This window comes from Xanthomonas sp. D-99 (assembly GCF_017746145.1).
Classification (GTDB): Bacteria; Pseudomonadota; Gammaproteobacteria; order Xanthomonadales; family Xanthomonadaceae; genus Xanthomonas; species Xanthomonas cissicola.
The window spans coordinates 57,672-173,014 of record NZ_JAGHWU010000016.1 but is presented as its reverse complement, the minus strand read 5'-3'; the positions used below and the strand labels follow the sequence as shown (position 1 = coordinate 173,014).

At 65.4% G+C, this 115,343-nt stretch carries 93 protein-coding genes, 1 tRNA gene and 6 pseudogenes (2 of these 100 cut by a window edge); 61 read left to right on the top strand and 39 right to left on the bottom strand.

Going from position 1 to position 115,343, the window contains the following annotated elements; translation table 11 throughout:
• Positions 1–201, bottom strand: partial view of a DUF885 domain-containing protein gene (locus J7360_RS07865; protein ID WP_057659973.1) — the 5' end (the start) only. Its footprint begins 1,605 nt before the window's first position; 201 of the gene's 1,806 nt are visible here — the first part of the coding sequence; its start codon is at positions 199–201; its stop codon lies beyond the left edge, outside the window.
• A 341-nt stretch (positions 202–542) separates the two neighbouring features.
• Between J7360_RS07865 and J7360_RS07860 the strand changes: the two genes are divergently transcribed.
• Positions 543–941, top strand: coding sequence for a GFA family protein (locus tag J7360_RS07860; RefSeq protein ID WP_057659880.1), 399 nt, complete (start codon positions 543–545; stop codon positions 939–941).
• Complete coding sequence (locus tag J7360_RS07855) at positions 938–1,741, top strand: DUF4349 domain-containing protein (protein ID WP_209033610.1); 804 nt, start codon at positions 938–940, stop codon at positions 1,739–1,741. The genes J7360_RS07860 and J7360_RS07855 overlap by 4 nt, the downstream gene beginning before the upstream one ends.
• Before the next feature lie 199 nt (positions 1,742–1,940).
• Here J7360_RS07855 and J7360_RS07850 read toward each other — a convergent pair whose 3' ends face one another.
• The 3 genes from J7360_RS07850 to J7360_RS07840 form a co-directional block, all read right to left on the bottom strand.
• A complete protein-coding gene (locus J7360_RS07850) occupies positions 1,941–2,234 on the bottom strand; it encodes a hypothetical protein (RefSeq protein WP_005912915.1) in 294 nt (97 codons plus the stop codon).
• An 87-nt stretch (positions 2,235–2,321) separates the two neighbouring features.
• Complete coding sequence (locus J7360_RS07845) at positions 2,322–2,573, bottom strand: DUF2867 domain-containing protein (RefSeq protein WP_057659971.1); 252 nt, start codon at positions 2,571–2,573, stop codon at positions 2,322–2,324.
• A 90-nt stretch (positions 2,574–2,663) separates the two neighbouring features.
• Positions 2,664–3,656, bottom strand: a complete 993-nt coding sequence (locus J7360_RS07840) for a LysR substrate-binding domain-containing protein (RefSeq protein WP_057659876.1) — start codon at positions 3,654–3,656, stop codon at positions 2,664–2,666.
• A 170-nt stretch (positions 3,657–3,826) separates the two neighbouring features.
• Between J7360_RS07840 and J7360_RS07835 the strand changes: the two genes are divergently transcribed.
• Positions 3,827–4,714 carry a DMT family transporter gene (locus J7360_RS07835; protein ID WP_209033608.1) on the top strand — a complete coding sequence of 296 codons (888 nt, stop codon included), beginning with the start codon at positions 3,827–3,829 and terminating at the stop codon, positions 4,712–4,714.
• 59 nt (positions 4,715–4,773) lie between these two features.
• On the opposite strand, the gene J7360_RS07830 is transcribed toward J7360_RS07835, so the two are convergent.
• Positions 4,774–5,745, bottom strand: coding sequence for a peptidylprolyl isomerase (locus J7360_RS07830; protein ID WP_209033606.1), 972 nt, complete (start codon positions 5,743–5,745; stop codon positions 4,774–4,776).
• A 75-nt stretch (positions 5,746–5,820) separates the two neighbouring features.
• Entirely contained in the window at positions 5,821–6,063 is a 243-nt protein-coding gene (locus J7360_RS07825; protein WP_017157139.1) for a DUF378 domain-containing protein, read from the bottom strand.
• A gap of 391 nt (positions 6,064–6,454) precedes the next feature.
• On the opposite strand from J7360_RS07825, the pseudogene J7360_RS07820 reads away from it, so the two are divergent.
• Positions 6,455–6,559: pseudogene (locus J7360_RS07820) on the top strand (DUF1328 domain-containing protein); the annotation flags it as partial.
• Positions 6,560–6,827: 268 nt separating this feature from the next.
• Here the strand turns inward: J7360_RS07820 and xopN are convergent.
• The 4 genes and pseudogenes from xopN to trxA all read right to left on the bottom strand — a co-directional run bounded on the left by xopN (position 6,828) and on the right by trxA (position 11,880).
• Positions 6,828–9,029 carry a type III secretion system effector XopN gene (xopN, locus tag J7360_RS07815; protein ID WP_057659871.1) on the bottom strand — a complete coding sequence of 734 codons (2,202 nt, stop codon included), beginning with the start codon at positions 9,027–9,029 and terminating at the stop codon, positions 6,828–6,830.
• Between the two features lie 713 nt (positions 9,030–9,742).
• Positions 9,743–10,220 (bottom strand): annotated as a pseudogene (locus tag J7360_RS07810) (hypothetical protein).
• Positions 10,221–10,242: 22 nt separating this feature from the next.
• The gene (locus J7360_RS07805) at positions 10,243–10,692 is read right to left on the bottom strand and encodes a DUF4442 domain-containing protein (protein WP_057659869.1); all 450 of its coding nucleotides are present in this window, start codon (positions 10,690–10,692) and stop codon (positions 10,243–10,245) included.
• A gap of 330 nt (positions 10,693–11,022) precedes the next feature.
• A complete protein-coding gene (gene trxA, locus J7360_RS07800; RefSeq protein ID WP_057659868.1) occupies positions 11,023–11,880 on the bottom strand; it encodes a thioredoxin in 858 nt (285 codons plus the stop codon).
• A 206-nt stretch (positions 11,881–12,086) separates the two neighbouring features.
• Between trxA and J7360_RS07795 the strand changes: the two genes are divergently transcribed.
• From J7360_RS07795 to rsfS, 6 genes are all read left to right on the top strand, one after another.
• Positions 12,087–12,704 carry a DUF998 domain-containing protein gene (locus J7360_RS07795; RefSeq protein ID WP_007962219.1) on the top strand — a complete coding sequence of 206 codons (618 nt, stop codon included), beginning with the start codon at positions 12,087–12,089 and terminating at the stop codon, positions 12,702–12,704.
• A 67-nt stretch (positions 12,705–12,771) separates the two neighbouring features.
• On the top strand, positions 12,772–15,414 hold the full coding sequence (leuS, locus tag J7360_RS07790) for a leucine--tRNA ligase (RefSeq protein ID WP_007972619.1): 2,643 nt from the start codon (positions 12,772–12,774) through the stop codon (positions 15,412–15,414).
• 576 nt (positions 15,415–15,990) lie between these two features.
• The gene (gene lptE / locus J7360_RS07785) at positions 15,991–16,635 is read left to right on the top strand and encodes an LPS assembly lipoprotein LptE (RefSeq protein ID WP_005912936.1); all 645 of its coding nucleotides are present in this window, start codon (positions 15,991–15,993) and stop codon (positions 16,633–16,635) included.
• A gap of 22 nt (positions 16,636–16,657) precedes the next feature.
• Positions 16,658–17,686, top strand: a complete 1,029-nt coding sequence (holA, locus tag J7360_RS07780; RefSeq protein WP_057659864.1) for a DNA polymerase III subunit delta — start codon at positions 16,658–16,660, stop codon at positions 17,684–17,686.
• Positions 17,683–18,552 carry a nicotinate-nucleotide adenylyltransferase gene (gene nadD / locus J7360_RS07775; protein WP_209033605.1) on the top strand — a complete coding sequence of 290 codons (870 nt, stop codon included), beginning with the start codon at positions 17,683–17,685 and terminating at the stop codon, positions 18,550–18,552. Before holA ends, nadD begins: the two co-directional genes overlap by 4 nt.
• 56 nt (positions 18,553–18,608) lie before the next feature.
• On the top strand, positions 18,609–19,022 hold the full coding sequence (gene rsfS / locus J7360_RS07770) for a ribosome silencing factor (protein ID WP_005912943.1): 414 nt from the start codon (positions 18,609–18,611) through the stop codon (positions 19,020–19,022).
• Positions 19,023–19,178: 156 nt separating this feature from the next.
• Here the strand turns inward: rsfS and J7360_RS07765 are convergent, their stop codons facing one another.
• Positions 19,179–20,714 carry an alkaline phosphatase PhoX gene (locus tag J7360_RS07765; RefSeq protein ID WP_209033603.1) on the bottom strand — a complete coding sequence of 512 codons (1,536 nt, stop codon included), beginning with the start codon at positions 20,712–20,714 and terminating at the stop codon, positions 19,179–19,181.
• Positions 20,715–20,835: 121 nt separating this feature from the next.
• Between J7360_RS07765 and rlmH the strand changes: the two genes are divergently transcribed.
• Positions 20,836–21,306 (top strand): 23S rRNA (pseudouridine(1915)-N(3))-methyltransferase RlmH, encoded by a 471-nt coding sequence (rlmH, locus tag J7360_RS07760; RefSeq protein ID WP_003486825.1) that lies wholly within the window; start codon positions 20,836–20,838, stop codon positions 21,304–21,306.
• A 76-nt stretch (positions 21,307–21,382) separates the two neighbouring features.
• On the opposite strand, the gene J7360_RS07755 is transcribed toward rlmH, so the two are convergent.
• The 3 genes from J7360_RS07755 to J7360_RS07745 form a co-directional block, all read right to left on the bottom strand.
• On the bottom strand, positions 21,383–22,060 hold the full coding sequence (locus J7360_RS07755) for an energy transducer TonB (protein WP_057659858.1): 678 nt from the start codon (positions 22,058–22,060) through the stop codon (positions 21,383–21,385).
• Positions 22,061–22,370: 310 nt separating this feature from the next.
• Positions 22,371–25,481 (bottom strand): TonB-dependent receptor, encoded by a 3,111-nt coding sequence (locus J7360_RS07750; RefSeq protein WP_209033601.1) that lies wholly within the window; start codon positions 25,479–25,481, stop codon positions 22,371–22,373.
• Between the two features lie 346 nt (positions 25,482–25,827).
• Positions 25,828–26,562: an SIMPL domain-containing protein gene (locus J7360_RS07745; protein WP_007964795.1), complete on the bottom strand. Its 735-nt coding sequence runs from the start codon at positions 26,560–26,562 to the stop codon at positions 25,828–25,830.
• Positions 26,563–26,700: 138 nt separating this feature from the next.
• On the opposite strand from J7360_RS07745, the gene J7360_RS07740 reads away from it, so the two are divergent.
• The 3 genes from J7360_RS07740 (at position 26,701) to J7360_RS07730 (ending at position 32,855) form a co-directional block, all read left to right on the top strand.
• Positions 26,701–27,273: a Maf-like protein gene (locus tag J7360_RS07740; protein WP_209033599.1), complete on the top strand. Its 573-nt coding sequence runs from the start codon at positions 26,701–26,703 to the stop codon at positions 27,271–27,273.
• Positions 27,274–28,773: a ribonuclease G gene (rng, locus tag J7360_RS07735; protein ID WP_007972600.1), complete on the top strand. Its 1,500-nt coding sequence runs from the start codon at positions 27,274–27,276 to the stop codon at positions 28,771–28,773. It abuts the gene before it with no gap.
• A gap of 161 nt (positions 28,774–28,934) precedes the next feature.
• The gene (locus J7360_RS07730) at positions 28,935–32,855 is read left to right on the top strand and encodes a YhdP family protein (protein WP_209033597.1); all 3,921 of its coding nucleotides are present in this window, start codon (positions 28,935–28,937) and stop codon (positions 32,853–32,855) included.
• 15 nt (positions 32,856–32,870) lie between these two features.
• On the opposite strand, the gene J7360_RS07725 is transcribed toward J7360_RS07730, so the two are convergent.
• The gene (locus J7360_RS07725) at positions 32,871–33,623 is read right to left on the bottom strand and encodes a DUF6065 family protein (RefSeq protein ID WP_057659848.1); all 753 of its coding nucleotides are present in this window, start codon (positions 33,621–33,623) and stop codon (positions 32,871–32,873) included.
• Positions 33,624–33,720: 97 nt separating this feature from the next.
• Between J7360_RS07725 and tldD the strand changes: the two genes are divergently transcribed.
• The gene (gene tldD, locus J7360_RS07720; protein WP_007964783.1) at positions 33,721–35,166 is read left to right on the top strand and encodes a metalloprotease TldD; all 1,446 of its coding nucleotides are present in this window, start codon (positions 33,721–33,723) and stop codon (positions 35,164–35,166) included.
• A 256-nt stretch (positions 35,167–35,422) separates the two neighbouring features.
• On the opposite strand, the gene yjgA is transcribed toward tldD, so the two are convergent.
• Positions 35,423–36,001: a ribosome biogenesis factor YjgA gene (yjgA, locus tag J7360_RS07715; protein ID WP_042675330.1), complete on the bottom strand. Its 579-nt coding sequence runs from the start codon at positions 35,999–36,001 to the stop codon at positions 35,423–35,425.
• Positions 36,002–36,148: 147 nt separating this feature from the next.
• On the opposite strand from yjgA, the gene pmbA reads away from it, so the two are divergent.
• Together pmbA and J7360_RS07705 are read left to right on the top strand one after the other, a co-directional pair.
• Complete coding sequence (pmbA, locus tag J7360_RS07710) at positions 36,149–37,516, top strand: metalloprotease PmbA (protein ID WP_209033595.1); 1,368 nt, start codon at positions 36,149–36,151, stop codon at positions 37,514–37,516.
• 100 nt (positions 37,517–37,616) lie between these two features.
• Positions 37,617–38,084: a DUF4870 domain-containing protein gene (locus J7360_RS07705; RefSeq protein ID WP_057659844.1), complete on the top strand. Its 468-nt coding sequence runs from the start codon at positions 37,617–37,619 to the stop codon at positions 38,082–38,084.
• Positions 38,085–38,153: 69 nt separating this feature from the next.
• Here J7360_RS07705 and J7360_RS07700 read toward each other — a convergent pair whose 3' ends face one another.
• The 5 genes from J7360_RS07700 to J7360_RS07680 form a co-directional block, all read right to left on the bottom strand.
• Positions 38,154–39,242 (bottom strand): M35 family metallo-endopeptidase, encoded by a 1,089-nt coding sequence (locus J7360_RS07700; RefSeq protein WP_057659842.1) that lies wholly within the window; start codon positions 39,240–39,242, stop codon positions 38,154–38,156.
• 456 nt (positions 39,243–39,698) lie between these two features.
• Entirely contained in the window at positions 39,699–40,574 is an 876-nt protein-coding gene (locus J7360_RS07695; protein ID WP_209033593.1) for a farnesyl diphosphate synthase, read from the bottom strand.
• 1 nt (position 40,575) lies between these two features.
• Entirely contained in the window at positions 40,576–40,836 is a 261-nt protein-coding gene (locus J7360_RS07690) for an exodeoxyribonuclease VII small subunit (protein ID WP_003486852.1), read from the bottom strand.
• Positions 40,837–40,867: 31 nt separating this feature from the next.
• Positions 40,868–42,169: a tRNA lysidine(34) synthetase TilS gene (tilS, locus tag J7360_RS07685; RefSeq protein WP_057659838.1), complete on the bottom strand. Its 1,302-nt coding sequence runs from the start codon at positions 42,167–42,169 to the stop codon at positions 40,868–40,870.
• A 369-nt stretch (positions 42,170–42,538) separates the two neighbouring features.
• The gene (locus tag J7360_RS07680) at positions 42,539–44,245 is read right to left on the bottom strand and encodes an alkaline phosphatase (RefSeq protein WP_209033591.1); all 1,707 of its coding nucleotides are present in this window, start codon (positions 44,243–44,245) and stop codon (positions 42,539–42,541) included.
• A gap of 142 nt (positions 44,246–44,387) precedes the next feature.
• Here J7360_RS07680 and J7360_RS07675 point away from each other — a divergent pair, with 142 nt between their 5' ends.
• The 3 genes from J7360_RS07675 to J7360_RS07665 all read left to right on the top strand — a co-directional run bounded on the left by J7360_RS07675 (position 44,388) and on the right by J7360_RS07665 (position 47,300).
• Entirely contained in the window at positions 44,388–45,728 is a 1,341-nt protein-coding gene (locus J7360_RS07675; RefSeq protein ID WP_057659834.1) for a dicarboxylate/amino acid:cation symporter, read from the top strand.
• Positions 45,729–45,737: 9 nt separating this feature from the next.
• Entirely contained in the window at positions 45,738–46,574 is an 837-nt protein-coding gene (locus tag J7360_RS07670) for a class I SAM-dependent methyltransferase (RefSeq protein ID WP_057659831.1), read from the top strand.
• Positions 46,575–46,808: 234 nt separating this feature from the next.
• A complete protein-coding gene (locus tag J7360_RS07665) occupies positions 46,809–47,300 on the top strand; it encodes an acyl-CoA thioesterase (RefSeq protein ID WP_022558987.1) in 492 nt (163 codons plus the stop codon).
• Between the two features lie 237 nt (positions 47,301–47,537).
• Here the strand turns inward: J7360_RS07665 and J7360_RS07660 are convergent, their stop codons facing one another.
• Positions 47,538–48,287, bottom strand: a complete 750-nt coding sequence (locus J7360_RS07660) for a C40 family peptidase (protein WP_017168813.1) — start codon at positions 48,285–48,287, stop codon at positions 47,538–47,540.
• 109 nt (positions 48,288–48,396) lie between these two features.
• The gene (locus J7360_RS07655; RefSeq protein ID WP_046832418.1) at positions 48,397–48,939 is read right to left on the bottom strand and encodes a C40 family peptidase; all 543 of its coding nucleotides are present in this window, start codon (positions 48,937–48,939) and stop codon (positions 48,397–48,399) included.
• 109 nt (positions 48,940–49,048) lie between these two features.
• Here J7360_RS07655 and J7360_RS07650 point away from each other — a divergent pair, with 109 nt between their 5' ends.
• The 6 genes from J7360_RS07650 to J7360_RS07625 all read left to right on the top strand — a co-directional run bounded on the left by J7360_RS07650 (position 49,049) and on the right by J7360_RS07625 (position 55,257).
• A complete protein-coding gene (locus J7360_RS07650; protein ID WP_007964764.1) occupies positions 49,049–49,528 on the top strand; it encodes a peptidylprolyl isomerase in 480 nt (159 codons plus the stop codon).
• Positions 49,529–49,759: 231 nt separating this feature from the next.
• Positions 49,760–51,004, top strand: a complete 1,245-nt coding sequence (locus J7360_RS07645) for a DUF418 domain-containing protein (RefSeq protein ID WP_209033589.1) — start codon at positions 49,760–49,762, stop codon at positions 51,002–51,004.
• Positions 51,005–51,011: 7 nt separating this feature from the next.
• Complete coding sequence (locus J7360_RS21355) at positions 51,012–52,262, top strand: FAD-dependent oxidoreductase (RefSeq protein WP_057659964.1); 1,251 nt, start codon at positions 51,012–51,014, stop codon at positions 52,260–52,262.
• Positions 52,259–53,629: a glutathione-disulfide reductase gene (gene gorA / locus J7360_RS07635; RefSeq protein WP_039730924.1), complete on the top strand. Its 1,371-nt coding sequence runs from the start codon at positions 52,259–52,261 to the stop codon at positions 53,627–53,629. Before J7360_RS21355 ends, gorA begins: the two co-directional genes overlap by 4 nt.
• Before the next feature lie 484 nt (positions 53,630–54,113).
• Positions 54,114–54,521: an MGMT family protein gene (locus tag J7360_RS07630; protein WP_007964761.1), complete on the top strand. Its 408-nt coding sequence runs from the start codon at positions 54,114–54,116 to the stop codon at positions 54,519–54,521.
• A gap of 40 nt (positions 54,522–54,561) precedes the next feature.
• Positions 54,562–55,257, top strand: a complete 696-nt coding sequence (locus tag J7360_RS07625) for a rhomboid family intramembrane serine protease (RefSeq protein ID WP_003486879.1) — start codon at positions 54,562–54,564, stop codon at positions 55,255–55,257.
• Positions 55,258–55,423: 166 nt separating this feature from the next.
• On the opposite strand, the gene J7360_RS07620 is transcribed toward J7360_RS07625, so the two are convergent.
• From J7360_RS07620 to J7360_RS07610, 3 genes and pseudogenes are all read right to left on the bottom strand, one after another.
• Positions 55,424–57,439: a M13 family metallopeptidase gene (locus J7360_RS07620; protein ID WP_209033587.1), complete on the bottom strand. Its 2,016-nt coding sequence runs from the start codon at positions 57,437–57,439 to the stop codon at positions 55,424–55,426.
• Positions 57,440–57,622: 183 nt separating this feature from the next.
• Positions 57,623–59,553: pseudogene (locus tag J7360_RS07615) on the bottom strand (M13 family metallopeptidase).
• A gap of 384 nt (positions 59,554–59,937) precedes the next feature.
• Positions 59,938–62,080, bottom strand: a pseudogene (locus J7360_RS07610) (M13-type metalloendopeptidase).
• Positions 62,081–62,491: 411 nt separating this feature from the next.
• On the opposite strand from J7360_RS07610, the gene J7360_RS07605 reads away from it, so the two are divergent.
• Positions 62,492–64,153 carry an NAD(P)/FAD-dependent oxidoreductase gene (locus tag J7360_RS07605; RefSeq protein WP_244667783.1) on the top strand — a complete coding sequence of 554 codons (1,662 nt, stop codon included), beginning with the start codon at positions 62,492–62,494 and terminating at the stop codon, positions 64,151–64,153.
• Positions 64,154–64,198: 45 nt separating this feature from the next.
• Here the strand turns inward: J7360_RS07605 and J7360_RS07600 are convergent, their stop codons facing one another.
• Positions 64,199–67,261 (bottom strand): TonB-dependent receptor, encoded by a 3,063-nt coding sequence (locus tag J7360_RS07600; RefSeq protein ID WP_007963962.1) that lies wholly within the window; start codon positions 67,259–67,261, stop codon positions 64,199–64,201.
• Positions 67,262–67,622: 361 nt separating this feature from the next.
• Positions 67,623–70,607 (bottom strand): annotated as a pseudogene (locus J7360_RS07595) (TonB-dependent receptor).
• A gap of 336 nt (positions 70,608–70,943) precedes the next feature.
• On the opposite strand from J7360_RS07595, the gene apbC reads away from it, so the two are divergent.
• Positions 70,944–71,795, top strand: a complete 852-nt coding sequence (gene apbC / locus J7360_RS07590) for an iron-sulfur cluster carrier protein ApbC (RefSeq protein ID WP_007963958.1) — start codon at positions 70,944–70,946, stop codon at positions 71,793–71,795.
• 96 nt (positions 71,796–71,891) lie between these two features.
• A complete protein-coding gene (gene dcd, locus J7360_RS07585) occupies positions 71,892–72,461 on the top strand; it encodes a dCTP deaminase (protein ID WP_005912996.1) in 570 nt (189 codons plus the stop codon).
• A 156-nt stretch (positions 72,462–72,617) separates the two neighbouring features.
• Here dcd and J7360_RS07580 read toward each other — a convergent pair whose 3' ends face one another.
• The 4 genes from J7360_RS07580 to J7360_RS07565 form a co-directional block, all read right to left on the bottom strand.
• A complete protein-coding gene (locus tag J7360_RS07580; protein ID WP_022559000.1) occupies positions 72,618–72,803 on the bottom strand; it encodes a DUF5668 domain-containing protein in 186 nt (61 codons plus the stop codon).
• Positions 72,804–73,048: 245 nt separating this feature from the next.
• Entirely contained in the window at positions 73,049–73,216 is a 168-nt protein-coding gene (locus J7360_RS07575; RefSeq protein ID WP_003486900.1) for a DUF5668 domain-containing protein, read from the bottom strand.
• Between the two features lie 27 nt (positions 73,217–73,243).
• Positions 73,244–73,678, bottom strand: coding sequence for an HIT family protein (locus J7360_RS07570; protein ID WP_057661482.1), 435 nt, complete (start codon positions 73,676–73,678; stop codon positions 73,244–73,246).
• Complete coding sequence (locus tag J7360_RS07565) at positions 73,675–74,337, bottom strand: dienelactone hydrolase family protein (protein WP_209033585.1); 663 nt, start codon at positions 74,335–74,337, stop codon at positions 73,675–73,677. The genes J7360_RS07570 and J7360_RS07565 overlap by 4 nt, the downstream gene beginning before the upstream one ends.
• A 181-nt stretch (positions 74,338–74,518) precedes the next feature.
• On the opposite strand from J7360_RS07565, the gene rimO reads away from it, so the two are divergent.
• A complete protein-coding gene (gene rimO, locus J7360_RS07560) occupies positions 74,519–75,892 on the top strand; it encodes a 30S ribosomal protein S12 methylthiotransferase RimO (protein WP_209033583.1) in 1,374 nt (457 codons plus the stop codon).
• A 319-nt stretch (positions 75,893–76,211) separates the two neighbouring features.
• Here rimO and greB read toward each other — a convergent pair whose 3' ends face one another.
• Entirely contained in the window at positions 76,212–76,718 is a 507-nt protein-coding gene (greB, locus tag J7360_RS07555; protein WP_007963950.1) for a transcription elongation factor GreB, read from the bottom strand.
• A 110-nt stretch (positions 76,719–76,828) separates the two neighbouring features.
• Here greB and J7360_RS07550 point away from each other — a divergent pair, with 110 nt between their 5' ends.
• Positions 76,829–78,295: a rhomboid family intramembrane serine protease gene (locus J7360_RS07550; RefSeq protein ID WP_209033580.1), complete on the top strand. Its 1,467-nt coding sequence runs from the start codon at positions 76,829–76,831 to the stop codon at positions 78,293–78,295.
• Positions 78,296–78,431: 136 nt separating this feature from the next.
• Here the strand turns inward: J7360_RS07550 and J7360_RS07545 are convergent.
• Positions 78,432–79,705: pseudogene (locus J7360_RS07545) on the bottom strand (hypothetical protein).
• Between the two features lie 354 nt (positions 79,706–80,059).
• Between J7360_RS07545 and nudK the strand changes: the two are divergent.
• Positions 80,060–80,680 (top strand): GDP-mannose pyrophosphatase NudK, encoded by a 621-nt coding sequence (gene nudK / locus J7360_RS07540; RefSeq protein ID WP_057661678.1) that lies wholly within the window; start codon positions 80,060–80,062, stop codon positions 80,678–80,680.
• Positions 80,681–80,733: 53 nt separating this feature from the next.
• On the opposite strand, the gene J7360_RS07535 is transcribed toward nudK, so the two are convergent.
• Complete coding sequence (locus J7360_RS07535; protein WP_057661681.1) at positions 80,734–82,239, bottom strand: helicase HerA-like domain-containing protein; 1,506 nt, start codon at positions 82,237–82,239, stop codon at positions 80,734–80,736.
• Between the two features lie 292 nt (positions 82,240–82,531).
• Between J7360_RS07535 and J7360_RS07530 the strand changes: the two genes are divergently transcribed.
• A complete protein-coding gene (locus J7360_RS07530) occupies positions 82,532–84,115 on the top strand; it encodes a transglycosylase SLT domain-containing protein (RefSeq protein ID WP_209033578.1) in 1,584 nt (527 codons plus the stop codon).
• A 407-nt stretch (positions 84,116–84,522) separates the two neighbouring features.
• Here J7360_RS07530 and asd read toward each other — a convergent pair whose 3' ends face one another.
• On the bottom strand, positions 84,523–85,365 hold the full coding sequence (asd, locus tag J7360_RS07525; protein WP_007963938.1) for an archaetidylserine decarboxylase: 843 nt from the start codon (positions 85,363–85,365) through the stop codon (positions 84,523–84,525).
• Positions 85,362–86,012, bottom strand: a complete 651-nt coding sequence (locus J7360_RS07520) for an SCO family protein (protein WP_209033576.1) — start codon at positions 86,010–86,012, stop codon at positions 85,362–85,364. The genes asd and J7360_RS07520 overlap by 4 nt, the downstream gene beginning before the upstream one ends.
• An 80-nt stretch (positions 86,013–86,092) precedes the next feature.
• Here J7360_RS07520 and prmB point away from each other — a divergent pair, with 80 nt between their 5' ends.
• The 8 genes from prmB (at position 86,093) to J7360_RS07480 (ending at position 94,946) form a co-directional block, all read left to right on the top strand.
• Positions 86,093–87,019, top strand: a complete 927-nt coding sequence (gene prmB, locus J7360_RS07515) for a 50S ribosomal protein L3 N(5)-glutamine methyltransferase (protein WP_209033574.1) — start codon at positions 86,093–86,095, stop codon at positions 87,017–87,019.
• Between the two features lie 10 nt (positions 87,020–87,029).
• Positions 87,030–88,133, top strand: a complete 1,104-nt coding sequence (gene aroC / locus J7360_RS07510; protein WP_007973642.1) for a chorismate synthase — start codon at positions 87,030–87,032, stop codon at positions 88,131–88,133.
• The gene (locus tag J7360_RS07505) at positions 88,126–89,199 is read left to right on the top strand and encodes a D-glycerate dehydrogenase (RefSeq protein ID WP_209033571.1); all 1,074 of its coding nucleotides are present in this window, start codon (positions 88,126–88,128) and stop codon (positions 89,197–89,199) included. The genes aroC and J7360_RS07505 overlap by 8 nt, the downstream gene beginning before the upstream one ends.
• An 83-nt stretch (positions 89,200–89,282) precedes the next feature.
• Entirely contained in the window at positions 89,283–90,308 is a 1,026-nt protein-coding gene (locus tag J7360_RS07500) for an aspartate-semialdehyde dehydrogenase (RefSeq protein WP_007962932.1), read from the top strand.
• A gap of 691 nt (positions 90,309–90,999) precedes the next feature.
• Positions 91,000–92,928, top strand: a complete 1,929-nt coding sequence (locus J7360_RS07495) for a FimV/HubP family polar landmark protein (RefSeq protein ID WP_209033660.1) — start codon at positions 91,000–91,002, stop codon at positions 92,926–92,928.
• Positions 92,925–93,332 (top strand): VOC family protein, encoded by a 408-nt coding sequence (locus J7360_RS07490; protein ID WP_007973636.1) that lies wholly within the window; start codon positions 92,925–92,927, stop codon positions 93,330–93,332. Before J7360_RS07495 ends, J7360_RS07490 begins: the two co-directional genes overlap by 4 nt.
• 175 nt (positions 93,333–93,507) lie before the next feature.
• Complete coding sequence (gene truA, locus J7360_RS07485; RefSeq protein WP_007973634.1) at positions 93,508–94,281, top strand: tRNA pseudouridine(38-40) synthase TruA; 774 nt, start codon at positions 93,508–93,510, stop codon at positions 94,279–94,281.
• On the top strand, positions 94,278–94,946 hold the full coding sequence (locus J7360_RS07480) for a phosphoribosylanthranilate isomerase (protein ID WP_022559508.1): 669 nt from the start codon (positions 94,278–94,280) through the stop codon (positions 94,944–94,946). The genes truA and J7360_RS07480 overlap by 4 nt, the downstream gene beginning before the upstream one ends.
• A 378-nt stretch (positions 94,947–95,324) precedes the next feature.
• Here J7360_RS07480 and J7360_RS07475 read toward each other — a convergent pair whose 3' ends face one another.
• Complete coding sequence (locus J7360_RS07475) at positions 95,325–96,251, bottom strand: LysR family transcriptional regulator (RefSeq protein WP_057661691.1); 927 nt, start codon at positions 96,249–96,251, stop codon at positions 95,325–95,327.
• Between the two features lie 105 nt (positions 96,252–96,356).
• Between J7360_RS07475 and trpB the strand changes: the two genes are divergently transcribed.
• From trpB to J7360_RS07425, 10 genes are all read left to right on the top strand, one after another.
• The gene (gene trpB, locus J7360_RS07470; protein ID WP_057661694.1) at positions 96,357–97,574 is read left to right on the top strand and encodes a tryptophan synthase subunit beta; all 1,218 of its coding nucleotides are present in this window, start codon (positions 96,357–96,359) and stop codon (positions 97,572–97,574) included.
• Positions 97,575–97,618: 44 nt separating this feature from the next.
• Positions 97,619–97,999 carry a hypothetical protein gene (locus J7360_RS07465; RefSeq protein WP_022559507.1) on the top strand — a complete coding sequence of 127 codons (381 nt, stop codon included), beginning with the start codon at positions 97,619–97,621 and terminating at the stop codon, positions 97,997–97,999.
• A 43-nt stretch (positions 98,000–98,042) separates the two neighbouring features.
• On the top strand, positions 98,043–98,849 hold the full coding sequence (gene trpA / locus J7360_RS07460) for a tryptophan synthase subunit alpha (protein ID WP_022559506.1): 807 nt from the start codon (positions 98,043–98,045) through the stop codon (positions 98,847–98,849).
• A gap of 255 nt (positions 98,850–99,104) precedes the next feature.
• On the top strand, positions 99,105–99,992 hold the full coding sequence (gene accD / locus J7360_RS07455; RefSeq protein ID WP_022559505.1) for an acetyl-CoA carboxylase, carboxyltransferase subunit beta: 888 nt from the start codon (positions 99,105–99,107) through the stop codon (positions 99,990–99,992).
• On the top strand, positions 99,989–101,338 hold the full coding sequence (glmM, locus tag J7360_RS07450; protein WP_007962913.1) for a phosphoglucosamine mutase: 1,350 nt from the start codon (positions 99,989–99,991) through the stop codon (positions 101,336–101,338). The genes accD and glmM overlap by 4 nt, the downstream gene beginning before the upstream one ends.
• A gap of 123 nt (positions 101,339–101,461) precedes the next feature.
• Entirely contained in the window at positions 101,462–102,400 is a 939-nt protein-coding gene (locus J7360_RS07445; RefSeq protein WP_007962912.1) for a 2-oxoglutarate and iron-dependent oxygenase domain-containing protein, read from the top strand.
• Between the two features lie 205 nt (positions 102,401–102,605).
• The gene (locus tag J7360_RS07440) at positions 102,606–103,289 is read left to right on the top strand and encodes a methylamine utilization protein (protein ID WP_022559503.1); all 684 of its coding nucleotides are present in this window, start codon (positions 102,606–102,608) and stop codon (positions 103,287–103,289) included.
• The gene (locus J7360_RS07435) at positions 103,286–105,652 is read left to right on the top strand and encodes an EAL domain-containing protein (RefSeq protein ID WP_057661697.1); all 2,367 of its coding nucleotides are present in this window, start codon (positions 103,286–103,288) and stop codon (positions 105,650–105,652) included. Before J7360_RS07440 ends, J7360_RS07435 begins: the two co-directional genes overlap by 4 nt.
• The gene (locus tag J7360_RS07430; protein WP_057661698.1) at positions 105,649–106,521 is read left to right on the top strand and encodes a DUF3034 family protein; all 873 of its coding nucleotides are present in this window, start codon (positions 105,649–105,651) and stop codon (positions 106,519–106,521) included. The genes J7360_RS07435 and J7360_RS07430 overlap by 4 nt, the downstream gene beginning before the upstream one ends.
• Positions 106,521–106,949, top strand: a complete 429-nt coding sequence (locus tag J7360_RS07425; RefSeq protein ID WP_022559500.1) for a group 1 truncated hemoglobin — start codon at positions 106,521–106,523, stop codon at positions 106,947–106,949. The genes J7360_RS07430 and J7360_RS07425 overlap by 1 nt, the downstream gene beginning before the upstream one ends.
• A gap of 184 nt (positions 106,950–107,133) precedes the next feature.
• Here the strand turns inward: J7360_RS07425 and J7360_RS07420 are convergent, their stop codons facing one another.
• Positions 107,134–107,934: an SDR family NAD(P)-dependent oxidoreductase gene (locus J7360_RS07420; protein ID WP_209033569.1), complete on the bottom strand. Its 801-nt coding sequence runs from the start codon at positions 107,932–107,934 to the stop codon at positions 107,134–107,136.
• Positions 107,935–108,046: 112 nt separating this feature from the next.
• Here J7360_RS07420 and tpiA point away from each other — a divergent pair, with 112 nt between their 5' ends.
• From tpiA to nuoG, 10 genes are all read left to right on the top strand, one after another.
• Positions 108,047–108,802 carry a triose-phosphate isomerase gene (gene tpiA / locus J7360_RS07415; protein WP_007963143.1) on the top strand — a complete coding sequence of 252 codons (756 nt, stop codon included), beginning with the start codon at positions 108,047–108,049 and terminating at the stop codon, positions 108,800–108,802.
• 33 nt (positions 108,803–108,835) lie between these two features.
• Positions 108,836–109,309 carry a preprotein translocase subunit SecG gene (gene secG / locus J7360_RS07410; protein WP_005914281.1) on the top strand — a complete coding sequence of 158 codons (474 nt, stop codon included), beginning with the start codon at positions 108,836–108,838 and terminating at the stop codon, positions 109,307–109,309.
• A 49-nt stretch (positions 109,310–109,358) separates the two neighbouring features.
• A tRNA-Leu gene (locus J7360_RS07405) sits at positions 109,359–109,443 on the top strand.
• 102 nt (positions 109,444–109,545) lie between these two features.
• Entirely contained in the window at positions 109,546–109,902 is a 357-nt protein-coding gene (locus tag J7360_RS07400; protein WP_003485539.1) for an NADH-quinone oxidoreductase subunit A, read from the top strand.
• A complete protein-coding gene (locus J7360_RS07395; RefSeq protein WP_005914280.1) occupies positions 109,893–110,447 on the top strand; it encodes an NADH-quinone oxidoreductase subunit B in 555 nt (184 codons plus the stop codon). The genes J7360_RS07400 and J7360_RS07395 overlap by 10 nt, the downstream gene beginning before the upstream one ends.
• A gap of 36 nt (positions 110,448–110,483) precedes the next feature.
• Entirely contained in the window at positions 110,484–111,236 is a 753-nt protein-coding gene (locus J7360_RS07390) for an NADH-quinone oxidoreductase subunit C (protein ID WP_007963134.1), read from the top strand.
• Positions 111,233–112,540, top strand: a complete 1,308-nt coding sequence (locus J7360_RS07385) for an NADH-quinone oxidoreductase subunit D (protein WP_057661699.1) — start codon at positions 111,233–111,235, stop codon at positions 112,538–112,540. The genes J7360_RS07390 and J7360_RS07385 overlap by 4 nt, the downstream gene beginning before the upstream one ends.
• Positions 112,537–113,064 carry an NADH-quinone oxidoreductase subunit NuoE gene (nuoE, locus tag J7360_RS07380; protein WP_007963122.1) on the top strand — a complete coding sequence of 176 codons (528 nt, stop codon included), beginning with the start codon at positions 112,537–112,539 and terminating at the stop codon, positions 113,062–113,064. The genes J7360_RS07385 and nuoE overlap by 4 nt, the downstream gene beginning before the upstream one ends.
• Positions 113,065–113,067: 3 nt before the next feature.
• Complete coding sequence (gene nuoF / locus J7360_RS07375; protein ID WP_099801992.1) at positions 113,068–114,402, top strand: NADH-quinone oxidoreductase subunit NuoF; 1,335 nt, start codon at positions 113,068–113,070, stop codon at positions 114,400–114,402.
• A protein-coding gene (gene nuoG / locus J7360_RS07370; RefSeq protein WP_209033567.1) for an NADH-quinone oxidoreductase subunit NuoG crosses the window boundary here: on the top strand, positions 114,399–115,343 show its 5' end (the start). 1,290 nt of this gene lie beyond the right edge of the window; only the first 945 of its 2,235 coding nucleotides appear in the window; its start codon is at positions 114,399–114,401; its stop codon lies off the right edge, out of view. The genes nuoF and nuoG overlap by 4 nt, the downstream gene beginning before the upstream one ends.

The window sequence follows — 115,343 nt, the reverse complement described above, 5'->3', positions numbered from 1 at the left end:
GTCGCCGGTCTGGGTGGCGGTCACCGGCGACAGCTGCATCCAGGTGTCCAGCGCTTGTTTGGATAATGCGGCAAAGCGCGCATCCGGGGTCTGTGCTTCAGGGGCGGCAGGCGCGGTCGTATCGGCACGCGGTGATTGGGGCTGTTGCTGGCAGGCGCTGAGGCCGGTGAGCAGGGCGAGGACAAGCAGGCGTTGACGCATCGTGGGTCCTGGTGGAATCAAACCGCCAGCATAGGCATCTGCGCGCGCGGGCGCATCCGCCATTGGTGTAGGGCAGCCAATAAGTCGACGGCGCTCACCGCCAGGCGGGCGCGGCCGATGCTTGGGACCCGCTGTGCCGCTTGCACCTTCGGCGCCTGCGCGCCCTCCGCCTTCCCTAATGGATGCTCACCATGCGTGGGTGGCTGCCCCTATCCTGCCGGCCGGCCAGCGGTGCCAATCGCCCGGGGCGCACCACGGCTGCACGTTGTGGGTGCGATCGCTCGTACACTCCGGTTCCCGGGCGCAGCCTCGCTCCCCAGGCTGCGCCTACACGCAACACCATGCTTGCCACCCGCACGGTGGCCTGTGCCAAGGAGGATCACATGCACTACGCCGGTAGCCGTCATTGCGGACGCATCGCGTTCGATCTGCAGACCGAAGCGCCCATCGCCGAGGTCTACGACTGCAGCTGTTCGCTGTGCCGCCGCCGCGGCGGTTTGTCCTGGTTCGGCGCGCGTACGCAGCGGCTGCTTCAGGCCGCGCCGGAAGCTGTCGGCAGTTACCGCTTCCATCAGCACCACATCGATCGCCACGATTGCCGGCAGTGCGGGATCGCACCCGGTAGCGAAAGCCTCAACCCCAAGACCGGCGCAATGGGCGTCGCGATCAATGTGCATTGCCTGCCGGCGCTGGATCTTGCCGGGCTGCAGGTGCATGCAGTCGACGGAGCCAGCCGATGATCTACGCCATGCAGCGGTATGCCACCGCGATGCTGCTGGGATGGGCAGTGTGCGGGTGTGCAAAGCATCCCGCAGAGATGGCGGCCGACGGCGACGCTGCGGCGCCGGCACCGCCCGCCGCGCAGGGCAATGCCTTGGCCTACGAGCACGATGTGCGTATCGAGCTGCCTGCCGACCAGATCGGTCAGCGCATCGCCGCGATACGCACTGCCTGCCAGGGCGCGCAGTTCGGCGATTGCGCCTTGCTGGCAGTGGAGCAGGAAGGCGGGCGCGATCCCACGGGACGCGTCAGCGTACGGCTGGCACCGGACGGGATCGAACCCATGGTGCAGTTGGCCGGCCAGCGTGGCGATGTCGCCGCGCGTAGCACGCGGGCCGAAGATCTGGCGCAGCAGATCGCCGACACCAGCCTGGCGCAGGCGCGACTGCAGAAAGAGCATGCGCGCCTGCTCGAATTGCAGCAGCGCCGCGATCTGGCGGTGACCGATCTGCTGGCCTTGTCCAAGCGGCTGGCCGAGATCGAAGCCGAAGCGCAGCAGACCCAACAGCAGGCCGCGCAGCAGCAACGTCGGGTGCGCACGCAGTTGCTGACCCTCAATTTCCGTAGTACCGGTGGCGAGCAGGGCAGGGGCGAGATCACACAAGCCGCCGCCGAATTCGGCGAGGTATTTTCCAGCAGCGTGGCATTCGTCATCCGCGCAGTGGCGGCGCTGTTGCCGGTGGCCGCGGTCGCACTGATCGCCGGCTGGTTGTTGCTGCAGGCGTGGCGTTGGAGCGTACGTCGGCGCCGGATGTCCTGAGGCACCGCAGCTGCGCGACACTGCCGTGCAGCTGCGGGAAAATCCAACTTGTCATTGCACGCGGCGTGCGTCGTCGGTGCTGGTCGCACGCCGCTCGACAGGCGCGGCGGCATGCCCAATCGCAGCAGGACGCGTCACGGCGTCACCCGCGATCCAGCAATGCGGCACCATCGCCGCAGATAAGGCGGCTGAGCCTGGCTCAGCCTTCGTCGACTTCGTACTCCACAAACACGTCCAGCTGCAGTGCCAGCTCCTGCACCGCGTCGCGTACCTTCTGCGCGGTGGCCTCGTTGCCGGCTTCCACTTCGAACTCGTGGCTGCCCGGACCTTCGTCGTCCGACAGGCCGGCCGAGCTGGAATCTTCGTCGTCCAGATGCGGCATCAGATCGTCCACTTCTTCCACGTGCTCGATGCCGTCGATGCTTTGCAGCAAATTGGCAATGGCACGCGCGTCGTCGTCGGTGCCGGTGATGCGCATGCGGAGGGTAGGCATGGGAGTGTCCTGTGGATTGGGGACGTCAAGCCTAGGCATCGCGAGGACAAAACGAGGTGATGGTGTGCGTTGCTTGCGTCACGCGGGCTATGCCGGCCATGCCTGGCTTGTGAGGGGTTCGGCATGCAACACGCGGCCTACTGCGGCGCGCAGCATCGTCGGCATGACGTCATGGTGATGCGCATGATGCATGCAGCCCATGTAGGCACGGCCAGGCCAGTTGCGGCAGCTCACCGGTGTGGCCATGGTCGGCGCGATCTCGTGCGTGCCGACCCGACGCAATGCAACCGACGAGCGGAAGCGCAGATGTTTGTCGTCGGCGTCCAGTACGATCTGCACTTGCTGCACATCGGCGTCGCTGCGTGGTGCCAGCACCGGGAAGCGCCCGGGATCGCCCCGTTTTTAGCGAATGCCAGATTGCCGCTTCCTTCATTCCGCTGCCGATGCTTGCCGCAAACGCCGCCGCGTACGCGGCTCCTGCACGCCTTCGCTCGGCGGCAACGCCACCAGTTCGGCAGGCAGTGCAGGCATCGGGGTGCGTTCGTCCTGTGCTTCGCGCTTGAGCCAGTCGATGAACAATGCCGCGGCCGGGCTGAGCTCGCGGTGGCTGGGGTGCACGATGTAGTACGCGTAACGCGCCTTGAGCGTGGGGCCGGGCAGGCGTACCAGTTCGTAACGTTGCAGGTAGGGCTGGGCGATGTGCTTGCGCGCCAGCACCGCGCCCAGGCCATACACGGCAGCGCGCATCGCGTCGGTGCTGTCGTTGAAGGTATGCATCGGCGGCACGGTGGTACCGCGGACCTGGGCTGCGCGGAACCAGTCGCGCCAACCCTGCGGCGACATATCGGTCAGTAACGGCAATTGCGCGATCTGCGTCGGCGTGCGCAGTGCAGCCACTTCCGGCAACGACGGCGAGGCTACGGGGAACAGCTCGTCGTCCATCAGATGATGCGAGGTTAGTCCGGGCCAAGCGCCTTGGCCATAACGAATACCCAGGTCCGGGCCACCTTCTTCGAAGCGCGAAAAGGCCGTATCCGATTGCAGGTCCATGCGGATATGCGGATAGGCGCGGCAAAAGCGCGGCAACCGCGGCAATAACCAGCAGTACGACAACGACCGCAACGTGGTGACCCGCAGTGGAATGGCGTCTTCGCGTGGATGCAGGTTGCCGGCCACCGCCGCGATCTCGGCCAGCGCGGCGGTGGCGGCGTCGGCCAGCTGGCGGCCTTCGGCGGTGAGCTTGACGCCGCGTGGCAGCCGTTGGAACAAGGTCGCACCTAGCAGCGCTTCGAGCTTGCGCACATGGTGGCTGACTGCGCTGGCGGTAAGGTGCAGTTCTTCGGCGGCGTGGGCGAAATTCTGGTGGCGGGCGGCAGCGGCGAACACGCCCAACGCGGGCAACAGGGTAGGGCGCAGATTCATCGAGGCATGAGTGAGATTTGTGGCTCGCCCCGATACTACGCGCTTGTCGCGCCCACGGTGGCAACCGATGCTGCGTCATCCCTTCGCGACGATCGTGCCATGTCTCCCTGTCTGCCCGCTGCCGTCTTCTGCCGTTTCATTCCTGCATGGCACGGTTTGGGGGCACGGCCATGAGCGCGCAATCGTCGGCGCAGCCTGGGCTTGCAGCACGCCAGTGGCGCACCCCGCTTGAGCTTGGCTTTTTGGGCGTCGTGTGGGGCTGCTCGTTCCTGTTCATGCGCGTGGCCGCGCCCAAGTTCGGCACCGTGGTGCTGGTGGAAATTCGCCTGCCGCTGGGTGCATTGGTGCTGCTGCCGTTCCTGTGGCTGGCGCGCGAACGTTTTCCGCTGCATCGCTGGCCGATGCTGGCGGCCATCGGTGTGCTCAACTCGGCGTTGCCGTTCCTGCTGTTCGCCTGGGGCGCGCAACACGCACCGGCGGCAGTCGGGGCGATCTGCAATGCGATGACGGTGTTGTTCACTGCGCTGATCGCCTTCCTTTTTTTCGGCGAACGGATCGGCACGCGTCGCGCACTGGCTTTGCTGGTGGGGTTCATCGGCGTGCTGGTGCTGGCCACCGGCAAATCCGCCGGTTTGAGCGTCGGGCCGGCAGCGCTGGCTGGCGCAACTGCCTCGGTGCTGTATGGCATCGGCTACAACCTGGTGAAGCGCCATATGGGCGATTTGCCGCCTGCTGCGTCGGCGGCGTCGACCCTGGGCTGCAGTGCGCTATTGCTGGCGCCACTGGCGTGGTGGCAATGGCCGACCACGCCGGTGCCGGCGGTGGCGTGGGCCTGCGCCACCGCATTGGGTGTGGTGTGCACGGGGCTGGCGTTCTTGATGTATTACCGGCTGATCCAGCGCATCGGCCCGGCGCGTGCGTCCACGGTGACCTATCTGGTGCCGGTGTTCGGCGCGCTGCTGGCATGGTCGCTGCTGGGCGAACCGCTCACCTGGACCATGCTGGTGGCCGCGGTGCTGATCCTCGGCAGCGTCGCCTTCAGCCAGCGCGCCCGCTGACTGAGCGCGCTCGTCGTTCCGCAGATGTCCGAACCGGTTCTGCTTTGCCTATTCCCGATTCAATCAGCAGGCGGCGCCCGCACCGGCAACGGCACATTGCACAGGTCGATGTGCCCGGCCGGGCGCTTGTAGAAATCGTCCTTGCGGTTGCGGCGCGCTTCGACCACATCGCGGAAGGTCTGGCTGTCGGTGCGCAGCAATTGCAGCGGTGTGCGTTCGGGCGCAGGCACTTCGCTGGCCAGCCGGATCGCGCGGATCGGTGCGCGTTGCGCGGGGTCTTCGTAAAAGCCCATCGGGTCGGGACCGCGTGGCGTGACGCTGAGCAATTCCATGCCCTTGACCACGCGTCCGACCACGGTGATGTTGCGATCCAACTGGCGCGGCGATTGCCCGGTGACCACATACAGTTCGGCGCCGATGCTGCTGTCTTCGTCGTTGTTGCGGCCCGCGCCCAGGGTGCCGTAGCAGTGCGCCAGCCAGGTCTTGCCGGTGGCCGTGTCGCGGCCGACCGGGAAGCCGTCGACAAAGCCCACCTGCGGCGCCCAGCCATCGCTATCGGGCAGGCGCTGGAAATCCAGGCCCTGCGATGCGCGTTCGAATTCTGCCGGCAGATGCGTCTTGGCCGAGCCGAGCGATTTGGCCTTGGCCGGCGTCTCGCCATCGGGGTCGCCGAACTGCACCACGAAATTGTCCTGCGAGCGGTAGATGCTCAGCCCGTCCCAGAAGCGCTCATGCGCCAGCGTGCGAATGTTGGCGACGTGCTCTGGCGCAAATTGCGGCGCCAACTCGATGATGACCCGTCCGGCATCCAGCTCCAGGTACAGCGTGCGGTCCGGATCGAGCACGCGCCACGCGCTGGCCGGCGAGCTGTCGAGAATCTGTTGCGGGCTACGGTAAGCCGCGTTGGCGGCTACGGGTAACAGCAGGGCGAGCAGGCAGGCAGAAGCAACAGTGCGCAGGAGCATGAAGGCAGCCAGCAGGGAGGTGTCTGCGATTCTTGCCGACCACGCGCCCGGACGCAAAGCATGCATCGCATGGCATGGCATGACGCCGACGCAGTGCGCCGGCGTCATGCCGAGGTGCGAAGACCTGCCGCGGGCAGGAGGTTACGGATTGTTGCGCACGTGCGGGCTGGTGTGATGCTCGGCGGTGCCATGGTTGTTGCGGAACAGCGGTACCAGCTGCCACAGCGCCGAGACACCCACCAGCGTGTAGACCACACGCGACAGCAGCGCGTCCTGTCCGCCGAACAGTGCGGCAACCAGATCGAACTGGAACAGGCCCACCAGCCCCCAGTTCAATCCGCCGACGATAAGAAGCACCAGAGTGATGACGTTGATCGTTTTCATGAACGCATTCCATGTGGGTTGGGAGGCCCCAGACTCCGCATGCCCCAGCGAGCAGGCCGTGAGCGTCGCCCACTGGCAGCCTGCCTTGCACACATGTCGCTCACATTCGCCGGCCACGTGCGGTGTCTGCGCGCTTGGGCTGCGGTCGCCAGCCGCACGATGGCCGAGGATCGATGCCTTTGGCAGAGCGGCGACGATCCGATGCTCATAGGGGCGATCTCGCGTCGTTCAGCGCCGAGGCGAACGATGCAGCGGTGTGCATGTTCGGCCTGATGCTGTCCTGATCCGGCACTGAGTCCGCTTCGTCATCCGCGCGCCAGCGCGGCCGCCGAGGACGCCGTACACCCATCGTCAAACGATATCGCCAATGGATAAGGTCGCGTCCGGTGCGGCGGCTGGCTTCGCACGCATGGCCGGCGCGGCGATGGGGATCGCCAAGTTCCTGTTCTGGGCGGGCATCATCATCGCCATCGTGCTGTTCGTGCTGGGCATGACGTCGCGTCCATCGACTGCGTGGCTGGGTGACGCCCATCGCCGAGCGGCCTTCGCACACAGCGCTGACGTGCACATGCGCTGCGATGAACAATCGGGCGACTCAAAACCCTCGGCATCTTTCGAACAAAGTCCGCATCGGGATCACGCTGCCTGCATGCCGGCAGTGCGTGTGGTCAGGCTTGCTGACCCATGCCTTCGTCCCGCGCCCGGGGCACGGCATGCGGCATGTTGCAGGCAGGCAAGGCCCTGCAACATGCCGGATGATCACCTCACACCAAATCCTTGGAGTGTTTGCCGGCCATGCGCGCGAACTCGTGGAGTTCCACCCCCAAGTTCCGAGCACTCTTGGACCGGGTTATCTCGTCGTTCGTCTGCCCCAGCCTCGATCGGTTCGGGCTACTCGGGGCCGAAACATGTTCCCGGCGCGGTGGTGCCGCCCTGGATGTCGATGGCAGATCCTGTGGCTGGCTGGAAGAGGCGCTTGCCTCCTGCGCAGGCAACGCTCTTGCCGCTGCTAGCAGCGCTTCAACGTCATTGCCCTCCAACAAGGCGTTGATGGCCTTGCTGGCCTTGGTCGCACGGCGCTGGGAGAGCGTTTCATGCATCGCGCCCATGACGCCGCGGCTTACCTGCTTGCCCAGCCCGATGTCGGTGCTTCCCTCGCGACGGTTGTTCTTGATGGTGATGGCGGTGTGCTGGTTCAGGGCGCCAACGGTGGCCATGCCTCCGGATATCGCCGACACCGCCAGGCTTTGCGCGACCGGAACATTGCGGGTCCCGCCCTGGGCGGCCGAAACGAGTTTGCTGATCACCGACGATGCGGCGCTGCCCAGGAAGACCAGATGGAACATCTGGCCGATGCGCTGTGCGGTTTGCGCGGTGAACTCGAGATAGTTGTACTTCTTGGCGATATCGTTGAACAGCTGCTGCGACAGCACAGATTTTTCGGCACCGATAAGCAGCTTGGATGCGGTGCCGTTCGGGTCGATTTGGTCGAGCCTGCCCTCACGCAATGCCTCAAGGTCGTTGCGCAGCAAGCGCAGGTCCTGCATTGCCTTGCTGGCGTCGCCGGCCTCGATGTCGCGGTCGTCTGCCGTGATTGCGCCGTGCTGCGCATCCTCTGCTGTCACCGCATCCGCCAGCAGCTTCTCCAGCTCGGCGACCCCGGCGGTGACGCGCTTGACCAGGGCTTGGGTGGGCGACTGGATCAGGCTGCGTAGTTTGTCGGCCTTGATGTCTTCTGCGCTGACCGCCGTGCCGCTGGCCAGCTTCTGCTTGCCTGCGGCGGTCAGTACGTCGGCGTACAACAGGTTGAGCTTGTTGTTGGCTTCCTGCTTGGCTTGCTCGTCGAAACCGGCGGCCACATGTTGTGCAGCCGTCATCAACATCGCGCCAACGGTCTGCGCCGTCGGCGACAGCGCACGCATCGCGCCTGTCTTGCTGAGCAGCCCCAGCGTGCTGGCGACCGGCGAACGTAAGATGCGTGGAATGGCCTGCCAGCGGTTGCCTTGCCACTGGCGATCGTGCGCGCCCTGGGTCATGACGAAATCATGCTGGGCCTGGTGCAGATCCTTCTCTGCTGTCAGCAAGACCTCGGCTGCCGCTGCGCGTTCTGCATGTGGGGAATTTGGATCACGCTGGATCTCGCGAAACCTGTCGCAGGCGTTGGCAAACGTTTCGATCTTTTCCTCGAGGGCGCTTGCCAGTTCGGGGAGCCAGTGCTTGTCATTGATCTGCTTCTTGTCCGGCACGATGACGTGAGCGCCGTGTTCGCGAATCGACTCGCACAGGCTGACAACCGCCGATTGTTGGCCGGCATTCACAGGTGCGGCGACCAGCATGGTCGCCAGGCCGAACCCAGCGCCCGCCCAAGGTTGGCGTGTCGCATAGTTGATCCACGGCGAGACGATGTACTGCATGGCGTTGGTGAGGAAACTGCCGCTCGGGTTGGGCAGGCCGGAGAGCAGTGCGGTGCGCCGCAGGGTGACCACGTCGTGTTCGTTCAGCCCCTGCGCCTTGTACCAATCGCTCACATCGTGTTCGCTGATGCGGCTGACCAGGTCCGCATGCGTGGCCGCGCGTGCCTGCGCACCCGTGGTGCCGGGCGATTTCATCGGCCTGAGCCTGCTGATCAGATCGGCCGCCAAGTCCGGTGCGATTGCGCGTGCATTGTCCGAGGCCAGCTGCTGACGAAGCCGTGCCAGCGTCGCCTTGGTTGCAGTCGATGAGGTGACCGGTGGCGGAGCGAGGGCCGGTGCGTCTTGCTCGGGCCTGGCTAGCAGCGCCCCTAACGTGGTTCCGCTATTGCGCCTGACGGGCGCGCGCCCAAGTGGGCTGAGTGCGGGATCAGGCGCAGATTGCGGGATGACCGTTGCAGAGGTGGAGGCAATGGCGAGCTCTGTCTCCTGGATCTCAGGCGAGTGCGTCCTCGCACTGCGGCTGGCCGGATCGACGGATGCGGATGACTTCATCGGGATATCTCCTGACGTGGATACGGCAGATAGATTGCTTGCGTACCAGACGATTGTTGCGCATCGCATGGGATTGCATCGCAGATGCCGTGGAACCTTCCACCCTTGGCGAGGTTCCTGGTGCAATCCTGAGCCTGCCGGTAGTGATGGAGGCGAGGTGGTGAATGCACTGCGCGAAAATTGAACTACCAGAGCCCTATGCCGCCTGTCTGCACAGCAGATCTTCTATCGCCGTACGCGAACCAAATGAGGTTCCGAAACGGCGCTTGGTCCGCATCAATGTGGCGTACGTGACAGAGCGCGGTTTTTTAAAGGCGCTGGAGTTCGGCCGTTGGCCGGTCTCTGTCTCGTCAGCAGTGTCCCGGATGCGCGTCCATGGCGAGCAGGTCGACGTGGGTGCAGGCCAACACAGGTGCTGCGCTTCAGGATTGCGGCAACGGACCGCATGCTAAGCGAGGTCATTCGAGACGAGTATCACCTGAGGTGCCGAAACCCCTGTGGCCACTACAGCCTTCATAGCTGACTTGAGTAAACAGGCAAGCGTGCGCATTTAGCGAGTGACGTCAGGCTCGCGCTTCGTGCGTTGCGCCGCCGATTCGCGCTTTTTTTACGGCGATTGGGCGCTGACAGTGACACTGCTCGGGTCTGGCAAATGATTCGCCGCCCAGACCGGGCCGTGGCGTCCGGAAGCGGGCGAATCCTCCCGCGCTGCATCAGCGCGCGCGGAACGCCAGCATCGCGCTGGACAGCATCCAGGCGACCGGCAGGTGGCTCTTCTTCGGCGACGCAGCGGTCTTGCGCAGCGCGTTGTGGCGCCGCTTGCAAACGCCTGAAGGCGCAACTGCGTGCAGGTCTGAAGGATCGCCCGTTTGCAGAGCCGTCGGACGAGCAGCTCGCAGTGCAGGCGGAAAACGTGCAATGGGCGGATACCCGTTTGCAGGAGCGTATTGAAGCGTTCGGTGCGGGCGCCGCCTAGGAAGTTGCCGCCGATATGAAGGCGGTCGGCAGTAAGGCGTCGCTGCCCATTGCGTATGAAAGTTTCAGATCGTTTTTCGTTGGCGCGGTGCGGACGCCGCGGTTCCTGCTGCGGCGCCTGCAGCTGGTCGTGAGGGCATGCAGGTTTCGCGCCGGCATCATCCGTTGCGTGAGCGGCGAGGTGAGCGAAGCATGCATCGCCGCATCAGCTGGCATGGCAGCAGCACGGCCGTCATCCTCAGCGGGCCGGCTTGCGTTTGACGTAGAGCTGCTTGCGGACCTGTGCGACCACTTCGCCGTCGCGGTTGTAGACCGTGTTCTCGAACCAGTGCAGATGTTTCTCGCCGTTTGCGGTGGCCTCGCGCAATTGCGCCAGCACGCTGTCGTCGATGACGAAATCCGCCGTTACCGTGCCGCGCCCGGGCTTGACGAAGTCGATGCTGCCGGCCTTGTCCCACACGTAATAATCGCGGCCCAGATTCTGCATGGTCAGTAGCATCCAGAACGGGTCGGTCATCGCAAACAGGCTGCCGCCGAAATGGGTGCCGACATAGTTGCGATTCCACGGGCGCTGGCGCAGCTCCACCCGCGCAAAACGGTAGTCGGCCGAGAGCACGGTGACGTGGATGCCGGCGAACAAGAACGGCGGCCAAAGATTGATGCCTAACTTGAACAACGATACGCGCATGCGGGCCTGTTTCCTTGGCGAGGGAAAGTGCCCAGCATAACATTCGCATGCGTATGGAGGCTTGCCGCATGCCGACATTGAGACGGTCGTGTTCGTACTGCGAGCCAGTCCAGGCGGTGGGTCATCTCCGCTTACGCAGTCGCATGGTGTGCATTGCCGCTTGGTGCACACCGGGCAAGAGCCCACCGTGGTGGTGCAGTTTTCGTAGGAGCGGACCTGGCCGCGACGGCGCGCTCTCCGCGAATACCTTATCGAGGACTGGCGAGTACCGCCTGGTCGCGGCCGGGTCCGCTCCTACGTGTCCGTGTGGCGCCGCAGCGCCACTGGCTGTCAGAACACCAGCGCCGACATCTTGCGACGATAGCGGCCGACCAGGTCTTCGTCCTCGATCACGCGGAAGGCATCGATCAGGCTACGGCGCGGCAGGTTGTCGTCGAAGCTGCGGTCCTGGCGCAGCATTTCCAGGAACTGCTCCAGCGCCGCTTCGTCGTTGCCGTCGAGCAGATGGCGCACGCCGAGCAGGTGGCGGGCGCGCAGGTCGGCGCCGTTGGCATCCACGGCGGCCTGCAAGGCGCCGGCGTCCGGGGCGTCCTTGAGGACGTTGGCAAAACTCAGCCGCGCCTTGGCGCGCACCGCGCGATCGTCGGCGGCCAGATTGGCGGGCAGGGCGTCGATCAACTGCTCGGCCTCGGTGGTGTCGCCGGTCTTGAGCAGCGCCAGCGCCAGGTCCAGCTTGAGTTCGTCCTTGTCCGGTTCGGCGGCGACCGCTTCACGCAGCGCCGCGGCTTGCGCCTGCGGGTCGAGCGGCGCCAGCGGCACATCTTCGGCCACCTGCGGCTCGGCCGGCAGCACGCCGTGCTGGGTCAGGAATTCGCGCACCTGGCCTTCCGGCATCGCGCCGGGGAAGCCGTCGACGATCTCGCCGCCCTTGACCAGGAACACCGTCGGCACCGAACGGATCTGGAACGCCGCGGCGATCTGCTGTTCCTTGTCCACGTCGACCTTGCCCAGCTCGAACGCACCGTTGTACTCGCCGGCCAGCTTTTCCAGGATTGGCGTCAGCGACTTGCAGGGGCCGCACCAGGTGGCCCAGAAGTCCACCAGGACCGGTGTGGTCAACGATTTCTGCAGGACTTCGGTCTCGAAGGTGTCGGTGGTGGCATCGAATACATGCGGCTTGTCGGACATGGGCTTCCAGAAGTTAAGTACGGCGACAGTGGGAGGTAATGGTGGCAAACGCGGCTGACACAAGCCTAGCGGCAATGACGCGCGCACGTGCCCGGGTCGGGCGCCTTCCGCATGGCCGTGTGAGCACCGGGGGTTCACGCCGCGCCCGGCCGGCACGACAATGCCGCGTCCTGGCGGCGCTTCGCGCCCCGTGTTGGAGTAAGCCAATGGCAACCACCGAGCGCGCACAGCGCTACATGGGCCTGATCGCCGCAACGGTTTTCGTATTGGCGCTGGCCGGTTTCGGCGTCACGCTGCCGGGCTATCTGCAGGCCAGCCATCCGGTGGCGCTGTTGGGCGCGCAGGGCGTGCCGCATGCGCTGGGCTTCAATCTGGTCGCGTTCGTGCTGGTGGGCGCGCTGGGCATGGCCACCGGGGTCAGCCTGCTGGCGCGCATGCCACCCAAGGCGAGCTGGAGTCTGCGCGTGGGCGGGCAGTTGATCGTGCTGGCCGGCCTGGCCTTTCTGGGCATGGGTATGCTGCCGCTGGACCCCGCCGATCTGGATGGCCGCGCCAGCCAGGCCCACGCCACCGCCTGGTTGTTGTGGGCCGTGGCGTTCGTGCCGGGCATGTTGTTGATTGCCGCCGCGCTGCTCAACGGTGCCAAGACCCGCGGACTGGCCTGGCTGAGCCTGGCGGCAGGGCTGCTGGTGGCGGTGCTGGCATTCGGCCCGCCGGGCCTGGTGCGCCAGGCCATTGCGCAACGGCTGGCGTTCCTGGCCTGGGTCGGCTGGCTGGCAGTGGCGGGCTGGATCTGGCCCCAGAAGCCGGCCACGCTGCGGTAACGGTTTGGTCCACCTGCTGCACTGCGGTACCCTGTACCGCTTTGCACCGCCCGAGCATCCGCTCCCAATGTCCACCGTCGAACCGAACGTCTACGACCCGCAGCAGGTCGAAACCTCCGCCCAGCAGTTCTGGGATGCCACCCGCGCCTTCCAGGTCGACGAGAACTCGGAGAAACCCAAGTTCTATTGCCTGTCGATGCTGCCGTACCCGTCCGGTGCGCTGCACATGGGCCATGTGCGCAACTACACCATCTCCGACGTGGTCAGCCGCTACAAGCGCATGACCGGCCACAACGTGCTGCAGCCGATGGGCTGGGATGCGTTCGGGCTGCCGGCGGAAAACGCTGCCATCAAGAACAGGACCGCGCCGGCCAAGTGGACCTACGCCAACATCGCGCACATGCGCGCGCAGCTGAAATCGCTGGGCTACGCCATCGATTGGTCGCGCGAGTTCGCCACCTGCACGCCGGACTACTACGTGCACGAGCAGCGCATGTTCACCCGGTTGATGCGCAAGGGCCTGGCGTACCGCCGCAATGCGGTGGTGAACTGGGACCCGATCGACCAGACCGTGCTGGCCAACGAGCAGGTCATCGACGGCCGTGGCTGGCGCTCCGGCGCGGTGGTGGAAAAGCGCGAGATCCCGCAGTGGTTCCTGCGCATCACCGATTATGCCCAGGAACTGCTCGACGGTCTGGACCAGCTGGACGGCTGGCCGGATTCGGTCAAGACGATGCAGCGCAACTGGATCGGCCGCTCGGAAGGGCTGGAAATCCAGTTCGACGTGCGCGACACCAATGGCGCTGCGCTGGACCCTTTGCGTGTGTTCACCACCCGCCCGGACACGCTGATGGGCGTGACCTTCGTATCGATCGCCGCCGAGCATCCGCTGGCGTTGCACGCGGCCAAATCCAACCCGGAACTGGCCGCGCTGCTGGAAACGCTCAAGCACGGCGGCGTGTCAGAAGCCGAGCTGGAAACCCAGGAAAAACGCGGCATGGCGACCGGCCTGACCGCGGTTCACCCGATCAGCGGCGAGCAGGTGCCGGTGTGGGTGGCCAACTTCGTGCTGATGGGCTACGGCACCGGCGCGGTGATGGCCGTTCCCGGCCACGACCAGCGCGATTTCGAATTCGCCAACAAGTACGGCCTGCCGATCGTGCAGGTGGTCAAGCTGCGCGAGCCGCGCAACGAAGAAGAGCAGACCTGGGACGCCACTCACTGGCGCGATTGGTACACCGACAAGAGCCGCGAGCTGGAGCTGATCAATTCGGCCGAGTTCGATGGCCTGGATTTCGGCGGCGCCTTCGAAGCACTGGCCGAGCGCTTCGAGCGCAAGGGGCAGGGCCAGCGCCGGGTCAATTACCGCCTGCGCGACTGGGGCGTGAGCCGCCAGCGTTACTGGGGCTGCCCGATTCCGGTGATCTATTGCGCCAAGTGCGGCGCAGTGCCGGTACCGGAAGACCAGCTGCCGGTGGTACTGCCGGAGAACGTGGAATTCTCCGGAACCGGTTCGCCGATCAAGACCGACCCGAACTGGCGCCAGACCACCTGCCCGGACTGCGGCGGCCCGGCCGAGCGCGAGACCGATACCTTCGACACCTTCATGGAATCGAGCTGGTACGTGGCGCGCTACACCAGCCCGAAGGCACGCGACATGGTCGACCGCCGCGCCAATTACTGGATGCCGGCCGACCTGTACGTGGGCGGCATCGAGCACGCGATCCTGCACCTGATGTACTTCCGCTTCTATCACAAGCTCATGCGCGATGCGCGGCTGGTGGACAGCGACGAGCCGGTGACCAATCTGCTCACCCAGGGCATGGTCATCGCCGACACCTTCTATCGCGATGCCGATAACGGCGGCAAGGACTGGATCAACCCGGCCGACGTCGAGATCCAGCGCGACGAGCGTGGCCGTGTCACTGGCGCAGTGTTGATCGCCGACGGCCAGCCGGTGCAGATCGGCGGCACCGAGAAGATGTCCAAGTCCAAGAACAACGGCGTGGATCCGCAATCGATGGTGGCCAAGTACGGCGCCGATACGGTGCGGCTGTTCTCGATGTTCGCCGCGCCGCCGGAGCAGTCGCTGGAATGGAACGAGGCCGGCGTGGACGGCATGGCGCGCTTCATGCGCCGGCTGTGGGTGCAGGTACACAAGCATGTAGGCGAGGGCGCAGCCGCCGCGCTGGATGTCGCCGCATTGACCGCCGAACAGAAGGCGATCCGCCGCAAGACCCACGAGACCATCGGCAAGGTCAGCGACGACTATGGCCGCCGCCACAGCTTCAACACCGCCATTGCCGCAGTGATGGAACTGTCCAACGCGCTGGCCAAGTTCGACGACATCAGCGAACAGGGCCGCGCGGTGCGCCAGGAAGCGCTGGAAGCGATGGTGCTGCTGCTCAATCCGATCACCCCGCACGCCAGCCACGCGTTGTGGCAGGTCCTGGGCCGTGGTGAGACTCTGCTGGAGAACGTGGCCTTCCCGCAGGCCGATGCCAGCGCGCTGGTGCGCGATGCGTTGACGCTGGCAGTGCAGATCAACGGCAAATTACGCGGCACGATCGACGTCGCTGCCGACGCGACCCGCGAACAGATCGAAGCGCTGGCGCAGGCCGAGCCGAACGCCGCCAAGTTCCTCGAAGGTCTCAGCGTGCGCAAGATCATCATCGTGCCCGGCAAGATCGTGAACATCGTGGCGGGGTAAGTTTTGCTGATCCGTTGGCTTGCCTTCGCCGGCCCGGGCAGTGCGCCGGACCGGCGTGGCAAGGGTAGGTAAGAAGGCCGGGCGTTCCAGCGCGCATATGGGTGCTGACGCGGTCAGCACGCATCGGTGATGTTGCCGCTGCGGCTGCTGCACACTGCACCGGCGTGCGATGTGCGGGTGTGCTGCTGCGACGGCTCTGGCCATGCACTGCGTGGGCGCGCGGCAACACCGAAGGCGAGAGGTGATCGGCGCGAAGCGCCAGGCGTCTGCGGCGTTTGTTCCATCAGTGCGTGACGACGCGCTGCTGGGCTTTCAGGGACACCAGTGCATCGGCGCGTGGCGTGGCTTACGTGGGCACGGCTTTCGTTTTCGCCACTGCCCTTCGCTGGCGCGCACGGGCGCGTGGGGGAGTTTGCAGTGGTTTCTCGACCATCCGTTTCACTGGCGCGTGGCGACGCGTTTTTCATTCCTGGGGCGCCGCAGTTTTTCGCGGCGCCCTCTCAAGCCCCGTTCACGCGGTCTCGGGCAGGCTAGCCGCCTGTTGCCGCCGCCGGGGCGCTCATCCAGACTGTGCCCATGATTCGATTTCCTACTGCCTTCGCTGCGTCCCTCGTGCTCGTCTCGAGCCTCACCGCCTGCGGCTTCCATTTGCGCAATGCGCTGGCGTTGCCGCCCGACACACCGGCGGTGAAGGTGCAGTCCGCCGTGCAGTACAGCGAGCTGGCCAAGCTGTTGCGGCGGGGTCTCAAGGCCTCCGGCGCCACGCTGGCCGACGATGATGCCAAGACCGGCTTTGCCCAGGTGCAGGTGTTGTCCGAGCGTTGGGGCGATCTGCCGATCGCCATCGACAGCCAGGGCCGTGCACAGGAATACAGCCTGCGCTACGCGGCCATTTTCACCGTCACCACCGCCAATGGTTCGGTGCTGGTGCCGCAGCAGGTGATCGAGCTGTCGCGCGATTACGTGTCGCCACCGGTGGACGCCACCGGTACGGCAACCGAGCGCGAAATCCTTGCCGACGAACTGCGCAGGGACATGTCGGCCTCGATCCTGCGCCGTATCGACAGCGTGGTGCGCGCACGCCTGCAGCGCGGCGAAGGTCTGGAGAGCACTCCGACCGCGCCATTGCCGCCGGCTCCGACGGCGCCAGCGCAGCCGACCACGACGCCCGAATCCAGCGTGCCGGCCTCGTTGCCGCCCGCGCCCACGTCGGGCAATTAAGCCGCGCCCCGCGTTTCCGGTCATGGAACTTCGCCCAGAGCAGCTGGCCGGCCAGTCCAGCCAGCCATTGCAGCCGGTGTATCTGATCGCCGGCCCCGAGACCTTGCGCGTGCTTGAGGCCGCCGATGCGGTGCGCGCGCGCGCGCGCGCCGAAGGCATCGGCGAACGCGAAGTGTTCGATGCCGACGGCCGCGAGTTCGACTGGAATCAGCTTGACGCCAGCTTCAATGCGCCCAGCCTGTTCAGTCCGCGCCGCCTGGTCGAAGTGCGCCTGCCCAGTGGCAAGCCCGGCAAGGACGGGGCCGAGGTCATCAGCCGCTTCTGCGCCAACCCACCGCCGGACGTGGTGCTGCTGATCACCGCCAACGACTGGAGCAAGGCGCATCACGGCAAGTGGGCGGAGGCGGTCGGTCGCATCGGCACCATCGCGGTGGCCTGGGCGATCAAGCCGCACGAACTGTCCGACTGGATCGAGCGCCGCCTGCGCGCGCACGGCCTGCGCGCCGACGCCGCTGCCGTGCAGCGCCTGAGCGAGCGGGTGGAAGGCAACCTGCTCGCCGCCGCGCAGGAAATCGACAAGCTCGCCCTGTTGGCCGACGGCAAGACGCTGGATCTGGAGGTGATGGAATCGCTGGTGGCCGATGCCGCGCGCTATGACGTGTTCCGGCTGGCCGAAACCACGTTTTCCGGGCAGCCGGCCGCGGTGATCCGCATGCTTGCTGGCCTGCGCGGCGAAGGCGAGGCGGTCGCCGCGCTGATGCCGATCCTGATCAAGGAACTGCTACGCACCGCGGCATTGGCGAAGGTGCAGGCCAACGGCGGCAACCTGGCCGCCGAAATGAAGGCGCAGGGGCTGTGGGAATCGCGCCAGGCGCCCTTCAAGCGCGCGCTGCAGCGTCACCCCGAACCGCACCGCTGGGAACGCTTCGTCGCCGAAGCCGGGCTGGTCGATCGCATGGCCAAAGGTCGCGCCGACGGCGACGCCTGGGTTGGTCTGGAACGCCTGCTGGTGGCCGTGGCCGAAGCCCGCGCGGTGAGATTGTTGGCGTGAAGGCCAGGGACGCCGGGACCCGGGACCCGGGACCGGGGAGCCGGGAAGGGCAGGGTGACCGGCAGCGAGCCCATTCCGACCAGCTTGCGCAGGGCAGCCGTGCAATCGGCTCTTCCGGATCGCAGGAACAGCAACACTCCCATCCCGACCACGTTGCAGACCCCGGCTCTTCCGATTCCCGAATCCCGAATCCCGATTCCCAGCTCCACCTTTACTACGGCGGCACCTTCGATCCGATCCACCTGGGCCATCTGGCCATCGCCTGCGCGGCGCGCGAGGAACTGGGCGCGTGCGTACGGCTGGTGCCGGCTGCCGACCCGCCGCATCGTCCTGCACCCGGTGCCACCGCCGCGCAACGTGCGCAGATGCTGAAACTGGCGCTGGCCAACCATCCAGGGCTGCAACTGGATACCCGCGAACTGCAGCGCGCCGCGCATTGCGATGCGCCGTCCTACACGGTCGATACCCTGCGCGGGCTGCGTGCCGAACTCGGCCCCGCGGCGCTGATCGCCTGGTTGCTCGGCGCCGATGCCTTCATTGGGCTGCACCACTGGCATCAGTGGGAGGCGTTGTTCGGGCTGGCGCATTTCGTGGTTGCCGCCCGACCGGGCACTGCATTGGCGCTGGCCGACGCGCCGCAGCTGGCCGCGGCGGTGCAGGGCCGTTGGGTCGCCAGCGCCGACGAGCTGCTCGGCGCGCCGGCGGGTCGCCTGTATCTGCTGCATCAGCCACTGCGCGGCGAATCGGCCAGTATGGTGCGTTCACGCATCGCCACCGGTGCGCAATGGCAGAGTCTGGTGCCGCCGCCGGTGGCCGGAATGATCCAGCGCGAAGGCCTGTACCGCAGCGTCCGCCCGGCTACCTGAACACGCGTCCGGCCGGACCGGCCTATAATTCACGCCAATTCCATCGAGTTGCCGCTTTGACCAGCCAAGCCCAAGTCATCAAGACCTCCCTTCCGAACCCGCCGCCGTCCGTGCCGGCCCTGTTGGCTACCGTGCGCGAGGCTGTCGAAGAACTCAAAGCCAAGGACGTGGTCGAGATCGATGTGCGCGGCAAGTCCAGCGTCTGCGACTACATGGTGGTGGTCTCGGGCACCTCGACCCGCCACGTCAAGTCGATCGCTGACGAAGTGGTCAAGTTCGCCAAGCGTCTGGACGTGATGCCGCTGGGCGTGGAAGGCGAGCGCGAAGCCGAATGGGTGCTGGTCGACCTGGGCGATGTGGTGGTGCATGTGATGCTGCCGCGCGTGCGCGAGTTCTATGCACTGGAGCGTCTGTGGACCGTGGGCGATCAACGCCCGTCCGACGAAGACGAGTCCGACGAACTGCGCTGAGTCTGCGCAGGTGCGCCGTAGGCGTGCAGAGACAATAACGGCGCCCTTGGGCGCCGTTGTCGTTTGGGGCGTACGCTGCGCAATCGGCCGGCGTCATGCATTCCCTGCCACGCGCTGTTTGGGGCATGCGCACCGCCGGCGCGTAGCGCCACGCACTTACAGCGGTCCGCGTTCCCACGGCCCGGTGATGGCCAGGGTGATGCCCGGCGTCTGGATGTTGACGAACAAGGTGCGCGCCAACGGGTCCCAGCACGCGCCGCAGAACTCGGTGTCGCGGTAGTCGCCTTCGGCAATGGTCTTGCCGGCATCGGCAATCTGCTGTGAGGTCAGCTGCACATTGTTCTTGGCCAGATAGAACGACTCGCCGTTGCGCGTCAGGCCGAGCAGACGCGCGCCGGGGCCGTACTCGTCCGGGCTTTCGCCGCCGTCTTCGCACAACACCACGCCGCCGCGCGCACTCACCGTCACGTTGTCCGGATTGTGCGCGGCCAGCTGATTGCCGCTGACGAACAGCGCGCTCAGGCGTTGGGTAAACAGGTCCAGCACCCACACCGCACCGTTGCCGTAACCGCGGCGACCCTGCGCATCCACGCCGGTGCTGGTGTCGACGATGAACATCTTGCCGTAGCTGTACCAGATGCCTTCGCCGCGGCTCATGCGCAGCGCGCCATCGGCCCAGGCCTGTGCGAACGGGCCGCTCAGGGTGTCGTTGGCGCCGATGTCGGCAAAGCCGGTTGGTGCGGCGATGCTGTCCAGGTCGGGGTCGGAGACATCCACCCATTCGAGCTGGAATTGCTGGCCGATGCTGGCCACGGTGAGGTCGGCATTGCGGCGCCCGCGCACGCGCGCGGCCTGCAGCCGGCCGTCGTTTTCCAGTGAACCATGACGGCCGCGGCGGTCGTTGGGAATGAAGCGATACAGGCCGGCCTTGTTGCGGTCGTCTTCGGTGAGATAGACGATGCCGGTGCGCGGATCGACCGCCACCGCTTCGTGGCTGAAACGGCCAAGTCCCACCAGCGGGCGGCCGGTGGTGCGGTGGCTGTCCGGGTCCACCTCGAACACATAGCCATGCTTGCGGCCGGTGCTGGAGACCGCATTGGTCTTGATCTCTTCGCAGCTCAGCCAGGTGCCCCATGGCGTAGGGCCGCCGGCGCAGTTGACCAGCGTGCCGCCCAGGCTCGGCTCCAGGCTGCCCCAGCCGCGCCGGCCATAACTCAGGGTGGTGGTACCGCCGCCGGCCTGCTGGGTGCCGCTGAGGGTGCCGGTGTCGTACATCGCCGGGGCGCGGAACGCGCTGCCCGCGCCGCGTTCGTGGTTGCGGATCAGCACATATTCCAGGCCGCGCAGCGGGTCGCTACCGGGACGCCAGTCGGGTCGGCGCAGGCCGACCACGGCCATGCCGTCATGCCGGTCGGGGCAGGGCTGGCCGTCGTCCATGCGGTCGCCGCTCCAGCCGAACGAGCGATAGCTGAAACCCTGTGGCAGCTGCAGCAGCGGCAAACCGGTGCTCTGGTCGGCGACCGGGGCGAGTGGGCCGTACCGGCTCGGGACCGGTGCAAGTTGCGTGGAGTGCGAGGTGGCGGCCTGGGCCTGGCGCGACTGCAACGCGCTCAAGCTGCCAAGGGCGCCGGCGGCCATGACGGCAGCACTGCCCTTGAGAACCTGGCGGCGGGCGGGATCGAAAATCGGCATCGAACGACTCCTGCGTGGCTGGGTGGTCGGGCGACACTAATTGCCAGCTGTAACCACACCATGACACGCAGTGACAAATGGCCGCGGACTGCCCGGGCTGTGACGCGGATATCATGTCGCCATGAAATGCCGACTCATCGCCACCGGCGAGCGCGCACCGAGCTGGGTGGCGCAAGGTTTTGCCGAATATCAAAAACGTCTTTCGCACTGGATGCCGCTGGAGCTGGTCGAGATCGAACCCGGCCTGCGCGGCAAGGGCCGCGATGCGCAGCGCGCGACCGACGACGAAGGCCGCCGCGTGCTCGCTGCGCTGCCGAAAAATGCCTATGTGGTGGCGCTTGATGTGCCGGGGCGCCCGCTCAGTTCCGAACAGCTTGCCCAGCGCATGGAGCATTGGCGCGGGCAGGGCCGCGACCTGGCGTTTCTCATCGGCGGCCCGGAAGGCCATGCGGCGGAGGTGCTGAAGAGCGCCAGCGAAAGCTGGTCGATCGGCCCGCTCACCCTGCCGCACATGCTGGTGCGCCTGATCGTCGCCGAGCAGCTGTATCGCGCCGCGGCGATGCTGGCCAACCATCCGTATCACCGCGCATAAGCGCGGCTAACGAACCGTGTGTGCAGAGCCATAGCGATGCGGCGGCTGCGGTTGCAGGCCGCCGCATCCGGTCCGCTCAATTCAGCGAGAAACTCACCGGCACCAGACCATAGGCCTGCACGGCCTGACCGTTCTGCATCGCCGGCTGGAAGCGCCAGTTGCGCAGCACCTGGCTACGCGCGGCCAGGTCGAGCATGCGATGACCACTGCTGGTCTGCACGCTGACTTCGGCCGGACGCCCATCGGTGCCGACCAGTACGCGCAGCAGGACCGTGCCCTGCTGACCTGCGCGCAGTGCGGCCGTCGGATAGCTCGGCGCTGGCGAACTCAGATACTGCAATTGGCCTGCTTCGATCGGTCCACTGGGGTCGGTGGTGGTAGTCGGGGTACTGTCTGCAACGACGTCGGAGACCGTTGCGGCAACGGCAGACGGTGCGCTGTCGACCAGGGATGTTTCAGTGACCATCGGAGTCTGTACCGGCGCCTGGAGCGTCTTGGTCGGTGAATGCGTTTTCGGCGTGAACGTGACTTCGACTGGAAACGCCAGCGGGGGTGGTGGCGTCGGGATGCTGACCGGCATGAGCCAGCGCTCTTTTGGCGCGGTCTGCTGTGGAATGGCCCGGTGCGAGAGCGGAATCAACAACAACCCGCCCGCCAGGAGGTGCAATGCCACGGCCGTGCTCATCGCCAGAACGCGCGAGGGGTCGATGCCAAGGGGACGGGAAGAAACCTGCGATTGCGTGCGAACCATCATCCACCTCCAGAACGGAACTGCGGAAAGGACCAGCGCGACCCGGATGCACATCACCGTCCGGTGGCGTAGGTTTACCGCAGCGATAGCGACCGCACAAGCGCCACGCAAGATTGCGTGCTTGCGCCGAACCGTCAACGCGGCACGCGTCATCCTTGTGATGCTCGGCGATACCTCGCCGCTCACGTGTGTCGCATGGGTCAGCCGCGGCAATCGTCCGCGCAAACGAAACGCCCAGCCGAAGCTGGGCGTGGATGCAAGAAAAGCCCAGCCCTTTGCAGGGCTGGGGAAACGACGCTGACGGGAGAGTGCGTCAGTAGTCGTACGACACGGAGAACATGGCGTAACGCGGCTGGGTGAAATAAAGCCCCATTCCGTAGGTATTGGACAGCGTGAAGGCACTATCCTCCCAGGTCGAATCCACCTGCAGCGGCTTGCGCTCGTTGAAGATGTTGAAGGCCTGCAAGGTCATGGCGAGCTTGTTGTCCGCGAACGCCGGGCGATAGGTCAGGCCCAGGTCGACGATCTTGGTCCACGGCAATCGGCCGGCATCGCCTGGACGCGACGGTTGGCCATTGCAGGTGTGGTACGAAGAACCATAGCCCACCGGATCGCCGGCATCGGAATCTTCGCTGATGCCGTTGATGCTCACATATCCCAGGCAGGATTTCGGGGTGCCGGACAGGATGCGGATATTGCCCGCGATCAGCCATTCGGGTGCGATCTGATAGGAGCCGTAAAGCTTGATCTGATGGCGGCGATCGTTGGCCAGATACCCGCCCGAGTACCACATCAGCGCAGCAGCGTCCCAATCCTGGGTCTTGGACACATCGGTCTGCCCGATATCGGATTTCACCTGGCCCTCGGTATTGCCGAAGTTGCGCGACCAGGTGTAATCGATACGGCCTTCCCACTTACCGTCGAATGGATGCTGCAGGAACAGGTCCACCGCCAGGTACGTGCGCTTGGCCTTCTTGTCGAAGCCCCAGTCCGAGGGCGACATCGTCACCGAGGTGCGGCCCGAGCCGTCGAGATTGGCGAGGCTGAAGGAATTGGTTTCGCCGGGATTGAAGATGATGCAACCAGGCACGTTGACGGTGCTCGGGTCCACGCCCGATGCCGTCAACTTTGTCCGCATGCGGTCCGCATCGCAGACGTCGTCGATGGTGGCGCCGAGCGTGCGGTAGGTAGCCTTGGCGCCGGTGACCCAACTCTCGCCCAGGGTCTTGTCGAAGCCGAGCATGAACTCGTCCTGGTACATCGACTTCAGGTCGGTGGCGGCGATGCCGGCCGCATCCGGTGCCTGGCCGCATTCCAGATTGGACGACACGATGTTGCCCGAACAGGAGAACCCGGCCGATGGATCCACTGCGACCGGCGTCAGCCCGGTCGGGCTGCCTTGCGCATCGATGCCGGAGTAGGTGAAGTATTCGCGCGTGAAAGTGGACGGCGATGCGCCACGGATGGCCACGCTGTTGGGCAACGCCAGGTAATAGCGACCTGCGTTGCCGTAGACCTTCAGCGACGAGTCGCCGAACACATCCCAGCTCAGTCCCAGGCGTGGCGCCCATTGGTCGCCACTGGTCACGTAAGCCTCGCCCACATCGTTGAAGTTGGTGAACTTGTCGTTGCGGATACCCAATGTCAGCAGCAGCTTGTCGTTGACTTGCCACTTGTCCTCGAGGAAGTAAGCCTTCTGCGCGACTGACATGCTGGTCGCCGTATTGAACACCGAGCGATACACGTAATAGCCGTTGCCACCTGCCGGACCCACGCCCAGCGCAGCGCTGATGGGCGAGGTGGGGCGGGAAGAGCGGCCATAGATCCAGCGGTAGCCTGGCCCCGTGGTGATGACGCCCTCGTTGTCGGCATTGAAATACATGTTGTCCACACCTGCGGTCAGGGTGTGGCTGCCCAGCACGTACTCCAGATCGATGCGCAGGCCGCGCGTCTTGTTTTCGCCGTCGCGTGCCTGGCTGGAGGTCTGGTTGTTGCGGATCTCGCTGCCACCGGTGATGGCCGGGTCCTGCAGATTGGTGTTGGTCAGCAGCGGTGCGGTGCTGGGGTTGTTGCGGAAGTCGGTCTGGCGGCTCTTGCCGTAAGTGGCGCTCAGTGTCAGATCGTCGGTGATATAGCTGGTGTACTTGCCGATGTAGTAGCGGTCGTTGACCTTGACCGTATCGGCGAATGCGCCGTTGGCGTCGCTGACAACGTCCGGGTATCCGTTGAAATCGGTATAAGCACCGCCTTCGCGAGAATTGTTCTTGACGCCGGTCAGTTCGAGAATATTGCTGTCGTTGATGTTCCAGTCGATCTTGGCGTAGACCTTCGGCTCATCGATGCGATAGTTGTTGCGGCCGATGACCGGGTCGTCCCGGCGTGCAGTGGAAACGCCTTCGGTGCGTTCCTGCTCTGCGGCAACGAACACGAACAGGCGGTCTTCGACCAGCGGGCCGCCGGCGTAGACGCTGTAGACCGTGTTCCAGAAGGTGTCGTCCTTTCGGCTGCGGTAAAGCGTGCCGGGCAGGCTTTCATCGCTGTACTCATAGCCGGCAGGCGGTGCGGTATCGGGGTAGAAGACATTTTTGTAGTCGCTGGACAGCGACTTCGGACGCCACAAGGCCTGCGCGCCAAAATGCCAATCGTTGGTGCCACGCTTGCCGACCTGGCTGAGCACGCCCCCGGCCGAGCGGCCGTAGCGGGCGCTATAGCCGCCGGTATAAGTTTCCTGCTGATCGATGGCACCAAACGGCAGGGTGATCCCGCCGATGTTGGTCAGCGGATTGGAGCTGAGATAGCCATTGAGGTAGTAGGCGTTTTCGGTAACGCCGGCGCCGCCGAAGGAAATGGCGTTGCCGAAATAGCCGCTGCCTTGCACCGCGCCGGGCGACAACAGCGCGATCGCTTCGCCCGAGCGCGCCAGTGGCAGGCGTTGCAATTGCTCGGCCGTGATGACGGTACGTGAAGCAGTGGCGGAGACGTCCACCGGCGAGATGTTCTTGCCGGTCACCGTGATGGTGCCAAGGGTGGCAGTCTCGTCGGACGCATTGCTGCTGCCGAAGGACACATCGGTGCCGGCGCCGACGCGTAGCGCGATGTTCTTGCGGGTCTCGGCGGCCTGGCCTTCGCGCTGCAGGGTGACGGTGTAGGTGCCCACCGGAAGGTTGCCGATGGCATAACGGCCATTGGCATCGACGGTTGCAGTGCGCGTCAAACCGGTGTCGCTCTGCGCGGTGACCGTGGCGCCTGCACTGGCCGGCGCGCTTCCGTAGATGCCGGCGGTAGTGCTTTGCGCGGCCGCGGTGCCGGCGGCGAGCATGCCGACGGCGCCGCTCAGGGCAAGCGCAAGCATGCTGATGCGGCCATAGCGCGCAGGCGACGTGGAACGAAACGGGCGGCGTTGCCGCGCGGCGTGGCTGGTCATCTCTATCGCTCTCCAGATGGGCGCCGTCACGAAGATGACGGTGCGCTGACAATCGATGCTAGAGAGCGGTCGCGCCTGCTTAAAGAATAATTTCGCTAAATTTCATATTTTTTTAAGCACAAACAATCAAAAACGCGTATTCAGGCCAAGTCGTCATGACTCTGGGCACTTGCAGCCAGGCATTTTTTTTGGTTTTTAGGGAAATCTGGCTGGCCGCCAGTCACTGATGATTACCAGCAACTGGCGGCGGCCAGAAGTGAAGCGCGCTCTACCAAGCGTGCAAACGACACTGCCCTCCGAGGAGGGCAGTGCAAACGCAACACGTGGGGCTTGAAGGGCTACCCGGTCAGCGCCCCAGTTCGAACGTCACATCCAGGTTGATCGACAAGGTGCTCTCGCCGGGGGCGACCGGGGTGTCCATCTCGGCCTTGGCCGAGCGCATCGAGGCGGCCATCATCATCGGGCGGACCGCGCCGCCGCTGCGGCCCTCGGAGATGCTGACGATGCGGCGCACCTTCAGCCCAAGCGATTTTGCATAAGTGTCGGCGCGCGCCTGGGCCTTCTTCAGTGCGGCAATGCGGGCTTCGTCGTAGACCGGCTCGGGTTGGTCGATCGAAAAACTGGGGCCGTTGATGTCGTTGGCGCCTTGCGCGACCAGGGCGTCCAGCACCTTGCCCAGGCGCGTGATGTCGCGCACCTTGAGGCTGACCGTGTTGCTGGCCTGGTAGCCGTTGATCCTGGGCGCTTCGTTCTCTTTGTAGGTGTACTGCGGGCTTAGATTGATGCCGCTGGTTTGCACGTCTTTGTCGGCGATGCCGGCGGCCTTGACGGCGGCCATGACCTTGCTCATCTGCTCGGCATTCTGGCGCATGGCGGCATTGCCGTCGGCGGCCTGGGTGACCACCCCGGCAGAGAGCGTGGCGATGTCCGGCACACGCTTGGCCTCGGCCTCGGCCGACACGTTGAGCAGGGTGCCGTCGCTGGGAATGGTATAGCTCGACGCAGGTTGGGCGTGGGCAGTCATGGCGGTTCCGGCAGCGATGGACAGGGCCAGCAACAACGGCTTGAGATGGGTACGCATGAGATCTCCTTGTCTGTGTGGCGAGCGTGTTGGCAGGTCGATGAATATGTTGTGAGTCGAGCACGACCACGCCGTCGGCAACGGTGTGCGCGTTCACCAGGCAAGCGGGCGAGTGCGGGCAACAGGTATGCTGGACGGATGCTCTATCTCGCTTCCCGTTCGCCGCGCCGACAAGAACTCCTGCAACGCCTGGATGTGCCGTTCCAGACATTGCAACTGGATGTGCCCGAGCTGCGCGCAGCCGATGAATCGCCCGACCAGTACGTGCAGCGCGTCGCGTTGGAGAAGGCCCACGCCGGGCTGGCGCTGGTACAGGCCGCCGACCCCGACGCCATCGTGCTGGGTTCCGATACCGAAGTGGTGCTGGGCGAGCGGGTGTTCGGCAAGCCGCTCGATGTGGACGATGCCATCGCCATGCTGCGTGAGTTGTCCGGGCGCACCCACCAGGTGCTCACGGCGGTGGTTCTAGTCTGCGCGCAGCGCGCGCCGGCGCAGGCATTGGTGGTGTCGCAGGTCACCTTCGACACCCTCGATGAGGCGCAGATCGCCGCCTACGTCGCCTGCGGCGAGCCGATGGGCAAGGCCGGCGCCTATGCGATTCAGGGCCGCGCCGAACGCTTCATCCGCCATCTGTCCGGAAGCTATTCCGGCGTGATGGGATTGCCGCTGCACCACACCTCGCAATTGCTCACAGCCTTCGGAGCGCATTAGATGTCGGAAGAGATTTTGGTCAACGTCACCCCGCGCGAGACCCGTGTGGCGGTGATCGAGAACGGCATGCTGCAGGAGTTGCATATCGAGCGCGGCTGGCGGCGGGGGGTGGTGGGCAATATCTACAAGGGCAAGGTGCAGCGGGTGATGCCGGGCATGCAGGCTGCCTTCGTCGAAGTGGGGCTGGAGCGTGCCGCGTTCCTGCACGCCAATGACGTGGTCCGTCTGGCACCGGCGCCGGCCAGCGTGGTCGATACCGAAGAGACCCCGATCCCGCCGCCGCCGCCGGCGTCGGTGCCGATCGTGGAGCTGCTGCGCGACGGCCAGGAGATCGTGGTGCAGGTGGTCAAGGATCCGATCGGCACCAAGGGTGCGCGGTTGACCACGCAGATCAGCATTCCTTCGCGCTATCTGGTGCTGCTGCCGCAGTCCAAGGTCGTTGGGGTGTCGGCGCGCATCGAAGACGAAGCCGAGCGGCTGCGCCTGAAGACCATCGTCAGCGAGGTCTCGGCCCAGCATGGCGGCTTCGGCTACATCATCCGCACCAATGCCGAAGGCCAGCCGGCCGAGGCACTGGCCGAGGACATCGCCTACCTGTCGCGGGTCTGGAACGTGGTGGAGCGCCGCGGCCGCGAAGCGCCGCCGTGCAGCATCATCTACGAAGACCTGAGCCTGCCGCTGCGTGCGGTGCGCGACCTGATCCGCCGCGACGTGGAAAAGGTCAAGGTCGATTCCAACGAGACCTTCGTGCAACTGCAGGCCTTCGTGGCCAAGTACATGCCGGTGCTGGCCGAGCGGCTGGAGCTGTACACCGGCGACCGCCCGATCTTCGACCTGTACGGCGTCGAGGACGAAATCGGGCGCGCGCTGAACAAGCAGGTGCCGCTCAAATCCGGCGGCTATCTGGTGATCGACCAGACCGAGGCGATGACCACCATCGACGTCAATACCGGCTCGTTCGTCGGTCAGCGCAATCTCGAAGAAACCGTCTTCCGCACCAACCTGGAAGCCGCGCAGGCGGTGGCGCGGCAACTGCGCCTGCGCAACCTGGGCGGCATCATCATCATCGACTTCATCGACATGGACGACCCCGAGCACCGCCGGCAGGTGCTGCGCACCTTGGAGAAAGCGCTGGCGCGCGATCACGCCAAGACCACCGTGTACGAGTTCTCGCCGTTGGGCCTGGTGGAGATGACCCGCAAGCGCACCGTCGAAAGCCTGGAGCGCCAGCTCTCGGAAACCTGCGGCCAGTGCGGCGGACGAGGCACCATCAAGACCGCCGAAACGGTGACCTACGAAATCTTCCGCGAGATCACCCGCGCCGTGCGCCAGTTCGATGCCGCGCGCCTGCTGGTGATCGCCTCGTCCAAGGTGGTCGCGCGCATCACCGATGAGGAATCGGCAGCCGTCGCCGAGCTGGAGGAGTTCCTCGGCAAGAGCATCCGCTTCCAGTCCGACGACCAGTATCTGCAGGAGCAGTTCGATGTGGTGTTGCTGTGAGTCGGGGAATCGGGATTCGGGATTCGGGATTCGGGATTCGGGATTCGGGATTTGTAAAAGCCGGCCCCGTCATGATGTGCGGCCAGCAGGAGCGTTGACGTTACCGTGCTCGGACACGCTGTAACCAATCCCGAATCCCCAATGCCCAATCCCCGCTCCTGATGCCCACCCCGCTGCGCCGCCGTCTCCGTCTGTTTCGCCGCTATGCGATCACTGCCTGCGCGCTTGCGCTGGTGGCGGTCGCGTTGCTGGTGGGCGCGGCCAGCCAGGCGCTGCCGTTGGCCGAGGAACATCCGCAGCAGATTGCGCAGTGGCTGAGCCAGCGTGCCGGTCAGCCGATTGCGTTCGATCGGCTGCAAACCGAATGGACCCGGCGCGGTCCGCTGCTGCGGCTGGATGGGTTGCGCATCGGTCCGCACGGCGAGGTGCGCATTGGCCAGGCCGAGGTGCTGCTGGCGATGTACGCCGGGTTGCTGCCGGGCCATTCGCTGACCGAAATACGCCTGCGTGGCCTGGCGCTGACCTTGCAGCGGAGCGACGACGGCGTGTGGTCGGTCCAGGGCATGCCCAGCGGCGGGAACTCCGATCCGCTGGATGCGCTGCGCCGGCTTGGCGAGATCCAGCTGGCCGAAGCGCGCCTGCATGTGGCCGCGCCTTCGATCGGCCTGGACACCACGCTGCCGCGCATCGACCTGCGCCTGCGCGTCAGCGGCTCGACCGTGAAAGTGGGCAGCCGTAGCTGGATCGATCTCAAGCGCGCGCCGCTGACGGCGGTGCTGGAATTCGATCGCGACAGCGGCGACGGCAGCGCCTATGTGCAAGCCGATCCGGCCGACCTGTCCACCTGGGCGTCGTTGCTGCAGTTCGGCGGCATGCGCGTGGATGGCGGTGGGGGGCGCTTGCAGGCCTGGGCGCAACTGCGCGCACGCCGGATCGCTGCGGTGAGCGTGGATGTCGACTTGCAGCAGCTACGCCTGTCCGGGGCCGCGCTGCCGGACGAGACCGCGCGGCGCACGCTCACCTGGGAACGGCTGCAGGCGCGTGCGCGCTGGCAGACCATCGATGGCGGCTGGCGCGTGGACGCGCCGCTACTGCGCCTGGGCCAGGCGGCGCAACTGCAGCACCTGGACGGGCTGAGCATTGCCGGCGGGCGCCGCTACGCGGTGATGGGCAGGCATGTGGATGCCTCGGGCCTGATCGCAGCGGCCGCCCTGAGCGAGCAGTTGTCGCCGGCCTTGCGGCGCTGGCTGAGCCTGTCCAAACCGCAGCTGCGCGTGGCCGACCTGCGGGTCGCCGGCGAGCCGGGCGGCGCACTGCGCGCGCAGGGCCAGATCGAAGAGCTGGGGTTTTTGCCGGTGGGCAATGCGCCTGGCATCAGTGGCCTGCGCGGCACCATCGATGGCGATGCGCAGGGCGTCGAGCTGGACCCCGCACCCGACGCCACGCTGCGTTTCGATTGGCCGACCGGCTTTGGCGTGGTGCACGAGATCCAACTGGCCGGCAAGATCGTCGGCTGGCGCGAAGGCGCTGGCTGGCAGGTCGCCACCCCGGCGCTGCGTGTGCAGGGCAAGGATTACGGCGCCAACGTGCGTGGCGGGCTGTGGTTCCAGGGCGATGGCAGCCGCCCGCGCATGCAGCTGGCGGCCCAGCTGGACGATGTGGCGCTGCCGGTGGCGCGCAAGTTCTGGATCCGCTCCAAGATGAGCCAGGCCGCCATCGACTGGCTCGACATGGCCGTAGCCGGCGGCACCGTCACCGGCGGCACTGGCCTGGTCAGCGGCGATCTGGACGATTGGCCGTTCGACAACAACGACGGGCGCTTCGAAGCGTTCGGGCAGATCCGCGATGGCGTGATCCGCTTCCAGCCGGACTGGCCGGCGATGGAGCAGGTCCAGGCCAACCTGAGCTTCATCGGCAACGGCTTCTCGCTGCACGGGCAGGGTGATCTTGCCGGTACCCCGATCGCGCAGCTGGAAGCGGGCATTCCCAGCTTTGCCACCTCCGAACTCTACGTCCGCGCCTCCACGCAGGCCGATGCGGCGCAATTGCTCGGCATGCTGCGCAAGAGTCCGCTGGAGCGGCGCTATGGCGACACCTTGCGCAATCTCACCGTATCCGGTCCGGCCGCCGTGACCTTCGACCTGCTGCGTCCCTTGCGGACGCATGGCGTCGGTGGGCACCTGCAGGGCACGGTGGCCCTGCAGGGCGCCAGGCTGGCCGACGCGCGTTGGGATCTGGCCTTCGATCAGGTCAGCGGGCAGGCCGAGTATCGCGACACCGGCTTTGCCGCCGAGCGGTTGAGCGTGCAGCACGAAGGCCGCAGCGGCGAATTGTCGTTGCGCGCTGGCGGGTTGGTGCAGGACCCCAAGCAAGCCTTCGAAGCACGTCTTGGCGCCACCCTGGATGCCAAGGAACTGTTCGATCGTGCACCCCAGATGGAATGGCTGCGCCCGTACGTGCATGGCAGTGCGCCCTGGCAGGTGGGCGTGGATGTGCCGCTGCCGCCGCCGGGACAGACCGATGCGAACGCGGTACTGACGCTGCGCTCCAATCTGGTCGGCACCACGCTGGATCTGCCCGCACCGTTGGACAAGGCAGCCAGCGAGCCACTGGACACCCGGGTCAAGGTTGCGCTGCCGCTGGGCGATGGCGACATCGATGTGGGGTTCGGCAAGCTGGTGGCGCTCAAGGCCAGCAGCCATGGCGCGCAGACCGGCGTGCGTGTGGTGATGGGCACCGATACCGTCACCGAACGGCCGCCCGCCAACGGGCTGGTGGTCACTGGCCGCGCCGCGTCGCTGGATGCGATCGACTGGATCAGCCTGGCGCGCGGCAGCAGCGGCGACGCCGACATGCCACCGTTGCCCGGCCAGCCGGCCGTGCCCAGCAAAGACCCGATGCCGTTGCAGCAGGTGGATGTGCAGGCAGACCGGTTGCTGATGATCGGCGGGGTGTTCCCGCAGACGCGTCTGCGTCTGCGCCCCACCCGCGATACCGTGGCGGTGACGCTGGACGGCCCCTCGCTGGCCGGCCAGCTCACCGTTCCAAATGCCGACGGCGCAACGGTGCAGGGCAGGTTGAAGACTGTGCACTGGCAGCCGGTGGAGGCGTCTGCCGAACCGGCAGCGCCCGAACCTGGCGACCCATTGGCAGGCGCGTTGCCGGAGCCCGCGCGTCGTGCAGTGGCCGAATTCGACCCGGTGTCGATCCCCCCGCTGGCATTGGATATCGACGATCTGCAGATCGGCAAGATGACTTTCGGCGCGGCCAGCCTGCGCAGCAGCCGGCTCACCGATGGCATGCAGGTGGATCAGCTGCAGCTGCGCTCGGACGATCAGAACATCGGCCTCACCGGGGCCTGGCGCGGCAAGGGCGAGGCGGCCAGCACGCGCCTGTCGGCGCGCGTGGACAGCCGCAACCTGGGCAATCTGCTGCAGAACCTCACCCTGGGCGGCCAACTGCGCGGCGGCGAAGGGCAACTGGAGCTCAACGCCGGCTGGCAGGGCTCACCAACCGGTTTCGCGCTCGGGTCGCTGGACGGCAACCTCAAGGTCGATGTGCGCAACGGCCAGTTGCTGGAAGTGGACCCGGGCGCCGGCCGCGTGCTTGGCCTGCTGAGCGTGGCGCAGCTGCCGCGCCGGTTGATGTTCGACTTCCGCGATTTCTTCTCCAAGGGTCTGGCCTTCAACAAGCTGGCCGGCGAGGTGCGCTTCGGCGAGGGCTTCGCGCGCACCGATGCCATCCGCATCGAAGGCCCGGCTGCCGACATCGCGATCCGCGGCCAGACCGACCTGCGCGCGCAGACCTTCGACCAGACCGTGGACGTGAACCCCAAGGCCGGCAACCTGCTGACGGTGGTCGGCGCAGTGGCCGGTGGCCCGGTGGGTGCCGCCGTCGGCGCAGCGGCCAACGCAGTGCTCGGCAAACCGCTCGGTGCCATCGGTGCCAAGACCTATCACGTCACCGGGCCGTGGAAAGACCCGCAGGTGGACGTGGTGGAGCGCGAGGCGCGCGAGCGGCCGCCGAGCAAACCGGCCGCACCCTCCGGCAAGTCCGGCAAGACCGATCCGACGCAGCGCTGACGGAGTCCGTCGGCCTCACTGTGCGGGCGTGTCCTCGCTGCCGGCACGGGTAAACATCGGCAAGCGCAGTCGCGACCGATGCCCCGGCACTGGCGGCTGCGCGGGTGCAGCCACGCCAAGAAAGTAGCCACGCTGCCATTTGTCGCGCGCCGCGGCCGATTGCGCATCGGGCAGGTCATCGAGAAAGCGCGTGCGGCTTTGGGTCCAGTCGGCGTGTTGCTGCGCCAGCTGCGGCGCTTCGGACAGCGGCTTCCACTGCGGCCGCACCTGCTCGATCAACTGTCGCTGCAGCGGGAACAGATGACAGAACGGCTCGCCCGCCTCGAAGCGCACCCGCCCGGGCCGGGTGAAGCGCCAGTTCATGGTGAAGGTATGCGGGCTCCAGTCGGTTTCCACCATGCCGCTGAGCGCGCCGATGCCGTCCTTGGGCCGGTTCAGGGGCCCGGTGACGAACAGGTCGATGCCGGTATCGGTGCGGAACAGGCACGGTACGTGGAAGGTCAGCACGCCATAGCCGAAGTGGCTGATCGCCGGTGCCTGCGTGTCTGCATCGGCGCTGATGGTAATCGCCGCCAGCGCGTCGCTGCCGTCCCAACTGGCCTCGAAACCGGACTGGCACAGCAGCTCCCAGCCGTGCGCATTGGCGATCGCCAGCGGCAGGCAGCGGTAGGCGTAGCGCTGGTCGGTGGCGTCCATCCACGCGCGCTCGTGCGGGGCAGGGCGGATGTCCAGCGTGTGGCCGTCCAGGACGTGGGCGATGAGCTTCATGCGCGGGCGATCGTGAAGAACTGGCTGGCGATGATAGCTGCGCGCATGTTCAGCCGAACGACTTGTCTCCCCGGCGCGCGGGCCCCATCCTGACCACATGACAGATAACGCTCTCACTCTGGCCGAAACCCGGCTGCTGCTCCCCTCCGGCCTGGACGCCGGCCATCTCGACCGCACCTTCGGCGCCCTGCTGGGCCCGGGCATCGACTTCGGCGATCTGTATTTCCAGCATTCGCGGCGCGAGAGCTGGAGCGTGGAAGACGGCATCGTCAAGGACGGTGCGCATTCCATCGAACAAGGCGTGGGCGTGCGCGCAATCGCTGGCGAGAAAACCGGCTTCGCCTATTCCGACGATATCCATCGCGATGCGCTGCTCGAAGCTGCACAGTCCGCGCGCGCGATCTCGCGCGAGGGCGGCGCGCAATCCACCCGCTCGCTGGTGCGCGGCAATGGCCGTGCGCTGTACCCGGCCACCGATCCCATCGACGACATGGACAGCGCCACCAAGGTGGACCTGCTGCGTCGGATCGACCAGTTCCTGCGCGCTGCCGACCCGCGCGTCAAGCAGGTGATGGTGAGCCTGTCCGGCGGCGTGGACACGGTGCTGATCGCCCGCAGCGACGGCGTGCTGGCAGCGGACGTGCGCCCGCTGGTGCGCTTGAATGTGCAGGTGATCGTCGAACAGGGCGGCCGGCGCGAATCCGGTTATTCCGGCGGCGGCGGGCGTTATGGCTATGCCGACCTGTTTGCCGACGGCCGCCCGGAAGGCTTCGCGCGCGAAGCACTGCGCCAGGCGCTGGTGAATCTGGACGCGATCCCGGCGCCGGCCGGTGTGATGCCGGTGGTGCTTGGCCCGGGCTGGCCCGGCGTGCTGTTGCACGAGGCGGTGGGGCACGGCCTGGAAGGCGACTTCAACCGCAAGGGCACCAGCGTCTACGCCGGGCGCATCGGCGAGCGCGTGGCCTCGCCGGGCGTGACCATCGTCGATGACGGCACCCTGGACGGCCGTCGCGGCTCGCTCAATATCGATGACGAAGGCACGCCCAGCCAGTGCACCACGCTGATCGAAGACGGCGTGCTGGTGGGTTACATGCAGGACAGCCACAACGCGCGCCTGATGGGGGTTGCGCCCACCGGCAACGGCCGCCGCGAATCGTTCGCGCACCTGACCATGCCGCGCATGACCAATACCTACATGCGTGCTGGCCAGCACGACCCGGAAGAGATGATCCGCTCGGTCAAGAAGGGCATCTACGCGGTGAACTTCGGTGGCGGCCAGGTCGACATCACCAGCGGCAAATATGTGTTTTCGGCCACCGAGGCCTACCTGATCGAAGACGGCAAGGTCACCGCGCCGGTCAAGGGCGCCACCCTGATCGGCAATGGCCCGGAGACCATGCAGAAGGTGCGCATGATCGGCAACGACCTGGCATTGGACGAAGGCGTGGGCGTCTGCGGCAAGGACGGGCAGAGCGTGCCGGTCGGCGTCGGTCAGCCGTCGCTGTTGATCGACGGCATCACGGTTGGCGGAACGCAGGCCTGAGATGCGGGGAATCGGGAATCGGGAATCGGGATTCGTAACGGTCAGGAGCGGGGCGCACGTGGCCGTGACGTGTGCTGCGTCGGTCTCGGAACCGCGATTGGAGGTCAGAGCATCGGGAAGCGCGGCGGTAGAGGCGCGCAGCGTCCTCGGCGCTCAGGTGTCGCCTACCCAGGCGGCTGACGTTGGACGCTGGCTGCCGCGGTTGGCTGCGGCGGAGGCGCTGGTTGAGCGGCTCCACGACTGCGGCCGCCAGGTCCTATTCGTCGTCTCCCGGATCCTGGTCGTCGTCCAATCCCGAATCCCCACTCTCCAATCCCTGCTCTTGGGACAGCTCGCGCAGCACCTGGAACAGTTCGCGGTAGGCGCGCGGGGGCTTGTTTTTGGCACGTTCGTGGATCGCGTTGCGTACCAGCTGACGCAGTTGCTGGCGGTCGGCAGCCGGGTAGGCTTCCAGCAGTTCGGCCAGCGCCCCGTCGCCTTCTGCGAGCAGGCGTTCGCGCCAGCGCTCGACCCGGTGGATCGCCGCCACTTCGCGGCGCGCGGTGTCGCTGTTGGCGTCCAGCGCATCGCGGATCGCGGCCAGGGTCTGCTCGTCCTCGCGGCGCATGTGCTTGGCCAGAAACGCCAGTTGCCGCTTGTGCGCGATATGCGAGGTGATCCGCTTGCTCTCTTCGATATGCGGGATCAGCGATTCGGGCACCGGCAACTTGGCCAACTGCGCCGGGGTCAGCGCCACCAGCTTTTCGCCCAGGTCGAAAATCTCCAGCGCCTCGCGCCGCTGCTGGCTGCGGCTGGCGCCGCGAAATTCACCGGTCTCTTCATCGCGTCCGCGCATTGCCACCACATCCCGAAACTTGGTTGATAAACATCTCCGGCCTCGAACGGCCGGGCGTCGGCGGAACAACTCCGCACCGAATTCAAACACTCCGGTCATGGACAGCCGGGCTTTCGCGGACGGATCCGCGTTTCCAAGGATAAAGCATTGAACGCACTCTCCTCCGAAATCCGCGTCACCGACGACAGCCTGCAGCGCCTGGACGCGCTTAGCGACATCTCCCAGCGCCTGCTCGAGCGCGCGCGTGCGGCCGGCGCCACGCAGGCCGAAGTGAGCTGCAGCGAAGAGCGCGGCCTGGACGTCAATGTGCGGCTGGGCGATGTGGAGACGGTCGAATCCACCCGCGATCGTGGCATTGCGGTCACGGTCTACTTCGGCAAGCGCAAGGGCAGTGCCAGTACCGCCGACCTGCAGGATTCCAGCCTGGAGTCCACCGTGGCGCAGGCCTGCGCGATCGCCCGTTTCACCGAGGACGACGTGGCCGCCGGCCTGGCCGACCCGGAGTTGATGGCGCGCGAGTTCCCCGAGCTGGATAGCTGGCACCCGTGGGCGCTGGACGCCGACACCGCCGTGGATCTGGCGCTGGCCTGCGAAACCGCCGGACGCGATGCCGATGCGCGCATCAGCAACTCCGACGGCGCCTCGGCCAGCACCGGGCTCAGCCTGTCGGTGTACGCCAATTCGCACGGCTTCATCGGCCGCGAGCGCGGTACCCATCATTCGATCAGCTGCGCGCTGATCGCCGGCCAGGGCGACGGCATGCAGCGCGACGGCTGGTACAGCAGTGCGCTGGCACGCGAGGACCTGGGAGCGCCCGACGCGATCGGCCGCCATGCCGCCGAGCGTACCGTGGCGCGCTTGCAGCCGCGTTCGCTGCCCACCGGCCAGTTGCCGGTGCTGTTCGCACCGGAAGTGGCGCGCTCGCTGGTCGGCCACCTGCTCGGTGCGGTTTCCGGCGGCGCGCTGTATCGCCGTGCCAGCTTCCTGCTCGACAGCGTCGGCAGCAAGTTGTTCCCGGACTGGTTCAACATCGAAGAGTTGCCGCACCTGCGCCGCGGTTTGCGCTCGGCCGCCTTCGACGGCGAAGGCGTGGCGACGCGGCGTTCGGCGCTGATCACCGACGGCGTGCTGCAGCGCTATGTGCTGGGCAGCTATTCGGCACGCAAGTTGGGCCTGCAGACCACCGCCAATGCCGGCGGCGTGCACAACCTGCAGGTCACCGCCAATGCAGGCGATCTGGCGTCGATGATTGCCGGCATGTCGCGCGGCCTGCTGGTCACCGAATTGATGGGCAACGGCGTCAATCCCGTCACCGGCGACTATTCGCGCGGGGCCGGTGGCTTCTGGATCGAGAATGGCGTGATTGCCTATCCGGTCGATGGCCTGACCGTCGCCGGCAATCTGCGCGACATGTTCGCCGGCATCGAAGCGGTGGGCAGCGATGTCGATCCGCGCTCGCACGTCAAGATCGGCTCGGTGCTGATCAACCGCATGACGGTGGCAGGCGACAGCTGAGCGGCATCGGCTGTACCGGCTTCACCGGTGTCCGAGCGGCGGCTTGTTGTGTCGGCGCACGCCTCACGAGCAGCCGCTCGAACCTGCAAACCGCGTGCCCGTGTCTTTCCGCACTGGTGGCTGGCTGAATCGTTGCTATAGTCCGCCGCACCACAACCATGCACGGGGAGACATGATGAGCGAATTCGAATCGCACGCCGTACCGCCACCACCGCCGCAGGTCGGCACCAGCAGTCCGTCGGAGGAGCGCACGCTCGCGCTGGCCGCGCATCTGCTCGGCATCGTGACCTCGTTCGTCGGTGCCTTGGTGATCTGGTTGATCAGCAAGGACGCCAGCCCGTCCAAGCCATTCGCGACCGATCAAGCCAAGGAAGCGCTGAATTTCCAGATCACCGTGCTCATTGCCACCGTGGCAGCGGTCATTCTGACCATCGTCTCGTTCGGCATCCTGTTCTTCCTGCCGACGCTGGTGTGGATTGCCAACCTGGTGCTGTGCATCCTGGCCGCAGTCAAGGCCAACAATGGCGAGCATTACCGTTACCCGTTCGCGTTGCGTCTGATCAAGTAACTGGTGCAATGGAAACGACAAAGGCCCGGCAGCGATGCCGGGCCTTTGTCGTTTCAGGCGATGGAGCGATCAGTTCTGCGCCGGGGTGTTTTCGGCGAAGTACTCATGGCTGTCGGCATTGGTGATGGCCTGCGCCGGGTTGCTGATCGCCAGGCTGCGCGCGCCGGACTGGCCATAGACGCGGTCCTGGGTGCCGGCGACGACCGTGAAGTGACTCATCTCGTGTACCAGCGTGCCGGCCTTGGAGTCGGTGCCGGTGGTCGATGCACTCCAGAACGCATTGCAGACATAGATCTCGTAAGGCGCGTTGGCATAGACGTACGCGTAGGCACTTTCGGTGCAACCGCAATTGATGGTGATCTGGCCGTTGTTCTGGTCCAGCGCATTATCGATGTTGACGAAGTTCGAGCTCACCCGGCTGTAGCGCGAGGCGTTATAGGTGCCGAACCAGGTGGTGTAGCGCGCACCAGTGCTGCCGGCGTTGAGGTAGTTGCGCGCGTTCTGCGAGTAATTGCGCGCGGCGGTCACTGCACTGCCGGCCTGACTGGTGCGGGTAGTGCTGCAGTTGAGGTAGTTGATGCCGTTGACCACGGCGGTCGGGCCGACTGCAAGCTGGCGCTGTACCCCACGGCTGACGCCGTCCAGCCACACGGTGAGCGGGGTGCTGGTGGCCACGGCCGGCTCGCCGTTGGCCGCTTTCATCAGACTGCCGTCGGAAAAGGAGGCGTACTGCAGCGCCGAGCGCACCTGGATGGAGTAGTTGCCGCTGGTGGACAGATCGTAGGCGCCGGCCAGATCGACCTCGCCCTTCACGCTCTGACCCGGCTGCAGGATGGTGAAGTCGGCGGCCTTGGGCAGGCCGCGCTTGACCAGGCGCCCGGTGTAATCCACTGGCTTGCCGTCGCGGCTCACTTCCAGAATGCCGTTATCCAGTGATTTCAACGGCAGCTGATAGGTCGGCACGCGCGCGATCTGGCTGCCGTTATTGGTGACGGTGACGGCGATCTTGCCCTGATGACGCCCGGCCTGGTCGGCCACTGGCGACAGTTCGATGGTCAATGGAACCGGGCCGCGCACAGACTGCGCCTGCGCCGATCCGAGGACGCCAACAACGGCCAGCGTGCCTGCTGCAAACGATGCGAAAAAAACGTTTTTCACCAGTAACTCTCCGTGTGATCGGGGGATGTCCGCGGATGCGGGCAAGCCAAACCTAGGCAGGACGAGCGAACGCGACAAGTTATTCAATTGCGAATATTTTTGTTCCTATCGAACACATGAACGGTGTCGAAATATCGCGGATGTCGACAATTCAGCTTTAAATGTGAAGTCGATCACGTGCTGCAGCTCCGGATGTGTCAATGGCTGACACAAATGCACGCGAGAAAAGTTACAATGTGTGATCAAGTTGGCTGGTTGGCCGCTGCTGCTGCGGGCGTTGACCGTGCGCTGGCGCACGGAGTGGGCAAATCATGCCCTTTGCGTCTGATTTATGTCGCCAATGGTCGAGATGTGGCCGCGAGCGACCAGCGCGTCTTTGCGACACGCAGGAACTTCAGATCGATTCGGCATCGGCCGTCCCCGCTTGCTGCGGTTTAGCGGCGTTGGCAACGGCGCCTAGTGCGCGCGGTTCACCGCAAACCGGCCCAAGGTGACCAATGTCTCGCCTGGTTGCCCGTAGGGCTGCAGGACGTCATGCATGCGCGCGGCCAGCTCGGCCAGCTTCGCCTTGGCGCCGTCCATCCCCAGCAGGGCGGGGTAGGTGGATTTGGATTGCGCCGCGTCCTTGCCGGCGGTCTTGCCCAGCTGCGCCGAGCTCGATTCCACATCCAGGATGTCATCGCGCACCTGGAAGGCCAGGCCTAGCGCGTCGGCAAATTCGTCCAGACGCTGCTGGTCGGCCGCCGCGGCGCCTCCGGTCAGTGCGCCCATCCGTACCGCTGCACGGATCAACGCGCCGGTCTTGAGCGCATGCATGCGTTGCAGGTGCTGCAGCGATTGCAGTTGCCCGGTCGCATCGATATCCAGCGCCTGGCCGCCGCACATGCCCGCCGCACCCGCCGCGTTGGCCAGGCTCTGCATCCAGCCCACGCGCAGTTCGGCGCTGGCAGGGGCAGTGGCGAGTAATTCGAACGCGCGCGTCTGCAAGGCATCGCCGGCCAGAATCGCGGTGGCCTCGTCAAAGGCGATATGCACGGTGGGCTGGCCGCGTCGCAGCGCGTCGTCGTCCATCGCCGGTAAATCGTCGTGCACCAGCGAATAAGCGTGAATCAGCTCTACTGCCACCGCGGGCGTGTCGAGCTGATCCTCAGCGGCACCGAACAATGCGCCGCTTGCGTAGACCAGCAGCGGGCGCATGCGCTTGCCCCCGCCCAGCACGGCGTGACGCATCGCTGCATGCAGGCGCTTCGGCGCATGCGTGGCGCTCGGCAAGCCGGCCTCCAGGCTGCGTTCGGTACGGGCGATCCAGCGGTCGAACAACGCCGAGCTCACCTCAGCCGTCCAGCGACGGCGGTTCGAAGGCTTCGGCAAGCTCGGGGCGGGCGGGGTCGGTCAACAAGCGCACGCGCAGTTCGGCCTGTTCCAGCGCCTGCTGGCAATCACGGTACAACCCGATGCCGCGTTCGTAGGCCGTGAGCGATTGCTCCAGGCTCAGGTCGCCGACTTCCATCTTCTGTACCAGTTGCTCGAGTTCTTCCAGCGACTGTTCGAAGCGGGCAACCGGGGACGTTTCGTTCAAGGACTTCTTGGCCATCGCTAAAGTGTGCGGCGCGCGCGCAGGCGGGTCAATTCGCATCGGCAGCCGTGCGCCACTGCAGCGATGCGGCATTGGTCTGCAACCATGCGTTCAAGGTGCCGGAAATGATGCAATCGCCGGCGGCGAGCACCTGCGCGCCTTCCCACAGGATCGGCAGGCGCCCGCGTTCCCACGGCGGCAGATCCAGCGCCTGCAGCAGATGTTTGAGTTGGTGCGAATGCCTGCGCTGCGGCAGCACGATGCGCTCGCCGCCCTGGCGGGCCCGCACCAGCAGCGGTTGCGCAAAGCGCAGGCCCGGTGCGCCGAGCAACCGCAACTGCGCACCGTCGGGGAGTTGCAGGGGCGCTGCGCCGTCCCATTGCGCGTGCCAGTCAGACGGCCAGGCCGCAGCGGCGCGATGCAGAAACAGGCACTGGCGCCAGCGGCGTACTTCTACCTGCTGCCACGCAAAGCAGGCATGCCGATCTGCAGCATGATTGTCGATTTCCTGTTCCAGCGCGGCCACGCCGTGCGCAGGCAGCGGCGGCGCGTGCGCCGCACTTACCCAGGCGCGTAACAGCCGTGCCCTTCGTTCCACGGGTTGCGCGCGCAATGCTTGCAGATCCAGCGCGCCGCTGGCGGTAATCACACCTGGCAGCAATGCCATGTCTTGCTGCAGCAGCAACGCACTGGCATCGGCGCTCAGTTGCGCACTGCGCGCCAGTGCGTCGGTCGCCTGCGGCCAGCGTTGCTGCAGCAACGGCACGATCTGGCTGCGCAGGAAATTGCGGTCGTGGTGTGGATCGGCATTGCTGGGGTCATCGATCCAGCGCAATCCGTGCGCATGCGCGTAGGCGAGCAGATCGGCGCGCGCATGCGCCAGCATCGGGCGCCACAGCGTGCCGCTGGCGAACGGGCGCTGCGGGCGCATCGCCGCCAGGCCTTCGGGGCCGGAAGCGCGCAGCGCACGCAGCAGGAACGTTTCCGCCTGGTCGTCGCGATGATGCGCCAGCGCCAGCCATTCGCCAGCAATGAGGGCCTGCGCGAAAGCCGCGTGGCGCGCGTTGCGTGCTGCCGCTTCCAGCCCAAGCCCGCTGTCGCGTGCCACCTGCACCCGCACGATCTGCAACGGCACCTGCAGCGCGTCGCACGTGCGCTGGCAATGCGCCGCCCAGGCGTCGGCATCGGCATGCAACCCATGATGCACATGCAGCGCGCGCAAACCTGCGTGTCGATAGCGCGACGCCGCCGCCAGCAGATGCAGCAGCACGCTGGAATCCATCCCGCCGCTATAGGCCAGCAGCACCGGGCCAGGCGGGGTGGCTGGCAGCAGCGGGGTACCGGTCAGCACAGGCGCGACCTCGCAGCGGATCCTGCGCGCCTGGTGAGTAGATGCCGTCCCGGCTGCGTGACGGTCGGTCGGTCGCCTGCCTGGGATGTTGCCTGCAGGGGACACGGCGACGATTCCAGTGTTCTCGGCGTCCCACAGCGCGAACAACGGCGTGCAGCTGCAGCCTTGGCTGCAATGTGCTGCCGTGCGCGGTTACCGCATCGGTCCGCGACGGCCGATCTGAGCGCCACACCGACAGCGGGGGACGGCGGCCGTTTGCGGGCGTGCTCGCACACGGCGTTGGCGACGCCAGGCCGGCAGGTCGAGCGGCGATGCGTCGACCGCATCATGCGCCGGCTCGCCTGCCATCGCTGCAGCGCTGCCTGCGCATCAGCGCTTGACCGCAGCCTCGAACGTGGCCGGCTTGGGCAATTCCACCGGCACGCCAGCGGCATTGCAGGTGCCGGCCTTGCACAGGCGCTCGCGCAGGCGCGGAGTGGCCTGGACGATGACGTGGTAGATCACGTTCTCTTCCAGCGTGCCGCGGAATGCCGCGCTGCCGGGGCCGGTGGCCCAGATGCCGACATCTTCGCCGCCGTGGCTTTCGGATTTGGTCGGCACCAGCGCTTCCTGCATGTAGCTGGGGGCTTCGGTGTCGACATGGCTCAGGTCCGGGCGGCCAGTGGCCGGCTCGCTGCTGCTGGGTTCGTGCGGATACTTCTTGGGGCCGGCCGGCTGCGCGTTGCTGGCACCGGTGTAGCCGGGGCCATTGGCGTAGCTGAGCGTGGTGTACGGCTGGCCGGCCAGGTCGGTGGCCAGCTGGCTGCGGTCGCCTTCTTCGCCGCCGGTGCCGCGCACCTTGCCCAGGATCGGGTTACCGCGCACCGGGTAGCCGACGAAGTTGAGCGTGTGCGAATGGTCGGCGGTGACGATGATCAGCGTGTCCGGTGGCGCAGTCTGCACAGCAACGCGCACGGCATCGGACAGCGACACGGTTTCATCGAGCGCGCGGTAGGCGTTGCCGGCGTGGTTGGCGTGATCGATACGGCCGCCTTCGACCATCAGCACGAACCCGTTCGGGTCGCGCGACAGCGACTGGATCGCGGTGCGGGTCATCTCGGTCAGGCTGGGCTCGCCCTGCGGGGTGCGGTTGCGGTCGTGATCGAACTGCATGTGGTCCGGTTCGAACAGCCCCAGCAGCGCCGGTGCACCGGACGCTGCCTGCAATTGCTGCTCGTTCCAGACATAGGCGCCTTGCGGGTGCGCTTGTTTCCATTCGGCCACCAGATCGCGACCGTCCAGGCGCAGGCCCACCTTGTCGTCGTATTCCGGGTCGCGCTCCTGCACGCTCTGGAACTGGCTGCGTCCTCCGCCCAGCACCACCTTCGGGCCTCGGCCGTAGCGGGCGGTGGAGAGCAATTGCTGGGCAATGTCCTGGCAACCGGCAGCACGCGCCGACTCGGGTAGGTCGGTGTCGTTTTCCCAGTTGCGGTCCGGCGAATGCGCATAGGTTGCCGCCGGCGTGGCGTGGGTCAGGCGCGTGGTGGTGACGATGCCGGTGGCCATGCCGGCGCTGTCGGCCAGCTGCAGCCAGCTCAGCAGGCCCTTGTTCAAGCTGTCGGCGCAGTCGCTGCGGTTGCCGCTGCTGACCCCGATCGCGCCCATGTGCGACTTCACGCCGGTGGTGATGGAGGTCATGGTGCCGGCCGAATCCGGTGTCTGCGAGTCGGTGTTGTAGGTCTTGCTGAAAGCGGTGGCGGGAAACTGCTCCCAAGACAGCAGGTTCTCTTCGCCCGGGCCGCCCTTGCGCTGGCCGTCCAGGATGCGCGCCGCGGCCACCGTGGTCAGGCTCATGCCATCGCCCAGGAACAGGATCACGTTGCGCGCCTTGCCGGCCATGGCGCCGTTGCCGGCGGCACGGGCGGCGCCCGAGCGGTACCACCATTGCGGGGTTTCGCCGGCCGGGTGCGTCACCTGCGGCACCTCCACGCGGACCGACGCGGGTGCGGAGGTGCCGCTCCCGGTCGTGGAGGCGCAGGCGGCGACGCACAGCGTGGTCAGGGCGGCGAGGGTAGGCAGGCGGTAACGCATCGGCATCGAACTCGTGGCTGAATCAATCCCCATTATGCCGCGATGGGTGGTGTCACACCGATGACACAGCGCTGTTCCAGCCGTGGTCTCGCGGGCAGAGCAGCCCTGGGCTATGGTGCAAGCACTTTCCCCCGGAAGATTCGACGATATGAAACTGGTTGCGGCGTGGTTGCGCATTCCGTTCTGGCAACGCGTGGTGGCCGGCTTTGCGCTAGGCGCGATCGTCGGCGCGGCCATGGGCCCGGCAGCCGATGTGTGGTTCGGTCCCCTGGGTGATCTGTACGTCACGCTGATCAAGATGATCGCCATCCCGCTGGTCTTCTTTGCGGTGATCAATGCGATCTCGTCGTTGCACGGGCAAAAGTCGGTTGCCGCACTCGGCGGGCGCACGTTCTTGTGGTTCGTGATCACCGCAGCATTGGCGGTGGCCGTGGGCCTGGCGGTCGGCACGATCATGCAGCCGGGCGCCGGCCATTTCAGCCTGAGCGTGGATTCGGCCTGGAAACCGCGCGATGTGCCCAGCCCGGTCCAGGTGCTGCTGGATGTGGTGCCGTCCAACCCGTTCTACGCATTGACCGGTATCGGCACCAAGACCAACGCGGCCGGCGAAACGGTGCTGGCGGCGGGGCGTGGCTCGATCCTGCCGGTGATCTTCTTCGCCGCGTTGCTGGGTTTTGCGATGGTCAAGCTCGGCGAGCGTGTGGCCGAGGCGCGCAAGCTCACCGGGCAGTTGAGCGACATCATGATCCAGGTGACGCGCTTCGTGCTGGAGATGACTCCGCTCGGCACCTTTGGCCTGATCGCTGGCCTGGTCGGCAGCTACGGCTTTTCGAAGCTGCTGCCGTTCGGCAATTTCGTGCTGGCGCTGTATGTGGCCTGCGCGATCCACATTGTGGTGGTCTACAGCATCCTGCTGCTCGCACATGGGCTCAACCCGTGGAAGTTTTTCCGCGGTGCCGCGCCGGGCATGCAGGTGGCGTTCGTCAGTTCGTCGAGCTTTGCGGCAATGCCGGTGGCGATGCGTTCGATTACCCACAACCTGGGGGTCAGCAAGGACTACGCCGCATTCGCGGTACCGCTGGGCGCCAGCATCAAGATGGATGGCTGCGGCGCAATCTTTCCAGCGTTGTGCGCGGTGTTCATCGCGCAATACACCGGCGTCCCCCTGACCGCCAACCAGTATTTCGTGGTGCTGATCGCCTCGGTGCTCGGCAGCTTCGGCACGGCCGGCGTACCGGGCACGGCGGTCATCATGGCCACGGTGGTGCTGAGTGCGGCCAATCTGCCGTTGGAAGTGATCGGCTACCTGTATGCGATCGACCGCATCCTGGACATGATGCGCACCATGACCAACGTCACCGGGCAGATGCTGGTGCCGGTGCTGGTGGCCAAGGAAACCGGCCTGCTCGACAAGAGCATCTACGAATCCGCCTCCACCAATGTGGGACTGGAAGATCCGCCCGCTGACAGCGCCAAACCACTGCGCTGAGGCAGCTTGATGCGTGCCGGATTTCCCGTGCTGCGCGAACGGCTGCAGCAGCTGCCCGAGCTGGAACGCGTCGATGGCGTGCTTGTGCAGCGCGGCCTGGCGGAGGACCCTTTCGAGCAGCGCTACCTGGAGATCCGGCGCAAGGAAGGCCGACTCTACACCGATGCGCAGGTGCGCAGCCTGCCGCGTCCGGGCGGAACACTGGGGGCAACGCTGGAATGGCGCGTGCGCGCGCTGTCGAGCAGTTTGCTGGCGCAGCACCTGGCCACGCATGCCGGCGAGGGCGCCATCCTCGAACTCGGTTGCGGCAATGGCTGGCTATCGCACGTGCTGGCGCAGTCGCTGCAACGCGAGGTCTGCGGCATCGACGTCAATCGCACCGAGCTCAGCCAGGCCGCACGCGTGTTCGGCCATGCGGCGGGCCTGAGTTTCATCGCTGGCGACATCCAGACCGTGGCACTGCCGCGCGACGCGTTCGACATCATCGTGCTGCCCGCCTGCGTGCAGTATTTCGCTGATCCTGGCGCGTTGATCGAGCGCTTGCTCGCGCATCTGCGCGAGGATGGCGTGCTGCATATTCTCGACAGCCCGCTCTACGCCACGCCGCAGCACGCCCAAGAGAGTGCCGCACGTAGCCTGCGCTACTTCACCGAGCTGGGCGTTCCGGAACTGGCTGCGCATTATCACCAGCATACCTACGCTACGTTCGACCGCTTTGCAGTGCAGTGGTTGTTCGACCCGCGTCGTTGGAGTGCCCGCATGCGAAAGGCGCTCAGGTTGCCGCAGCCGCATTTCCCGTGGCTGTGTCTGCGCAAGCGCGACAACCTTGAGGTGATTGGCGGTTGAGCGTGCTTTTTGACGTTGTTCGATCATGCGGGGCAACGGGGAGTCGGGCGATCTGACGATGACGCTGCTCAGGCTCACGGGACGAATTTCAACGCATCCCGCACCTTGGCTGATGACAGGTCTTGTGCCGATCTTCGTTGCGCTCACGTCGACCGGTACGGCAATCGCGCTGTGGGTACGACGAGTTCCACCCACATGGCACACTTCCAGCTCATCCATTGACGAGGGCGGGCGGTGATTGGCCAACAGCGTGATCTGACATTTCGTTTTCTGGCCGAGCCCAGCGACGTCAACTTCGGCGGCAAGGTGCATGGCGGCGTGGTGATGAAGTGGATCGACCAGGTTGGTTTTGCGGCGGCCAGTGGTTGGAGCGGGCATTACTGCGTCACCGTGGCGGTGGGCGGTATCCGCTTCGTGGCGCCGGTGCGCATCGGCGATCTGGTGGCCGTGTCGGCCAAACTGGTCTACACCGGCCGCAGCAGCATGCATTTTGCGATCGATGTACGCGCGCGCAGTCCGATGGGCGGCGATTCGCGCCTGTGCACGCATTGCATCATCGTGTTCGTGGCGATGGATCCGGACGGGGTCACCCCGGTGGAAGTGCCGTCCTGGCGGCCAGATACCCCGGAAGATCAACGTCTGGCGGAATACGCGCTCAAGGTGATGGAGTTGAGCAAGGGCATCGAGGACACCATGGCACGGTACAAGGCCGACGCCTCGCAGTAAGCCGCATCCGGTATACGGGTAGATCATCTGCCCGACGACGGCGTAGGCGGTGCGGGCAGCGTGGCTCCTGGTGCGCCTGGCGCGTGGGTGGGTAGGCGCCGATAGAGGCTGCGCGGTCGCACACGGACGTCGCGGCCCGGTTCCGCGCAACAAAAAGGCCGCGAGATCGTCGCGGCCTTCTTCGACTGAGTCGAAAGCAACCGAGTCGAAAGCAACCGAGTCGAAAGCAACCGAGCGTTACAGCACCCGGCGCGCCTGGATGAACTTCTCGCTCCAGTAGCCGCTTGCCAGCGAATCAACGCGCACGTCCTTGCCGCGGCTGGGCGCGTGCAGGAACTTGCCGTCGCCGACCACCAGGCCGACATGGTCGATACGGCCACGCTTGCCGAAGAACACCAGGTCGCCAGCCTTCAGCGCGCTCGGGTCCTTGATCAGCTCGGCCGATTCGTCGCGGGCAATGTCGCGCGAGACGCGCGGCAAGTCGATGCCGAGCGCAGTCTTGAATACATAGCCGACCAGGCCGCTGCAGTCGAACCCTTCGGTGGATTCGCCGCCCCAGACGTACGGAGTGCCGAGCAGGGCCATGGCGCGCTGCAGGATCACCTGCACGCGGCTATCGGCCACGGCGTTCTGGGCAGCATTGGCTGCGCTCTGCGACACGTCGTAATTGGCAAGCAGGCGGCTGAGATCGCCGGCGAACATCGCCGAGCGGTCCATCAGCGGAATGGCGTCGTTGGCAGCCAGGTGCGGAAGCAGGGCGGCCAGTGTTGCGGTGGCAGCGGCGTCGGCGCGGCTGCGGGTTGCGGCTTTCTCGGCGGCGACGGCGCTGTCAGGCGTGGTCGTCTGCGGAGCGGATGGCGTGCTGCTGGCGGTCTGCGCGAATGCAGGAAGTGCTGCAATCAAGAGAGCGGTGGCGCATAGCAGGCGGAGCGGTTTCCGGGGCGGAAGCGGTGCGGCGCCAGTTTTGATCTGTTCGTCGTTCGTCACGCGGGAATCACAGTTCTGCTGTCGATGCGAGATGATGCCCTGGTGAAAGAATCGTTACGTTCAAAAAAAGTTAACTTTCCGTTTTATGACTTGTGATTTCCGTCACATTTTAGTGCAAAACCCGCTTTGAACCTGAATAATGGTCACGCCAGTAAGCTCCATCAAGAAAGTCCAAGCGGACCGTACCGCCGGTGGTAGGGGCATGCACGAAGCGGCCTTCACCGACATAAATGCCAACATGGGTCACGTTGCCTCCAGCGCCGAAAAACACCAGATCGCCGGTGGCAAGTCGCTCGGGCGGGATGCGCGGGCCCTGGATTGCGGCCAGTTCGCGCGAGGTGCGCGGTAGTGCCAGGGCCAGTACGTCTTTGTAGACATAGGTGACCAGTCCGCTGCAGTCGAAGCCGGTCTCCGGCGTATTGCCGCCGAACCGGTACGGGGTGCCCACCAGCCCCAACGCCCGCATCAAGATGTTGTTGGCGGCGGCCGGGTCGGCCGGCGGCACCTGCGGCCACACGCGCGCGGCCGCAGGGGGCGCGGCCGCGCGCCGCACCGGCGCGTGCGACGAACAGCCCCCCAGGAGCAGCAGGCCCAGCAACAGGCTGGCCGCGGCGCGTCGGGCGCTGGCGGCGAAAACTGGCGTGATATGCATGGAGCCGGGATAATGGGCGGTTCGAAAGGTCGCCATGATGGCGGCGCACCCGGCGGCCGACAAGCCGTCCTCAACCGTCTGCCACCGGGCAGCCCATTCAGAGCCAGGCATGAAGATCGAAAAAGACAGCGTCGTCCGCTTCCATTACACCGTTTCGGAAATCGGCCAGGAGCCGATCGAGAGCTCCAAGGAGCGTGACCCGTTGGCGATCATGATCGGCCACGGCAACATCATCCCGGGCCTGGAAGCGGCCATGATGGACAAGGAAGCCGGCGAGAGCTTCGGTGTGGACGTCAAGGCCACCGACGCCTACGGCGAATACCGCGAAGGCCTGAGCCAGCGCGTGCCCAAGAAGCATTTCGGCGCCACCAAGCTGGTGCCCGGTACCCAGGTCGTGTTGCAGACCAACTTCGGTCCGCGCGCAGTGACGGTGCAGAAGGTCGGCATGAGCGTGGTCGATGTGGACCTCAATCACCCGATGGCCGGCAAGGATCTGCACTTCGACGTGGAGATCGTCGAAGTGCGCGAAGCCACCGCGGAAGAGCGCGACCACGGCCATGTGCACGGCGACGGCGGTCATCACCACTAAGGTCGGTCACGCACGCACTCGCGTGGCGGTTGGACGGGTGGGACGCATGCGCGCCACTGACGTAGGCCGGCCATCCGGCGCTACGGTGGTGCATGCCGGCCACACGCACATCGGCCCATGTCTGTGGGTTGCCGCGGTGCGTGCATGATTGCTGTTCCTGACGGCCTGCCCCATCGGCGGGCCGTTCGCATTCTGCGGCGCGCGCCGCCGCATCTGGTTGCCTGAGCCGTGATGACATCCCGCGACGTGCTGCTCCCCATTGCTGCGACCGAGCGCATCGTCGTGCTGGATGTCCTGCGCGGCGTGGCATTGCTGGGCATCCTGCTGATGAACATTGAAGCCTTCGTCGGGCCGCTCGATCTGGCCATGACCGGCGTGGAGCCGCATTGGCATGGCGCCGACCGGGTTGCCGATGCGCTGGTCTACGTGTTCGTGCAAGGCAAGTTCTACACGCTGTTTTCGCTGTTGTTCGGCATGGGCTTTGCGGTGATGGCGCAGCGCGCCGCACAGGCCGGGCGCGCATTCTTCGGCCTGTATCTACGCCGCATCCTCGGGCTGTTGGCGATCGGGCTTGCCCATGCATTGCTGGTGTGGTCCGGCGATATCCTGGTGACCTATGCCCTGCTGGCGTTGCTGCTGCTGAGTGCGCGCAACGTGCCGACGGTGACGCTGCCGTGGCTCGCTGCATTGGTGTACCTGTGCGCACCTGGGTTGACCTTGCTGTACGGCGTGGCAGGCGAGCTGGCGCAGGCCGATCCCGCTGCGACGGTGCAGTGGAAAGCGGCGATGGCCGACGCCGCGCAGCAGGCGCTGGCGAATGTGCAGGCGCAGCGCGCCGCATTCGGCAGCGGCACTTACCTGCAAGCGACGGTGCAGCGCTGGCATGACTTTCAGGAAGCGATGACCGGCCTCAGCATCAACGGCCCGGCCATGCTCGGCATGTTCCTGCTCGGTGGCTGGTTCGTGCGCAGCAGTGCGATCGCCACGCCCGAGCGCTTCCCACGCTTGTTTGCGACGCTACGCTATGGCGTGTTGCCGCTCGGGCTGGGCGTGATGCTGGCAAGTTATGCATTGGAGCCGTGGATCGATCCGGCGCGTCTGGACCTGCGCCTGTCCGGCGCCTTCGCGCTGTCGCTGGTTGCAGGGCCGTTGATGTGCCTGGGCTATGCCGCGTGGGTGGTGCGCCTGGCACCGCGCCTGGCATGGCTTGCGCCAGCAGGGCGGATGGCATTGAGCAACTATCTGCTGCAATCGCTGGTCTGCACCGGCATCTTCTACGGCTACGGGCTGGGCTATTTCGAACAGCTGCCGCGGGTGTGGCAACTGCCGTTCGCACTGGCACTGTTTGCGCTGCAGGTGCTGCTGAGCCGGTGCTGGCTGCACTGGTTCCGCTTCGGGCCGATGGAATGGCTATGGCGCAGCGTGACCTATCTGCAGGTGCCGCCGATGTGGCGTGGCGCTGGGCGCGCCGGGTAGCGCCTGCATGCACGGGAGCCGCGATGATGTGCTGGTGGTCGGCGCGGGCGCGATTGGCCTGGCCACCGCGCTGGCACTTGTCGAAGCGGGCCGGCAGGTGCGTGTGCTCGATGCCGGTGCGCCCGGTGCGGCGACCTCCTACGGCAATTGCGGCACCATCACGCCGAGCCATGCACCGCCGCTGGCGGCGCCCGGCATGATCGCGCAGGCACTGAAATGGATGTTCACCCCGGATGCGCCGCTGTATGTCCCGCCACGCCTGGATCCGGAGTTATGGCGCTGGCTACTGCGCTTCGCGCGGCGCTGCAATGCACGCGATTGGCAGTCCAGTGCACAGGCGCGGGCGGCGCTGTTGCACGATGCGCGGCAGCGTTTCGACGCGTGGGTGGCGCAGTACGCGCTGGAGTGCGAGTTTCGCAACGATGGGCTGGATTACGTGTTCGGCGATGCGCGTCGCTTTGCGCGATACCGCGACGAATGCGCGTTGCTGGCGCAGTGGGGTATCCGGGCAGAGGTCATCGATGGTGCGGACTATGTGCGCCAGGATCCCGCATTTCGCGATGGGATCGCTGGCGCGATCCACTTCCCGGGCGATGCGCATCTACGCCCGGAGCAATACACCGCAGAGCTTGCGAGAGTGCTGCGCGCACGTGGCGTGGCGATCGATGCGCACTGCCGCGTGCAGGCAATCGTGCCCGATGGAGGCGGCAGCTGCGTGCAGACCGCGCACGGCAAGCGCCGTGCGCGCGAGGTGGTGATCGCAACCGGGCCATGGTCGCCGGTGCTGGCGGCGCAACTTGGCCTGCGCCTGCCGGTGCAGGCCGGCAAGGGCTATTCGATTACCTACAGCGCGCCGCGTCTGGTGCCGCGCCGCCCGGTGGTGTTGAAGGACCGCTGGGTGTTCGTGGTGCCGTGGCGCGACCGCCTGCGCATCGGCAGCACGATGGAATTTTCCGGGCGCGATACGCAACTCAATCCCACACGCCTGGCTGCGTTGGAGCGTGCGGCGGCCGAATATCTGCATACGCCATGCGGGCCTGCGGTGATCGAGCGCTGGTACGGATGGCGGCCGATGATCTGGGACGATGTGCCGGTCCTGGGCGCGCTGCCAGGCCATCCTCACGTCTGGCTCGCAGCCGGGCATGGCATGCTCGGCATCAGCATGAGCACTGCAAGCGGACAATTGATGGCCGACCTGATCACGGGCCGCGCACCTGCGCTGGACCCGCATCCTTACCGGGCGGAGCGTTTCGCGTGAGTGCGCGTTACGACTACGACGTGGTGATTCTGGGCGGCGGGTCCGGCGGCCTCGCGGCGGGATTTCGCGCCGCAAAACATGGCGCGCGCGTAGCGATCATGGAGCCCGACGAATTGGGCGGCACCTGCGTCAATCTCGGTTGCGTGCCGAAGAAGGCGATGTGGCTGGCCGCCGATCTGGCCGGCAAGATCGAGTTGGCCAGCGCATTGGGATTCGATGTGCCGCGCCCGACGTTGGCCTGGCAGGAGCTGGTCACGCATCGGCAGGGGTACATCGCCAACATCCACGCCAGCTATCGACGCCGCCTCAACGAAGATGGCGTGGTCTTGATCCCGCAGCGCGGCGTATTGCAGGACCGCCATACCGTCATGGGCAGCGACGGCGTGCCGGTGACCGCCGGGCACATCGTGATCGCCACTGGCGCGCACGCGTTACGCCCGGACGTAGAGGGCGCAGAACATGGCGAGGTCTCCGACGATTTCTTCAATCTCTGCCATGCGCCCGAGCAGGTTGCGATTATCGGGGGCGGCTATATCGCGGTGGAAATCGCCGGGCTGCTGCAGGCCTTAGGGAGCCGCGTGCATCTATTCGTGCAGGGCGAGCGCTTGCTGGAACGCTTCGATGCGGAACTGACCTTGCAGTTGGCCGACAACCTGCGCCATCTGGGCGTGCGGCTGCACTTCGGTTTCACCACCACCGCATTGGAGCGCGATATGCACGGTGCGCTGCGCGTGCATGGGCATTCCGTACATCCGCGCGAGCAGGGCAACGACATCTTCGACAAGGTGTTTTTCGCGGTGGGCCGCCGCGCCAATACCGCCGGGCTGGGTCTGGACACCGTGGGTGTTGCGCTTGGCGACAAGGGCGAAGTGGTGGTGGACGACGGGCAGACCACCAACGTGCCGAATATTCACGCAATCGGCGATGTGGGCGGCAAGGTCGGACTGACGCCGGTGGCGATCGCGGCGGGGCGCAAGCTGATGGACCGCCTGTTTGGTCACCAACCGGATGCGCGCATGGATTACGAAAACGTGCCCAGCGTAGTGTTTTCGCACCCGCCGCTTGGCAATGTCGGGCTCACCGAAGAACAGGCACGTGCGCGCTACAACGGGGCGGTGCGTGTGTACCGCAGCAATTTCCGCCCGATGCTGCACGCACTGGCCGACGCGCCGCAGCGCAGCCTGTTCAAGCTGGTGTGCGTGGGCGAAGAAGAACGTGTGGTCGGCGTGCATCTATTGGGTGAGAGCGCCGACGAAATGCTGCAAGGCTTTGCGGTGGCGGTGAAGATGGGTGCGACCAAGCGCGACTTCGACGAGACCGTGGCGATTCATCCCACCTCGTCTGAAGAGATCGTGTTGATGCACTGAGGCCGAGGTGGCCGAGGTGGCCGGGGTGTGGCAGGTTAGCGGGCTAGTGACGCCCCGATCGGTGCGCCATCGAAGGCCGCTACAAATAGCGGCAGCAGCGGGCCCTGCCGCGATCTAGCATCGAGCTGTGGTTTTCGTAAGCGGCGTACCCTCATCCGGCGCTGCGCGCCACCTGCTCTCCCATGAGGGGGCACAATGTCCGGCAGGTAGAAGGATGAGAGCCCCTCTCCCTGCGGGAGAGGGGTTGGGGTGAGGGTTCGGTACATGCGACTCATCAATTCAACTCGATCTGCTACTGAAGATTGGTCGAGCCGCTATCCAGGGTCGAATGACAACTGAGCGCATTGCCTAATCGTCTGTGCGTGGCTGCGTCCCGTACCCTCACCCCAACCCCTCTCCCGGGGGGAGAGGGGCTTGTAGTTTCCCTTCGTGTGGGACGGGTTCGATGCGCACACGCCCGCCCCTCAGCTGGCATGCTTGCGCGATGTCCAAATCTCGCCATCTAGCGTCGCGCCCATCCACCAGCCCTGCTGCGCGCGCCGGCGCCAAGGGGGAAGCACTGTCAGGCGAGCAGGCGCGGCTGGGCATTCTTGCGGTGATCCGTGCGATTCCTGCGGGCGAGGTTGCCGGTTACGGCGAAGTTGCCGAGCGCGCCGGCCTGCCGGGCCGTGCGCGGCTGGTGGCGCGCGTGCTCAGCGGAAACGATGACCCGCAGCTGCCCTGGCACCGTGTACTGCGCAGCGATGGCCGGATTGCCTTGCCCGAAGGCTCGGCAGGCTACCGCGAGCAATGCCAGCGCCTGCGCGCCGAGGGCGTCCAGGTGGAACGGGGCCGTGTGCGCCGGGCCAGCGCCGCACAGCGGCTGGATGCGGCCGTGTGGGGGCCTTCATAAGCCTGCCGTTATCATCGGCAGCAGTCCGAAGGAAGCCGCCATGCCTCAACTACCGCCCATCACCAAAGCATTACTGATCGCCAACATCGGCTTGTTCCTGCTGCAATGGGCGGTGGGCGACCTGGGCGCCGGCGTGTTGCCATCGGACAGCGTGTTGTCGTGGCTGATGTTGTGGCCGCTGTCCAACGGCTTCGATGCGTTCTCGCCGGGCGCCAGCTTCATGCCGTGGCAGCTGCTGACCTACGCGTTCCTCCATGGCGGCTTCAACCATCTGTTTTTCAACATGCTGGCGCTCTTCATGTTCGGCGCGCCGTTGGAGCAGACCTGGGGCCAGAAGCGCTTTCTCACCTACTACCTCGTGTGCGTCGCCGGCGCCGGGCTGTGCCAGTTGTTGATGGCCTGGTTCACGCAAAGCGGTGCGCCGGTCGTGGGCGCATCGGGCGGCGTGTTCGGTCTGCTGCTGGCGTACGGAATGCTGTTCCCCAATCAGCGCGTGATGCTGCTGTTCCCGCCGATTCCAATGAAGGCGCGGACCTTCGTGATCGTGTTCGGCGCAATCGAGTTATTGCTGGGGGCGACCGGTTGGCAGCCTGGCGTGGCCCACTTCGCGCATCTGGGCGGCATGCTGTTCGGCTGGCTGATGATCCGCTACTGGCGCGGGCAGTCGCCATTCGGCGGCAGCGGCGGAAGGAAGGGCGGTGGGAAGCGCAAGCCGCCGTTGCGCGTGGTGCGTTGAGATAGTCGCGGCGTGGCAGATCCACGTTGCTCCGCTCCTAGGAAGAGCGCGTTGAGCGAAGCAACGGATGGACCAAACGCCAGGCACAAAAAAAGAGCGCGGAATCCGCGCTCTTTTTTATTGCCGGCCACTCGTGTTGATTGCCAGCGACTTGCTGGCGCCTGACTCAGCGCCAGATCGTCAAATGCTCGGCATCCACGCGCTGCATCGGCTGGCCGGCCTTGCAGCTGAACGCTGCACCGAACTCGGGCAGGTTCGAAAGCGGGCCGTTGGTGCGCCACTGGCCCGGCGCGCGGATGTCGGCGCTTGCACGCTGCACCGCTTCGTTGGGCGACAACTGCTGCGCCCACAGCCCGGCCCAGGCAGTGAAGAATGCCTGCTTGTCGGCCTCAGTGGCTGCCGGCTGCGCCTTGCTGAAAGCCTGCCAGGCCAATTCGACGCCGGCCAGATCGGCCAGGTTCTCTTCGGCCGTCTGCGCGCCGTTGACCTTGGCGTTGGGCACGCCCGGGTACGGGTAGGCAGAGAACTGGTTGGCCACCTTGCCGGTGAGCATCGTCCAGCTCGCCTTTTCGGCCGGCGTCCACCAGCTGCGCAATTCGCCCTTGGCATCGACCAGCGAGCCCTTGGCATCGATCGCACGGGTGATCTCGTGTGCGACCAGCGCACCGTATGCACCGTACTGCGCGGCCTGCGTTCCGCCGGTGGTCAACACCGGCGCCTGCAACACGGCGGCAGTGACGATCAGCCGGTTCTGCGCGATGTCGTAGGCCACCGCCGGCTGTTGCGGCAGCACGTCCCAGCGACGGTCGGCGTTGCCCTTGCCGATGCGCTTCATCTCTTCGCGGTGGCGCCAGGTCGAGGCGATCAGCATATTGCCGCCGAAGCTGCCGCGCCCCATCGGCTGCACGGTGTAATCCAGGTCGCGTCGCGGCGCGCCGACTTCGATCTTCATCGCAGCCAGCTTGGCCTTGGCTTCGGCCACCACCTCGCCGTTGCCCCAACCGGTGCGCTCCAGCGCGGCCAGCTGCGCATCGCGCACCTGGTCGGCGATGGCTTCGGCCTGGCGACGGGTGTCGCTGCTCAGATAACGCGCCACGTACTCGCGGCCGAGCATCGGGCCGGCGGCCACGTTGATGGCGTCCAGCACCTGCTGCCAACGCTGCGGCGGCACCGCATCGCCACGCAGCAGGCGGCCGCGGAACTGGTATTCGGCATCGTGGAAGCTCTTGGACAGGTACGGTGCCATCGCATCGCCCACGCGCCAGCGCAGGTAGGCCTTCCACTGGTCCGGCTTGATGCTGACGATCATGCTGTCGAGCTGCTTGAACATGGCCGGGTCGGCCATCGACACCAGGTCGTCCTTGACGCCCTGCGCTTCCAGGAAGTCGGCCAGGCGCAGGTTCTTGTACTGCTTGCCCAGTTCCTTGGTGGCGATCGGTGCGTAGTTGTTGAACGGGTTGTTGATGCCCTGCACCGACTGCGCGCTACGCGCCAGCGCGGTTTCGATCTGCAGCACGGAGGCGGCGTCGGCGTCGAGCTTGTCGGCGGCGGTGCCGGTGAGCGCCAGGATCTGCTTGACGTAGGCGCGGTAGCGGCCCATCAGCGCCTGGGTGTCGGCGTCGGTGCGGGTGTAGAAGGCCGGGTCGGGCAGGCCCATGCCGCCCTGCATGAAGTAGCCGATATGGCGATCGAGCGCCTTCAGGTCCACGTCCGGGCCGAAATTGAAGCCGACCGGAATGCCGACCTGATGCAACGCGGCGATGGAAGCGGGCACATCCTTGGCCTTCTTGATCGCGTCGATGCGCGAGAGCAGGGGGGCGATCGGGTTGGAGCCGTCCTTCTCGACCGCCGCTTCGTCCAGGCCGCTGGCCCAGAAATCGCCAAGCAGCTTCTGCACTTTGCCCTGCGGGGACTTCATCGATGCGTCGAGCAACTCGCGCTGCTGCTGCAGGGCGCGCTCGGACAATTGACCCAGCGCGGTGACGGCGCCGGCCTGCGGCACGGGGTTGGCCTTGAGCCAGCTGGCGTTGGCGTAGTCGTAGAAATTGGTGCAGGCGGCCGAGACGGCCGGCGCCTTGGGCGCCGCGGCCTTCTTCTTGCGAGCGGCGTCGGCGTCGGGGGCGGACAGCAGCGAGATCAGGCTGAAGCCAAGAGCGAGGGCAAGCGGACGAATGGTGGGCATCGAGAAGAAGGGTGGCCAGATTGAAGTCGGCGGAGTTTAGCAAGGCTGCGTGTCGCGCAGGCAGGCGCGCGCGCCGGTTCGTGCTCGCTGCCGGCCGCCTGCATGAATGCGACAGGCCCGCGCGTGCGGGCCTGTGCCGGGTCCATCGTGGTGGAAGCGCTTGCAGCCGCCGCCTGTGCACGCTTACCAGATCACCACGCGGTCTTTTTCTGGCCGCACCATCGCATCGCCGGCCTTGCAGGAAAATGCCTTGGCGAAGGAGGGCATGTTCGAGGGCGGGGCAATGGCGCGCAGGTTGTCGGGCGCATGGGGGTCGCTCGCCAGATAGACCAGTTGCTGCTGTTCGCGTGTCTGCCCACGCCAACTGCGTGCGTAGTTGAGGAAAAAACGTTGATCCGGGCTGTACCCGTCGATCGCGATGGCGCGTTCCGGATGCGCGCGCAGATCTGACTGCAACGCATCGTAGGCGACGTTGGTACCGCCCAGGTCGGCGATGTTTTCGCCCAGGCTGAGCTTGCCATTGACGTGCACGGTGGGGTGGTCGGGCAGCGGCACGTAGGCATCGAACTGTTTGACCAGTCGTTCGGCACGTTGCTCGAAGGCCTTGCGGTCCTGCGGCGTCCACCAGTCGACATTGTTGCCGGCGCCGTCGAACTGCCTGCCTTCATCGTCGAAGCCGTGCGTGGCTTCGTGCCCGATCACCGCGCCAATGCCGCCGTAGTTCAAGGCATCGTCCGCACTGGCGTCGAAGAACGGCGGTTGCAGAATTCCAGCCGGGAAATTAATGGAATTGGTGCTGGGGTCGTAATATGCATTGACGGTCTGCGGGGTCATCTGCCAGCGCATGCGGTCGGTGGGCTTGCCGATCTGGGCGATGTCGTAGTGATAATTGAATTTCGCTGCTGCCTGCAGGTTGCGGTAATACGCGCCAGGCACGATCTCCAGCCCAGACCAGTCGCGCCAGGTGTCGGGATAGCCGATTTTTGGCAGGAATGTTTGCCACTTGGCGATGGCCTTGGCTTTGGTTTCCGGGCTCATCCAGTCGACGTTTTCGATGCGCGCCTTGAGCGCAATACGCACGTTGTCCACCAAGTCGCTGGCGCGCTGTTTGGCTTCCGGCGTGAACACCTTGGCGACGTAGAGTTGCCCCAGCCCTTCGCCCATTGCGCCGTTGACCGTGCGTAATACGCGTTTCCAACGCGGCTGCTGTTCGGGTTGTCCGGAAAGCGTTTTGCCATAGAAGGCGAAGTTGTTGTCGACGAAGGCCTTGCTGAGCTGCTTGGATGCATCGTCGATGGTGTGGAAGCGCAGATAGGCCTGCCATTGTGCGATCGGTGCGTTCGCCAGCTGACGATCGAATTCAGCGAAGAACCGCGGCTGCGACAGGGAAAAGCCGGCACCGCTGTCGAGGCCTTGCACAGCGAAGAAATTGCTCCATGCAAAGTGCGGCGTGAGTTTGTCGGCCTCGGCCGTGCTGACGAAGTGATACTGGTTCTTGGGGTCGCGCGCCTCGGTGCGTGTGAGCGAGGCGGCCGCCAGCCGCGTTTCGAGCGCCAGGACCTCGCTCGCCTGTGCCTTGGCGGCGTCTGCGGTGCTGCCGGTGAGCTCGAAGGATCTGGCGATATAAGCCAGATACGCCTCGCGAATGGGGGCGTATTCGGGCGAGGTGTAGTACTCCTTGGTCGGCAGGCCGAGTCCATCTTCCTGCGCAAACCCGATCTGTCTGTCGGCATGTTTGAAGTCGGCACGTGCGCCGAAATCGAACACCAGCGCATCGCCTTCGGCAAAACGACGCGTGATGTAGTCGGCGACGTCCTTGCCTGAGGTCAGCGCGGCGATGGCGTCGAGCTGTGGCTTGATCGGCTGGTCGCCGGCCGCTTCGATGGCCGCTTCATCCATGCCCGAGGCATACAGCATGCCGATCTTGTGGGCGACAGGTTGGTGGCTGCATCCAGTTCGCCGATATCGAACGCAGGTTTCGCTGCCGCTGGCGTCGCTGCAGGTGCCGAGGTTGCGGTCTTTTCCGGTGTACTGCTGGTTTGCGCTTCGCGTTGGCAGCCTGTCAGGGCGACCAGCAGGGCAAGGGCAAGCGAGGAGGTCTTGGTGGGTGACATGGGCGCCAGTCGCAGGGATAAACGCCGAGCATAAGCGGACCCATCACCAGGGGCGTGTGCGTTGAGTTTTGTTGAGGCTTGCATGCAGGCGCGATTACAGATCGCACCGCGTTGCAGCTGGTGTTTGCGGGTCTTGCGTACAGCCTGCGCTTGCGGCCAGGCGCAGCGATGGCGTCGCAGCAGGATGTGCGTTGTACGCGTTGGCCGGCATGCGTCTGGCGATGCGTGTGTGCAGGAAAGGTCATCCAGTGCAGGGGCGGCCTGCATCGGTCGTTGGTGCCGGCTGGTGGATATGGAGAAGACGAGGCGGGAAATACCGGGCGTACAAAGAAAACGGGCGGCCATCTTTCGATGGCCGCCCGTCGTTTTACCGCGACTGCGCAATTACCAGATCACGACCTGCTTGTCGCCCTGACGCACCATCGCATCGCCCGCCTTGCACGAGAACGCGGCGGCGAATGCCGGCATGTTCGACGGTGCGCCGATGGCGCGGAAGTTCGCCGGTGCATGCGGGTCGGTCTTCAGGCGCACGACCAGTTCTTCCGGGGTGAAGTTGCGACGCCACACCGTGGCCCAGTTCAGGAAGAAGTGCTGGTCGCGGGTGATGCCGTCGGTCTTGGGGTCGTCCTTGCCGGAAGTGGCGGCCTTCATGGCGTCGTAGGCGGTGTTCAGGCCACCCAGGTCGGCGATGTTTTCGCCCAGGGTCAGGTCGCCCTTGACCTTGTCGCCGGCCGGCGTGCGGTAGCCGTCGAACTGCGCCACCAGCTTGCCGGTGCGCGCCTTGAACGCGTCCAGATCCTTCTGCGTCCACCAACCCGGATCGGGGATGAAGTTGCCATCGGCGCCGAAGCGGCTGCCCTGGTCGTCGTAACCGTGGGTCATCTCATGGCCGATCACTGCACCGATGCCGCCGTAGTTCATTTCCTCCGGCGCATTCGGGTCGAAGAACGGCGGCTGCAGGATGGCGGCCGGGAACACGATTTCGTTCTGCAGCGGGTTGTAGTACGCGTTGACCGTCTGCGGGCTCATGCCCCATTCGGTCTTGTCCACCGGCTTGCCGATCTTGGACAGGTTCCACTTGTAGTTGAACTCCTGGGCGGCCATCACGTTGCCCAGGTAGCTGTCGCGGCCGGTGCTCAGGCCGTTCCACTCACGCCACTTTTCCGGGTAGCCGATCTTGGGCGTGAAGCTTTCCCACTTGGCGATGGCCTTGGTCTTGGTCTCCGGGCTCATCCAGTCCAGCTTTTCGATGCGGGCCTTCAGCGCGGTACGCAGATTGGTCACTAGGGTTTCCATCTTGGCCTTGGAATCGGCCGGGAAGGCGACCTTGACGTACAGCTGGCCCAGCGCTTCGCCGGCCTGGCCGTTGATGGTGACCAGCACGCGCTTCCAACGCGGCTTGATTTCCTTCTGGCCGCGCATGGTCTTGTTGTAGAACGCAAAGTTCTCATCGACGAACGGCTGGCTCAGGAACGGCGAAGCGCCATCGACGGTGTGGAAGCGTAGGTACGCGCGCCAGATCGCCGGGTCGGTGTCGGCGATCATCTTGCTCACTTCCTGGTGGAAGGCCGGGATCGCCAGCGAGAACATCTCCGGTGTGGCCACACCCTGCGACTTGAAGAACTCGGTCCACGACCAGTTCGGGGTCAGCTTGTCGGCCTCGGCCGGCGAGATCGGGTTATAGGCCAGCGAGGCGTCGCGCGACATCTGGGTGCTGGTCTTGGAGACCTTGGCCAGGCGGGTTTCGAAAGCGACCACTTGCTTGGCCTGCGCAGCGGTATCGGCCGCAGCCACGCCGGACAGTTCCAGCACCTTGGCCACGTGCGCCTGATACGCCTCCAGCTTGGCCTTGTTGGCGGGGCTGGTGTAGTAACTCCGGGTCCGGCAGGCCCAGGCCGCCCTGCATGGCATAGGCGATGTTCTGGCTGGACTTTTTGAAGTCCGCTTCGGCGCCGAAGCCGAAAAGCGCGTTGTTGCCCTTGGCTGCGCTGCTGCGCAGATAGTCGACCAGCTTGGTCTGGTCGCTGATGGCGTCGATGGCAGCCAGCTCCGGCTTCAGCGGCTCGATGCCCTGTGCGTTGATCTTGGCTTCGTCCATGCCGGTCGACCACAGGTCGCCGACGATCTTTTCCACACCGGTGGCCTTGCTGTCGGCTGCGGCCTGTTCCACCAGCTGCCGCTGGATCGCGTTGGAGCGCTCGTCAAGCATCTCGAACGCGCCCCAGCTGGTGCGATCGCTCGGCACCGGGTTGGCGGCCAGGAACTTGGCATTGGCGTAGGCGTTCAGATCGGTGCAGGCGTTGCTGTTGGGGTCCAGGTCGGCCGCGGTGAATTGGTTCACCGCCGGCAGCTTGCTCTGGTCCAGGGTCAGCGTCTTGGGTGCCGCGGGGGTGGCGGCGGCAGTGTCGCCCGCCGGTGCCGCCGGTGCGGCGTCTTCGGACTTCTTGCAACCGCTCAGGGCGGTGGCCACGGCCAGGGTCAGCGTCAATAAATGAGGTGTACGAATCACGAAGGACTCCAGAAGCATCAATGGGAAGCCCCGTCGCCGGGGCCGTGGCCGGCACTCTACGCCTCGCCAGCCGGATGGCATGGTGTCGAAGGTCATGGGTGCGGGGCGTAGAGGGCCGGGCGAGGCGCCAGCTTGTGGGGGCGCGGTGGTGCCTTCCACGGGTTGAGCCGCCCCGCCATCCCCAACTGGCAACGGCGGCACTGCCGATCACACAACGTGCAGCTGCCGGCTGGGCGCGTCGGCGTGCTCTACCTCGAATCATCAAGCGTGCCACTTGCTGCACCAAACACCAGCCGCACCTTGCAGCGGCTGCTGTTCGCCTACCACTGCATGCGCCGGCGCGGTGTTGCGTCGGTAGCGACGGGCAGGCGCGCATACGCTGCCGCTGCCAGGTGGTGGGCGCGGGTGAGCGGTGCTATATACCGGTGCATGGCTATCGCCTCTGAACCCCTGGATGCACTGATCATCGGCGCCGGCCACAACGGGCTGGTGTGCGCTGCCTATCTGGCCAGGGCCGGCAAACGGGTGCTGGTGTTGGAAGCGCGCGAGGTGGTCGGCGGTGCGGCGGTGACCGAGGAGTTTCATCCCGGTTTCCGCAATTCGGTGGCGGCGTACACGGTGTCGTTGCTGCAGCCCAGGGTCATCGCCGATCTGGCACTGGAGCGCCATGGCCTGCGGGTGGTGCCGCGACGCATCAATAATTTTCTTCCGTTGCCGAACGGCGACTATCTGCTTGCCGGGGCAGGGCGCACGGCACAGGAAGTCGCCAGGTTTTCAGCGCGGGATGCGGCTGCCTTGCCCGCCTACGAAGCGCGGCTGGAGCAACTGGCCGATGTATTGCGTGCGCTGGCCTTGCAGCCACCGCCCGATGTCACCGATGGCGGCTGGCTGCAGGCATTGCCGCAGCTATGGCGGGCAGGCAAGCTCGGGCTGCAGTTGCAGGGCCTGCCGCTGACATTGCGCCAGGAGCTGTTGGACCTGTTTACGATTTCAGCGGCCGAGTATCTGGACCGCTGGTTCGAAAGCGCGCCGATCAAGGCCTTGTTCGGCTTCGATGGCATCGTCGGCAATTACGCAAGCCCTTACACGCCCGGCACAGCGTACGTGTTGTTGCACCACGTGTTCGGGCAGAGCAACGGGGTCAAGGGGGCGTGGGGCCATGCCATTGGCGGCATGGGCGCGATCACTCAGGCCATGGCCGCCAGCGCGCGCGAGCACGGGGCGCAGGTCCATACTGGCTGCGCGGTGGAGCGCGTGCTGGTGGAGCAGGGACGTGCGGTCGGTGTCGTCACGACTGCCGGCGAAACCGTCCGTGCTCGCGCGGTCGTGGCCAACGTCAACCCGAAACTGCTGTATCAGCGCCTGATGCGGCAAGACGACGTGCCTGCGACAACGCGCGAACGTATTGCGCATTACCGCTGCGGGTCGGGCACCTTCCGCATGAATGTCGCGCTCTCGCGCCTGCCGGACTTCACGGCGTTGCCCGGCAGTGGCGATCATCTGACCGCCGGCATCATCCTGGCACCGAGCCTGGACTACATGGACCGCGCCTGGCACGACGCGCGCGCTTTCGGGTGGTCGCGTGAGCCCGTGGTCGAACTGCTCATTCCCAGCACCCTGGACGACACCCTTGCGCCGCCGGGTCAGCATGTCGCCAGCCTGTTCTGCCAGCACGTGGCCCCGCAACTGCCGGACGGCAAGCGGTGGGACGATTACCGCGAAGAGGTGGCCGATCTGATGATCGCCGCGGTGGAACGCTACGCGCCTGGGTTCGCCACATCGGTACTGGGCAGGCAAGTGCTGAGCCCGCTCGATCTGGAACGCATCTTCGGCCTGGTCGGCGGCGACATCTTCCACGGCGCCCTCAGCCTCAATCAGCTGTTCAGCGCACGCCCGCTAGTGGGCCAGGGTGCGTATCGCGGTGCGGTACCGGGGCTGTATCTGTGCGGCTCGGGGACGCACCCCGGCGGCGGCGTGACCGGCGCGCCTGGACATAATGCGGCGCGGGTGATTTTGGGTAGGGTGAGAACTCGCCTCGGACTCTCGGTGCATAGAAAAAGGCCCCGGAAACCGAGGCCTTGGAGTAAATAACGTGATCCCTGGAAGCGTCGCATGGACGCCTCCAGGGTCCTGCGATTAGAAGTCGTAGGAAGCAGAGAGACGCAGGTAACGCGGCGTGTTGTAGCTGTAGTCCTGCAGACCAATGCCATAGGTGTTGGACACCAGGCCCGGATCGGTTTCATAGACGCCATCAACGCGATTGGCGCTACGGTCATTCAGCACATTGAAGACCTGTAGGCCGACAGCCAGCTTGTGGTCGGCAAACGACGGACGATAGGTCACGCCAAGATCCAGATTCTTGATCCAGGGCGTGCGACCTGCGTCGCCAGGCCTAGAGGGTTGGCCACCACAGTAGTGGTATGCGGATCCGTAGCTGATCGGGTCCAGTCCATCTTCAAAATAACCAAGGCAGGTTCTTGGTGTGCCAGACATCACGCGGAGCGTGGCCGACGCCATCCACTCTGGGCTGATTTGATAGGCACCAAAGGCCTTCAGTTGATGGCGACGGTCATTGGCAAGGCTTCCGCCCGCGTAATACATCAGTGCGGCGGCATCCCAGTCCTGAGTCTTGGACACATCTGCCTGGCCAAGATCCGATTTAACCTGACCTTCAGTGTTGCCATAGCTGTGTGACCAGGTGTAATCGACGCGGCCATACCACTTCTCGTTGAATGGATGTTCCAGGAATAAGTCGACCGAGACATAGCTTCGCTTGGCCTTGTCAGTGAAGCCCCAGTCTTGCTGCGACATCCGCACCTGGGTATAGCCGGATCCATCAGCATTGGCCAAGTCATAGGTGTTGGTCTTGCCGGGATTGAACATCACGCAGCCAGGAATTTCGACTGCATCAGCATCAATGCCGCTTGCTGTGAGCTTGTCTGCAATCTTCGCGGTGTCGCATACATCGTCAATCGCACTCTGCAACTTGCGATAGGTGAATTTGGCGCCGGAGTTCCAGCTTTCGCCCAGGGTCTTTTCAAAGCCGAGGATGAATTCGTCTTGATATTGCGACTTCAGATCGGTCGGGGCAAAAGCATTTGGGTCCGGTGCCTGACCATACTCGCCATTGGATGAAACAGGACCCGGCCCGATGGGTGTCAGGCCCGTCGGTTCGCCATTGGCATCGATACCTGTGTAAGTGAAGTACTCATCGGTATAGGTCGAAGCCGAGGCGCCGCGGATCGCCACGCTGTTAGGGAGTGCAAGATAATAGCGGCCAAGGTTGGCGAAAACTTTCAGCGAAGAATCGCCGAAGACATCCCAGCTTGCCCCGAAGCGCGGTGCCCACTGGTCACCGCTATCGACGTATTCGACATGGTCGCTGTTGTAGTTGGTGAACTGATCATTGCGAATACCCAAGGTCAGCAACCATCGATCGTTAACCTGCCAACGATCTTCCAAATAGTACGCCTTCTGTTCGACTGCCATGCTGGTCGTTGTAGTGAAGATGCGCTGTTGTGCGTAATAACCATTCGAGCCAGGGCCGGTGACACCGACCCCGAGGCCCGGGCGCACCGCCGTCTGCTCGTCGGCTGCTCGACCATAGATCCACTGGTAACCAGGACCCGTGGTGCGTACGCCCTCGTCATAGGCGTTGAAATACATGTTGTCCACACCTGCAGTCAGGTCGTGGTCCCCCAGCCGATAATTCAATTCCAGCCTCAAGCTGCGGCTCTTATTGATTGGATCATCAGCTTTTGCCCGATTGGTAGCCTGATTGTTGCGGATCGGCGTACCACCAGTAATGGCCGGATTCTGGCTCGTCACACTTCCCAGGAATGGAAGGTCGGAAATGAAGGGATTGAACTGCTGGTTGTGCTGGGTGCTGCGGCCCCAGGTTGCGTTCAAGGTCAAGTCATCGGTGATATAGCCGGTGTACTTGAAAACGTCGTAGGTGTCCTTGATTTTGTAGGTGTCGGGATATGTGCCTGTGCGGTCACCACCTACAAGACCGTCGTAGTCAAAGCTTGTGTAGTAACCGCTTCGCCTGTCGGTGTTTTGGATTCGAGTGTATTCAACGATATTGCTATCGTTGATGTTCCAATCCAGTTTTCCGTAGAATTTCGGCGTGCTGTACTCGTAATTGTTGCGCGCCTGGATGGAGTCACTGCTGGCATTGGTGCTGACGCCGTCAACCTTCTCCGATTCGCCAGCCACAAAGATGAAGAGCCGATCTTCGATCAAGGGGCCGCCTGCATAGGCGCTGTAGACAGTCCGCGTCTGCTTGTTGTCTTTGCCGGCGCGATATAGCGTGCCTGGCTGGTCAGGCGTGTCGTACTTATATCCTGCAGGCAATGTTGCATTTGGAAACCACACGTCTCCTCGCGAACTCGCAAGCGAGTCCGGCTCCCACACCGTTTGCACGCCAAAATGCCACTCGTTGGTGCCACGCTTGCCGAGCTGGTTGATGACACCACCCGTAGAACGGCCGTACTTGGCGCTGTAACCGCCGGTATATGTTTCCTGCTGGTCGATGGCGCCGTACGGCAAGCTCACGCCACCGAGGTTGCTCAGCGGGTTGCTAACGTTGAAGCCGTTAATGTAGTAAGCGTTTTCTGTGACGCCTGAGCCACCAAAAGACACTACGGAGCGCGAGCCGTTGTTGAATGCGCCTGCACCCGACACCGCACCCGGCGCCAGCAGGGCAATCGCTTCCGCACTACGGCCCAGCGGCAAGGTAGCCAACTGCTCGGACGTGATCACCGAGCGCGCGCTGGTGGAGCTGACATCGATCTTCGGTGCATTTGCGGCGGTGACGGTGATCGCACCGAGCGTGGTTGCATCGGCATTGCCGCCCGATGCGGCCGCGCCAGCGAAGGAGACCTCGGTGCCCGAGCCGACGCGCAGCTGCACATTCTTGCGGGTGTCGACCACCTGATCGCCACGCTTCAGGGTGACGGTGTAGGCGCCCACCGGCAGCGAGCCGAGGTTGTAGCGGCCATTTGCATCCACCGTAATGGTGCGGCTGAGACCGGTGTCGCTCTGCACGACGATCGTGCTGCCGGCTTCGGACGGGGCACTGCCGTAAATGCTGCCGGTGGTGCTTTGCGCGTAGACCGCGCCGTTGGTTAGGCAAGCACCGAGCACGACAGCAAGGGCGGTGCGTTTGAGGACTTGGCGACGAAACTGATTGCTCATTCCTGACCTTTCAACTGGAGTTCGGATAAGGGCGGTCATCGGGGAGTCAGATGGCCTTAACCCGAACGTAATGAATGCCTGCTACCGAGTGCAAGCATCTGACATGATTTGTTAATGAAATAACTCGAATCCGCATCGGAAGTGAGGAATTCGGCACAAAGTGGCGTTGTGTTGCACACCTAGGCAAACGACCTGGAGCGGGCTTGCCAATTAATGGTTACGTTCGATACAGATTGCACGACCTGCTCGACCAGATCGCACGTTCCTGGGTGTTTTTAGCCGCGAGCGAAGATCCATCGCGTCGCCAGGCCGCAACAAAAAAGCCCCGACAAGCGGGGCTTTTTCGATACGCGTGAGGCCGTCAGAATCGCACTGTCGTTCCCAGATAGAAGAACTGGCCCACGTTGTCGTACAGCGCAGAGGTGAAATCCGAGCCGAAGTAGTTGCGCGGCGGATCCTTGTCGAAGGCATTGTCGATGCCCAGGTACACGTCGATCTTCGAGCCGGGGAATTGATAGCCGAACTGGACGTTGTGATACACGTACGAGCCGTTCTTGATCGGGCTGGCCGAGCCAGGGTTGCTGTTATAGCTCTCCGGGGTCACGCGCAGGTTGCCGTCCACGTAGTTCATGTCCCACGACGCGCGCCACGCGTTCCAGTTGTACTTGGTCTGGAACTGCGCACGCCAGCGCGGGTCGGTCACGTAGGTCACGTACTCGTCGTATTCCTGCGGAAAGTCCTGGAATACCCACTCGCGCGACTGGATCAGGCGGGTGCCGACGAACCGCAGCACGGTATTGCCTTGGCCGAGCTGGAAGCGGTAGTCCATTTCCAGATCCACGCCCACGCGACGCGAACGCGCCAGGTTTTCATTCAGCGCCTGCCACCCGATGATGCTGTGTTCGGGATAGATGCGCCCCTGTGGGTCGGTGAAACCACCCAGCGGTGCACGCTGCACGAAACCGCAGAAGCTATTGCCGATGCCACCGGGGTTATCCACACAGCGCGTGGCATTGGTCTCCGCCGTCACGGCGCCGATGGCATCGCGCAGGTCGATGCGCCAGTAGTCGATCGACATGCCGAACCCTTCGAAGAACTCCGGCTGCCACACCAGGCCGTACGACAGGCTGCGCGCGCGTTCCGGCTTGAGTTCCGGATTGCCGCCGCTCACGCCCGGGCGGGTCGCGGTGTAGGTGTCGATCCAGCCCACCGGAATGCCCAGCGCACTGCAGTTGGCCTGACGCAACGCCACATCGCCGGCGGTGCCGGGGCGGTTGATGTTGGTGGGCAGGTAATTGCAGGGGTCGTTGATGGTGGCGAAGTTTTCGCTCTGCGAGTCGTACAGCTCGCCAATGCTGGGCGCGCGTACCGCCTGGGCCAGGGTGCCACGCAACCGCAGCGACGGGATAATGGTCCAGTCCAGACCGATGTTCCAGGTCTTGGTCGAGCCGATACTGCTGTAGTCCGAATAGCGTCCTGCAACGTCCAGGGCCAGACGATCCACGCCCGGCAGGCCGGCCAGCAACGGAATGGTGCTCTCGACGAACACTTCCTTGACACTGTAGTCGCCACCGCTGTTCGGGATGGCGTTGAGGAAAGTCGCGCCCGACGCGGCCAACGGGTCGGTGACTTCCTCGCTCTGTTCCTTGCGGTATTCCACGCCGCCGGCGAAGCCGATGTCGCCTGCCGGCAGCGACAGCAGGTTGCTGTTGGCCACCGAGGCGCTGAACACGGTCTGCTGGATCCTGGCTTGCGAACGCGCGGTGGTGTTGAACCACGCGGCCGCTTCCGGGGCGACCGCGCCGTTACCGAAGACACTGAAGGGCATGCAGCCTTCGCGGGCCAGTGCCGAGTACACGCGGCCGGTGTGGGGATTCACCGCAGTCGGATCCAGCGTGGTGCGGCAGACGATGCTGCCGCTGGCATCGCGTGCGGCGTCGATGCCGGCCTGCCAGCGTTCGTTGATGCGGTTGTTGAGGTTGAGGCGGTCCACCGTGGTCTTGCCGTAGTTGGCCGACACATCGTAGGTCCAGTTGTCGGTGACGTTGCCTTCGGCGCCGAGAACGGCGCGGTAGGTCTTGCGTTCGATGTTTTCGCCGCGGCGGCCGGCATCGACATTGAAGCGGTTCATCAGGATCTGCGTGGCGCCGCGCGAATCCATCAGGGCGCCGAGTTCGGGGCTGACATAGGGGTTCTGACGACGCACGCGCAGCGAGCTGTCGAATGCGGGCTGGCCGAAGAATTCCGAATCGGTTTCGCTGTACTTGCCTTCGAAGAACACGCGATGGTTTTCGCTGATCTCGAAGTTGATCATGGTGTTGACGCTTTTGCGATCGAAGCCGGGCTGCAGGTCGGCCACCGCGTTGAGGTCGACGAAATCGCAATCCACGCACGAGGTGTTGCTCACCACCGTGCCGTTGTAACGGTTGCGACGGAAGCTGCCATCGTCGTTGAACAGATAGCGGTTGCCGTAGCTTGCCGGGTTGCGGAAATCGAACGTGCCCAGATTGAAGGTGCCGCCGTAGGAGGTCGAATGGTTGCCACCGGGGCCGCTGAGCACGTTCTGCGGGTTGCGCTCGCTCGGCGGAAGGGTGGGGTCAAACGCGGGGTTGGGCACACTCACCAGGTACTCGCGGCCGATGGCGCGGTTGCCGCGACCGAAGCGATCTTGCTTGCTGTATTCGCCGGACACCGCGATGTTGCCGCGGCCGCCTGCGAAATCGGTGCCGGCAGAAAAGCTGGCAAATGAGCGGTTGTAATTGCCTTCGTCGGCCAGGCCGGTTTGCGCGCGCGTCTCGAAACCGGTGAACGATTTCTTGAGGATGAAATTGACCACGCCGGCAACGGCATCGGCGCCTTACACCGCCGACGCGCCGCCGGTAATGACTTCCACGCGCTCGACCCATTCCACTGGAATGGTGTTGACGTCCACCGCAGTCGAGCCCGGGCTGGAGCCCACGTGGCGACGGCCGTTGACCAGCACCAGCGTGCGGTCAACGCCCATCCCGCGCAGATCGAGCAGACCCAGGCCGGCAGTGCCGATAAAGCGGGTGGAGTTGCCCAGCGTGTAGCTCGGCGCCAGCGCCGGCATACGCGCCATCAAGTCGCTGATGGTGGTCGCGCCGGTGGCGCGGATTTCTTCGGCGCTGATGGCAGTCACCGGCGAAGGCGTGACAAAGCCGGTACGTGCGATGCGCGAGCCGGTGACGGTGACCTTGTCCAGATCGGTCGTATCGGGTGCGACCCCGTTTTCGGACTGGGCGGCGGCATTGCCTGCGGCCAGTACGCCGAAAAGTGCAGTACTAAGGCGGTGGCGACGGATGCGTTGCGAGGTACGGCTCGACATGATTTCGCAGATTCCTTGCTGAGATTCGATTTGCATAGTTGTGTTCGCTGAGCGCCAGCTGAACTGTGTTTTGAACGTAACAATTGTTTAATCTTGTGTCCATGTTTGCGAAATTTGTCACTGAATGTCACGCAGTGACTGCGCGCGCATTTGGTCGCGCGAGCGAACCGGCCAGTTGCTTCCGACCGAGCCGGTACACTCACGCCCTTCTTTTGATGCCGCGCAAAGCGATGTTCGCGTTGCTCGCGGTGGCACACGACATGTTGGGTAGGCGATGAACACGATGGTGGAAAGTGGTTTCTTGGCGGCGCGCGCTGTTGCGCAGGCGGTTGGCGCATGACCGGCGAACGCAGAATCGCCGCGCATGCGGTGCAGGGCGCGTTGGCGCCGCATCCGCGCATCCGCAATGTCATCGCGGTGGGGTCGGGCAAGGGTGGGGTGGGCAAGTCCACCACTGCAGTGAATCTGGCGCTGGCGCTGCGTCAGCTGGGCGCGCGGGTGGGTGTGCTGGATGCCGATATCTATGGGCCGAGCGTGCCGGCAATGCTGGGCCTGAGCGGCCGGCCGGATAGCCCGGACAACAAGTCGATCGAACCGCTGCGCGCGTTCGGGATCGAGGCGATGTCGATCGGCCTGTTGGTCGATCAGGACACCCCGATGATCTGGCGCGGGCCGATGGCGACGTCCGCGCTGACCCAGCTGTTCAGCGACACCCTGTGGGACGACCTGGACTATCTGCTGATCGACCTACCGCCGGGCACCGGCGACATCCAGTTGACCCTGTCGCAGAAGATTCCGGTGGCCGGTGCGGTGATCGTCACCACGCCGCAGGACATCGCCACGCTGGACGCGCGCAAGGCCTTGAAGATGTTCGAGAAGGTCGAGGTGCCGGTGCTCGGCATCGTCGAGAACATGGCCGTGCATACCTGCAGCAACTGCGGTCACCGCGAGCATCTGTTCGGCGAAGGCGGCGGCGAGCGCATGGCGGCGCAGTACGGCGTGCCGTTGCTGGGCTCGTTGCCGCTGGAGATTGCGATCCGCGAACAGGGCGATGCGGGTCAGCCGATCGTGGTAGCCACGCCGGAGTCGGTGGCAGCCCAGGCCTACCTGGCGGCGGCGACGCGGCTTGCCGAGGAACTGGGCAAGCGCCCACGCGCCAGCATCCCGATTTCGGCATCGCTGCTGTAACGCGGCCGGCCGGCTGCAGCTGCCGGCCGCTGGTAGAATTCGCCGTCTTCGCGCGGGCCGCTCGGCCCGCCGCCTTCCGTCTTCAAGGAACACCGCATGAGCATCAAGAGCGACCGCTGGATCAAGCGCATGGCCGAACAGCACGCGATGATCGAGCCGTTCGAGCCTGGACAGATCAAGCACGATGCTGCCGGGCAGCGCATCGTCAGCTTCGGCACCTCCAGCTACGGGTACGACGTACGCTGCTCGCGCGAGTTCAAGGTGTTTACCAATATCAACTCGACGATCGTCGATCCCAAGCACTTCGATCCCGGCAGCTTTGTCGATATCGAATCGGATGTCTGCATCATTCCGCCGAACAGCTTCGCACTGGCGCGCACCGTGGAATATTTCCGCATCCCGCGCGACACGCTGGTGGTGTGCCTGGGCAAGAGTACCTACGCACGCTGCGGCATCATCGTCAACGTGACCCCGCTGGAGCCGGAGTGGGAAGGCCACGTGACCCTGGAATTCAGCAATACCACGCCGCTGCCGGCGCGCATCTATGCCAACGAAGGCGTGGCGCAGATGCTGTTCTTCCAGTCCGACGAGGTCTGCGAGACCTCGTACAAGGACCGCGGCGGCAAGTATCAGGGCCAGACCGGCGTAACCCTGCCGCGTACTTGAAGCAGCGACCGAAACGACTGCGCTCGCCGCCAGGCGGGCGCGACCGATACTCGGAATCGGCATGTGCCACGCGTGCACTCCGGTTCGTCCATGCCCGTCTGACGGCTGCTCGCCGGGTCTTTGGCCGCTCCTGGTGCAATGGCGCGGCCGTGACCTTCAGCAGGTCGCAGCAGCCTTCTGGCGGTAGCGCAGCAGGTGGCGCACGCCAGCGGCGATCAGAAACACCGGCCACCAGGTCGCAATCAGGTTGCCCACATCCATATGGGCCAGCCCCAGGTTGTCCAGCAGAAACAGCGCGCCCATGACAATCAGGAACAGGGCGGGGATCAGACGGTAGTTCATGGCGATGTCCTCGTTGGGTATGAGGCCATGCTGCGCCCGATGCGCCCCACGATCAGGTGCCGGAAGTCAACAATCGCAGATGACAAACGTCATGTCGGGCGCCTCATTCGGTGCAACTGCGCCACCCGAGCGCAGCACCGCACATCAACTCGCAAGCGTCAATCCGCCCATCGGCTGGAGGGTCAGCAGCGCCGATGGCCAGCTCTGACCAATTCCGACTCCCAACTCCCCAGGCCCAGCTTCACCTACTTGCCGCGCCCGAACAGCATGCCGATCCCGCAAGCGACCAGCGCAGCCGGCCACCAGGTGGCGATCAAGCGACCAAGACTGAGATTGGTCCAGCCCAGGTTGTTGGCCAGGAACAGCAGGCCGACGAGGATCAGGATCAGCGCGGCGACGACATTGGATTTCATGCGGAAGACTGGTTGAAGGACAGGCGCCTATCGTAGCCGTTGCGCCCACGCCGCGACATGCTGCTGCAACGTCTCGGGCACAAAGCGCTGCGCACTCCCGCTGCCCCAGACAGGCCCGGGCCATGCGGCATCGCCGGGGTGACGGCCGACCAGATGCACGTGTAGCTGCCGCACGATATTGCCCAGCGCGCCGATATTGAGCTTGCTGACCGCAGGTTCGGCGCGCAGCAACTGCGAGAGCTGGTTGATTTCGGCCATCAACAAACGCTGCTGGCCACCATCCAGATCGATCCACTCACTGACATCGGCCACCCGTGGCACCAGCACCAGCCACGGGAAGCGGGCGTCGTCCATCAGCCGCACCTGCGACAGCGGCCCGTCGGCGACGAACACCGTGTCGGCCGCCAGGCGCGGATCGAGCAGGAAACCGCCCGCAGGCGTGCCCGGTGCGGTGTCGCTCATCCCAGATGCGCCGCGAAGAAGCCCAGGGTGCGCTCCAATGCGCGCTCGGCGCTGTCGGCGTCGTAGTGGGTGGGGTCGATGCTGCGGTTGAAGGCATGCCCGGTCGGATACACGAAGGTCTCCATCTGCGGGAGTTTCTCGCGATGGGCCTGGATCGCTTCGGGCGGAATGCTGGCATCGCGCTCGCCGAAGTGGAACATCACCGGCGCCTTGGGGGGGGCGTCCAGCAGCTGGGTGTTGCGGCCGCCGTAGTAGCTCACCGACGGCAGTCCCAGGCGAATTGCCGACAGCAGCGCGACCGAGCCGCCCCAGCAGTAGCCCACCGTGCCTACCTTGCCGGCGCGGGTCAGCAGGGTGGCAGCGGATTTCACCACCTCCACGGCGCGCTCCAGGCCCACCGCATTGGCCAGCGCCAGGCCGCGCTGCAGGCTTTGCTGGTCGTACGGCAACTGCACGTCCTTTTCTTCCAGATCGAAGAAGGCCGGTGCCAGCACCTCATAGCCGCGTGCGGCGTAGTCGTCGGCCACTGCGCGGATATGTTCGTTGACGCCGAAGATTTCTTGAATCACCACCAGGCCGCCGCGCGGGCTGGAAGCGGGCGTGGCGTGCCAGGCGGCAACCTGGCCGTCGGGGGTGTCGAGCGTGGTCCAGTGACCCATGGAAACTCCTGCTGCAGTCCGGGGAGGCGCGCATTATCGACCGGATCGGCGGGGGTGAAGGTGAGGGTTCCGCTAAGATGGCCCCGCGTTGCGCGGCATGCGGTTCAGAGCGCCGCCCCCGCACCGCTATAATTGACCCGCTCAGGCCCCAGGCCGCTCCGTTTCCCAGGCTCCTGCTTCCATGTCCCAGCTGAACCCCAAAGTCGGCTTCGTCAGCCTCGGCTGCCCGAAGGCGCTCGTCGATTCCGAACGCATCCTCACCCAGCTGCGTGTGGAGGGCTACGACATCGTGCCCAGCTACGACGCTGCCGATGTGGTGGTGGTCAACACCTGCGGCTTCATCGATTCGGCAGTGACCGAATCGCTGGACGCGATCGGCGAGGCGATGAACGCCAACGGCAAGGTCATCGTCACCGGCTGCCTGGGCAAGCGCCCGGAGCAGATTCGCGAGGCATACCCGCAAGTGCTGGCGGTATCCGGCCCGCAGGACTACCAGAGCGTCATGGAGGCAGTGCACGCCGCATTGCCGCCGCGTCACGACCCGTTCGTGGATCTGGTGCCGGACTACGGCATCAAGCTGACCCCGCGCCATTACGCGTATCTCAAGATTTCCGAAGGCTGCAATCACCGCTGCAGCTTCTGCATCATTCCTTCGATGCGCGGCGATCTGGTCTCGCGCCCGGTGGATGAGGTGCTGCGCGAGGCCGAACGGCTGGTGCGCGGCGGCGTCAAGGAATTGCTGGTGGTGTCGCAGGACACTTCGGCTTATGGCGTGGACCTGAAATATGCCGAGCGCCCGTGGCGCGACCGCCTGTACCAGACCCGCATGAAGGCGCTGTGCGAGGGTCTGTCGGAGCTGGGCGTGTGGACGCGCCTGCATTACGTGTATCCGTATCCGCACGTGGACGACGTGATTCCGTCGATGGCCGAAGGCAGGTTGCTACCGTATCTGGACATCCCGTTCCAGCACGCCAGCCCGCGCATTCTCAAGTTGATGAAGCGCCCCGGCGCGGTGGAAAAAACCCTGGAGCGCGTGCAGCGCTGGAAGGCGATGTGCCCGGAGATCACCGTGCGCTCGACCTTCATTGTCGGCTTCCCCGGCGAGACCGATGCCGAATTCGAATCCTTGCTGGACTTCCTGGATCAGGCGCAGCTGGACCGCGTTGGTGCGTTTGCGTATTCGCCGGTCGATGGCGCCAGCGCCAACGCGCTACCGGACCCGGTGCCCGAAGAAGTGAAACAGGAGCGCCTGGCGCGCTTCATGGCCAAGCAGGCGCAGATCTCTGCGTTGCGTCTGGAGTCCAAGATCGGCAGCGTGCAGCAGTGCCTGGTGGATGTGATCGAAGACGACATCGCGGTGGCCCGCTCGCGTGCCGATGCGCCGGAAATCGATGGGCTGGTGCACATCCAGAACGGTGGCGAGCTCGGCTTGAAGGTGGGCGATCTGGTGGACGTGGAAATCACCGACAGCGACGAGCACGATCTGTTTGGTGATGCACTGCCGTCTGGCCATGCGGTGCAGCCAGGCCGGACCTTGAACCTGCAGATCGTTTAGCCACGGCAGGGCGCCGGCTGGCCGATGGCATCGGTGCTCCCGAGTGCGCCGAGCCGGCGGCGCACACGCCCCCATGGGGACGCCAACCCGTAGGAGCGTGCCTGCGCGCGACCAGGCTTGCTACGCGCGGCCGTCCCGGCACGCCGCGCTGCAAGACCGACATCGCCTGGGCATGACATCGCCGCATGAGGGTGGCCTGCGTGGGAGCGTACCCGCGTGCCACGCGGCAGTCCTGGGCAATGGGTGTTCGGTTCTCCGGGTGTCGATCACGTCGTTGCTGATGCACGGCGCCAGGATCGATCCGCGCCTTGGGTATCCGCTACAGCGAGGCGTAATCCACCGATACCACGACGAATGTGTGCTTGCCGGCCGGCAAATGTGCGTCGAATTCGTCGTCCACGCGCTTTTTCAGCAGGGCGCGCGCCAGGGGGGAGTCGATGCTGATCCAGCCGCGTCCGGCATCGGTTTCGTCCGGGCCGACGATGCGGTAGCGCAGCAGCTCGCCACTGTCGGCGTCTTCCAGTTCCACCTGTGCGCCGAAGAACACTGCGTTCGCGTCGGTAGGTGCGGTATCCACCACGCGCAACGCTTCCAGTCGCTTGCTCAGATAGCGCACACGCCGATCGATCTCGCCGAGCTGCTTCTTGCGATAGGTGTACTCCGCATTTTCCGAGCGGTCGCCTTCGGCGGCCGCTGCCGCCAGGGCCCGCACCACCTCGGGGCGGCGCACGCGCCACAAGTCGTCCAGCTCGGCTTTGAGGCGGGCGTGGCCTTCGGGCGTGATCAGCGCAGTGCTTTTTTCGGCAGGTGGGCGCCAGCGGCTCATGGGTCAGGCAGGTTCGAACGGCGGGGCCGCGATGCTAGCGCGCATGACGTGGTTGCGCATCTTCCGCCGCACAGCGAAGCTTTGCGCCATTCTCGGACACGGACGTTGTCATGCTGATCATGCCGCTGCACAAACCCTGGTCGCGCCAGAACATCCCCTGGGTGACGCTGCTGCTGGTGCTGATCAATGTGGCGGTCTACCTGGGCTACCAGCGCAAGGACGACAGCCTGGTCGAGAGCGCCGTGCACTATTACGTACACTCCGGCTTGGGCGCGCTGGAGGCCGATGCACATACCCGTTACCTGCAGCAGACCGCCGACGCCAAGCTGCGCGCGGCGCGCCAGGCAAAGCTGGACAGCGTGCCTGAGCCGCAACGCGTCGCGTATCTGGCGCACCTGACGATGCACGATGTCGCCTTCGAACACGCACTGCGCAGCGGCACACTGTTCAACGACGACGCGCGCCTGCGCGAATGGCGCGCATTGCGTGCGCACTACGACGCGCGGCTGTCCAGGATATTTACGCTGCGCCATGTGCAACGCAGTTCCGAATGGTCGCCCGCGCGCATGCTGACCGCCACCTTCCTGCACGGCAGCTTCGATCATTTGCTGGGCAACATGCTGTTTCTGCTTGCCCTGGGTACCTTGCTGGAAGGCGCGATCGGCAGCGGCTGGTTCCTGGTGCTGTATCTGCTCGGCGGATTCGGCGCCAGCCTGGCCAGCTTGTGGTGGCGTTGGGGCGAGCCCGGTGGCGGTCTGGGTGCGTCCGGCGCCATCGCCGCCCTGATGGGCGCGTTCTGCATGGTATGGGGCCGTCGCAGGGTGCGCTTTTTCTATTGGTTTTTCGTGGTCTTCAATTACGCGCGTGGCCCGGCGATCCTGCTATTGCCGCTGTGGCTGGGCTGGGAGTTGTACAGCCTGGCATCCAGCGACGACGGTGCAGTCGCCTTCGAAGCGCATGCGGGGGGACTGCTGAGCGGTGCGTTGCTGGGCGCCTTGCTTGTGGTATTGCGGCAAACCCGGCCGGCATTTATGGAGGAGGGAGACACGGTTGCGGTGGACGATCGCTGGGAGCGGGCGCAGCGCCATCTGGGCCGGATGGAAAACGCCGAGGCCGAACATTTGCTGGCGGAGTTGGCGCGCGAGCAGCCGCACAATCTGGAGGTTGCGCTTGCGCGCTATCGCGCGGCACGTCATGCAGGGCGCAGCCAGGACAGCCTGCGCCATGCCGAGACGCTGCTGGCCCTGCACACCCACAGCGCCGAACAGACACGCATCCAGCTGGCAGTCGCCGCCGAACTCAGCAAGGCCAAGACTGCCTGCAGTCTGACGGCGCGCAGGGCGCTGATCGCTGCGTGCATGCGTAACGGCCTGTTGGCCGATGCCGAGCGCCTGTTGAAAGAAAGCGCACTGACTACGCCCCGCGACGAATTAGCCCAACAGTGGTTCGTGCTTGCCTTGCGTCACGGTGAGCTGCAGGACGGTGCGCAACGTACGCGCTTGTTGCGACAGGTGCTGGATCAGTTTCCCGAGCAGGGACAGGCGAACAAGGCGCGCTTTTTGCTTGAGAACGGGTGAGCGATTTCTGCTCGACGCGTGCTCTCTGACTCGCGCGACGCTGGGAGGGCAAGGCCAGTCGAGTTGCCTGACATGCGTGGTTCTGCGCTTGACGGGATCTGTCTGTCTGGAACCTGCAGAAGGAGACTTCAGCCGATCACGCCGGCTGAATCGTCACCGCTTTCAGTGCCGCCTCCAGCTTCGCGCGCAGTGCTTCGTCGTCGCAGCGATCCATTGCGTCCTGCAATACCGCGCGCGCTTGATCATCGCGACCGAAGCGCTCGGCCAGCAGCAAGCCGGCGTCCAGCGACCAGGCGGGCAGCATCGGGTCGCGCGGCCATGCAGCGATGGCGGCCAGCAGGCCATCGGTGACCAGTTGGAACTGCCCGGCCATCTTTGCGCGCTCGGCCAGCAGGTTGGCCTGCTCGGGCGTCAGCGGCGTAAACGTGGCGTCGATGTCCAGCGCTTCGCGCTGCAGCGCGAGCGCGCGCCGTTCCTGCTTTTCCTGCAACAGGCGATTGATGTATTGGCGGGTGTGTTCGCGTAGCTCGTCGTTGCGATGGTGTTGGCGCAGCAGGCGCTGATAGAGCTCGTGCACCGCCAGGCTCACCGCGCGCGAGCGCACCGCGCCACGCAAGGCCTGAAAGGCTTCGTCGGAATGCCCGTCGCGCACATACTGTTCCGCTTCGTCGAGCAGGCGCTGATCCGGGTCGCGGCGTTCGTGCGCGGCCCCGCTGCTGGGCACGTAGCCGAGCTCCTCGTGGTACTGGTACACCAGATACCCCAGCAGGTGAAAGCTGGCGAATAGCGTCCAGATCGAGGTCGCCATGACCGTGGCTTCGCGCACGAGCGGGGGTAGGTATCTGGTAGCGAAAAAGACCGCTGCCGTACCGCTCCCTGGATCACGTAGAGCAGGCCGTAGGCGGCCAGATATGGCCAGCCGATCCGCAGCGCCATGTCGATCGAGACGGCGGGATTGAGCGCCCGGCGCAGGCTGCCGTCGATGGCCAACGAGATCAGCATGCCCGGCAGCAGCAACATGGTGCCCAGATAGGCGATGGTCAGCCCGAACGGGCCGGCGATCACGGCCCCCGCGCCGATCACGATGCCCAGCGCGATGGCCAGCAGGATCAGGCGCAGTACCGCGCTGTCGAAGCTGTTATAGCCCAGGCGTGGCGCATCGGTCTGGCCATCGGCGGTGTGGCGCAGAATGTCGAAGGCATAGGTGTAGGTCGCCATGCCCAGCACACCGGCAATCACCAGTTTCAGGATGCCCGGCAGCACCAGCAATGCGCCGCACAGCGTCAATGCGATCAGCGCATACAGCGCCGAGCCACGCAGCGGGTAGGTGGCGATGGCGGGAATGCGGGTCCAGAACGGTGCAGGCGCAGCCTGCGCGGCCACCGTGCGTGCGCGAAAACGGTCTTCCATGACGCTCCCCAGGCGTGTGATGTGAGCGGATTGTGCGGTGAGGTGCGCCCCCATGCAATTGAGGCAAGGCAAGCCGACGAACCAGGATCGCCAGCGACCGGCGACATGTCGCGGGTATGGTCTGGATAGTGCTGGCCAGGCCATGCATCAGTGCCGGCATTGCATCGGAGCATGCTGTGTCCGACAGTACCGCGAGCGCATCGGCAGACCGTCGATGCGTTGCGTGCGTGACTGTTTCAGGTTCCAGCGGAGCGACGGGTAAAATGGTGGCCCGCCGCACGCTCGCGGTCCTACGAGCGACCGCGCGCGCCGCAACCATGGCACCGCCATCGCTCGCATCACAAGGAGTGTCGCTTGATTCCCTCTGCCACCGGCAACCCGCAGGTCCGCATTCGCAGCATCGATGTGCTCTCGGACAACTGGTATGTGCTACGCAAGGTGACGTTCGATTTCCAGCGCAAGGACGGCCGCTGGCAGTCCTTGTCGCGCGAGGCCTACGACCGTGGCAATGGCGCCACCATTTTGCTGTATAGCCGCGCCAGGCAGACGGTGATGCTCACCCGCCAGTTCCGCCTGCCGACGCTGCTCAATGGCAACCCGGATGGCATGTTGATCGAAGCTTGCGCAGGCCTGCTCGACCAGGACGATGCGCTGACCTGCATCCGCAAGGAAACCGAAGAGGAAACCGGCTACCGGATCGACAACGTGCGCAAGGTGTTCGAGGCCTTCATGAGCCCTGGCTCGGTCACCGAACGCCTGCACTTCTTCGTCGGCGAATACGTCGACGACGACAAGGTCAGCGAGGGCGGTGGACTTGAAGAAGACGGCGAAGAGATCGAAGTGCTGGAGCTGTCCCTGGATGCAGCATTGGCGATGATCGATTCAGGTGAGATCGCCGATGCCAAGACCATCATGCTGTTGCAGTACGCCAAGTTGCATGGTGTGTTGGAGTCCGTCCACGCCAGCACCCGGTAGCCCTTCAGGGCGACGGCGTCATCGAGCCGTGTCGGCGGCGATGATCAAGCCGATCAACGCTTCCCACCAAAAATGCTGCCGAAGATGCCGCGCACGATCTGCTGCCCGATCTTGTTGCCCACCGTGCGCGAGGTCTGCTTGGCCATCGCTTCGAGCATGCCCTGGCGGCGGCTGGTGCCGAAGACCGCGTCCTTGACCGCCTGACCGAAGCCGCTGTCGTGCGCGTCGTCGTCTGCGCGAGTGCGGGCGGGTGGGGCTGCGTTGTGTTCGGCCACCTGTTCGACGCGGCGCGCCAGCAATTCGGCAGCCGATTCACGATTGATCGCGGTGTCGTAGCGGGTGCCGACCGGGCTGGTGGCGCGCACCTGCGCGCGTTCGGTCTCGCTGATGGCGCCCATGCGGCAACGCGGCGGGGCGATCAATGTCTGCTGCACCGGCGCCGGTACGCCCTTGCCCTGCAGCGGCGACACCAGCGCCTCGCCGGTACCCAGGCTGGAGATGGCGGTGGCGACGTCGAGCTTGGGATTGCCGACGAAGGTCTGCGCGGCGGTCTTCACCGCCTTCTGGTCGCGCGGCGTGTAGGCGCGCAAGGCGTGCTGCACGCGATTGCCGAGCTGGCCGAGGATATTGTCGGGAATGTCATCGGGAAACTGCGAGCAGAAATACACGCCCACGCCCTTGGAACGGATCAGGCGCACCACCTGTTCGATGCGCTGCACCAGCGTCGCCGGCGCATCGTCGAACAGCAGGTGCGCCTCGTCGAAGACGAACACCAGTTTGGGTTGTTCCAGGTCGCCCACTTCGGGCAAGCGCTCGAACAGTTCCGACAGCAGCCACAGCAGGAAGGTGGAATACAGCTTCGGCTTGAGCACCAATTGGTTGGCAGCCAGGATGCCGATCACGCCACGGCCATCCGGTGCGACGCGCATCAGTTCGGCCAGCTCCAGCGCGGGTTCACCGAAGAACTGTTCGCCGCCGTCCTGCGACAGGCGCAGCAAGGCGCGCTGGATGGCGGCCACCGATTGGCTGGACACCAGCCCGTAACTGGTGGAGAGCTCCTTGCGCTCTTCGACCACCAGCGCGAGCAGCGCACGCAGGTCGTCCAGGTCCAGCAGCAGCAAGCCGCGGTCGTCGGCCAGCTTGAACACGATATCGAGTACGCCGGACTGGGTGTCGTTGAGCTCCAGAATCCTGGCGAGCAGAGTGGGGCCCATCTCGCTGACGGTGGTACGTACCGGATGCCCGAGCTGGCCATACAGGTCCCAGAACACCACCGGGTTAGCCGCCGGGGCGTAGTCGGTCATGCCCGTATCGTTGGCGCGCTGCAGCACGCCGGGTGCCCCGTCGCCGGCCACGGCCAGGCCGGCGACATCGCCTTTCACGTCCGCCAGGAACACCGGAACGCCCAGCCGCGAGAAGCCTTCGGCCAGGGTCATCAAGGTCACGGTCTTGCCGGTGCCGGTGGCGCCGGCCACCAGTCCGTGGCGATTGCCGAAGCGGGCCTCCAGCACAACCGGGATGTCGTCGGTGACGCCTTTGCCGAGCAGGAACGAGGCCATTGCGCTGATCCGGTGGGAAAGGGTCGATTCTAGCGGGCAATCCCGGCGGGCAATGCCATCCGTCAACTCGGCGGATTCTGGCAGGCAGGCTGGGTCGAACGGGCGACCACGCACACGCCACGCTGCGCCGCCGGCTCACTCAAATCATCGCGGCGGTGAGCCGGTTTGCAGGTGTCGCCTGCATCGATCGCGCCCACCAAGCTAACGGCCCACTGACCCCGGCGGCCCCGCTGCCTTGCCCCGATGTTGCCCCGGCAGCTACCCTGCCTGCCTTTCCGCTGTACTGCCTACGATGCCGCTCGCTCATTTTGGTTTGCGCCCATGGCCTGTCCTGGCCGTGGTGGCGCTGATGTCTGTCGTCCCCGCCGCCCACGCCGTCTCCAAACGCGACACGGAAAAGGCCGCCGCGCTCGATGCGCGCATGGCCGCCGCCGAAAAGCGCTATCGCGATGCGCTGGTGCTGGTGAACAACTCCGACCCCAAGGGCACTGCCGAAGGCGATGCCGCGCTGGAGGACATGGAAGACATCATCGACGCCTGCATCAAGCAGCGTGGTTGCCTGGTGTCCAATCAGTTGGCCACCTACAAGCGACTGCTCAAGGCGCGCGCCGATGCCGAGGCGCCGGCCGCCGAAGATCCGGAGGACGACGACACCCTGCTGCAAGCCGACCCGGACCATCTCGGCCCGGCGTCGAACGGCGTGCCCGAGGCCGCGCGTGCCGCCACGCTGCTCAACGACCAGCGCCACGACTTCGACAAGATGGTGCAGTACAACCCTGCCGTGCAGGCCGGTATCCGGCGTTGGCTCACCGATATGCGCCCGGCGCTGCTGACCAGCTACGAGAACTACAGCAACCTGCGCGGCGTGATGTGGCCGGAATGGCAGAAGCGCGGCCTTCCCGAAGCGTTGCTGTTCGGCATCATGGCCAAGGAATCCAACGGCAAGGTGCATGCCAGCTCGCGCGCTGGTGCAGCCGGGTTGATGCAGTTCATGCCCGCCACCGGACGTCGCTTCGGGCTGGGCCCGGACGGCACCGGCTTCGATACGCGCTTCGATGCACGCAGCGCCGCCGAAGCCAGCGCCGCCTACCTCAACGAGCGCATGGCCGGGCTTAACCGCAGCATCGAGCTGGCATTGGCCGCCTACAACGGTGGCGAAGGCCGTGCCGCGCGCGTGTTTTCGCAGAGCGGCGGGCGCGGCTTTTGGGATCAGGACGTCTACAACCAGTTCCCGGCCGAAACCAAGGACTACGTGCCGATGGTGATCGCGGCGGCGTGGATCTTCCTGCACCCGCGCCAGTACGGGGTGGACTTCCCCAAGCTCGATGCGCAGCCGGCCACGCTCAAGCTGGCCAAGTCGACCACCATCTACGAACTCACCATCTGCCTGGGCAGCATGGGCACACGCGACGGCTACATGCGTGCGCTGCGCAATCTCAACCCGCGTTACGAATCCGATGGCTGGATTCCGGCCGGTACGGTCATCAATGCCACCAACCGCATCGTCAACCTCTACACCCGTTACTGCGTCAATGGCCCGCGTGCGGATCTGGCGCGCACCCTGATCACAGCCGATCTCAACAGCGCGATCGTGCGCAGCAGCAGCGCGCCCGAGTACGTGCCCAGCGTGGCGGTGGGCGATGTCAGCCAGATGGCGGGCGTCCCGACCACCGTCGCCACCGGTCAGCCGGCAGTGGCCAAGCCCAAGGCCAAGCAGGTGCGCAGCTACACCGTCGCCCGGGGCGACACGCTCGGTCGCGTCGCGCAGAAATACCAATGCGAGATCAAGGAGCTGGCCAAGGCCAACGGCTTGAAGGCGCCGTCGTATGCGCTCAAGCCGGGTCAGAGCATCAAACTGGCCGGTTGCGATCGCTGAACCGTGCGCTGGCGGTGCCGTGCTGATCGCGGCACCCTTTAGACGGCGGTGCGCATTGGCCTGAACCCACTGGCGTGGGGCAGGTCAGGCCGCGCAAACGCCGTTTTGCTAGCCGGCACGGGCAGCGTGTTTTCAATTGAAGGTTTGGCAAACGGCGCGCGGGTGTGCGACGCGTTGTCGGGAGTGCCTCGTCGCGGCCAGGTCCGCTCCTACGATGGCGGCGAGGTCGGAACAAGCCTGGTTGCGGCAGGAGCGGACCCGGCCGCGACGAAGCCGTCCAAGTAGCCATGTTGTTTGCCGGATGCTCTTAATTTGAGGCTGAGCAAGATCGCGCGCGCGTAGGGGCGGTGCATCGCCGGAACCGCCTCGTCGCGGCCAGGTCCGCTCCTACGAGGGCGCGTTGCAATTCACTGACGACGGGCGAGTGCCTGACCAAGACGAACCGATGTTTCTGCCGCAAGTCCGCCATCGAGCGTGGCCACACCCGGCGGCAGCAATACAATCACGGTCGAGCCGTAGTTGAAGCGCGCCATCTCCGCGAACTTCTCCAGCACGATGCCCTTGCCGCGATAGTCCTTGCGCGTGATGCGGTCGCCATAGCGCGGAATCTCCACGCCGCTCCAGACCGTCTCCACGCCCGAGACCAATAACGCGCCAACCATCACCGAAGCCATCGGGCCGAACTCGGTGTCGAAGTGACACACCAGCCGCTCGTTGCGCGCGAACAGGCGCGGCACCTTGCGCACTGCATCCGGGCCCACACTGAACAGCCGGCCGGGCACATGCACGGTTTCGCGCAAGGTGCCGGTCCACGGCATATGCACGCGGTGGTAGTCCTTGGGCGACAGATACACGGTGGCGAACAGGCCGTTGTTGAACGGCGCTGCCGCGGCTTCGTCGCCGAGCAATTCTGCAGCAGTGAACGACTGCCCCTTGGCCTGGAAAATGCGGCCGTTCTCGATCGGGCCGAGCTGGCTGATGCGGCCATCGGCGGGCATCAGCAACGCTGCCGGGTCGGCATCCGGCACGCGCGCGCCGGGCTTCAAGGCGCGGGTAAAAAACGCGTTGAAGGTGGGGTAGGCGCGCGGATCCGGCTCCTGTGCTTCGCTCAGGTCCACACCGAACTTGCGCGTCACCGTGTCGATCAACCACTGCTTGGTGGACGGTGTCTGTGAATAGGCCAACGCGCGCGCCAGCGAGGACAGCAACCGGTGCGGCAGCACGTAGGTCAGGGAAGTGACAAGACTCACGGAGTGGTTACCTTGGTCAGCTGTTGGAGGTCGGCGGCAATCGCCTTCGGATCAAGCGGGGGACGGATCAGGCCGGCCAGACGGCCTTGCGGATCGAGCACGGCGATGCCGGCGGAGTGGTCCATGCTGTAGTCGTTGGGATTCTGCGCATAGCCCTTGCCCGGGACTTTCTGGAACACGAAGCCCAGCGCGGTGGCGAAGCGCTCCAGCGCCGGCACGTCGGCAGTGGCGGCCAGGGTGTCCTTGTGGAAGGCATGCGCGTACTCGCCCAGGCGCGCAGGCGGATCGCGCTGCGGGTCCACCGACACGAACAGCACACGCGGGCGCAAGCCATCGGGAATGGCTTCCCATTGCTGTTGCGCCACCGCCAGATCGGTCAAGGTGGTGGGGCAGACATCGGGGCAGAACGTGAAGCCCAGAAACACCAGCGTCCAGTGCCCCTTGAGCTCGCCGGGAACCAGTTGGGTGCCGTCGGACTGGCGCAGGCTGAATTGCGGCAGCGGGCGCGGCTGCGGATAAAAGGTGATGGTCTTGGTGGGTGGCCATGGCGAACTGGGCGCACCACCAAGGAACTTCTGGCCCAGCAACATCCCCAGGCCAGCGGCCAGGGCCACCAGCAGCACGATGCCGGTATTGCGATTGAACATGGCGGTTTCCAGTGCAACGGACGCTCATGATACCGATCCGACCTCTATAATCGGGGGCCGATTCCTCTTTAGTTGTTGCCATGACTGCCGCCGCGGCCGACGAACTGCACACCATCATCGACCTGATCCGCTACGGCACCAGCCGTTTCAACGCAGCCGGTCTGACCTTCGGTCACAGCTACGACAATGCGTTGGACGAAGCCACCCAACTGGTCCTGCACGGCCTGCATCTGCCGCACGATCTGGGTCCGGCCTATGGCCAGGCGCGTCTGCTGCGCTCGGAAAAAGAGCAGGTGCTCGGTCTGTTCGAGCGCCGCATCAACGAACGTGTGCCGGCCGCGTATCTCACCGGCGAGGCCTGGTTTGCCGGCCTGAGTTTCAAGAGCGATGCGCGTGCGCTGGTGCCGCGGTCGCCGATCGCCGAACTGATCGAGGCCGGCTTCGAGCCCTGGCTGGGCGGCCGTGAAGTGACCCGCGCGCTCGACCTGTGCACCGGTTCGGGCTGTATTGCCATTGCGATGGGCCACTACAACCCGCAGTGGGATGTGGACGGCGTGGACATCAGCGACGATGCCCTGGCGCTGGCTGCTGAAAACAAGGCGCGCCTGCATGCCGACAACGTCACCTTGCTCAAGTCGGACCTGTTCAGCGGCCTGGGCGGTCGCCAGTACGACCTGATCGTCACCAACCCGCCGTACGTCACCAACGAGGAAACCGACGCGCTGCCGCAGGAGTATTCCTACGAGCCCGAACTCGGCCTGCGCGCCGGCGACGATGGCCTGGACCTGGTGCTGAAGATCCTGCGCGATGCGCCGCAGCACCTGAGCGAAGACGGCTTGCTGATCTGCGAAGTGGGCGAATCCGAGCAGCACCTGGTCAGGCTGTTGCCGGAAGTGGATCTGGCCTGGGTCGAGTTCAAGGTCGGGCAGATGGGCATCTTCGCGGTGGAATGCCGCGAATTGATCGCCCACGGCGCCCGCATCGCCGAGCTGGCCGCGCAGCGATGAGCCTGCGCGCATGAGTGCCAATTCGTTCGGCAAGCTGTTCACTGTCACCACCTTCGGCGAATCGCACGGGCCGGCGATCGGCTGCGTCGTCGACGGCTGCCCTCCCGGCCTGGAGATTGCGCCGGAAGAGTTCACCCACGATCTGCAGCGCCGTGCCAGCGGCAAGAGCCGGCACACCTCGGCGCGCCGCGAGGCCGATGAGATCGAGATCCTGTCCGGCGTGTACGAAGGCCGCACCACCGGCACGCCGATCGGCTTGCTGATCCGCAATACCGATCAGCGCAGCAAGGATTACAGCAACATCGCCCAGCAGTTCCGTCCCGGCCATGCGGATTACACCTACTGGCAGAAGTACGGCATTCGCGATCCGCGCGGCGGCGGGCGCTCGTCGGCGCGCGAAACCACCATGCGCGTCGCCGCGGGCGTGATCGCCAAGAAGTGGCTCAAGCAACGGTATGGCGTGCTGGTGCGCGGGTTCCTGTCGCAGCTGGGCGAGATCCGCCCGACCGGTTTCGACTGGGATGCGGTGGAGGACAACCCGTTCTTCTGGCCGCATGCCGCGCAGGTGCCGGAGCTGGAAACCTACATGGATGCGCTGCGCAAATCCGGCGATTCGGTCGGTGCGCGCGTGGACGTGGTGGCCGGCGGCGTGCCCGCAGGCTGGGGCGAGCCGATCTACGGCAAGCTCGATGCCGAGCTCGCGGCGGCCTTGATGAGCATCAATGCGGTCAAGGGCGTGGAGATCGGCGACGGCTTCGCCAGCGCCGCGCAGAAGGGCACCGAACACCGCGACCTGATCACCCCGGAAGGCTTTCTCAGCAACCATGCCGGCGGCATCCTGGGCGGGATCTCCACCGGCCAGGCGGTCACCGCCTCGATGGTGCTCAAGCCCACCTCCAGCCTGCGCTTGCCTGGCGCCACGGTGGATGCCGACGGCAGCGTGGTCGAGGTCATCACCACCGGCCGGCACGACCCGTGCGTGGGCATCCGCGCCACCCCGATCGCCGAGGCGATGATGGCGTTGGTGCTGATGGACCAGGCGCTGCGCCACCGTGCGCAATGCGGCGATGTAGGTGAGGTGTCGCCGCGCATTCCCGGTCAGGTCGATGTCTGACGGCCGTCGCGCCAGGGTGTGGGTCAGCCAGCCGCTGTTCGACGATGTCGTCGCGCAGCTGGGCGAGCATTTCGAGCTGACCACCACGCAGCGCGTCAGCGCATATTCGCCGGCCGAGCTGGCTGCGCAACTGGCACCGCTGGACGGCGCCCTGGTCACCCTCAACGAGCGCATCGGCGCAACCGAAATCGCAGCGGCGCCGCTGCTGCGCGCCATCGCCAATGTCGGCGTGGGTTACAACAATCTGGATCTGGATGCGCTGAGCGCGTCCGGCATCCTGGCCAGCAACACGCCCGACGTGCTCACCGAAACCACGGCCGATCTCGGCTTTGCGTTGCTGATGGCCACCGCGCGCCGCATCACCGAATCCGAGCGCTGGCTGCGCGACGGGCAGTGGGGGCAATGGTCGTTCAAGACCATGCTCGGTGCCGATATCCATGGCAGCACGCTCGGCATCCTGGGCATGGGCCGGATCGGGCAGGGCATCGCACGGCGCGGCGCGCACGGCTTCGGCATGCGCGTGCTCTATCACAACCGCAGCCAGTTGCCGGCCGCCACCGAACAGGCGCTGGGCGCACAGTACGTGGATTTCGCCACCCTGCTGGCGCAGTCCGATCACCTGGTGCTGGTGTTGCCATACACCAAGGACTCGCACCACCTCATCGACGCGGCGGCGCTGGACAAGATGCGCGCCACCGCCACACTGGTGAACATCGCCCGCGGCGGCATCGTCGATGAGCTGGCGCTGGCCGATGCGCTGGCCCACGGGCGTTTGGCTGGCGCCGGCCTGGATGTCTACGAAGGCGAGCCGCGCGTGCGGCCGGAACTGCTGGCGCTCAATAACGTGGTGCTCACCCCGCATATCGGCAGCGCCAGCCTGGCCACGCGCCGCGCGATGGTGCAACTGGCGGTGGACAACCTGATCGCTGCGCTGGGCAAAGGCCCTCATGCCGGCCATCCGCCGAGCGCGCTCAACGCCGCCGCGGTTGCCGCTGCCAAACGTGGCGGCACCGGCGCGGATGCGAAAAAAGCCGGCGTCACCGGCACCATCTCGACCAAACGATAGGGAACCTCCGCGGCCAGCATTGGAGGTTCCCCGAACCCAGCGCGCAGTGCTTCCTCATTTCCCCTTTCGATAAAGACAAACTCATGAGCAACGAAAACCGTCGTTTCAACGTCGCGGTCGTGGGCGCCACCGGCGCTGTCGGCGAGACCATGCTGAGCATCCTGGCCGAGCGCAACTTCCCGGTCGCCACCCTGTACGCGCTGGCGTCGTCGCGCTCGGCCGGCGGGCAGGTGGAGTTCAATGGCGGCAAGGTCGATGTGCAGGATCTGGCCGAGTTCGACCCCGCCGGCGTGGACATCGCGCTGTTCTCCGCGGGCGGCAGCGTGTCCAAGGAATACGGCCCCAAGTTCGCCGCGGCCGGTGCGGTGGTGATCGATAATTCGTCGGCGTTCCGATACGACGACGACGTGCCGCTGGTGGTTTCCGAGGTCAATCCGGAAGCGCTCAAGCAGCGCCCGCGCGGCATCGTCGCCAACCCCAATTGCTCGACCATGCAGATGCTGGTGGCCCTGGGCCCCATCCACCGCACCTACGGCATCGAGCGCATCAATGTGGCGACCTACCAGTCGGTCTCCGGCGGCGGGCGCTCGGCGATGGAAGAACTGGGCAAGCAGACCAGCGAGCTGCTGAGCTTCCAGGACATCGACCCGCAGCGGTTCCCGGTGCAGATCGCCTTCAACCTGATTCCGCACATCGACGACTTCCAGGACAACGGCTACACCAAGGAAGAGATGAAGCTGGTCTGGGAAACCCGCAAGATCCTCGGCGACGACAGCATCCAGGTGAACCCCACCGCGGTGCGCGTTCCGGTGTTCTATGGCCATTCCGAAGCGGTGGCGATCGAAACCCGCGACAAGATCACCGTGGAAGCGGCGCGCGCGCTGCTGGCGGCATCGCCGGGCGTGGAAGTGGTGGACGAGCGCGCTCCCGGCGGCTACCCGACGCCGGTCACGCACGCCTCCGGCAAGGATGCGGTGTTCGTCGGTCGCATCCGCGAAGACTTCTCGCACCCGCGTGGCCTGAACCTGTGGATCGTCTCCGACAACATCCGCAAGGGCGCCGCGCTCAACGCCGTGCAGTTGGCCGAACTGGTCGCACAGGAAGGCTGAAGGTCGCGATAAAAGCGACCGCGCAGCCGCTATGCGGGCGTGGCCGGTGCAGGCATCACCCGGCCACTGCGGTGCCGAGCGCGCCGTCCGTACCCGCAGGACGACTGGTCGCGACGTGTGGTCGGCGCTCTGGACCGCCGTGCACGTGCTGGCGCGTGCCGGCGCGCGACGATGCTTTCCGGAGAGGCTCACCGCGCGCCAGCGCTCCGGCTGGGTGCAGTTCGGCGCGTGGAAGTCGGCTCGATTCTCAACCAAAGTTCAATCTGCAGGCGCGCTGCCCATCGCGCGCCTGCAGACAGACGCACGTGCGCGTGTCGCCTCACATCGCACGCCCTGCGCGTCGAGGGACCTTGCAGCTTGCGTCGCGCAGTCATGCCGCCCGCCGCTCGCGCACTCCGTTGCCGGCTCTGGTGACGCGCCATTGGCGCCACAGGTGGCATCACGCGCCTCGTGATGTTGCACCACGCAAGCTGCCGACAAGCCGTTGCGCGCTTGATGCCTCGCGCAGTGTCATCGCCCATCAGCGCTTGCCGGTATGCATTGGCCACGCATGCATGCCGCACTGCGGCAGTGTCGCCGTTACAGCGCTCTGCATCACGGCACCGACTTTTTCGCTCATCCAGCGGCTATATTGATGCCCATGAAACATAGGGGCGGGGGCGCGATGCGTCCGATACAAGGGATAGGTGCGTTGCTGCTGATGGCCTGCAGCGGCGCTGCAATGGCGTTGGGACTGGGCGATATCCGGGTGCTGTCCAAGCCCGGGCAACCGCTGGTGGCCGAGATTCCGGTCATCTCCAACGAGCCGGGCGAACTCGACAACGCGCGCGTGGCACTGGCATCGGCCACCACCTTCGCGCGGGTCGGCCTGGAGCGTCCGCAAGGGCTGGTCAGCAATCTGCAGTTCCAGTTCGCGCAGGACGCGCGCGGGCGTGCGGTGATCCGCGTGACCAGCAGCCAGGCGGTGGACCAGCCGGCGATCAACTTCCTGATCGAAGTGGAGTGGGGCCAGGGCCGGCTGGTGCGCGAATATTCGGCCCTGGTCGATGCGCCCAACACCGCGGCTGCGATCGCCGAGCCGGCCATCGAAGCGCCGCGTGCCGGTTCCAGCAATGCGATTGCACGCGAGCCGGCGCCGGTCGCCGACCGCGCCGCGCAAGACAATGCCAGGACCGAACCGGCCGCGCGTGCAACTGCCAGTACATCTGCTGCGTCTGCCGCGCAGGCCGGCGATGCGTTGCCGGCCGTGCGCGCGGGCCAGACCTTGTCGGAGATCGCCGCGGGGGTGGCGCGTTCCAGCGGGCATTCGCTGGACCAGACCATGCTGGCGTTGCTGCGCACCAACCCGGACGCCTTCATCAACGGCAACATCAACCGCCTGAAGCAGGGCGCGGTGCTGCGCACACCGCAGGAAGACGCGCTTGCCCAGGTCGGTGCGGCCGAAGCGGCGGTCATGGTGCGCGAGCAGGCCGCTCAGTGGCGGCAGGCGCGATCGGCGGTGCCGCAGCCTGCCGAAGCCGGCACTGCCGCTGCCGCAACGCCGCCGGCCGCTACGCCTGGCGCAGCGGCCGGCAACGGCGCGCGGCTCGAAATCGCCCCCGCAGTGGCGAGTCAGACCAACAAGGCCGGCATTACGTCCGGCACCAGTGCCGAAGGCGAGGGCGAGATGGCGGCCAATCAACAGTTGCAGCAGGCCAAGGAAGACATTGCCACCCGCGATGCGGAGTTGCAGGACCTGCAGAGCCGCGTGGCGGATCTGGAAAAGCTCAGGCAGCAACAGCAAGCGCTGATCGCCATGAAGGACAGCGATCTGGCGGCCGCACAGAAGCGCCTGTCTGAAACCCCTGCGACCGCACAACAGGGTGGCGGTTTTCCGCTGTGGTTGATCGGCGGGCTGGTGTTGATCGTCGCTGCCGTGGTGGCGTGGCTGGCCGCGCGCCGTCGCAAGCCCTCACCGCTGCCGCCGTTGCCGCGTCGGCCGTTCGACTTCGTCCTGCCTGGCGCGCCGGTGCAGGCCGCCGAACCGCAAGAGGCGACGCAAACCACCGAGCCCAGCGAGCGCGATGTGGTGCACGAGACAGAATTCGAGCAGACCGATCTGCGCGACGAAGAGCGCGCCCAGGACGCGCACCAACCGTTATCGGACGTGCTGCGTCGCGAGCCGCTGCCGTCCGAACCGGCTGCTGCGTCCACGGCGGTCAACAGCGACGATTGGCGTGCGCTGCGTGCCACGCCGCCGGTGGCGGCAACGCAGGCGCCGCACACCATGCCCGTCGACGAGGCGCAGGCTTCGCCGCACCCGGCGTCCGAAGCCGTGGAGACGAGCCACGCCGACGTCGCGCCTACGATCCGCGATGTCCCGCCTGCGGCGTCGCCAGTCGCGGTGGCCACGCAAGACAGCCTGGATTTCGAGGGTTCGCCTGCGACACCGGGTGCCGCGCCCAGCCCGTCGGCCAGCCGGGACGTCGCCTCGGCCGGGCGCGATCGCCTGGAACTGGCGGTGGCCTACCTGGACCTGGGCGACAAGGACACCGCGCGCGGCCTGCTGGTGGAGGTTGCCGCCACCGGCGACGACGCCACCCGCGCCGAAGCCGCCGAACTGCTGGAACGCCTGGCATGAGCCCGGCGATCGATCGCCTCCCCGCGCAGGAAAGTGATGCACGCGAGCGCCGGATCGACTATGTGGAGTTCGCCTCCACCGATCCGGACGCCAGCCGTGCGTTCTTCGAAGCGGTGTTCGGTTGGCAATTCCAGGCCTACGGCCCGGACTACCTGGCCTTCAACGATGGCCGCCTGGACGGCGGCTTCTACCGTGCAGCCGCGCCAGCGCCGGACGAGGGTGGACCATTGGTTGTGCTGTATGCCGACGCGTTGGCCCCGGTGATCGAGCGCGTGCGTGCTGCAGGTGGGGAGATCGTCAAGCCGGTGTTCGGCTTTCCCGGCGGCAGCCGGTTTCATTTTCGCGAGCCCGGCGGCACCACGTTGGCCGTGTGGTCCGAGCGCAGCGTCGCGTCCGGCGACTGACCACGCGCTTGCGTGCAGGCCGCACGCGCGTCGCAGCGGCTCGGCACCCACCAGGCAATGCGGCTCGTACACTTCACCTTCTTTGCAGCGGCGGGGCTGTGCTGGCCATCGCCGGCGATGGCGGCAGCATGACCGCCACGCAGATTTCATCGATTCACTCATAGGGCAGGTACCGATGCGTTACGCGCTGGGCGTGGAATACGACGGCAGCGAATTTCAGGGCTGGCAGCAGTTGGGCGAGCATGGCGGGCCGAGCGTGCAGGCCAGCCTGCAGGCGGCCTTGTCGTCGGTCGCCGATGCGCCGGTGCAGGTGGTCTGCGCCGGGCGCACCGACGCCGGCGTGCATGGCGAATGCCAGGTGGTGCATTTCGACAGCGACGCACGCCGCGAGCCGCGTGGCTGGATGCTGGGCACCACTGCGCGCCTGCCGCCGTCGATCGCCGTGCGCTGGTGCGTACCGGCCGCCGATGACTTCCACGCGCGCTTTTCCGCGCGCGCGCGTCGTTACCGCTATCGCCTGCTCAATCGGCAGATTCGCCCGGCACTGTATCGGCAGACCCTGAGCTGGGAGCGTCGCCCGCTCGATGCCGATGCCATGCATGGCGCAGCGCAGGCCTTGTTGGGCGAGAACGATTTCAGCGCGTTCCGCAGCGTGCAATGTCAGGCCTTGCACGCGCGCCGTCACCTGCAGGCCATCCATGTGCAGCGTTTCGGCGAGGTGGTGGAGGTGCAGGTCCAGGCCAATGCATTCCTTCATCACATGGTGCGGAATATTGTGGGTTCGCTGATTTTGGTCGGTACCGGCGAACAGCCGGCCGACTGGATCGCGACGTTGCTCGCCGGACGCGACCGCACTGTGGCCGGCCCGACAGCGCCGCCACAAGGTCTGGTATTTATCGGACCTCTGTATCCTGCAGAGTGGCATCTGCCTGCTGAGGTGACCCAATGAATCGATCGCTGTACCGCACCCGTATCAAGTTTTGTGGCATGACCCGCGCCGGCGATATCCGCCTGGCCGGCGAACTGGGTGTGGACGCGGTAGGTTTCATCTTTGCGCATGGCAGCCCCCGGCGCGTGGCGCCGGCCGAGGCGCGCGCGATGCGCCAGGCCACTGCGCCGATGGTCGATGTGGTGGCATTGTTTCGCAACAATTCGAAAGAAGAAGTGCGCGAAGTGGTGCGCACCGTGCGCCCGACCCTGTTGCAATTCCATGGCGAGGAAGACGACGCGTTCTGCCGTAGCTTCAACCTGCCGTATCTCAAGGCGGTGCCGATGGGCAGCGGCGGCGTGAATGGCGAAGACGCCAACGCGCGCACGCTGCAATTGTCCTATCCCAATACCGCTGGTTTTCTGTTCGACAGCCATGCGCCCGGCGCTGGCGGCGGCACCGGCAAGACCTTCGACTGGTCGCGCTTGCCCACCGGCTTGCATCGTCCGTTCCTGTTGGCCGGTGGCATCAACGCCGACAACGTGTTCGACGCCATCGTGGCCACGTTGCCCTGGGGCGTGGATGTTTCCAGTGGGGTGGAGTTGGCGCCTGGCATCAAGGACGGCCACAAGATGCGCAAGTTCGTTGAGGAAGTACGGCGGGCGGATTGTCACGAGATGTCGTGAAGGTGGGATTCGGGATTCGGGAGTCGTAACAGCAGGCGCGTAACGCGGCTTGGTCGTTTGGATAGCTAGCAGTGCGCGTGTGCGTTAGCGTGCTTTCCGAAAGCCGAATGCCGAATGCCGATCTAGAGACCTTCCCGCACCTTGCGTCTATCTCGCTGGACACAGCCGCGGTTTCGCCATTTGAGGCGATTTAACGAGCGTTCGCGCCCTAGATGGCGTTCCCTCAGGCCGAGCCGCAAATGACGTTTTTGTGTCTTCTGGCTAGTTGTGCCGATGCGTGGCCTTCCGCTCGGCAGGTATAGCACCTGACGGTACACACGCTCGTCGCGAGGCGTGGGCGGGCGATGCAGTATTGCACCGAACATCCGCGATAGCCGCTCAGGCTTTCGTTGCATCCATGGCCGGAAACTTGTGCTGATCTTCCGCCAGCGCTTTTCCTAGCCAACCTGCCAGCCGTTCGATACGTGGATCGGGGTTGCGCTTGGCAGCGCACAACACCCAGCGGCCATGCGTGGCGTTGAATCCCCACGGCGCCAGCAGGCGCCCGGCTGCCAGGTCCGCGGCGACCAACGGCTGCGGCGCAATCGCGATCCCCAGGCCAGCGGCAGCGGCTTCCAGCAGATACACCAGGTGCTCGAATTCGGTGCCGAAGCGCAGCGCCTCAGGAGCCAGCCCGTGCGCCTGTGCCCATTCCGGCCAGGCCTGCGGGCGCGAGCGGGTGTGCAGCAGCGCGTGATCGCCGAGCACGGCCGGGTCGCTTCCCTCGATCTGCAAGATTGATGCGAGCTGCGGATTCAGCACCGGCCCAATCCACTCCACGCCCAGCGCGTGCACCTGCCATTCGCTCGGCCAGGGTGGTGTGTCCAGCAGCAGGGCGGCATCCAGACCGTCCAGGTCCGGTCCAGGGGGCTGTTCGCTGGCCGACAGATGCAGGCGCACGTCCGGCAGCTCTTGCTGCAGCAGTCCCAGGCGCGGAATCACCCAGCGCGCCAGCAAGCTGCCCGAACATCCCAGCACCAGCGGCGCCTCGGCGGCCGGGCGTTGTAGTCCCGCCCAGGCCTGACCAATCACGCCAAAGCCTTCGCCGGTGGCATCGCGAAGCCGAACCCCTGCCGCGGTCAGCATCAGGCCGCGGCCCTGGCGTGCAAACAGCGCGGTGCCCAATGCCTGTTCCAGCGAACGCACATGCCGGCTGACGGCGCCATGGGTGACGTGCAGTTCCTGGGCAGCACGGCTGACGCTCTGCAAGCGCGCGGCAGCTTCGAACGCGCGCAGCGCCGCCAGCGGGGGAAATGAGCCACTCATATGTGATTCCAGGTCACAGGTTGCAGCAATCTTATCGATTTATCGCATGCCGCGGCTGCGCTAAAGTGACGCCTCTCGTATGACGCATTGCTGCAGAGGATTTCCATGTCGGCCCAGCCCATCAGTGACTTTTACGCCTATCCGGATGCTGCCGGCCACTTCGGCAAGTTCGGTGGCCGTTTCGTCGCCGAAACCTTGATCGGCCCGCTGCAGGAACTGTCCGCCGCCTACGATCAGGCGCGGCAGGATCCGAGTTTCATCGCCGAATACGACAAGGACCTCAAGCATTACGTCGGCCGGCCCAGCCCGATCTACCACGCCGAACGGCTCAGCCGTGAAGTGGGTGGGGCGCAGATCCTGCTCAAGCGCGAAGACCTCAACCACACCGGCGCGCACAAGATCAACAACACCATCGGCCAGGCCCTGCTGGCCAGCCGCATGGGCAAGACCCGCATCATCGCCGAGACCGGCGCCGGCCAGCACGGCGTCGCCAGTGCCACCGTGGCGGCACGCCTGGGCCTGGAATGCGTGGTCTACATGGGGGCCACCGATATCGAGCGGCAGAAGATCAATGTCTACCGCATGAAGTTGCTCGGCGCCACGGTGATCCCGGTGACTTCCGGCTCGGCCACGCTCAAGGACGCGCTCAACGAAGCCATGCGCGACTGGGTGACCAACGTGCGCGACACCTTCTACATCATCGGCACCGTGGCCGGCCCGGACCCATACCCGCGCATGGTGCGCGACTTCAATGCCATTGTCGGCCGCGAGGCGCGCGAACAGATGCTGCAGGACCATGGCCGGCTGCCGGATGCGATCAGTGCCTGCGTGGGCGGCGGCAGCAACGCGATCGGTCTGTTCCATGCCTTCCTCAATGATCCGGGCGTCAAGATCTATGGTGCCGAAGCGGCCGGCGATGGCATCGCCACCGGCCGCCATGCCGCCTCCATCGCCGCCGGGCGCCCGGGCGTGCTGCACGGCAATCGCACCTATGTGATCTGCGACGACGACGGCCAGATCACCGAGACCCATTCGATCTCCGCTGGCCTGGATTACCCCGGTGTGGGCCCGGAGCATTCGTTTCTGTCCGACAGCGGTCGCGCGGTGTATCAGGGCATCACCGACGACGAGGCGATGGCCGCCTTCCATCTGCTGGCGCATACCGAAGGCATTCTTGCCGCGCTCGAGTCCAGCCATGCGGTGGCGCAGTCGATCAAGCTTGCGCGCGAGCTGCCCAGGGATGCGTTGGTGCTGTGCAATCTGTCGGGGCGTGGCGATAAGGATGTGCACACCATCGCGGCGCGCGAGGGGATCGCTCTTTAGGAGTGGCGGCGGCGACTTCTCTCTCCGGATGCAGGGACGCGGCGATGCTCGAAGGAATGCTCCAGCTGGTGGCCGAGGCGCTGTTGCAGGCCTTGGCCGAGCTGCTGATCGAACTTGGCCTGCACTCTGTCGCCGAGTCGTTCGAGCGCAGGCCCTCGCCAGGGCTGGCGGCAGTCGGCTACGCAATCCTGGGTGCGTTACTTGGCGGTGTCAGTCTTTGGCTGCTGCCGCAGCACCTCACTGCGACCTTTGGCGCGCGACTGGCAGCGCTGGTGATCGCGCCGCCGGTCGCCGGTGGCCTGATGGCCGCGCTTGGTGCGTGGCGCGCGCGCCGCGGCGACCCGGTGCTGCGCATCGATCGATTTTCCTACGGCTACCTGTTTGCGCTGTGCTTTGCGCTGATGCGGTATTTCTTTGCCGCCTGAGGTTAGATGGCGGCCGGCTTTCCTCCCTTGTTCGAGTGATTTCATGCGTCGTATCGATTCCTGCTTCGCCGAGCTGCGCGCCAATGGGCGCAAGGCACTGATCCCTTTCATCACCGCCGGCGACCCATCGTTGGAAGCCACCGTACCGGTGATGCACGCGCTGGTGCGCGCCGGTGCCGATGTGATCGAGCTGGGTGTGCCGTTCTCCGACCCGATGGCCGACGGCCCCACCATCCAGCGCAGCTCCGAGCGCGCGCTGGCTCGTGGCGCTGGCCTGGCGTATGTGCTGGAAGCGGTGCACGAGTTCCGTCGCGACGATGCCACCACCCCGGTGGTGCTGATGGGCTACCTCAACCCGATCGAGATCCATGGCACGCGACGCTTCGCCGAGGCCGCGGTCGCCGCGGGCGTGGATGGCGTGCTGCTGGTCGACCTGCCGCCGGAAGAAGCCGGCGAAACGCGCGCCATCTTTACCGAGGTCGGGTTGGCGCTGATCGCACTGGCCTCGCCCACCACCAGCGAGCAGCGCCTGGATATGTTGTGCAGCACCGCGCAGGGCTATCTGTACTACGTCAGCTTTGCCGGCGTCACCGGCGCCTCCAATCTGCTCGACACCCATGCCGCCAGCGACCGCCTGCGCCAGCTGCGTCAGCGTGCCGGCGCGCCAGTGGTGGCCGGCTTCGGCATCAAGGATGCGGCCAGCGCCGCTGCCATGGCCGTGGATGCCGACGGCGTGGTGGTGGGCAGTGCATTGGTCGCTGCTTTGGCGGACGCGGGCGAGGTCCGCAGCGCCCGTGAACGCGCCGAAGCGTTCCTGGCCCCGTTGCGCCAGGCGCTCGACCAGGGATGAGAACCGAGCGTCTTTCCCACCGCTAGAGGGATTGGGGCGCAGGCGCAGCCACGTGCCTGCGCCGCATCGCGCCACGGCAGCCGCCGCGATCCATTCGCGGCCATCGCTCGCAGAGACATTCAGCCGCCCAAGCCCGGAAGTCTCTGCGCCAGATCCCGCATTCATGACGCCGGCTACCTTGGCATTCCCACGGCGCGTTAGACTGTCGCCCCTCTGCGGCCCGCCAGGCCGCCCTGCATGGATTGTCATACACGCATGAGCTGGCTCAGCAAATTGATGCCCTCCGGCATCCGCACCGAAAACACCCCGGCCAAGAAGCGCAGCGTCCCCGAGGGCCTGTGGGAAAAGTGCAGCAATTGCGGGAGTGCGCTGTACGGCCCGGAACTCGAGGAAAACCTCGAGGTGTGCCCGAAATGCGATCACCACATGGCGATCCGCGCCCGCGCGCGCCTGAATTCGCTGTTCGATCCGGAGACCGCGAGCACTGAAATCGCCGCTCAGCTCGGTCCGGTCGACGCGCTCAAGTTCAAGGACCAGAAGCGCTACGGCGAACGCATCAAGGCCAGCCAGAAAGCCAGCGGCGAATATGACGCGCTGATCGCCATGCGCGGCACGCTCAAGGGCAACCCGCTGGTCGCCGCTGCGTTCGATTTCGCCTTCATGGGCGGCTCGATGGGGTCGGTGGTGGGCGAGCGCTTTGCGCGTGCGGCCGAAGTGGCGCTGGAAGTCGGCTGCCCGTTCGTGTGCTTTTCCGCCAGTGGCGGCGCACGCATGCAGGAAGGCCTGTTCTCGCTGATGCAGATGGCCAAGACCTCGGCCGCGCTCGGCCGCCTGCGCGAAGCCGGCCTGCCGTATATCTCGGTGCTGACCCATCCCACCACCGGTGGCGTGTCGGCCTCGTTCGCGATGCTCGGCGATATCAACATCGCCGAGCCGCATGCGCTGATCGGCTTTGCCGGCCCGCGCGTGATCGAACAGACCGTACGCGAAACGCTGCCCGAAGGTTTCCAGCGCTCGGAGTTCCTGCTCGACCACGGCGCCATCGACCAGATCTGCGACCGCCGACAGATGCGCGACCGCATCGCCGAGCTCACCGCGATGATGATGCGTCAGCCGCATCCGCAAGACGCCGACGCCGCATGAGCGCACGCAAGTATTTCGGCACCGACGGCATCCGCGGTCGGGTCGGGCAGGGCGTGATCTCGGCCGATTTCGTGCTGCGCCTGGGCAATGCGCTCGGCCGTGTACTGACCCAGGGCCGCAGCAAGCGGCCATTGGTGCTGATCGGCAAGGACACCCGCATTTCCGGCTACATGTTCGAAGCGGCGCTGGAAGCTGGCCTGGTTGCCGCCGGTGCCGACGTGCAGCTGATCGGGCCGATGCCGACCCCGGCCATCGCCTTTTTGACCAGCACGTTGCGCGCCGACGCGGGGGTGGTGATCAGCGCCTCGCACAATCCGCATTACGACAACGGCATCAAGTTCTTCTCCGCCGAAGGCGAGAAGCTCGACGACGCCACCGAAGCGGCGATCGAAGCAGCGCTGGACGAGCCGTTCCACACGGTGGAATCGGAGCGGTTGGGCAAGGCCATCCGCACGCGTGACGCCATCGGCCGCTATATCGAATTCTGCAAGGCAAGCGTGGCGCGCGGTTTCACCCTGCACGGGCTGAAGATGGTGCTGGATTGCGCGCATGGCGCCACCTATCACATCGCACCCATGCTGTTCCGTGAGCTGGGCGCCGAGGTGGTGGTCATCGGCGCCGCGCCGGACGGGCTCAACATCAACGCCGGTGTGGGCTCGACCCATATCGATAATCTCGCTGCCAAGGTGCGCGAGTGCGGTGCGCATCTGGGTATCGCCTTCGACGGCGACGGCGACCGCGTGCTGATGGCCGACGACCAGGGCAACCCGGTCGATGGCGACGATCTGCTGTACGTGCTCGCGCGCTCGTGGCAGGCCAGCGGCCGGCTGACGGGTACCGTGGTCGGCACCTTGATGACCAATTACGGCCTGGAACAGGCATTGGCCGCGCTGCACATTCCGTTCCAGCGCGCCAAGGTCGGCGACCGCTACGTGCATCAGGCCCTGGTCGAAGGCGGCGGCACGTTGGGCGGCGAAACGTCCGGTCACCTGTTGTGCCTGGACCGTGCCAGCACCGGCGATGGCATCGTCAGTGCGCTGCAGGTGCTCGAAGCGCTGGGGCGCGATGGGCAGAGCCTGCGCGACGCGCTGACGCGCCTGAGCAAGGTGCCGCAGAAGACCGTCAACGTGCGCCTGGATGGCGGCGCCGCCAAGGCCATTGTGGAAGCGGCCAACGTGCAACAGGCGCTGCAACAGGCGCAGGCCGCCGTGCAAGGCCGCGGTCGCGCGTTCCTGCGCCCGTCGGGCACCGAGCCGGTGGTGCGGGTGACCGTGGAAGCCGACGACGCCGGCCTGATGCAGGACACGCTCGACCGGCTCTCAGGTGCAGTGCGTGACGCGGCGTGAGTCGATCGTCATTGGCGTCTGCGTGGTCATCGCCAAGGCCGCGACGTTCTACCTGTTGTATCGCCTGCTGATCTGACCCGCAGGTTTCTCTGGACCTTTTCGACCTTGACTGCAGACATCCGTATGAGCGCGCGCATTCCCACGCTGGACATCACCCGTTTGGACACCGACCGCGACGCCTTCGTCGCCGAGCTCGGAGCGGCTTATCGGCAGTGGGGCTTTGCCGGCATCCGCAATCACGGCATCGCCCAGGCCGATATCGACGCCGCTTACGAAGTGTTCAAGGCGTTCTTCGCGTTGCCGGAAGCGACCAAGCGCCGTTATCACGTGGAAGGCAGCGGCGGCGCGCGTGGCTACACCGCCTTCGGCGTGGAAACCGCCAAGGATTCCAAGCACTTCGATCTCAAGGAGTTCTGGCACATCGGCCGCGAGATTCCGGACGATTCGCCGTACCGCGCAGTGATGCCGCCGAATCTGTGGCCCAGCGAAGTGCCTGGTTTCCGCGAGCGCGGCTACCAGCTGTACCAGCAACTGGATCAATTGGGTTCGCGCGTGCTGTCGGCGCTGGCGCTGCATATCGGCCTGCCGCAGGACTACTTCGTCGACAAGACCAACAACGGCAATTCGATCCTGCGGCCGATCCATTACCCGCCGATCACCAGCGACGACATCCCCAACGTGCGTGCCGGCGCGCATGGCGACATCAATTTCATCACCTTGCTGGTGGGTGCCAGTGCCGCCGGCCTGGAAGTGCGTTCCCACGATGGCGAGTGGGTGCCGTTCACTGCCGACGCCGACACCATCGTGGTCAACATCGGCGACATGCTGCAGCGCCTGACCAACCATGTGTATCCGTCCACCATCCACCGCGTGGTCAATCCACCGGGAGAGCAGGCACGCCAACCGCGCTATTCGGTGCCGTTCTTCCTGCACCCCAATCCGGATTTCCTCATCGACGTGCTGTCCTCGTGCATCAGCGCGGACAATCCCAGCCGTTATCCGGAGCCGATCACGGCGCATGGCTTCCTGGAAGAGCGTCTGCGCGAAATCAAGCTGAAGTAATCCGGCGCGTCGGGACGCGTTGCGCGGCGCAAATAGCCGCGCTCGCAACACGACCGGTGACCAGCGCCGCACTTCTGTTCAGAAAATTCTGCTCGCGCCTGGTTAAAGCTTGCGTTCACTCGGGCCGATAACCGAGGCTAATCGCTAGCGCGACGTCGGACTCGCCTGGCGCCCGCTGCCGATTGCACAGGGCTGGGGCGTGCGCATGCGATGGATCAAATGGGTGGGTGTCGTGTCGGTGCTGGCGGCCTGTGCCGCCGCAGGCTCGGTATCGGCGACAGCGGTCAGCGTGACCGTCGCCGATGCAGGTGGCGTGCTGGTCGATGCGGTCGTGAGCCTGGAGCCGGCGCGGCCCGCTCCGCCGACCGCGACCAGGACCGCGGAAATGGATCAGGTCAATTCGCAGTTCGTGCCTGCCGTGCTGGCCGTGCGCACCGGCACCCTGGTGCGCTTTCCGAATAACGATCAGATTCGCCATCAGGTGTATTCGTTCTCTCCGGCCAAGCGCTTCGAGCTGCCGCTGTTTCAAGGCACCACCGCGACGCCGGTGCGTTTCGATCAGGCGGGTCTGGTCACCATCGGCTGCAATATCCACGATTGGATGCTGGGGTACATCGTGGTGCTGGAGACGCCGTATTTCGGCAAGACCGGCAGCGATGGTCGCGCCCAGCTGGAGGCGCCTGCGGGCAATTACACGCTGCGGGTCTGGCACCCGCGCATCAAGGGCGCTGCCAGCAGCGAGCCGTTGGTGATCGCGCGCGAGCCAGTGCAGCGCCGCGTGACCCTGCAGACCACCGGCGCCGCGCCGGCCGCGGCGCCACCGGATGCGCGCGTGCGCGCGCTGCAGGACAAGTTCCGTAACGCCGACCCGAAGAAGCCGCGCCCATGAGGTCGATGCGTTTGCATACCCGCATCGCGGCCTTGCTCGTGCTGGTCGTGCTTGCCACGCAGGCGTTGACATTCCTGGCCGTGCAGGTGGCGACCGAGCGCAGCGTCAAGGCGCAGCTTGGCGAAGAGCTCGAGATCGGGCAGCGGGTCTGGCAACGCATCAACATGCGCCGGGACGAACAGCTGCTGCAGTCGGCGTCGGTGCTGGCCGACGATTTCGGGTTTCGTGCGGCCGTGGCCAGTGGCGATGTGCCGACCATGCAATCGGCCCTGCGCAATCACGCCGCGCGCATGTCGGCGCAAACCGCGCTGTTGCTGTCGCCCGATGGCGAATTCTTGACCGGCCTGGCCGACGTGCCGCAGGCCGAACAATTGCGCGCGGTGCAGGCATTGCTGCAACAAGCGCAACGCGATGGACGCGCGGTCGGCGTGGTGGCGCTGAATCAACACATCGTGCGGTTGGCAGTGGTGCAGGTGCTGGCGCCGAACCGCGTCGGCTGGATTGGGATCGGCAACGAATCCGGCGATGGCCTGGCGCAGGATTTCCGCACCACCACCGGGCTGGATGCGATCTTCTTCACCGATGGCCCACCGGTGCGCGTGCTGGCCTCTACCCTGGAGCCCTCGGCGCGCGCCCAATTCGCGCAGCAACTGCCCCTGGCAGAGAAGGTGCAGGCAGCATCGATCCCGCTGACGCTGGACCAGTCGCGTTATCTGGTCAGGCTGCAGTCGATCCAGGGCGACAGCCAGGTGCGGGTGGCGTTGCAGGCATCGCTGGATCGTGCCGTGGCGCCGTACCGCAGCCTCAAGCTGCGGATCCTGCTGCTGGCAGGCTTGGCCACGGTCGCGGCATTGGGCGTGGCGATTGTTCTTGCGCGCAGCGTGAGCAAGCCCGTTGCACAACTGGTCCAGGCCGCACGGCGCATTCAGCGCGGCGACTACCGCACCGCCGTGCAGGTGCCGCCGGGCCGCGAACTCGCCGAACTGGCCGACAGTTTCGGGCGCATGCAGCACCAGATCGCCAGCCGCGAACAGCACATCCTGCATCAGGCCCGCCATGACGCCCTGACCGGGTTGCCCAACCGCATCTGGTTGCTGGAGCGCTTGAAGGACGTGGTGGATCAGACCGTGGCCTCCGGTGGCACCGCCGCGGTGCTGATCCTGGATCTGGAGCGCTTCAAGGAACTCAACGACAGCCTGGGCCACGACTTCGCCGACCAGGTGTTGGTGGAAGCCGGGCGTCGGTTGGTGGAGGTCGTGCAGGAGCCCAATCTGGTGGGCCGGCTGGGGAGCGATGAATTCATGGTGGTGGTGGCGCAAGCCGATGCGGCCAGCGTGCAGCAGGATGCGCAGCGCCTGCTGCTGCAGTTGCGCCGCCCGCTGGTGTTGCCGCAGGCGCGCATCCAGCTCGAAGCCAGCATCGGCATTGCCTTGATTCCCGAGCACGGCGCCGACCCGGACACCTTGTTGCGCCGGGCCGACATCGCACGGCGGCAGGTCGGTACGACAGCCACCTTCGGCGCCAGCGTCTACCGCATGGGCCAGGACGAACAGCATCTGCGGCGTTTGCGCCTCACCGGCGATCTGCGTCAGGCCATCGGCGCTAATGAACTCACCTTGCGCTTCCAGCCCAAGATCTGTCTGCGCACCGATCATGTCGAACAGGTCGAAGTGCTGGTGCGCTGGCATCATCCGGTGCTCGGGCCGATCGGTCCGGACGAATTCATCCCGCTTGCCGAACACTCCGGCGTGATCCATCCGCTCACCCGCTTCGTGCTGGACGAAGCGCTGCGCTGCCAGGCGCAATGGCGCAAGCAGGGGCTGCAGCTGGGCATGGCCATCAACCTGTCAGCACTGGATCTGTCCGATCCCGGTTTGCCCGACTTCGTGCGCGGCTGCCTGGAGCATCACGCCGTGCCAGCGCAGTCGGTCACACTGGAATTGACCGAAAGCGCCTTGATGCGCGATGTCGAATTCGCGCTGCACATGCTGCATCAGCTACGCAGTGTCGGTGTGCGCCTGTCCATCGACGACTTCGGCACCGGCTATTCCTCGTTGGCACAACTCAAGCGCATGCCGGTGGACGAATTGAAGATCGACAAGAGTTTCGTCATGCAGCTGGCCGACGGCACCGACGATGCCTTCATTGTCCGCAGCACGATCGATCTGGGGCATAACCTGGGGCTGAGCGTCATTGCCGAAGGCGTCGAAAACACCGCGGCCCTCGCGTTGCTGCGCGGCTACGGCTGCGACATGGTGCAGGGCTATCTGTATTCGCCACCGCTGGAAGAAGCGCCGCTGGTGGCCTGGTGCATGCGCCAACTCGGCATGAGCACGCCAGCACATGCAGGTGTGCAGCGATGAGCCTGCATCTGCGTGTCGCGCTGCTTGCTGCTGCGGTGGCCGGGGTGTTCGCGCCGCTGCATGCCCGGGCCGGCGACGGGCGCCTGCTCGCCACCGGCGGCGTATCGATGATCGAAGGCAGTAGCGGCGGCGGCATCGTGCCGTGGGCCACGTTGTCTGGGTACGGCACGCGCGACGAGCTTGGCACCGTCGCGTTCGCAACCCACGTCGACAGCGGCGATTACCGTCTTGACGTGCAGGGCGCCGCGCTCACGGTTGGCAATCGGCTGGAGCTGTCGCTTGCCCGCCAGCGTCTGGATCTGGGCACTCTGCAGGACCGGCTCGGCTTGCCGTGGAATGCGCTTGGCCAGGACGTGTTCGGTGCCAAGGTGCGCTTGGCCGGCGATCTTGTGTACGGACATGCGCCGCAAGTCAGCTTGGGCGTGCAATACAAACGCCTGCGCAACGGCACCTTGCCGTTGGCGATCGGTGCGCGCGACGATCACGGCACCGACATCTACGTCAGCGCGAGCCGCTTGTTGCTGCAGGGCGCCGCTGGATATCAGCTGCTGCTCAACGGCACCTTGCGCGCTACCCGCGCCAACCAGGCCGGTTTGCTCGGCTTTGGCGGCGATCGCCGCAACAGCTATCGTCTGGTGCCCGAGGTCAGTGCTGCAGTGGTGCTGTCGCCGTCCTGGGCGGTGGGTGTGGAATATCGCGACAAACCCAATAACCTCGGTTTCGCGCGCGAGCAAGCGTGGGCGGATGCATTCGTCGCCTGGTTCCCCAATAAGCATGTTTCGTTGACCGCCGCCTGGGCCGATCTTGGCGATATCGCCACGCTTGCCCATCAGCGCGGTCCTTATCTCTCGTTGCAGGTGGCGTTCTGATGAACCGATGGCTGCGCTGGTCGTTGCTCTGCATGCTAGGCCTGACGAGCGCCTGCGCCAGCACGCACCCGCGGCAGACGTTGTACGACGAACTTGGCGGCCAGGCGGGCATCGAGGCGCTGGTGGAAACCATGCTCTCGCGCATCGCCGACGACCCGCGCATCGTCGACAAATTCGCACGCGTCAATATCGTCATGCTCAACGACCGGCTGGTGCAGAAGTTCTGCCATGTCGCCGACGGCCCATGCCCTGATACGGCCAAGTCGATGCAGCAGGCGCATGCACACCTGGCCATCCGCGAAGGCGATTTCAATGCCCTGGTCGAAGATCTGAACTGGGCGATGGATCAGCGCAAGATTCCGCGTCGCACGCAAAACCGCCTGCTGGCGCGCCTGGCGGCCATGCACGGCGAGATCGTTAATCACTGAATCCAGCGAATGGCTCTAGCGCTGGCGGTAAAGCGCGTGAGCTGATGTCGATTTGGGCTGGCATGCGCTGCATCCAATCACTGACGCTCGATACATGCGCTTGCTTGGTTATCGCAAGTCCTACGGTCGCCCAGGTTGAAGCCACGCACGAAGCGCTGCCAAGCACGGGCGATCGCTCCTGCACTCAATCCAGCGGCCGCACCCGATGCGAACCGCGCGCCATCAGGCGTAGGGCGAGCGCATGCGGCAACAGCCGCAGTGCTGCATTGACCAGCCGATAGCGCCAGCCCGGCACCGCCAGCACCTGGCCGCGCTCCAGTGCGGCGATTCCATGCTCGGCCACTGCGTCGGCCTGCAGCCAGGCCCAGGCGGGCAGGGTAGACATCGCCTCGCGGGTGCCGGTCACGTCGTGGAATTCGGACCAGGCAAACCCCGGGCACAGGGCGCACACCTTGACCGCGCAATCGGCGTTTTCCAGCGCCAGCGATTCGCTGAAGCGCAGCATGAAACTCTTGCTGGCCGCATATAGGGTCTGCCCATCGGCGCTGGGCGTCAGTGCGGCGAACGAGGCCACGTTGAGAATGCGGCCCTGGCCGCTGGCACGGATCATTGGCAGCAGTCGCCAGGTCAGCTCGCACACCGCGCCCACCATCACCTGCAGGAAGCGCGCATGCGTGGCCCAGTCGTTGTGCAGGTAGCGGCCCGGCACGCCGTAACCGGCGTTGTTGACCAGTGTGCCCACGGTCCAGCCGTTGCCCTGGATCTGCGTTGCCAGCGCTTCGGCCGCGGCAGGGTCGGCCAGATCGGCCGGCAGCACTTCCACCCGAACCGTGCTGCGCAATTCCTCGGCCAATGCCAGCAGCCGGTCCACCCGTCGTGCGGTCAGGATCAATGGCATGCCGCGCCTGGCGTATGCGCGCGCAATCTCGCGGCCGATGCCGTTGGAGGCGCCGGTGATCAAGGCGAAGACAGGCGAAACGGACATGTCAGGTTCCTGTAAGGGGAGGGGGAGGACATCTGGCGGACAGAAGTGTGCCGGTTGCCGACAGGCCTTGGGCTATTCTGTCGCCTGTCTTCAACTCAGGAACCTGCGCCTGATGCGTCGAAAGATCGTTGCCGGAAATTGGAAGCTGCATGGCAGCCGCGCCTTCGCCACCGAACTGGTGGCCAAGGTGGCCGCGCACATGCCCCTGGAGGGTGTCGACGTCGTCATCCTGCCGCCACTGCCTTACCTCGGCGACCTGATCGAGGATTTCGAGGCCCATCACCTGTCGTTCGGAGCCCAGGACGTCAGCAGCAATGAGAAGGGCGCTTACACCGGCGAGGTCTCGGCCTCGATGCTGGTCGATGTCGGTGCTGGCTACGGGCTGGTCGGCCACTCCGAGCGCCGCCAATACCATCGGGAGAGTAGCGAACTGGTAGCGCGCAAGTTCGCCGCCGCCCTTCATGCCGGGCTGATTCCGGTGCTGTGCGTGGGCGAATCGCTGGAACAGCGTGAAGCCGGTCAGACTGAGGCAATCCTACGTGCCCAGCTCGACCCGGTCCTGGCGCTGGTGGGCAGTGCCGGTTTTGCGGGCGCGGTGCTGGCCTACGAACCGATCTGGGCCATTGGCACCGGCCGCACCGCAACCCCGGAGCAGGCCCAGGCGGTGCACGCTTTCTTGCGTGGCGAAGTCGCGAAGGCGGATGCTAGAATCGCCGATTCGTTGCCCATCCTGTACGGGGGCAGTGTCAAGCCCGACAATGCCGGCGAGCTGTTCGCACAGCCTGACGTCGATGGCGGGCTGGTCGGAGGCGCATCACTGGTCGCCGAAGATTTCCTGGCCATCGCACGCGCGGCGGCCGCGTGCTAACCCATTAAGTTTTGTCCGGGGACGGATTTCGAAATGCTGATGTTGATCCTCAATGTGGTCTACGTGCTGGTCGCCCTGGCGATGATTGCGCTGATCCTGATGCAGCGTGGCGCAGGCGCAGCGGCCGGTTCCGGATTCGGCGCCGGCGCGTCGGGCACCGTGTTCGGTTCGCAGGGTGCGTCGAACTTCCTGTCCAAGTCGACCAAGTGGCTGGCGGTGGTGTTCTTCAGCATCAGCCTGTTCATGGCGTGGTATGCCACGCACGGCGCACGTCCCACGGATCAGAACCTGGGTGTGATGTCACAGTCGGCGACTCCGGCTCCGGCCGCCGCCGGCGAGCTCACCCAGCCGTTGCCGCAGGCTCCGGCCGCAGGTGCGGTGCCGACCGCCCCGTCGCAGCCGGCTCCGGCCGCCGCTCCGCCAGTCGCGCCTGCGCAGTCCGCACCGGCGCAGCCGGCGCCTGCAGCAAGCGAAGAAAACGCTTCAGAACCAGCACAAAAACGCTGAAGCCGGTTACAATACGCTGCGCACTGGGATGCCCAGCGGCGCAACGTATGCCCAGGTGGCGGAATTGGTAGACGCACTACCTTGAGGTGGTAGCGACTTAGGTCGTAGGGGTTCGAGTCCCCTCTTGGGCACCATTGTTTGGCTGCAGTTCCTGCGCATCGCTTGTCGCGCGCGGGGTCTGCCTATACCCCATGCCGGCACGCGGCGCGTGCGGGCAGAGGCAAGAGAGAATCGCTGTGCTGGCCGAATATTTGCCGAGTCTGCTGTTTCTGATCGTCGCCACCGGTATCGGCATCGTGCTGATGTTGGTCGGTCGATTCCTCGGTCCGCGTAGCCCGGACCCGCGCAAGCTCTCGCCTTACGAGTGCGGCTTCGAAGCCTTCGAAGACGCGCGCATGAAGTTCGATGTGCGCTACTACCTGATCGCGATCCAGTTCATCGTGTTCGATCTGGAAATCATCTTCATCGTGCCGTGGACACAGGTGTTCATGGAGATCGGCGCACGTTCGCTGGTCACCATGGGGCTGTTCGTCGGTATGTTGTTCCTCGGCTTTATCTACGTGTGGAAGAAGGGAGCGCTGGAATGGGAGTGATTCAGACCCTGGATAGTCTGATGACCAACCCGATGCCGGAAGGCCGGGTGGAAGACATCCTGCGCCCGGAAGGCGAAAACCCGTTGCTCGAAAAGGGTTACGTGACCACCAGCGTCGATGCGCTGCTGAACTGGGCGCGCACCGGCTCGATGTGGCCGATGACCTTCGGCTTGGCGTGCTGCGCCGTCGAGATGATGCATGCGGGCGCCTCGCGCCTGGATCTGGACCGCTACGGTGTGGTGTTCCGCCCGTCGCCGCGCCAGTCCGACGTGATGATCGTGGCCGGCACCCTGGTCAACAAGATGGCCCCGGCGCTGCGTAAGGTCTATGACCAGATGCCGGATCCGAAGTGGGTCATCTCGATGGGCAGCTGCGCCAACGGCGGCGGCTACTATCACTATTCGTATTCGGTGGTGCGCGGTTGCGACCGCATCGTGCCGGTGGACATCTACGTCCCGGGCTGCCCGCCGACCGCCGAGGCGCTGGTCTACGGCATCTTGCAGCTGCAGAAGAAGATCTGGCGTACCCAGACGATCGCGCGCTGACACCCGTCTTCTTCTACCGAGAGCAGCCAAGCCCCCATGGCAGAGCAAGCATCTTCCTTCACTGACCGACTTGCGGCACGTTTCGCCGGTGCGCAGATTGCCGTGGCATTGCCGCGCGGCGAAGTGACGCTGGAAGTGGCCGCCGCCGATTGGCACGCCACCTGTCTTGCACTGCGTGACGAGCTCGGTTTCGAACAGCTCAGCGACCTGTGCGGCGTCGATTACCTCGGCTATGGCAGCGACGAGTGGGATACCGCCGACGTGTCGTCGCAGGGCTTCAGTCGCGGCGTCGAAGGCAAGGCGGTCGGCCGTTTCGCCTGGGGCGAATTCCCCAGCCAGGAAAGCTCCGCTGGCGCGCAGCCGCAGCAGCTGCCCAAGCGGCGTTTTGCGGTGGTCGCGCAGCTGATTTCCTACCAGCACAACCAGCGTCTGCGCGTGCGTTGCTACGCGCCGGACGAGCAGGTGCCGGTGGTGGCGTCGGTGACCGATATCTGGCCGGGCGTGAACTGGTTCGAGCGCGAGGCGTTCGACCTGTTCGGCATCGTGTTCGATGGGCATCCGGACCTGCGCCGCATCCTGACCGACTACGGATTCGTCGGCCACCCGTTCCGCAAGGACTTCCCGCTGATCGGCAACGTCGAAGTGCGTTACGACGACGAGCGCAAGCGCGTGGTGTACGAGCCGGTGACCTCGGTCGAGCCGCGCGTCGGCGTGCCGCGCGTCATTCGCGACGATGCCCGTTATGAGACTGCCGCTGGTGAAGTGGGCAAGTCGGAGACTGCCAAGTGAGTGAGTTCCGCCAGGCAACCGATGCCTTCGCGAGCAATCCTGTCGAAAGCAAGCAGGAAATCCGCAATTACACGATGAACTTCGGCCCGCAGCATCCTGCGGCGCACGGCGTGTTGCGCCTGATCCTGGAAATGGACGGCGAGACCGTGGTGCGTGCCGATCCGCATATCGGTCTGCTGCACCGTGGCACCGAGAAGCTGGCCGAGTCCAAGCCGTTCAACCAGTCGGTTCCATACATGGATCGCCTGGATTACGTCTCGATGATGTGCAACGAGCACGCTTACGTGCGCGCGATCGAATCCCTGATGGGGATCGAGGCGCCCGAGCGTGCGCAGTACATCCGCACCATGTTCGACGAGATCACCCGCATCAAGAACCACTTGATGTGGGTCGGTTCCAATGCGCTCGATCTGGGTGCGATGGCGGTGATGCTGTATGCATTCCGCGAGCGCGAAGAACTGATGGACGTCTACGAGGCGGTCAGTGGCGCGCGCATGCACGCTGCCTACTACCGTCCCGGCGGCGTCTACCGCGATCTGCCCGATCGCATGCCGCAGTACAAGGAGTCGCGTTGGCACAAGGGCGGGGCGCTGAAGAAGCGCAATGCCGGTCGCGAAGGCACCATGCTGGACTTCCTTGAGGAGTTCACCAATACCTTCCCGGCACGCGTGGACGAATACGAAACCCTGCTGACCGATAACCGCATCTGGAAGCAGCGTACCGTCGACGTCGGCATCATCAGCCCGGATCTGGCACGCGCCTGGGGCATGACCGGTCCGATGCTGCGTGGCTCGGGTATCGAGTGGGATCTGCGCAAGAAGCAGCCCTACGCCAAGTACGACGCGGTGCATTTCGATATCCCGGTGGGCACCAACGGCGACTGCTATGACCGCTACCTGGTGCGCGTGGCCGAGATGCGCGAATCCAACCGCATCATCAAGCAGTGCGTGAAGTGGCTGAAGGCCAACCCCGGCCCGGTCATGGTCACCAATTTCAAGGTCGCCCCGCCCAGCCGCGAAGGCATGAAGGACGACATGGAAGCGTTGATCCATCACTTCAAGCTGTTCAGTGAAGGCTACTGCGTGCCGGCCGGCGAAACCTACAGCGCGGTCGAAGCGCCCAAGGGCGAGTTCGGTTGCTACCTGATGTCAGACGGCGCCAACAAGCCGTTCCGCGTGCATCTGCGCGCGCCGGGTTTTGCGCATCTGTCGTCGATGGACGCAGTGGTGCGTGGCTATTTGCTGGCCGACGTCGTGGCGATGATCGGTACTTACGATTTGGTTTTCGGTGAGGTTGACCGATGAAGGCGACGGGTAATTTCGAAGCGGCGCGCGACGTCGATCCGCAGGTGGTGCTGAGCGAGAAGACGCGCGCGCACATCGATCACTGGCTGACCAAGTTCCCGCCGGACCGCAAGCGTTCGGCGGTGCTGCAGGGTCTGCATGCTGCGCAGGAACAGAACCAGGGCTGGCTGACCGACGAATTGATCGTGGGCGTGGCCAAGTACCTGGAGCTGCCACCGGTATGGGCTTATGAGGTCGCCAGCTTCTATTCGATGTTCGAGACCGAGCGCGTCGGCCGCCATAACGTGGCGTTCTGCACCAACATCAGCTGCTGGCTCAATGGCGCCGAAGACCTGCTGGCCCATGCGGAAAAGAAGCTGGGTTGCAAGCTGGGTCAGTCGACGGCCGATGGCCGCGTCTACCTCAAGCGCGAAGAAGAGTGCCTGGCTGCCTGCTCCGCAGCGCCGATGATGGTCATCAACGGCCACTATCACGAGCACCTGACGAAAGAAAAGGTCGACGCGCTGCTGGACGGGCTGGAGTAAGACATGGCACATCATCACGCACCCTCAGGCCCGGTCGGTCCGGCGCCGCAGCCGCATCAGGTCGTCTACACGACCCTGCACTACGACACTCCGTGGTCGTATGAGAGCTATCTGAAAACCGGTGGCTACGCCGCGCTGCGCAAAATCCTCGAAGAGAAGATCCCGCCGGCCGATGTCATCGAAATGGTCAAGGCGTCCAACCTGCGCGGCCGTGGTGGCGCGGGCTTTCCGACCGGGTTGAAGTGGTCGTTCATGCCCAAGGGCACGATGCAGAAGTACATCCTGTGCAACTCGGACGAATCCGAGCCGGGCACCTGCAAGGACCGCGACATCCTGCGCTACAACCCGCATTCGGTGGTGGAGGGTATGGCGATCGCCTGCTACGCCACCGGTTCGACGGTGGGCTACAACTACTTGCGTGGCGAATTCCACCACGAGCCGTTCGAAAACTTCGAGCTGGCGCTGGCCGACGCATACGCCAACGGCTGGTTGGGCAAGAACATTCTCGGCAGCGGCGTGGATATCGACATCTACGGTGCGCTGGGTGCTGGCGCCTACATCTGCGGCGAAGAAACCGCATTGATGGAATCGCTGGAAGGCAAGAAAGGCCAGCCGCGCTACAAGCCGCCGTTCCCGGCGAATTTCGGCCTGTACGGCAAGCCGACCACCATCAACAACACCGAGACCTACGCGTCGGTGCCGGCGATCATTCGCAACGGTCCGGAGTGGTTCCTCGGTTTGAGCAAGACCAAGAACGGCGGCCCGAAGATCTTCTCGGTGTCCGGTTGCGTGCAGAAGGGCGGTAATTTCGAGGTGCCGCTCGGCACCACCTTCGACGAACTGCTGGCAATGGCCGGCGGGCTGCGCCCCGGTCGCAAGCTCAAGGGTGTGGTGCCCGGCGGCGTGTCGATGCCGGTGCTGAAGGCCGATCAGGTCGCGGGCCTGCAGATGGACTACGACACCTTGCGCGCGCTCGGCACCGGTCTGGGTTCGGGCGCCATCGTGGTGCTGGACGACAGCGTCTGCTGCGTCCGCTTCGCCTGCCGCATCTCGCAGTTCTTCCACAAGGAATCCTGCGGCCAGTGCACCCCGTGCCGCGAGGGCACCGGCTGGATGCACCGCGTGCTGGAGCGCATCGTCGCCGGCAAGGCCACGATGGAAGACCTGCATCAGCTGCGCACCGTCGCCGGCCAGATCGAAGGCCATACCATCTGTGCGTTCGGCGAAGCGGCGGCATGGCCGATTCAAGGCTTCCTGCGCCAGTTCTGGGACGAGTTCGAGTACTACATCGTCAACGGTCGTTCGATCGTCGATACGCAAGTCGGAGTGGCTGCATGAGCGCCCAACCAGTGAACCCGAACGTGCCACCGGACCATGTCACCGTCGAGATCGACGGACAGTCCCTGGTGGTGCCGAAGGGCTCGATGATCATCCAGGCGGCCGACAAGGCCGGCATCCCGATCCCGCGCTTCTGCTATCACGAGAAGCTGCCGATCGCGGCCAACTGCCGCATGTGCCTGGTCGATGTCGAAAAGTCACCCAAGCCGTCGCCTGCCTGCGCCACGCCGGTGATGGACGGCATGAAGGTCACCACGCGTAGCGAGAAGGCGCTGAAGTACCAGCGCAGCGTGATGGAATTCCTGCTGATCAACCATCCGCTGGATTGCCCGATCTGCGATCAGGGCGGCGAGTGCGAGTTGCAGGACGTCTCGCTTGGCTACGGTCGTTCGGTGAGCCGTTTCAACGAGCGCAAGCGCGTGGTGCCGGACGAGGACATCGGTCCGCTGGTCGCTACCGAAATGACCCGCTGCATCCAGTGCACCCGTTGCGTGCGCTTTACCGCAGACATCGCCGGCACCTATGAGCTCGGTGGCATGTATCGCGGCGAGAATCTGCAGATCGGCACCTACGACGGCAAGCCGCTGACCACCGAAATTTCCGGCAACGTCATCGACGTCTGCCCGGTGGGCGCGCTGACCAACAAGGTGTTCCAGTTCCGCGCACGTCCGTGGGAATTGATGGCGCGCGAGTCACTGGGCTATCACGATGCAATGGGCTCGAACCTGTTCCTGCACGTGCGTCGTGGCGAAGTGCTGCGCACCGTGCCGCGCGAGAACGAAGCGGTCAACGAATGCTGGCTGTCCGACCGCGACCGTTATTCGCATCAGGGCCTGTATGCCGAAGACCGTGCGGTCAAGCCGCTGAAGAAGGTCAACGGGCAGTGGACTGAAGTGAGCTGGGCCGAAGGTCTGGCCGCCGCCACGCAGATCCTGCGCGAA

Excerpts from the sequence above, each read along its gene's own strand:
- J7360_RS07480 (WP_022559508.1), top strand. The coding sequence starts at position 94,278 with ATGAATCGATCGCTGTACCGCACCCGTATCAAGTTTTGTGGCATGACC.
- J7360_RS07690 (WP_003486852.1), bottom strand. The coding sequence starts at position 40,836 with ATGGCCAAGAAGTCCTTGAACGAAACGTCCCCGGTTGCCCGCTTCGAA.
- leuS (WP_007972619.1), top strand. The coding sequence starts at position 12,772 with ATGTCCACCGTCGAACCGAACGTCTACGACCCGCAGCAGGTCGAAACC.
- J7360_RS07535 (WP_057661681.1), bottom strand. The coding sequence starts at position 82,239 with ATGGCCTCGTTCCTGCTCGGCAAAGGCGTCACCGACGACATCCCGGTT.
- J7360_RS07565 (WP_209033585.1), bottom strand. The coding sequence starts at position 74,337 with ATGGGTCACTGGACCACGCTCGACACCCCCGACGGCCAGGTTGCCGCC.
- J7360_RS07430 (WP_057661698.1), top strand. The coding sequence starts at position 105,649 with ATGAGCCTGCATCTGCGTGTCGCGCTGCTTGCTGCTGCGGTGGCCGGG.
- trpB (WP_057661694.1), top strand. The coding sequence starts at position 96,357 with ATGTCGGCCCAGCCCATCAGTGACTTTTACGCCTATCCGGATGCTGCC.
- J7360_RS07850 (WP_005912915.1), bottom strand. The coding sequence starts at position 2,234 with ATGCCTACCCTCCGCATGCGCATCACCGGCACCGACGACGACGCGCGT.
- dcd (WP_005912996.1), top strand. The coding sequence starts at position 71,892 with ATGAGCATCAAGAGCGACCGCTGGATCAAGCGCATGGCCGAACAGCAC.
- J7360_RS07605 (WP_244667783.1), top strand. The coding sequence starts at position 62,492 with ATGGCTATCGCCTCTGAACCCCTGGATGCACTGATCATCGGCGCCGGC.
- J7360_RS07675 (WP_057659834.1), top strand. The coding sequence starts at position 44,388 with ATGAAACTGGTTGCGGCGTGGTTGCGCATTCCGTTCTGGCAACGCGTG.
- J7360_RS07505 (WP_209033571.1), top strand. The coding sequence starts at position 88,126 with ATGTCTGACGGCCGTCGCGCCAGGGTGTGGGTCAGCCAGCCGCTGTTC.
- J7360_RS07730 (WP_209033597.1), top strand. The coding sequence starts at position 28,935 with ATGCCCACCCCGCTGCGCCGCCGTCTCCGTCTGTTTCGCCGCTATGCG.
- J7360_RS07725 (WP_057659848.1), bottom strand. The coding sequence starts at position 33,623 with ATGAAGCTCATCGCCCACGTCCTGGACGGCCACACGCTGGACATCCGC.
- J7360_RS07765 (WP_209033603.1), bottom strand. The coding sequence starts at position 20,714 with ATGCCGATTTTCGATCCCGCCCGCCGCCAGGTTCTCAAGGGCAGTGCT.
- rimO (WP_209033583.1), top strand. The coding sequence starts at position 74,519 with ATGTCCCAGCTGAACCCCAAAGTCGGCTTCGTCAGCCTCGGCTGCCCG.
- J7360_RS21355 (WP_057659964.1), top strand. The coding sequence starts at position 51,012 with ATGCACGGGAGCCGCGATGATGTGCTGGTGGTCGGCGCGGGCGCGATT.
- nuoF (WP_099801992.1), top strand. The coding sequence starts at position 113,068 with ATGGCACATCATCACGCACCCTCAGGCCCGGTCGGTCCGGCGCCGCAG.
- J7360_RS07420 (WP_209033569.1), bottom strand. The coding sequence starts at position 107,934 with ATGTCCGTTTCGCCTGTCTTCGCCTTGATCACCGGCGCCTCCAACGGC.
- J7360_RS07750 (WP_209033601.1), bottom strand. The coding sequence starts at position 25,481 with ATGACCAGCCACGCCGCGCGGCAACGCCGCCCGTTTCGTTCCACGTCG.
- J7360_RS07465 (WP_022559507.1), top strand. The coding sequence starts at position 97,619 with ATGCTCGAAGGAATGCTCCAGCTGGTGGCCGAGGCGCTGTTGCAGGCC.
- J7360_RS07425 (WP_022559500.1), top strand. The coding sequence starts at position 106,521 with ATGAACCGATGGCTGCGCTGGTCGTTGCTCTGCATGCTAGGCCTGACG.
- greB (WP_007963950.1), bottom strand. The coding sequence starts at position 76,718 with ATGAGCCGCTGGCGCCCACCTGCCGAAAAAAGCACTGCGCTGATCACG.
- rng (WP_007972600.1), top strand. The coding sequence starts at position 27,274 with ATGTCGGAAGAGATTTTGGTCAACGTCACCCCGCGCGAGACCCGTGTG.
- J7360_RS07440 (WP_022559503.1), top strand. The coding sequence starts at position 102,606 with ATGCGATGGATCAAATGGGTGGGTGTCGTGTCGGTGCTGGCGGCCTGT.
- lptE (WP_005912936.1), top strand. The coding sequence starts at position 15,991 with ATGATTCGATTTCCTACTGCCTTCGCTGCGTCCCTCGTGCTCGTCTCG.
- J7360_RS07520 (WP_209033576.1), bottom strand. The coding sequence starts at position 86,012 with ATGTTCAATCGCAATACCGGCATCGTGCTGCTGGTGGCCCTGGCCGCT.
- J7360_RS07530 (WP_209033578.1), top strand. The coding sequence starts at position 82,532 with ATGCCGCTCGCTCATTTTGGTTTGCGCCCATGGCCTGTCCTGGCCGTG.
- J7360_RS07475 (WP_057661691.1), bottom strand. The coding sequence starts at position 96,251 with ATGAGTGGCTCATTTCCCCCGCTGGCGGCGCTGCGCGCGTTCGAAGCT.
- J7360_RS07645 (WP_209033589.1), top strand. The coding sequence starts at position 49,760 with ATGACATCCCGCGACGTGCTGCTCCCCATTGCTGCGACCGAGCGCATC.
- tpiA (WP_007963143.1), top strand. The coding sequence starts at position 108,047 with ATGCGTCGAAAGATCGTTGCCGGAAATTGGAAGCTGCATGGCAGCCGC.
- J7360_RS07860 (WP_057659880.1), top strand. The coding sequence starts at position 543 with ATGCTTGCCACCCGCACGGTGGCCTGTGCCAAGGAGGATCACATGCAC.
- J7360_RS07390 (WP_007963134.1), top strand. The coding sequence starts at position 110,484 with ATGGCAGAGCAAGCATCTTCCTTCACTGACCGACTTGCGGCACGTTTC.
- trxA (WP_057659868.1), bottom strand. The coding sequence starts at position 11,880 with ATGTCCGACAAGCCGCATGTATTCGATGCCACCACCGACACCTTCGAG.
- J7360_RS07745 (WP_007964795.1), bottom strand. The coding sequence starts at position 26,562 with ATGCGTACCCATCTCAAGCCGTTGTTGCTGGCCCTGTCCATCGCTGCC.
- J7360_RS07490 (WP_007973636.1), top strand. The coding sequence starts at position 92,925 with ATGAGCCCGGCGATCGATCGCCTCCCCGCGCAGGAAAGTGATGCACGC.
- J7360_RS07795 (WP_007962219.1), top strand. The coding sequence starts at position 12,087 with ATGGCAACCACCGAGCGCGCACAGCGCTACATGGGCCTGATCGCCGCA.
- J7360_RS07445 (WP_007962912.1), top strand. The coding sequence starts at position 101,462 with ATGAGCGCGCGCATTCCCACGCTGGACATCACCCGTTTGGACACCGAC.
- J7360_RS07625 (WP_003486879.1), top strand. The coding sequence starts at position 54,562 with ATGCCTCAACTACCGCCCATCACCAAAGCATTACTGATCGCCAACATC.
- J7360_RS07755 (WP_057659858.1), bottom strand. The coding sequence starts at position 22,060 with ATGATGGTTCGCACGCAATCGCAGGTTTCTTCCCGTCCCCTTGGCATC.
- secG (WP_005914281.1), top strand. The coding sequence starts at position 108,836 with ATGCTGATGTTGATCCTCAATGTGGTCTACGTGCTGGTCGCCCTGGCG.
- J7360_RS07580 (WP_022559000.1), bottom strand. The coding sequence starts at position 72,803 with ATGAACTACCGTCTGATCCCCGCCCTGTTCCTGATTGTCATGGGCGCG.
- holA (WP_057659864.1), top strand. The coding sequence starts at position 16,658 with ATGGAACTTCGCCCAGAGCAGCTGGCCGGCCAGTCCAGCCAGCCATTG.
- J7360_RS07670 (WP_057659831.1), top strand. The coding sequence starts at position 45,738 with ATGCGTGCCGGATTTCCCGTGCTGCGCGAACGGCTGCAGCAGCTGCCC.
- J7360_RS07805 (WP_057659869.1), bottom strand. The coding sequence starts at position 10,692 with ATGCGCGTATCGTTGTTCAAGTTAGGCATCAATCTTTGGCCGCCGTTC.
- J7360_RS07825 (WP_017157139.1), bottom strand. The coding sequence starts at position 6,063 with ATGAAAACGATCAACGTCATCACTCTGGTGCTTCTTATCGTCGGCGGA.
- J7360_RS07570 (WP_057661482.1), bottom strand. The coding sequence starts at position 73,678 with ATGAGCGACACCGCACCGGGCACGCCTGCGGGCGGTTTCCTGCTCGAT.
- xopN (WP_057659871.1), bottom strand. The coding sequence starts at position 9,029 with ATGAAGTCATCCGCATCCGTCGATCCGGCCAGCCGCAGTGCGAGGACG.
- apbC (WP_007963958.1), top strand. The coding sequence starts at position 70,944 with ATGACCGGCGAACGCAGAATCGCCGCGCATGCGGTGCAGGGCGCGTTG.
- J7360_RS07830 (WP_209033606.1), bottom strand. The coding sequence starts at position 5,745 with ATGCATGCTTTGCGTCCGGGCGCGTGGTCGGCAAGAATCGCAGACACC.
- J7360_RS07500 (WP_007962932.1), top strand. The coding sequence starts at position 89,283 with ATGAGCAACGAAAACCGTCGTTTCAACGTCGCGGTCGTGGGCGCCACC.
- J7360_RS07575 (WP_003486900.1), bottom strand. The coding sequence starts at position 73,216 with ATGAAATCCAATGTCGTCGCCGCGCTGATCCTGATCCTCGTCGGCCTG.
- truA (WP_007973634.1), top strand. The coding sequence starts at position 93,508 with ATGCGTTACGCGCTGGGCGTGGAATACGACGGCAGCGAATTTCAGGGC.
- tldD (WP_007964783.1), top strand. The coding sequence starts at position 33,721 with ATGACAGATAACGCTCTCACTCTGGCCGAAACCCGGCTGCTGCTCCCC.
- aroC (WP_007973642.1), top strand. The coding sequence starts at position 87,030 with ATGAGTGCCAATTCGTTCGGCAAGCTGTTCACTGTCACCACCTTCGGC.
- J7360_RS07600 (WP_007963962.1), bottom strand. The coding sequence starts at position 67,261 with ATGAGCAATCAGTTTCGTCGCCAAGTCCTCAAACGCACCGCCCTTGCT.
- J7360_RS07550 (WP_209033580.1), top strand. The coding sequence starts at position 76,829 with ATGCTGATCATGCCGCTGCACAAACCCTGGTCGCGCCAGAACATCCCC.
- nuoE (WP_007963122.1), top strand. The coding sequence starts at position 112,537 with ATGAAGGCGACGGGTAATTTCGAAGCGGCGCGCGACGTCGATCCGCAG.
- prmB (WP_209033574.1), top strand. The coding sequence starts at position 86,093 with ATGACTGCCGCCGCGGCCGACGAACTGCACACCATCATCGACCTGATC.
- J7360_RS07680 (WP_209033591.1), bottom strand. The coding sequence starts at position 44,245 with ATGCCGATGCGTTACCGCCTGCCTACCCTCGCCGCCCTGACCACGCTG.
- yjgA (WP_042675330.1), bottom strand. The coding sequence starts at position 36,001 with ATGCGCGGACGCGATGAAGAGACCGGTGAATTTCGCGGCGCCAGCCGC.
- trpA (WP_022559506.1), top strand. The coding sequence starts at position 98,043 with ATGCGTCGTATCGATTCCTGCTTCGCCGAGCTGCGCGCCAATGGGCGC.
- glmM (WP_007962913.1), top strand. The coding sequence starts at position 99,989 with ATGAGCGCACGCAAGTATTTCGGCACCGACGGCATCCGCGGTCGGGTC.
- J7360_RS07435 (WP_057661697.1), top strand. The coding sequence starts at position 103,286 with ATGAGGTCGATGCGTTTGCATACCCGCATCGCGGCCTTGCTCGTGCTG.
- J7360_RS07740 (WP_209033599.1), top strand. The coding sequence starts at position 26,701 with ATGCTCTATCTCGCTTCCCGTTCGCCGCGCCGACAAGAACTCCTGCAA.
- J7360_RS07650 (WP_007964764.1), top strand. The coding sequence starts at position 49,049 with ATGAAGATCGAAAAAGACAGCGTCGTCCGCTTCCATTACACCGTTTCG.
- accD (WP_022559505.1), top strand. The coding sequence starts at position 99,105 with ATGAGCTGGCTCAGCAAATTGATGCCCTCCGGCATCCGCACCGAAAAC.
- J7360_RS07855 (WP_209033610.1), top strand. The coding sequence starts at position 938 with ATGATCTACGCCATGCAGCGGTATGCCACCGCGATGCTGCTGGGATGG.
- J7360_RS07835 (WP_209033608.1), top strand. The coding sequence starts at position 3,827 with ATGAGCGCGCAATCGTCGGCGCAGCCTGGGCTTGCAGCACGCCAGTGG.
- rlmH (WP_003486825.1), top strand. The coding sequence starts at position 20,836 with ATGAAATGCCGACTCATCGCCACCGGCGAGCGCGCACCGAGCTGGGTG.
- J7360_RS07630 (WP_007964761.1), top strand. The coding sequence starts at position 54,114 with ATGTCCAAATCTCGCCATCTAGCGTCGCGCCCATCCACCAGCCCTGCT.
- J7360_RS07655 (WP_046832418.1), bottom strand. The coding sequence starts at position 48,939 with ATGCATATCACGCCAGTTTTCGCCGCCAGCGCCCGACGCGCCGCGGCC.
- J7360_RS07840 (WP_057659876.1), bottom strand. The coding sequence starts at position 3,656 with ATGAATCTGCGCCCTACCCTGTTGCCCGCGTTGGGCGTGTTCGCCGCT.
- J7360_RS07620 (WP_209033587.1), bottom strand. The coding sequence starts at position 57,439 with ATGCCCACCATTCGTCCGCTTGCCCTCGCTCTTGGCTTCAGCCTGATC.
- J7360_RS07395 (WP_005914280.1), top strand. The coding sequence starts at position 109,893 with ATGGGAGTGATTCAGACCCTGGATAGTCTGATGACCAACCCGATGCCG.